The 115,343-nt window shown below is 40.3% G+C and carries 101 protein-coding genes (2 of these 101 only partly in view); 69 read left to right on the forward strand and 32 right to left on the reverse strand.

The features are described 5' to 3' along the window. The 4 genes from H5163_RS01350 to H5163_RS01365 all read left to right on the forward strand — a co-directional run. Positions 1-214: the final stretch of a TonB-dependent siderophore receptor gene (locus H5163_RS01350; protein WP_182734069.1), read on the forward strand. Its footprint begins 1,835 nt before the window's first position; only the last 214 of its 2,049 coding nucleotides appear in the window; its start codon lies off the left edge, out of view; the stop codon is at positions 212-214. A 396-nt stretch (positions 215-610) separates the two neighbouring features. After that, a complete protein-coding gene (locus H5163_RS01355) occupies positions 611-1,357 on the forward strand; it encodes a type 1 glutamine amidotransferase domain-containing protein (RefSeq protein WP_145236262.1) in 747 nt (248 codons plus the stop codon). Positions 1,358-1,657: 300 nt separating this feature from the next. Further along, positions 1,658-2,284 (forward strand): YceI family protein, encoded by a 627-nt coding sequence (locus H5163_RS01360; RefSeq protein ID WP_259397088.1) that lies wholly within the window; start codon positions 1,658-1,660, stop codon positions 2,282-2,284. A gap of 231 nt (positions 2,285-2,515) precedes the next feature. Beyond that, positions 2,516-2,710 (forward strand): (2Fe-2S)-binding protein, encoded by a 195-nt coding sequence (locus H5163_RS01365; RefSeq protein WP_145236256.1) that lies wholly within the window; start codon positions 2,516-2,518, stop codon positions 2,708-2,710. A 99-nt stretch (positions 2,711-2,809) separates the two neighbouring features. Here H5163_RS01365 and bfr (H5163_RS01370) read toward each other — a convergent pair whose 3' ends face one another. The 5 genes from bfr (H5163_RS01370) to H5163_RS01390 form a co-directional block, all read right to left on the reverse strand. Further along, a complete protein-coding gene (gene bfr, locus H5163_RS01370; RefSeq protein WP_145236253.1) occupies positions 2,810-3,274 on the reverse strand; it encodes a bacterioferritin in 465 nt (154 codons plus the stop codon). A gap of 10 nt (positions 3,275-3,284) precedes the next feature. Further along, a complete protein-coding gene (bfr, locus tag H5163_RS01375; protein ID WP_149980077.1) occupies positions 3,285-3,758 on the reverse strand; it encodes a bacterioferritin in 474 nt (157 codons plus the stop codon). A gap of 222 nt (positions 3,759-3,980) precedes the next feature. After that, on the reverse strand, positions 3,981-6,119 hold the full coding sequence (locus tag H5163_RS01380; protein ID WP_182734070.1) for a TonB-dependent receptor: 2,139 nt from the start codon (positions 6,117-6,119) through the stop codon (positions 3,981-3,983). A 691-nt stretch (positions 6,120-6,810) separates the two neighbouring features. Beyond that, entirely contained in the window at positions 6,811-7,884 is a 1,074-nt protein-coding gene (locus H5163_RS01385; protein WP_182734208.1) for a PepSY domain-containing protein, read from the reverse strand. A 112-nt stretch (positions 7,885-7,996) separates the two neighbouring features. Further along, a complete protein-coding gene (locus H5163_RS01390; protein ID WP_145236243.1) occupies positions 7,997-8,860 on the reverse strand; it encodes a cation diffusion facilitator family transporter in 864 nt (287 codons plus the stop codon). Between the two features lie 166 nt (positions 8,861-9,026). On the opposite strand from H5163_RS01390, the gene H5163_RS01395 reads away from it, so the two are divergent. The 11 genes from H5163_RS01395 to H5163_RS01445 all read left to right on the forward strand — a co-directional run bounded on the left by H5163_RS01395 (position 9,027) and on the right by H5163_RS01445 (position 24,333). Continuing rightward, a complete protein-coding gene (locus H5163_RS01395; RefSeq protein ID WP_182734071.1) occupies positions 9,027-9,407 on the forward strand; it encodes a hypothetical protein in 381 nt (126 codons plus the stop codon). 53 nt (positions 9,408-9,460) lie between these two features. Next, a complete protein-coding gene (locus H5163_RS01400) occupies positions 9,461-10,720 on the forward strand; it encodes a TolC family protein (protein ID WP_182734073.1) in 1,260 nt (419 codons plus the stop codon). Further along, entirely contained in the window at positions 10,717-11,937 is a 1,221-nt protein-coding gene (locus tag H5163_RS01405) for an efflux RND transporter periplasmic adaptor subunit (protein WP_182734075.1), read from the forward strand. Before H5163_RS01400 ends, H5163_RS01405 begins: the two co-directional genes overlap by 4 nt. Before the next feature lie 11 nt (positions 11,938-11,948). Continuing rightward, positions 11,949-15,089: an efflux RND transporter permease subunit gene (locus tag H5163_RS01410; protein ID WP_182734077.1), complete on the forward strand. Its 3,141-nt coding sequence runs from the start codon at positions 11,949-11,951 to the stop codon at positions 15,087-15,089. A 112-nt stretch (positions 15,090-15,201) separates the two neighbouring features. Then, positions 15,202-19,944: a PAS domain-containing protein gene (locus tag H5163_RS01415; RefSeq protein ID WP_182734079.1), complete on the forward strand. Its 4,743-nt coding sequence runs from the start codon at positions 15,202-15,204 to the stop codon at positions 19,942-19,944. A 27-nt stretch (positions 19,945-19,971) separates the two neighbouring features. After that, on the forward strand, positions 19,972-20,463 hold the full coding sequence (locus tag H5163_RS01420; RefSeq protein WP_149980086.1) for a GNAT family N-acetyltransferase: 492 nt from the start codon (positions 19,972-19,974) through the stop codon (positions 20,461-20,463). Between the two features lie 90 nt (positions 20,464-20,553). Beyond that, on the forward strand, positions 20,554-21,060 hold the full coding sequence (locus H5163_RS01425) for a hypothetical protein (RefSeq protein ID WP_149980087.1): 507 nt from the start codon (positions 20,554-20,556) through the stop codon (positions 21,058-21,060). 31 nt (positions 21,061-21,091) lie between these two features. Continuing rightward, a complete protein-coding gene (locus H5163_RS01430; RefSeq protein ID WP_182734080.1) occupies positions 21,092-21,718 on the forward strand; it encodes a superoxide dismutase in 627 nt (208 codons plus the stop codon). A gap of 78 nt (positions 21,719-21,796) precedes the next feature. Then, positions 21,797-23,158 (forward strand): DNA-3-methyladenine glycosylase 2 family protein, encoded by a 1,362-nt coding sequence (locus H5163_RS01435; protein ID WP_182734082.1) that lies wholly within the window; start codon positions 21,797-21,799, stop codon positions 23,156-23,158. Further along, positions 23,155-23,628, forward strand: coding sequence for a methylated-DNA--[protein]-cysteine S-methyltransferase (locus H5163_RS01440; protein WP_182734083.1), 474 nt, complete (start codon positions 23,155-23,157; stop codon positions 23,626-23,628). Before H5163_RS01435 ends, H5163_RS01440 begins: the two co-directional genes overlap by 4 nt. A 114-nt stretch (positions 23,629-23,742) precedes the next feature. Continuing rightward, entirely contained in the window at positions 23,743-24,333 is a 591-nt protein-coding gene (locus H5163_RS01445) for a thymidine kinase (protein ID WP_145236208.1), read from the forward strand. On the opposite strand, the gene ltaE is transcribed toward H5163_RS01445, so the two are convergent. Together ltaE and rlmF are read right to left on the reverse strand one after the other, a co-directional pair. Then, on the reverse strand, positions 24,310-25,323 hold the full coding sequence (ltaE, locus tag H5163_RS01450) for a low-specificity L-threonine aldolase (protein ID WP_145236205.1): 1,014 nt from the start codon (positions 25,321-25,323) through the stop codon (positions 24,310-24,312). The two genes, H5163_RS01445 and ltaE, sit on opposite strands and share 24 nt — an antisense overlap. Then, on the reverse strand, positions 25,320-26,267 hold the full coding sequence (gene rlmF / locus H5163_RS01455) for a 23S rRNA (adenine(1618)-N(6))-methyltransferase RlmF (protein WP_182734084.1): 948 nt from the start codon (positions 26,265-26,267) through the stop codon (positions 25,320-25,322). The genes ltaE and rlmF overlap by 4 nt, the downstream gene beginning before the upstream one ends. A 123-nt stretch (positions 26,268-26,390) precedes the next feature. On the opposite strand from rlmF, the gene H5163_RS01460 reads away from it, so the two are divergent. Continuing rightward, a complete protein-coding gene (locus H5163_RS01460; protein WP_145236199.1) occupies positions 26,391-27,305 on the forward strand; it encodes an alpha/beta hydrolase in 915 nt (304 codons plus the stop codon). On the opposite strand, the gene H5163_RS01465 is transcribed toward H5163_RS01460, so the two are convergent. From H5163_RS01465 to H5163_RS01475, 3 genes are all read right to left on the reverse strand, one after another. Next, positions 27,259-28,713, reverse strand: coding sequence for a sulfotransferase (locus H5163_RS01465; protein WP_182734085.1), 1,455 nt, complete (start codon positions 28,711-28,713; stop codon positions 27,259-27,261). The two genes, H5163_RS01460 and H5163_RS01465, sit on opposite strands and share 47 nt — an antisense overlap. A 107-nt stretch (positions 28,714-28,820) precedes the next feature. Next, a complete protein-coding gene (locus H5163_RS01470) occupies positions 28,821-31,397 on the reverse strand; it encodes a TonB-dependent siderophore receptor (RefSeq protein WP_145236193.1) in 2,577 nt (858 codons plus the stop codon). A gap of 300 nt (positions 31,398-31,697) precedes the next feature. Then, positions 31,698-31,868 carry an oxidoreductase-like domain-containing protein gene (locus tag H5163_RS01475; RefSeq protein ID WP_145236189.1) on the reverse strand — a complete coding sequence of 57 codons (171 nt, stop codon included), beginning with the start codon at positions 31,866-31,868 and terminating at the stop codon, positions 31,698-31,700. A gap of 162 nt (positions 31,869-32,030) precedes the next feature. Here H5163_RS01475 and H5163_RS01480 point away from each other — a divergent pair, with 162 nt between their 5' ends. Further along, positions 32,031-32,480 carry a hypothetical protein gene (locus H5163_RS01480; protein WP_145236186.1) on the forward strand — a complete coding sequence of 150 codons (450 nt, stop codon included), beginning with the start codon at positions 32,031-32,033 and terminating at the stop codon, positions 32,478-32,480. 94 nt (positions 32,481-32,574) lie between these two features. After that, on the forward strand, positions 32,575-33,936 hold the full coding sequence (locus tag H5163_RS01485; RefSeq protein WP_145236183.1) for a M17 family metallopeptidase: 1,362 nt from the start codon (positions 32,575-32,577) through the stop codon (positions 33,934-33,936). A 20-nt stretch (positions 33,937-33,956) separates the two neighbouring features. Here the strand turns inward: H5163_RS01485 and H5163_RS01490 are convergent, their stop codons facing one another. After that, a complete protein-coding gene (locus tag H5163_RS01490; protein WP_145236314.1) occupies positions 33,957-34,343 on the reverse strand; it encodes a VOC family protein in 387 nt (128 codons plus the stop codon). A 55-nt stretch (positions 34,344-34,398) separates the two neighbouring features. Then, positions 34,399-35,475, reverse strand: a complete 1,077-nt coding sequence (locus H5163_RS01495) for a ketoacyl-ACP synthase III (RefSeq protein ID WP_182734087.1) — start codon at positions 35,473-35,475, stop codon at positions 34,399-34,401. Positions 35,476-35,628: 153 nt separating this feature from the next. Between H5163_RS01495 and H5163_RS01500 the strand changes: the two genes are divergently transcribed. The 19 genes from H5163_RS01500 to H5163_RS01590 all read left to right on the forward strand — a co-directional run bounded on the left by H5163_RS01500 (position 35,629) and on the right by H5163_RS01590 (position 56,571). After that, entirely contained in the window at positions 35,629-36,942 is a 1,314-nt protein-coding gene (locus H5163_RS01500; RefSeq protein ID WP_182734088.1) for an amidohydrolase family protein, read from the forward strand. Positions 36,943-36,950: 8 nt separating this feature from the next. After that, on the forward strand, positions 36,951-37,355 hold the full coding sequence (locus H5163_RS01505) for a DUF4440 domain-containing protein (protein ID WP_145236175.1): 405 nt from the start codon (positions 36,951-36,953) through the stop codon (positions 37,353-37,355). Between the two features lie 55 nt (positions 37,356-37,410). After that, positions 37,411-38,652, forward strand: coding sequence for an ATP-binding protein (locus tag H5163_RS01510; protein WP_145236312.1), 1,242 nt, complete (start codon positions 37,411-37,413; stop codon positions 38,650-38,652). Then, entirely contained in the window at positions 38,649-39,179 is a 531-nt protein-coding gene (locus H5163_RS01515; RefSeq protein ID WP_182734090.1) for a response regulator transcription factor, read from the forward strand. The genes H5163_RS01510 and H5163_RS01515 overlap by 4 nt, the downstream gene beginning before the upstream one ends. A gap of 284 nt (positions 39,180-39,463) precedes the next feature. Continuing rightward, complete coding sequence (locus H5163_RS01520) at positions 39,464-39,868, forward strand: DUF1761 domain-containing protein (protein ID WP_145236169.1); 405 nt, start codon at positions 39,464-39,466, stop codon at positions 39,866-39,868. A gap of 43 nt (positions 39,869-39,911) precedes the next feature. Next, on the forward strand, positions 39,912-40,163 hold the full coding sequence (locus H5163_RS01525; protein WP_149980101.1) for a hypothetical protein: 252 nt from the start codon (positions 39,912-39,914) through the stop codon (positions 40,161-40,163). A gap of 1,072 nt (positions 40,164-41,235) precedes the next feature. Next, complete coding sequence (locus H5163_RS01530; RefSeq protein WP_182734091.1) at positions 41,236-41,514, forward strand: hypothetical protein; 279 nt, start codon at positions 41,236-41,238, stop codon at positions 41,512-41,514. 161 nt (positions 41,515-41,675) lie between these two features. Further along, positions 41,676-42,290, forward strand: a complete 615-nt coding sequence (locus H5163_RS01535) for a hypothetical protein (RefSeq protein WP_182730846.1) — start codon at positions 41,676-41,678, stop codon at positions 42,288-42,290. Between the two features lie 105 nt (positions 42,291-42,395). Beyond that, positions 42,396-43,502 carry an ISAs1 family transposase gene (locus H5163_RS01540; RefSeq protein ID WP_182734209.1) on the forward strand — a complete coding sequence of 369 codons (1,107 nt, stop codon included), beginning with the start codon at positions 42,396-42,398 and terminating at the stop codon, positions 43,500-43,502. A gap of 70 nt (positions 43,503-43,572) precedes the next feature. Further along, entirely contained in the window at positions 43,573-44,319 is a 747-nt protein-coding gene (locus tag H5163_RS01545; protein WP_182734093.1) for a hypothetical protein, read from the forward strand. A 100-nt stretch (positions 44,320-44,419) separates the two neighbouring features. Next, complete coding sequence (locus H5163_RS01550; RefSeq protein WP_182734095.1) at positions 44,420-45,253, forward strand: ADP-ribosylglycohydrolase family protein; 834 nt, start codon at positions 44,420-44,422, stop codon at positions 45,251-45,253. Positions 45,254-45,456: 203 nt separating this feature from the next. Continuing rightward, positions 45,457-46,662, forward strand: coding sequence for a PoNe immunity protein domain-containing protein (locus H5163_RS01555; RefSeq protein ID WP_182734097.1), 1,206 nt, complete (start codon positions 45,457-45,459; stop codon positions 46,660-46,662). 194 nt (positions 46,663-46,856) lie between these two features. Next, positions 46,857-47,120 (forward strand): hypothetical protein, encoded by a 264-nt coding sequence (locus tag H5163_RS01560; RefSeq protein ID WP_145236163.1) that lies wholly within the window; start codon positions 46,857-46,859, stop codon positions 47,118-47,120. A gap of 118 nt (positions 47,121-47,238) precedes the next feature. Continuing rightward, positions 47,239-49,215, forward strand: a complete 1,977-nt coding sequence (locus H5163_RS01565) for a TonB-dependent receptor (RefSeq protein WP_182734099.1) — start codon at positions 47,239-47,241, stop codon at positions 49,213-49,215. A gap of 36 nt (positions 49,216-49,251) precedes the next feature. Then, a complete protein-coding gene (locus tag H5163_RS01570) occupies positions 49,252-50,988 on the forward strand; it encodes a cache domain-containing protein (protein ID WP_145236157.1) in 1,737 nt (578 codons plus the stop codon). Beyond that, positions 50,985-52,352 (forward strand): sigma-54 dependent transcriptional regulator, encoded by a 1,368-nt coding sequence (locus tag H5163_RS01575; protein ID WP_145236154.1) that lies wholly within the window; start codon positions 50,985-50,987, stop codon positions 52,350-52,352. Before H5163_RS01570 ends, H5163_RS01575 begins: the two co-directional genes overlap by 4 nt. 228 nt (positions 52,353-52,580) lie before the next feature. Further along, entirely contained in the window at positions 52,581-53,543 is a 963-nt protein-coding gene (locus H5163_RS01580; RefSeq protein WP_145236151.1) for a porin, read from the forward strand. Positions 53,544-53,554: 11 nt separating this feature from the next. Beyond that, positions 53,555-55,030 carry a DASS family sodium-coupled anion symporter gene (locus H5163_RS01585; protein ID WP_145236148.1) on the forward strand — a complete coding sequence of 492 codons (1,476 nt, stop codon included), beginning with the start codon at positions 53,555-53,557 and terminating at the stop codon, positions 55,028-55,030. Between the two features lie 110 nt (positions 55,031-55,140). Then, complete coding sequence (locus tag H5163_RS01590; RefSeq protein WP_259399775.1) at positions 55,141-56,571, forward strand: coniferyl aldehyde dehydrogenase; 1,431 nt, start codon at positions 55,141-55,143, stop codon at positions 56,569-56,571. Between the two features lie 40 nt (positions 56,572-56,611). On the opposite strand, the gene H5163_RS01595 is transcribed toward H5163_RS01590, so the two are convergent. Continuing rightward, the gene (locus H5163_RS01595) at positions 56,612-57,337 is read right to left on the reverse strand and encodes a tetratricopeptide repeat protein (RefSeq protein ID WP_182732497.1); all 726 of its coding nucleotides are present in this window, start codon (positions 57,335-57,337) and stop codon (positions 56,612-56,614) included. Between the two features lie 532 nt (positions 57,338-57,869). Here H5163_RS01595 and H5163_RS01600 point away from each other — a divergent pair. Together H5163_RS01600 and H5163_RS01605 are read left to right on the forward strand one after the other, a co-directional pair. Beyond that, positions 57,870-58,736, forward strand: a complete 867-nt coding sequence (locus H5163_RS01600; protein WP_182734102.1) for a DUF6279 family lipoprotein — start codon at positions 57,870-57,872, stop codon at positions 58,734-58,736. A 129-nt stretch (positions 58,737-58,865) separates the two neighbouring features. After that, positions 58,866-59,903 carry a GGDEF domain-containing protein gene (locus tag H5163_RS01605; protein WP_182734103.1) on the forward strand — a complete coding sequence of 346 codons (1,038 nt, stop codon included), beginning with the start codon at positions 58,866-58,868 and terminating at the stop codon, positions 59,901-59,903. Here H5163_RS01605 and H5163_RS01610 read toward each other — a convergent pair. Next, a complete protein-coding gene (locus H5163_RS01610) occupies positions 59,900-60,844 on the reverse strand; it encodes a LysR family transcriptional regulator (protein WP_145236132.1) in 945 nt (314 codons plus the stop codon). The genes H5163_RS01605 and H5163_RS01610 overlap by 4 nt on opposite strands. Positions 60,845-60,962: 118 nt before the next feature. Here H5163_RS01610 and H5163_RS01615 point away from each other — a divergent pair, with 118 nt between their 5' ends. From H5163_RS01615 to H5163_RS01645, 7 genes are all read left to right on the forward strand, one after another. Continuing rightward, entirely contained in the window at positions 60,963-62,129 is a 1,167-nt protein-coding gene (locus tag H5163_RS01615; RefSeq protein WP_149980115.1) for an efflux RND transporter periplasmic adaptor subunit, read from the forward strand. An 8-nt stretch (positions 62,130-62,137) separates the two neighbouring features. Continuing rightward, entirely contained in the window at positions 62,138-65,293 is a 3,156-nt protein-coding gene (locus H5163_RS01620) for an efflux RND transporter permease subunit (RefSeq protein WP_182734104.1), read from the forward strand. Then, complete coding sequence (locus H5163_RS01625) at positions 65,286-66,662, forward strand: TolC family protein (protein WP_182734105.1); 1,377 nt, start codon at positions 65,286-65,288, stop codon at positions 66,660-66,662. Before H5163_RS01620 ends, H5163_RS01625 begins: the two co-directional genes overlap by 8 nt. A 17-nt stretch (positions 66,663-66,679) precedes the next feature. Further along, positions 66,680-67,705 (forward strand): zinc-binding dehydrogenase, encoded by a 1,026-nt coding sequence (locus tag H5163_RS01630; RefSeq protein WP_182732503.1) that lies wholly within the window; start codon positions 66,680-66,682, stop codon positions 67,703-67,705. An 84-nt stretch (positions 67,706-67,789) separates the two neighbouring features. Beyond that, positions 67,790-68,194, forward strand: a complete 405-nt coding sequence (locus tag H5163_RS01635) for an NUDIX hydrolase (RefSeq protein ID WP_182734106.1) — start codon at positions 67,790-67,792, stop codon at positions 68,192-68,194. Positions 68,195-68,235: 41 nt separating this feature from the next. After that, positions 68,236-68,568: a GNAT family N-acetyltransferase gene (locus H5163_RS01640; protein ID WP_182734107.1), complete on the forward strand. Its 333-nt coding sequence runs from the start codon at positions 68,236-68,238 to the stop codon at positions 68,566-68,568. Positions 68,569-68,781: 213 nt separating this feature from the next. Then, entirely contained in the window at positions 68,782-68,985 is a 204-nt protein-coding gene (locus H5163_RS01645) for a GNAT family N-acetyltransferase (protein ID WP_182734108.1), read from the forward strand. Here H5163_RS01645 and H5163_RS01650 read toward each other — a convergent pair. The 3 genes from H5163_RS01650 to H5163_RS01660 are packed head-to-tail and all read right to left on the reverse strand — an operon-like array spanning position 68,972 to position 72,486. Further along, positions 68,972-69,595, reverse strand: a complete 624-nt coding sequence (locus H5163_RS01650; protein WP_182732506.1) for a membrane integrity-associated transporter subunit PqiC — start codon at positions 69,593-69,595, stop codon at positions 68,972-68,974. The two genes, H5163_RS01645 and H5163_RS01650, sit on opposite strands and share 14 nt — an antisense overlap. After that, the gene (pqiB, locus tag H5163_RS01655; protein ID WP_182734109.1) at positions 69,595-71,250 is read right to left on the reverse strand and encodes an intermembrane transport protein PqiB; all 1,656 of its coding nucleotides are present in this window, start codon (positions 71,248-71,250) and stop codon (positions 69,595-69,597) included. Before pqiB ends, H5163_RS01650 begins: the two co-directional genes overlap by 1 nt. Positions 71,251-71,259: 9 nt before the next feature. After that, a complete protein-coding gene (locus H5163_RS01660) occupies positions 71,260-72,486 on the reverse strand; it encodes a paraquat-inducible protein A (RefSeq protein WP_149980384.1) in 1,227 nt (408 codons plus the stop codon). Between the two features lie 149 nt (positions 72,487-72,635). On the opposite strand from H5163_RS01660, the gene H5163_RS01665 reads away from it, so the two are divergent. Then, complete coding sequence (locus H5163_RS01665; RefSeq protein ID WP_145236099.1) at positions 72,636-73,412, forward strand: ABC transporter substrate-binding protein; 777 nt, start codon at positions 72,636-72,638, stop codon at positions 73,410-73,412. On the opposite strand, the gene H5163_RS01670 is transcribed toward H5163_RS01665, so the two are convergent. Further along, entirely contained in the window at positions 73,401-74,216 is an 816-nt protein-coding gene (locus H5163_RS01670; RefSeq protein WP_145236096.1) for a thioesterase family protein, read from the reverse strand. The two genes, H5163_RS01665 and H5163_RS01670, sit on opposite strands and share 12 nt — an antisense overlap. A gap of 244 nt (positions 74,217-74,460) precedes the next feature. On the opposite strand from H5163_RS01670, the gene dnaK reads away from it, so the two are divergent. From dnaK to H5163_RS01700, 6 genes are all read left to right on the forward strand, one after another. Beyond that, positions 74,461-76,377: a molecular chaperone DnaK gene (dnaK, locus tag H5163_RS01675; protein ID WP_182732509.1), complete on the forward strand. Its 1,917-nt coding sequence runs from the start codon at positions 74,461-74,463 to the stop codon at positions 76,375-76,377. A gap of 187 nt (positions 76,378-76,564) precedes the next feature. Then, on the forward strand, positions 76,565-77,707 hold the full coding sequence (dnaJ, locus tag H5163_RS01680) for a molecular chaperone DnaJ (protein WP_145236090.1): 1,143 nt from the start codon (positions 76,565-76,567) through the stop codon (positions 77,705-77,707). 537 nt (positions 77,708-78,244) lie between these two features. Then, positions 78,245-78,478, forward strand: coding sequence for a FeoA family protein (locus tag H5163_RS01685; RefSeq protein WP_145236087.1), 234 nt, complete (start codon positions 78,245-78,247; stop codon positions 78,476-78,478). Then, on the forward strand, positions 78,475-80,796 hold the full coding sequence (feoB, locus tag H5163_RS01690) for a Fe(2+) transporter permease subunit FeoB (RefSeq protein ID WP_182734110.1): 2,322 nt from the start codon (positions 78,475-78,477) through the stop codon (positions 80,794-80,796). The genes H5163_RS01685 and feoB overlap by 4 nt, the downstream gene beginning before the upstream one ends. 85 nt (positions 80,797-80,881) lie before the next feature. Then, positions 80,882-81,343 carry a Cys-tRNA(Pro) deacylase gene (gene ybaK, locus H5163_RS01695; protein ID WP_145236081.1) on the forward strand — a complete coding sequence of 154 codons (462 nt, stop codon included), beginning with the start codon at positions 80,882-80,884 and terminating at the stop codon, positions 81,341-81,343. Positions 81,344-81,654: 311 nt separating this feature from the next. Then, complete coding sequence (locus H5163_RS01700) at positions 81,655-83,910, forward strand: acyl-CoA dehydrogenase (RefSeq protein WP_182734111.1); 2,256 nt, start codon at positions 81,655-81,657, stop codon at positions 83,908-83,910. A 128-nt stretch (positions 83,911-84,038) separates the two neighbouring features. On the opposite strand, the gene H5163_RS01705 is transcribed toward H5163_RS01700, so the two are convergent. Beyond that, positions 84,039-84,224 (reverse strand): DUF6435 family protein, encoded by a 186-nt coding sequence (locus H5163_RS01705; protein WP_145236073.1) that lies wholly within the window; start codon positions 84,222-84,224, stop codon positions 84,039-84,041. A 463-nt stretch (positions 84,225-84,687) separates the two neighbouring features. Between H5163_RS01705 and H5163_RS01710 the strand changes: the two genes are divergently transcribed. Together H5163_RS01710 and H5163_RS01715 are read left to right on the forward strand one after the other, a co-directional pair. Further along, entirely contained in the window at positions 84,688-85,638 is a 951-nt protein-coding gene (locus H5163_RS01710; protein ID WP_182734112.1) for an oxidoreductase family protein, read from the forward strand. A gap of 1 nt (position 85,639) precedes the next feature. Then, the gene (locus tag H5163_RS01715) at positions 85,640-86,611 is read left to right on the forward strand and encodes a Gfo/Idh/MocA family protein (protein ID WP_182734114.1); all 972 of its coding nucleotides are present in this window, start codon (positions 85,640-85,642) and stop codon (positions 86,609-86,611) included. A gap of 1 nt (position 86,612) precedes the next feature. Here H5163_RS01715 and H5163_RS01720 read toward each other — a convergent pair whose 3' ends face one another. Continuing rightward, positions 86,613-87,458, reverse strand: coding sequence for an ABC transporter substrate-binding protein (locus tag H5163_RS01720; protein ID WP_182734116.1), 846 nt, complete (start codon positions 87,456-87,458; stop codon positions 86,613-86,615). Positions 87,459-87,661: 203 nt separating this feature from the next. On the opposite strand from H5163_RS01720, the gene upp reads away from it, so the two are divergent. From upp to H5163_RS01745, 5 genes are all read left to right on the forward strand, one after another. Continuing rightward, positions 87,662-88,291 carry a uracil phosphoribosyltransferase gene (gene upp, locus H5163_RS01725; RefSeq protein WP_145236059.1) on the forward strand — a complete coding sequence of 210 codons (630 nt, stop codon included), beginning with the start codon at positions 87,662-87,664 and terminating at the stop codon, positions 88,289-88,291. Positions 88,292-88,293: 2 nt separating this feature from the next. Further along, the gene (locus H5163_RS01730; protein WP_182734117.1) at positions 88,294-89,526 is read left to right on the forward strand and encodes a uracil-xanthine permease family protein; all 1,233 of its coding nucleotides are present in this window, start codon (positions 88,294-88,296) and stop codon (positions 89,524-89,526) included. Between the two features lie 149 nt (positions 89,527-89,675). Then, complete coding sequence (locus H5163_RS01735) at positions 89,676-91,418, forward strand: HAD-IIB family hydrolase (RefSeq protein WP_182734119.1); 1,743 nt, start codon at positions 89,676-89,678, stop codon at positions 91,416-91,418. After that, complete coding sequence (locus H5163_RS01740) at positions 91,411-92,631, forward strand: glycosyl transferase (protein ID WP_145236048.1); 1,221 nt, start codon at positions 91,411-91,413, stop codon at positions 92,629-92,631. The genes H5163_RS01735 and H5163_RS01740 overlap by 8 nt, the downstream gene beginning before the upstream one ends. A 68-nt stretch (positions 92,632-92,699) precedes the next feature. Beyond that, positions 92,700-94,472: a sugar phosphorylase gene (locus H5163_RS01745; RefSeq protein ID WP_182734120.1), complete on the forward strand. Its 1,773-nt coding sequence runs from the start codon at positions 92,700-92,702 to the stop codon at positions 94,470-94,472. Positions 94,473-94,533: 61 nt separating this feature from the next. Here H5163_RS01745 and H5163_RS01750 read toward each other — a convergent pair whose 3' ends face one another. Next, the gene (locus H5163_RS01750) at positions 94,534-95,613 is read right to left on the reverse strand and encodes an ABC transporter substrate-binding protein (protein WP_182734121.1); all 1,080 of its coding nucleotides are present in this window, start codon (positions 95,611-95,613) and stop codon (positions 94,534-94,536) included. A 149-nt stretch (positions 95,614-95,762) separates the two neighbouring features. Between H5163_RS01750 and H5163_RS01755 the strand changes: the two genes are divergently transcribed. Further along, the gene (locus H5163_RS01755; RefSeq protein ID WP_145236040.1) at positions 95,763-96,152 is read left to right on the forward strand and encodes a cytochrome b562; all 390 of its coding nucleotides are present in this window, start codon (positions 95,763-95,765) and stop codon (positions 96,150-96,152) included. 72 nt (positions 96,153-96,224) lie between these two features. Here H5163_RS01755 and ykgO read toward each other — a convergent pair whose 3' ends face one another. Next, on the reverse strand, positions 96,225-96,368 hold the full coding sequence (ykgO, locus tag H5163_RS01760; RefSeq protein WP_149980141.1) for a type B 50S ribosomal protein L36: 144 nt from the start codon (positions 96,366-96,368) through the stop codon (positions 96,225-96,227). 2 nt (positions 96,369-96,370) lie between these two features. Beyond that, positions 96,371-96,622: a type B 50S ribosomal protein L31 gene (locus tag H5163_RS01765; protein ID WP_145236032.1), complete on the reverse strand. Its 252-nt coding sequence runs from the start codon at positions 96,620-96,622 to the stop codon at positions 96,371-96,373. Between the two features lie 224 nt (positions 96,623-96,846). On the opposite strand from H5163_RS01765, the gene H5163_RS01770 reads away from it, so the two are divergent. Both H5163_RS01770 and H5163_RS01775 read left to right on the forward strand, forming a co-directional pair. Then, positions 96,847-97,131 carry a hypothetical protein gene (locus tag H5163_RS01770; protein WP_182734122.1) on the forward strand — a complete coding sequence of 95 codons (285 nt, stop codon included), beginning with the start codon at positions 96,847-96,849 and terminating at the stop codon, positions 97,129-97,131. Between the two features lie 705 nt (positions 97,132-97,836). After that, complete coding sequence (locus H5163_RS01775; protein ID WP_182734124.1) at positions 97,837-98,763, forward strand: hypothetical protein; 927 nt, start codon at positions 97,837-97,839, stop codon at positions 98,761-98,763. Positions 98,764-99,074: 311 nt separating this feature from the next. Here the strand turns inward: H5163_RS01775 and H5163_RS01780 are convergent, their stop codons facing one another. After that, positions 99,075-99,728 carry a DUF6058 family natural product biosynthesis protein gene (locus H5163_RS01780; RefSeq protein WP_182734125.1) on the reverse strand — a complete coding sequence of 218 codons (654 nt, stop codon included), beginning with the start codon at positions 99,726-99,728 and terminating at the stop codon, positions 99,075-99,077. Positions 99,729-99,898: 170 nt separating this feature from the next. Here H5163_RS01780 and dapA point away from each other — a divergent pair, with 170 nt between their 5' ends. Together dapA and H5163_RS01790 are read left to right on the forward strand one after the other, a co-directional pair. Continuing rightward, positions 99,899-100,819, forward strand: coding sequence for a 4-hydroxy-tetrahydrodipicolinate synthase (dapA, locus tag H5163_RS01785; RefSeq protein WP_145236009.1), 921 nt, complete (start codon positions 99,899-99,901; stop codon positions 100,817-100,819). Positions 100,820-101,016: 197 nt separating this feature from the next. Beyond that, on the forward strand, positions 101,017-102,318 hold the full coding sequence (locus H5163_RS01790; protein ID WP_145236005.1) for a DEAD/DEAH box helicase: 1,302 nt from the start codon (positions 101,017-101,019) through the stop codon (positions 102,316-102,318). Between the two features lie 72 nt (positions 102,319-102,390). Here H5163_RS01790 and H5163_RS01795 read toward each other — a convergent pair whose 3' ends face one another. Then, on the reverse strand, positions 102,391-104,001 hold the full coding sequence (locus H5163_RS01795) for an NAD(P)/FAD-dependent oxidoreductase (RefSeq protein ID WP_149980145.1): 1,611 nt from the start codon (positions 103,999-104,001) through the stop codon (positions 102,391-102,393). 165 nt (positions 104,002-104,166) lie between these two features. On the opposite strand from H5163_RS01795, the gene fdxA reads away from it, so the two are divergent. Together fdxA and H5163_RS01805 are read left to right on the forward strand one after the other, a co-directional pair. Beyond that, positions 104,167-104,490 (forward strand): ferredoxin FdxA, encoded by a 324-nt coding sequence (gene fdxA / locus H5163_RS01800; RefSeq protein WP_145235999.1) that lies wholly within the window; start codon positions 104,167-104,169, stop codon positions 104,488-104,490. A gap of 134 nt (positions 104,491-104,624) precedes the next feature. Next, entirely contained in the window at positions 104,625-106,856 is a 2,232-nt protein-coding gene (locus tag H5163_RS01805) for a carbohydrate binding family 9 domain-containing protein (RefSeq protein ID WP_182731578.1), read from the forward strand. A gap of 50 nt (positions 106,857-106,906) precedes the next feature. Here the strand turns inward: H5163_RS01805 and H5163_RS01810 are convergent, their stop codons facing one another. The 5 genes from H5163_RS01810 to H5163_RS01830 form a co-directional block, all read right to left on the reverse strand. Next, a complete protein-coding gene (locus tag H5163_RS01810; RefSeq protein ID WP_145235993.1) occupies positions 106,907-107,695 on the reverse strand; it encodes a hypothetical protein in 789 nt (262 codons plus the stop codon). 62 nt (positions 107,696-107,757) lie between these two features. Then, positions 107,758-108,294, reverse strand: a complete 537-nt coding sequence (locus H5163_RS01815; protein ID WP_145235990.1) for a fused DSP-PTPase phosphatase/NAD kinase-like protein — start codon at positions 108,292-108,294, stop codon at positions 107,758-107,760. A 142-nt stretch (positions 108,295-108,436) separates the two neighbouring features. After that, entirely contained in the window at positions 108,437-110,035 is a 1,599-nt protein-coding gene (locus tag H5163_RS01820) for an AbgT family transporter (RefSeq protein WP_182734127.1), read from the reverse strand. 106 nt (positions 110,036-110,141) lie between these two features. Beyond that, the gene (locus H5163_RS01825; RefSeq protein ID WP_182731582.1) at positions 110,142-110,444 is read right to left on the reverse strand and encodes a hypothetical protein; all 303 of its coding nucleotides are present in this window, start codon (positions 110,442-110,444) and stop codon (positions 110,142-110,144) included. 2 nt (positions 110,445-110,446) lie between these two features. Continuing rightward, positions 110,447-110,704, reverse strand: coding sequence for a DUF3081 family protein (locus H5163_RS01830; protein ID WP_182734128.1), 258 nt, complete (start codon positions 110,702-110,704; stop codon positions 110,447-110,449). Positions 110,705-110,866: 162 nt separating this feature from the next. On the opposite strand from H5163_RS01830, the gene H5163_RS01835 reads away from it, so the two are divergent. Together H5163_RS01835 and H5163_RS01840 are read left to right on the forward strand one after the other, a co-directional pair. Next, positions 110,867-111,766, forward strand: a complete 900-nt coding sequence (locus H5163_RS01835) for a redoxin family protein (protein ID WP_182734129.1) — start codon at positions 110,867-110,869, stop codon at positions 111,764-111,766. Positions 111,767-111,832: 66 nt separating this feature from the next. Further along, the gene (locus tag H5163_RS01840) at positions 111,833-113,113 is read left to right on the forward strand and encodes a flavohemoglobin expression-modulating QEGLA motif protein (protein ID WP_182734131.1); all 1,281 of its coding nucleotides are present in this window, start codon (positions 111,833-111,835) and stop codon (positions 113,111-113,113) included. A 147-nt stretch (positions 113,114-113,260) separates the two neighbouring features. On the opposite strand, the gene H5163_RS01845 is transcribed toward H5163_RS01840, so the two are convergent. Beyond that, positions 113,261-114,064 (reverse strand): DUF1338 domain-containing protein, encoded by an 804-nt coding sequence (locus tag H5163_RS01845; RefSeq protein WP_182734133.1) that lies wholly within the window; start codon positions 114,062-114,064, stop codon positions 113,261-113,263. A 47-nt stretch (positions 114,065-114,111) separates the two neighbouring features. Next, a protein-coding gene (gene astD / locus H5163_RS01850) for a succinylglutamate-semialdehyde dehydrogenase (protein WP_182734135.1) crosses the window boundary here: on the reverse strand, positions 114,112-115,343 show its 3' portion. It continues 250 nt past the right edge of the window; the window shows 1,232 of its 1,482 coding nt (coding positions 251-1,482); its start codon lies off the right edge, out of view; its stop codon occupies positions 114,112-114,114.

Raw genomic sequence — 115,343 nt, forward strand, 5'->3', positions numbered from 1 at the left:
ACAATGGAGCAATTACCACCGTTTAGACATTCGTGCAGATTATAAAACACAGCTCTATGGCTTTGATGCTAATTTATATTTTGAAGTGTTAAATGTTTATGCTTCACGCGCAGTACAGGAGCTAGAATACAATCAAGACTACAGCGAGTTTGAAAAAGACTACCAGTTCCCTGATATGCCTTTACCATCTATTGGCATCACAATTAACTTTTAAAGATGATAACCCTCTTACTTTAAGTGTGAGAGGGTTGAGCATCTGAAATATAAATTTAGCGTTTTATGGTTGATAAAAAATTTAGAAAATCTAGCACTAAATGAAATTAAAGGGGTTAAGAATTTTCGATAAATTGAAATTTGCCAGCAGTTATTAGCGTTTAAAACCCAACCAGAAAATAAGCTGCAAAGACTAAGACTATATAGGCACTCTTTTTACAGTTGGCTGCGTTCGGATAGCGGTCGTTCATTGATAACTATTTTATCTGGCTTAACTAAACCTCTATCTTGCAGGCCTTCCTAATACGCTTTTAAGTACCGATACAAATTCTATATTTAAACCTTTTCGTCTTTTGTCTCGTCTAAATAATAGTTTAATTATTTATAAAGGAAAAAAATGAAACTCTTATCCATTATTTTACTAACAGGCGCTTTGCTAGCCACAAATGCAATAGCAGAGCCTAAAAAGAAGGTACTGATAGTGGCATCTAATATGATAAATATGGGGGATCCTGAACAGCATGACGCAAGAAATAATTTATGGGAATTTGCACCTCCGTATCACATTTTTTTTAGCCACGGCTTTGAAGTTGACTTTGTATCACCTAATGGTGGAGAAGTTAAGTTTATGTTGGAGCCTTTAGGTATAAGTAGTTACACCATCAAATATGAAGGTTTCTTAGAAAAAGCAAACAGCTCATTCAAACCTGCTCAAATTGACCCAAATGACTATTGGGGCGTATTCATAGGTGGTGGCTATGGAGTAATGTTTGACGTTACAGATAACAAACAAATCCAATCCATTATCAGTAGTATTTATGAGTCAGGTGGTATTTTAGGTGTTGGTGGTCATGGCTCAGCGGGCATTGTAAACGTGAAATTATCTAATGGGGAGTTTTTGGTGAAAGGAAAAAAAATAGCTGGTTTTCCTAACTCTACTGAAACATCGAAACCATGGGCAAAACAAGGAACACTTTTACCTTTTCTTATTGAAAATCAACTTAATAAGAATGGTGCTATTGCTCAAAATAAAAAAACATTAAAAGATAAACACGCTGTGATTGCAGATCAACGTATTATCTCAACAATGTTTTTGCCTTCAGCTGCACTTGTAGCAAAAGAAATGATAACCTTAAGACAGTAATAACGGCGCTTAATAAGCTAATTAAGGCGGAACTGCTAAAGTTTGACTCGGTTTCGCTCAGCTACGCACTTTACTTTTTAAGGCGTTACCACCGTCCGCTAAATGCACTTTTGAGTAGTTCGGCTTTGAGCGTGAAGGAAAAATTCGCGGCTTCACTCCATCATAATATAAAAGAGAAGTGAAAATGGAAAATATGAGGCATTATATATTTTGATTTTATGAAAAATGACGTTTTATTTTACCTACACTCAACACATTACTAATGGCTTAACTACTATGAACTCAGCGTTAAAGAATACAATGCGAACATTTATACATTCGGTCTCAGTTATGTGTGCTGCGCTGTTACTGACAAGTTGTGTGAGTTGGATTGCACCAACTGTTAAATCTGAGTTGATAGCGCTTCAAGCGGGCGAATATCAGCTAGACAGTCAACATGCTGCATTAATATTTAAAATCCAACATTTAGGGTTATCAACCTATGTAGGGCGTTTTAATAAATTTGATGCACAACTCAACTTTGATCCTAATAATATGACTGCCGCGTCATTAAACGCAGTGGTGGATATTAGCTCTATTGATATTAATAATGCTGACTTAGCAGAAACCTTACAAAATGACACTTGGTTTAACAGTGAGCGTTTTGCGCAGGCATCATTTACTAGCAACACTGTTACAGTTATATCTGATAACAGTTTTAATTTCTCAGGTGATTTAACTCTTAGAGGTGTTACCAAACCTGTGACGTTTAAAGCCACATTTCACGGTGGAGCAGACAACTGGATGACAGGAAAATACACCATTGGTTTTAGCGCGGTAGGTCAAATCAAACGTTCTGACTTTGGCATGGACAGTTATATACCGATTGTTGGGGATCAAATTGACTTAGAAGTTTATGCGGAATTTCTTAATGTTGGTAAGCAATAAGAAGTAAGTAGATAGCTACTAAATCGTCAATGAGTGAAATTTGCAGATAGAATATAATCCCTGAATGACCGCTAGGGCACATATCAGTTAGCCGGATTGCGGTGATCATCTAAAACTATATGAAATTAAGCAAATAAAAATAATTCTCAATTTTATACGATTATTAATTGCGAACCGTTTACGTTTAGATTAATATACAAGCTCGAATGTAATTGAGAGTGGTTTGTATTCATGTATATCTGTTTATGTCACGGTGTGACAGATAAAAAAATTGAACAAACAATCGACGAAGGCGCGACTACAATGCGCGAGCTTTCTAAAGAGCTTAAAGTCGGTAGCCAGTGCGGCAAATGCTGCGGCTGTACTAAAAAGATCCTCAACCGTAAGCTTATTCAAATTGCTGATATTACTGAGCAAGTGGCGTAGCTATTGCTTATTGGTAATCGTTTAAACTCAGTGACATTTATCTGTATTATAAAAACTAAAAAAGCAGCCTAAGCTGCTTTTTTTGATATTAACCAAACGTTACATTTGCGACTGCAGGTAGTTTTCAATACCGGTGCTTTTAATTAACTGTTGTTGTGTTTCTAGCCAGTCAATTTGCTCTTCTTGCTCAGATAAAATGTTATCGAGCGCTTCGCGGCTAATATAATCTTTTTTACTTTCAGCAAGTTTGATCGCATCTTTTAGATCAACTAATGAATCTAGTTCAAAACTCATGTTGCAGGCAATCATTTCTTCGCTGTTTTCGCCAATGCGTAAACGGCCAAGATCTTGAAGATTAGGTAAGCCTTCTAAAAATAAAATACGCTCAATTAAACGGTCAGCGTTTTTCATTTTTTGAATCGAGGTTTTGTAATCAGCTTTATCAAGTGCGCTAAAACCAAAATCTTTAAACATACGGGCATGCAAAAAATATTGGTTAATGGCTACTAATTCATTTGCCAGTATTTTATTTAATGCAACAAGAACGTCTTTATCGCCTTTCATAATTTAGCTCCTATTCGCCCATTTGTGATTGGTGATAGTTTTGGCTACCAATTTTATCAATCAAACCAAGTTGTTGTTCAAGCCAGTAAACGTGATCTTCTTCGGTATCGAATAATAGCTTTTCAAGGATCTCACGTGACTGATAGTCTTTTTCTTGCTCACAGACTGCAATTACTTCTTTAACACACTCAACGACTTCAAGCTCTAGGGTTAAGTCATTTTGCATCATTGATTTAACATCATGACCAATAATTAGATCACGACGTTTGGTCATGTTCGGTACGCCTTCGAGGAATAAAATACGCTTAATTAACCAATCAGCGTGATCTTTTTCTTCTTCCATTTCATGATTAAGGCGTACATAAAGTTTATCTAAACCCCAATCATCGTACATACGTGAGTGGATGAAATATTGATCGATTGCTGCAAGTTCATTTGCAAGCAATGTGTTAAAGCTGTCGATAACTTTTTGATTACCTTTCATAACGGCCTACCTTGAAATTCATAATTGCGACAAGTTTAGTGTAAAACCACAAAATTGCAAGTATTTTCCTTTTAAATCATATGGTTAATATTGCGTGTGATTCTCGTTTAAGTTTGCATTGTTGGTTGCTTTATGAACAGATTGCTATTTATATTTAAGGTTAAAGGTTAAATTAAGAAAGGCTCGTTCATTGCACAGCGCAATGAACGAGTTTAATGATGCTTAAAATTTATATTTAACGCCAACAGTTGCTGTTGTTCCTAAACCTTTGATGTTATAGCCGCCGAATGTATATGACTGAGCGCGGGCTGGAAAGTAATCTTCGTTAAATAAGTTTTCAATACCTGCAAACCCTTGCCAGTTATCAGCAAATTGGTATTGGCCAGTTAAGTTAAAAATATTATAACTTTCGACAGGGCCCTGATCGCCCACATATTTGCCATCGTCATTTGCTGCAAAGCGTTTTCTATCGCCGACATACAGGTAACTTAATGTTAGTGACATAGCATCACTGGGTTGCCAGTTTAGGTTAGCTGTCGCTTTTGGTGGGCTGATCTGTTTAGAACCTAAATAAACATCTGCTTCGGTGTTTTTACCTTCAACATAGCTATACGTTGCCAGTAATTTTAGGTTTGCAGAAATTGTATAATCTACCAGTGTTTCGTAGCCCCAAATTTCCTGTGGTGCTCGTACTGGTTCATATACGCCGGTCACTTCATTAAATTTATTGGTTGTGCCAAGTTCAGAGGTACTACGATAGGCGGCAACTTCAATACGTACATTATCAAATTGTGAATTAAAACCAATTTCATAGTTGTCGATGATCGAGGCTTCAGTTTGGATCTGTCCAATATCGTTTACCGTGGCAGCACGTAACAGACGGCCAATATCTGAAATATCGGAGCCTTGTGAGTAACTTAAAAATGGGCTGAATTTTTCATCAAGGTTGTACTTAATACCGACATTATAGGTTGTCGCATCGTAATCTATAGTGTCGCCTTTAACGTTAATAGGTACTGAGCACTGAGTTGGCGTTTTACATAGTTTAAGTGTGCGGTAATCGTCTACAGTTAAATCAATGCTTTCTTTGCGAACACCGGCTTTGACAATAAGGTCATCAGCAATCACCCATTTGGTTTGTAAAAAGCCAGCAACACTTTGCATATCCATCTCTGGAACCCAGATACGGCCATCAACAAGTGGCTGCGAAGTCACATCGGTTAATGCATCGATACCATAAATAAATGAGGCTTCGATAGAATCAAAATCTATTTGGGTATTAAATGTTGCCCGTGCGCCTTTTTTCTCTGATCTGATAATTGACTGGCCGCCGTCATAATTTTCGTCTTGATTAGCAAGATTGGGGGAGAAGAAAAACACGTTTTCTATATCTTGCATATAAAGATCTAAGGTCATTTGGGTGTTATCAAATAGCGCGTAGTCTATGTACTTTAGGGTGATATTTTCGTTGCCTTCGGGGCCTTGTGGTTTACCTTGTTTTTGTAATTCAGATGGTACATGGATTGCGTAGGTTTTTTCGCCTAAGCTGATATCGCCAGCAACATCGGCAAGGCCAGTTTTTTGCTGCGAACTGAAGTAGTTATAACTAAATTGTAGCTGTTTTTCGTCATCAAAATCATAGCCCAATTTAGTAAAGTAGTTTTGTGTAACTGCGTCGGATAAACCATATTGTAAACCGAGTATGTCACCCTGGGCATCACGTTGTACGCCATTTTCTTCATAGCTGGCAGTAACTAAATAGCTAAATTTGTCAGCACGGCCATTAATGGCTGCTGATAGCCTTGCACCGGCACTTTCCTCAAGTTTTACCGGACTAAAGCGACTCGATAAACTTATTTCACCTTCGGTTTTACCATCACTTTTTGCTTGTTTAGTGATGTAATTAATAATACCGCCTGATGCTCCGTTACCGTAAATAGAGGTGGCACCTTTGATCACCTCAATGCGGCCGATGGCACTTGGGTCGAGGCTCTTTATACCTAAAGAGCCATTACGCAGTGGGGTTGATTGCGGCACGCCGTCAATCATTATAAGTGGTGCGCGACCACGCAGCGTTTGCCCGGTATTACTCGAACTACCTGTATCAGGGGCAAGGCCCGGCACCATTTGCGCAAGTAAGCTTTGTAGCTCAGGATTTACTTTTAAATGCTCTTCGATTTGCTGTTGATTGATAATAGTAATTGATGCGGGAACCTCATCAATGCTTTCAAAAACACGGCTACCAGAGACAATCACACGCTCCATTTGCGTATCGGTTAATTGGTTTTTATTGATTGCTTCATCGGCAAAAGTGGCAGTGCTTACAGCGAGGGCTAATAAAGTGAAAGAGGTTTTAAACATGAAGATCCTTTACGACTATGTAATTATGAGATATTGCTGTTTTTATTGGCGCAATAATAAGTGTAAAGAAGTGTAAAGGCAAGGGTATTGATAGTTATTATCAATTGCATTTTGTTTTTGCTATTCAAAAAAGTTAAACATCAGCATTATGCTTGCAAAAAATGCCAACCAAAGCGGCGCACTTGCTTGATATTTTCCGACATTAAAAAGTTGATAACAAAAACCAATAAGCAGTAGTAGCTCAATAAGTAGCTGGAGTGGAAAACCCACAAAGGCATAAATGATTCCTATCACTGAGAGAAAGCTATTACCTGATAGTTTGCTCAAGGTGCCAGTAAAAAACTCGGCTGCTATAAAAAAACACAGGTGGTTGATTAGAAATAATAATAGAACACTTTGCATAGCTCTCGTCCTTAAGCTTTTTTCCTGATGCGCTAATAAGTGATTAATTTAATGTAATTGGTACGATTAATTTTAGGGCTAAAATAGGAAAAATAAAGCAACATCACTTGTTTAAAGTATGAGTTGCTACAAGGCTAAAAAGTACATTTACATCGAGTCAGGAACGGCAGTTATTTTAAAGGTAAGGGTGGCATGAGTTGATCTGACAGTGTTACTGGTGGTGTGAACTTAAAGTTATTGTTCAACATCACCAGTGCGAGCTGATTTATTAAAACGTTATAATGCTGAGTTATCTATAATGGCGCTTATACCAAAAGTAACCCCCGCTGATAGTAAAAAAAGCAGGCAGTAGTGCAACCAATAGCCATAACATTTGCACCAGAAAGCCGGCAAAATCGCCAATATGAAATTTGTATTTAAAATTCCACGCGCGAGTTGTGAGGTTGGCTTTTGAGGCATCGTAAGATTGCAGTACTTGACCGGTGTATTGATCGGCCCATACCCAACTATAAGCATGACTTTCATCAGGGTTTCTTACTCTAAGTGCAACTGGGTCGCTGGCTTTTTTAGGCAAATAGATACGAAATAATTCAGCCTCAGGAAATACGGCTAATGCGTTTTGTATAGCCACTGCAAAGTTATCGCCATTGATTATATTTGGCACCTCAAGTTCCGGCGCTTTAGGGCGTGCCTCTACATTATTTTGTGTTACAAACTCAAGCACTGCTTTGGTCTCGTCTTTCCAGTGAAATGCCATACCAGTAAAGGCAATTAAAATAAGAGGGATAAACAGATACATGCCAATCACTGTATGGAGTTGGTAAAGCAAAATACGTAATTTAGCCTTGGGTTTTATTACTAAACGTTTTAGGCGATTTTTAGGTTTAAGCCACATGTATACGCCAACGAATATATTGATAATAAAAATTAACGCACAGATAGAGACCCAATTGCGCAGCGGCTTTTTGCCGTCTGCATCTTGGTATAATAGCCAACGATGAACGGCCATGGTAAAGCCATACACTGTACTGTAATAATCATATTTGAGCAGTACTTGTCCGGTATATGGGTTAACGCTGATATAGTTTTTATCAGCAAGCTGGGCTTGCCATGCAACAGTGGGCTGCTGCTCTGGCATAAGTAAAGTGACATTTTGTTTGGAGTGAATAGCCAGCGTATTGATAAGCACCGGATAGGCCAGTGGTGTTGATTGCGGGGTTACTGTCCAATATTGCGGGTTAATGATTTGCTGAATGTCTTTTGCGTAAATTAAAATAGCGCCGGTGATGCTTAAACAGATCAAAAACAGCCCACTAACTAATGTCAGTATTAAATGAGTACGGCGTAACCACAGCTTTAACAACACAGATATCCTATGATATTTATAAAAATAAAGATGCGATGATAAATGAGAACGCGAGCTGTTTTCAATAAAAATCCGATTAAATGCAATTATGAGTTCGCATCATGGTTTGTTATTGTGGCTGTTTATATTCAATAATACATTGCTCAATAGCAAATTCATGGTGTAAATAGTCTTTAATTGCGTCAATATCAAGTGGCTGAGTAGCTATGATCACCAGTTCACAACAGGTCGTTTTCTCATCAATTTGCCAGGCTTTAATGCTGTGTACTTGGCTAATTGTAAAGTGCTTTTGTAACGCATTAGTGATTGCTTCACGATTAAAGTTATTGGGCGCAGCTTGCATAAGAATTTTGCAACTTTCAATCAGTAGTAATACCCCGTGATAAATTACATATGCCGAAATGAATACTGTGGCAATCAAATCAACAATATACCATTGATAGAGAATAATTAAGGTACCAGCCACAATTACCACGATCGAGGCCATAGCATCAGACACATTATGAATAAATGCAGCGCGAATATTCATGCTATTTTTTGCCCCCGCACGAAAGGTCAACACCGCCGTCGCAACATCAATTACTAGTGCTAATGCTGCCACCCACACTACAATCCAGCCATCGATTGGGGTTGGGTTAAAATAGCTGTCAATGGCTTCTAGTATTAAAAATCCACCAATAATGATTAAGGTGCTGCTGTTTAACAATGTGGCTAAAATTTCTGCACGTTTATAACCAAAATGATAGTGCTCGTTAGCGGGTTTATTACCAATTCTACGGGCGATTAATGCGATAAAAATAGCCGCTGCATCACTGAGATTATGCAATGCATCGGCAATTAAAGACAGACTGCCAGAGATAAGACCGCCAACAACTTGGGCAATAGTAAGTAGCACATTGATAAAAACAGCGAAGCCTAGCTGGCGATCACTTTGGTCGTCATTGTGATGACTATGAGAATGTTGATGAGCCATATTCAGTATTGCCTAAGTTGTTATTATATTGATACTACAATACTAAATGAGCATTGCTGAATTAGCCAGCGGCATAAAGTTGGCATCTGTCGCGAGCGGTTAAGCACTTCTCAGTAACGAAAAGATATGTTAAGTTAGCTTGGAAATCGTTCAAAGGATATATTGCTTGAAGCAATTAGTGTTGTTTATTTTAGCGTTTGTACTACTTCAGCCTGTGCTGGATAGTTTTGACGTGGCTGATCATAACACTGCTATTAATGTAACCTCGCAATTATTACATCAACAAAGTCAATTAGACGAACACTGCTCTGTCAATAACGATCATGATATTCACCAACTGCAACATCAGCAATTAAGCCAAGCCTTAGCTGATAACGCCGATGATGCGCATTGTCATGTATGTCATATCCCCGCATTTTTTACTGAGCCGTGGCAGCAGCATGTCAATTTACCAAGCTACGACATTATTAGTTTGAACGCCCCTGCATTTAATTCGCGTCTGCTTATTCCTGATCTACGCCCTCCAATTACTTACTCACTAAGTTAATTTTTAGCTGGCCAACATCATGGTCACCGATTTATTTAGTAAGAGTATATGTTATGAATTTATACAAACCATTTGGGTTTGCTTGTCTGTGTGCGACTGTATTAGCTGCACCACCCGCATTGGCTACGCCAACGCATAATACCGCCGATTTAACCTGGTTGTTGTCGCAATTAAAACAACACCCAAATTTACAGGCTGATTTTCAGCAGCTGCAAAGTGCCACTGCATCTGTGCGAGCTGCAGGGCAATCTCTATATAATCCAAACCTTGAGTCGAGTATTGAAAAAGAAGGCGATGCTAATAATTTTAGTATTGGGCTGAGCCAAACATTTGATATTAATGATCAACAACAGGCACAACACAGTGCGGCGCTACTGACACTGGTTGCACAGCAGCAGCGTATGCAATTAACGTATTTACAATTAGTTGAACAAACCCTGATTGCGCTTATCAATTGGCGCAGTAGTAAAGCAGCTTTTCAGTTAGCGCAACAGCAAGAGCAGCAATTAGAGCGTTTAGTTACCGTGGTTAAGCGCCGTCGAGCGGCCGGAGAAGTCGGGTTGCTGGATGAACAATTAGCATTGTACTCACTATCAGAAATTTTGAATCAAACCGCCCAACAAGCCAGTGCTTATGCAGATGCTAAATTAGCTGTGCAGGCACTGTTACCAACGTGGCACGAAGATGGACAGCTGACACCTGAACAGTTACTCAGTGGTATTAAACTCACTACAGATACTGAAAATGTGGTCCAACATCCACAACTTTTGCTGGTGAAATCACAATGGCAACAACAGCGTCAGCAAGTAAAGGTGATCAAAGCCGAACGAGCCGTCAAACCAACCATTGGGCTTGTAGCAGGTAAAAATGGTGATGATAACCTTGTCTCTGTGAGTTTTTCTATGCCGCTGAATATAGTGAATAATTTTAGCGATGAATATCAAGCTGCAGAATTTATGGTGATGTCAAAAGAAGCCGAATATCAAGCTTTAAAGCGCACTATGACGTTTCAAGCGCAAGCCAGTAAAGAGGTGATGCAAGCGTACGCTCAGCGCGTTAAGCGTTGGCAGTCGATTAACCAAGCAAATGCAGATAGCAGCCTTACGTTGATAGAGCAACAATGGCAAAGCGGTGATATCAGTACCGCTGAGTACCTAACCATGCGCCAACAGCGTATTTCAGGATTACTTGCTGGCATTGAAATTGTTCAGCAAAGCCAACTGGCGAGCGTGAATTGGTTAACGCAAAGTGGTCAACTTAGCCATTATATTTCTACCTTTACGGATCCCCTAACTGATGGAGCTGCACTATGACGCGCTTAAAAATTATTCTTTCTGCTCTGCTATTTATTTTTAGCAATTTAGGGCAGGCAACCACTGTTGCACAACAAAAGTTTGATGATACAAAAACAGGTCATCAACACAGTGAAGAAGCACCGCACGCTCATACACCAGATGCAGCCCTTGATCATAGTGCTACCACAGCAGTACAACCGAGTGAGAATGTTGAACATGATCAAGCCGGCGGGGTACGTTTAACCCCGACACAAATGCGTTTAGCAAATGTGCAGATCAGCCCATTAGTGAAGCGCACTTATCAATCGCAGCTATATGCCCCTGGTGAAATCAAAGCTAATGGTTATAGCAGTTATGTATTATCGCCACGGGTAGATTCAATTGTGGTGAAACGTCACGCAACCTTAGGACAACATATTCAAGTAGGCGCACCGTTAGTGACTTTATTTAGTGCCGAGGTCGCCAGTGCACAAACCACTTATCGATTAGCTAAAGCACAGTGGCTGCGGGTGCAAAAAATGGGCAAAGGTACGGTGAGCGAAAAACGCTTACTCACAGCCAAGGCAGAATATGAAGTGGCTCACAGTCAACTTGTGGCGTTTGGTTTATCGGCTAAAGCAATTGCGCAAAGTGCGGTCAGCCCAGCCGATAAACTGGGGGAGTACACATTATTCGCTGGTACGTCAGGGGCTGTGCTCAGTGATAATTTTGCACAAGGGCAGCGGGTCGATGCGGGAATTGAACTGATGCTGATTGCTGATGAAAGTCTACTATGGGTTGAAGCGCAATTGTCGGCAAATCAAACCATTAATATTGATACAGGCACAATAGCGCAAGTGAAAGTGAATCAATTCACATACCCAGCCAAGGTGATCCAAGAAGCACACACTATAGATCAGATCACTCGCTCACGGATTGTGCGTTTGAGTGTACAAAACAGCCAGCATCAATTACACCCAGGGATGTTTAGTGACGTGTATTTTGAATTTTCAACTGAGCAACAAGTGTTGGCAGTACCAGAGCAAGCTCTACTTAGGAACCCAGATGGTGATTGGGCGGTATATGTGCAAGATGAAGACGGTGAACTTATAGCAACTGAAATTGAACGAGGCCGACGGTTTGGTCAGCTTCGTGAAATTAAAGGATTAGCTGAGGGCACTAAAGTCGTTACTCAAGGAGCATTTTTTGTCGCATCAGAACAAGCTAAAGGCGGTTTTGATCCGCACAACCATTAGGAGCTAACACTATGTTTAATAATATAATAGATAGTGCGATTGCTAATCGACTACTGGTTTTGCTGACTCTTTGTGTATTAATTGTCACCAGTGTTGTGGTGATCCCAAAACTCAACCTTGATGCTTTTCCAGATGTTACCAATGTGCAAGTGGCTGTTAATACCGAAGCACCAGGTTTGGCTGCCGTTGAAGTTGAGCAGCTGATCACTTACCCAATTGAAGCGGTCATGTATGCATTACCTGATGTAGAGCAAGTTCGTTCGATTTCTAAAACGGGGCTTTCTGGTGTTACCGTGGTGTTTAAAGAAGGGGTGGATATCTATTTTGCCCGCCAACTGGTATTTGAGCGTTTGCAAGCAGCGAAAGAACTGATCCCGGACGGGATTGGTTTGCCAGAAATGGGCCCGAATACGTCAGGGCTCGGGCAGGTTTACCAATACTTATTAGCGGCATCACCTGAATCTGGCTTGGATAGTATGGCGCTGCGCAGCTTAAACGATTGGATTGTGAAGTTACTCATCTTACCCGTTGATGGTGTTACCGAAGTACTGTCGTTCGGTGGTGATGTGCGTCAATACCAAGTAAATCTTAACCCAAATAAGTTATTGGCTTATCAGCTCGAGCAACAACAAGTGGTCACTGCACTGGAAGAAAACAACACCAATGTAGGTGGCTGGTATATGAACCGCGGCCAAGAGCAGTTAGTTATTCGTGGAACAGGTTGGTTTAATGCCGGCACACTAGGGCTGCAAGAAATAGCACAAACGCCATTGAAAACCATCAATGGCACAGTGATCACCATTGCCGATGTGGCAGAGGTGACGCTTGGCAGTGAAATTCGCCAAGGTGCCGCTACGATGAGTAAAAAAGATGGTCAAGGTAATGTGCAATCATTAGGTGAAGTGGTGACAGGGGTGGTATTAAAACGCATTGGTGCAAATACCAAGCAAACCATTGATGGTATTAGCGCGCGGATTGCGATGATCAATCAAGCACTACCAGAGGGGGTAACGTTTGAACCGTTATATGACCAAGCTGATTTGATCACCAAAGCGGTTGATACTGTGGTAGATGCCTTGCTATTAGCGTTTGTATTTATTGTGGTTGTGCTGGCGTTATTTTTAATGAATTTACGCGCCACATTATTGGTTTTATTGTCTATACCAATCTCCATTAGTATGGCTTTATGTGTCATGTCGTGGTTAGGGCTCTCGGCTAATTTGATGTCACTCGGTGGTATTGCTGTGGCAATTGGTATGTTGGTGGATGGCTCGGTGGTGATGGTGGAAAATATTTTTCGTCACTTAACTAACAATACTCATGCTGATCACTCACCGGCTAAATTGATTTCTATGGCGGCTAAAGAAGTTGCCAGGCCGGTATTTTTTGCTGCACTAATTATTTTAGTCGTGTTTATGCCGCTGTTTAGTTTTGAAGGTGTAGAAGCTAAATTATTCCAGCCAATGGCTATAAGTATCATGTTAGCTATTATTTCTGCTGTGATTGTTGCGCTAGTAATCGTGCCAGCAATGGCAGTGTATTTATTTTCTAAAGGTGTCACAGTTAGGCGCAGTGTATTACTTGAGCCGTTAGATAAAACTTATCAAATATGTTTACGCTGGGCAATGGACGCACGTAAAACGGTGATCTCGCTGGCGGGAATATTAGTGGTGATTGCTGGTATCTTATTGCCGCAACTAGGCACTGAGTTTGTGCCAGAGCTTGAAGAAGGCACTATTAACTTACGGGTAACACTGGCACCTTCGGCAAGCTTGGATACAGCATTAATGGTCGCTCCTAAGTTGGAAGCGATATTATTGGCCTTTCCTGAAGTTGAGTATGCACTTAGCCGAATTGGTCGCCCAGAAGTCGGGGGGGATCCAGAGCCAGTTAATAATATTGAAATTTACTTAGGTTTAAAGCCGGTGAGTGAATGGCAATCAGCTGCTAATCGTGCACAACTGCAAGTGTTAATGGAACAAAAATTAGCGCAGTTTCCTGGTTTATTGTTTAACTTTTCACAGCCGATAGCCACGCGGGTGGATGAGCTACTATCAGGGGTGAAAGCGCAACTAGCGATTAAGCTGTTTGGTGCTGATTTAGATGTGTTAGTCGCTAAAGGGCAGCAAATTGAGCAAGCTGTAAAAAGTGTTGCTGGCGCTAAAGATGTGGCAATGGAACAAATTGCTGGTGAAGCACAATTAGTGATCAAACCGAACCGGTTAGCACTTTCTCGCTATGGTTTATCTGTGGGTGATTTAATGTCGATAGTGCAAGATGGCATTGGCGGCACTGCGGCAGGGCAAATTATTAATGCCAATGAGCGGTATGATATTTATGTGCGCATTGGTGCAGAGTTTCGTGACAGCCCAGAAGCCATTGCAGACCTACGTTTATCCTCACCGACAGGTGCCGTGGTTAGGGTTGGAGATGTCGCAACGGTTAATATTGAATCTGGTCCGCCACAAGTGCGCCGTGATGACGTTCAGCGCCGAGTAGTGATCCAAGCCAATGTACAAGGGCGCGATATGGGCTCAGTCGTCGCGGATATTCGCCTTGCCATAGCTGAGCAAGTTGATTTACCCGCAGGTTATGGTGTGAATATCGGCGGTCAATTTGAAAACCAACAACGGGCGCAGCAACGTTTATCTATCGTGGTGCCTATTTCGCTGGCTTTGATTGCATTACTTTTGTATTTTGCATTTGGCTCAATAGGCCAAGCATTGCTGATTTTAGTCAATGTGCCGTTAGCAGTTATTGGTGGTGTGGTTGCACTTTACGTATCGGGGCAATATTTATCAGTGCCAAGCTCTGTGGGTTTTATTACCTTGTTTGGGGTGGCAGTGCTTAACGGCGTGGTGATGGTTGAGAGTATTAATAATCGCGTTAAAGCGGGAGATAGTCTACAAAGCGCGGCATTTAATGGCGCACTATCTCGGCTGCGACCGGTACTAATGACAGCGTTAACCTCAGCGCTTGGTTTGATACCCATGTTGATATCAACAGGCATAGGCGCTGAAATTCAAAAACCATTAGCAACGGTTATTGTTGGCGGATTATTTACCGCAACCTTTCTTACTTTATTTGTATTGCCGGTACTCTACGCTCAATTTAGTCAGCAGTTTTATCGTGTCAATGGGAATAAAAACTAGCTTTACTGCAGTACCTTACACAAGGCGCATAAACTTGCGTCTTGTGTTATTTAGTGCATTAATATATGTAAGTAAGTGTCTAAAACAATAAAAAGTTGATTATGGAAATACAATGCTGAATAGCCTGTTAAAAAATAAAAGCCAATCTATACGGACGAAACTGATTGTTACTTTTATTGTCATTGCGCTAGCGCCATTGTGTTTACTGTCGTGGTTTAGTTTACAACATGTTATTGATTCACTAGAGCAAAGTGCTGAGGTGCAACTAGTTGAATTGAGTAGTATAGGTAAGCAATTTGCTGATATTTGGTTTGCAGATCATATTAAAGATTTGTACCTGTTAAATGATCAACTCAGCCATAAGCAGTTGGATAAACAATCACTAATCAACGAATTTGTTGCGCGCTATGACTTTGTAAATGACATTGATATTATTATTGACCCTCTTAATCGTACTAATTTAGTTAATAATGCTGCATTCTCTGAGTTAGATAGCGAACAGCTAAACGCTATGCTTACCGATTTAGAGCGAGGCGCAGCGAGTGTATTTATCTCAACGCAAGCAAAGCCGCAACGACACTTTGTGGTGTTGCCAGTAACCAATACCCAAAAGATATTAAACTCTATTATTTTGGTTGAGGTTAATTTTCAAGGGTTGCTCGAAAACTTAGCTCATGTTCATGAAAATAATGAAGAGTTGACCTTTCATATTATCAAAAGTGGCGTTGTACAAGATGCAACGCACTCCTCACTTTCTGCGATGTTAAGTAAGCATTTAGCAAAGTTTGATCATGTCTTTACTTATCATAAAAGTGATAATACCAAGCACTACGCGATACTTACACAGTTAAACTTTGCTAGTGCAACTGATTGGCAACTACTGGTGGAAAAGCCTGCGGTGGTTATGCTCAAAGGCGCCACTACTTATAAAAAAGCGGCGATGTTAGTTAATATTATTGCTTTATTAGTCATTCTGGTGCTGTCGTGGTGGTTCGCTCGGCGGCTATCACGGCCACTTATTTCGCTTGCTAGGGCATCGACTGAGATTAGCAATGGTTCGCGAAGCCGCATACCTATTTTAGCGGATAGCAGTGAACTGCAGCAGTTGTCGATTGACCTCGATCATCTGGTTAGTAGTAAATTACAGCAGCAATCAAGGTTGCAAATGCAAAGTGAAGCACTGCAATTAGCACTTAAGCAACTAGCGGAACAAAAAAGCGCACTTGATGAACATGCAATTGTTGCAGTGACCGATATCAAGGGCACGATCACCTTTGTTAATAAGAAATTTTGTGAGATCAGCGGTTACTGCGAAAGTGAATTGTTAGGAAAAAATCACCGTATTTTAAACTCCGGGACTCACCCTAAAGATTTTTTTAAAGGCATGTATAAAACCTTAATCGCAGGCAATGTATGGCATGACCAAATCTGTAATCGAGCAAAAAATGGTGACTTTTATTGGGTCGATACCACCGTAGCGCCTTTTTTAGATGAGCATGGGCAACCGCAAAGTTATATTGCTATACGCACAGACATTACCGCATTGAAATTACAAGAATTTGAACTCGAACAGCATAAAACACAATTGCAATTAGTGCTGGACAGCACTGCAGTAGGGATCTGGGACTGGTATGTAGATACCGGCAAAGCATATTTTAATAACCGCTGGGCGAGTATTATCGGCTATAAATTAGAAGAACTACAACCAACTGATTTTAATACATGGAACAAATATACTCATCCAGATGATCTTGTTACTTCAGGGCAGCTTTTAGAACAGCATTTTGCGGGTGAGAGCGATTATTATGTCTGCGAAGTTCGTATGTTGCATCGTCTCGGACATTGGGTGTGGGTACTGACCACAGGACGTATCGTTGAGCGCAATAGTGATGGCTCTGCAAAACGAATGATAGGTACTCATCTTGATATTACAGAGCGAAAAGAAACAGAAGCACAATTGCAATTGAGTCGCGACCGATTTGTGTCTCTGGTTGGCAATATTCCAGGCATTGTGTATCGATGTAAATACGATGCCCAATGGAGTATGCTCTATCTGAGTGAACAAACAAAAGTTATTACCGGCTATGAACCAAGTGATTTAGTTGATAATCATAAGCTGAGCTTCATTGAATTAATTCACCCGGATGATGTCTCAAGCGTGGCAGAGAAAGTGAGAGTCGATGTTGATGCTCGTCAGCCATGGTCATTAGAATACCGTTTGGTCGCTTCTGACGGCAGTATTCATTGGGTACATGAAAAAGGTCAAGCAGTGTATGATCAGGCTGGCAAAGTATTGTATTTAGATGGTTTTATTCATGATATAACCGAACGTTATCATACTCAATCAACACTTTACCGCCAACAAAACTTACTTGAAGCAATGAGTAAACAAGGTCAAATTGGTGCCTGGGAAGTTGATTTAGAAGCACAGACTATGTACTGGTCTGATGAAGTCAAAGCAATTCATGAAGTCGCTGACGACTATCAGCCAGTAATAGGGCAAGCTCTTGATTTTTATAAGCAAGGTGAACATCGTAATAAAATTAGCGAACTGTTCGAAGATGCTGTTATTAATGGTAACAGCTGGGAAATAGAGTTAATCCTTGTCACAGCGTTAGGCAATGAAAGATGGGTTAAGTCGATAGGCCAAGTTGAATTTAAAAATGAACGTTGTGTGCGTGTGTATGGTTCATTTCAAAATATTGATACTTACAAATACCTCGAATTAGAGAGTAAAAAAGCCAATCAGTACAATAAAAACCTGGCTAGTTTAACAGTTTCTCCTGAGGTACAGGCTGGTAATTTCGATGCAGTAAAAAATTTAGTTGCGCAGTCAATGTGTGAGGTACTAGATGTGCAACGCGCAGCAGTTTGGTTGTTTGATGAAGCTAGCGATGAAATGACGTGCGTGAGTTTATTTATTGATGAACAAGGCTTTGTCGAGCAGCCTTTAGTGTTTAAAACGAGTGAATTTCCCGTTTATTACCAAGCAATATTTGCACAAGGTTTAGTGGCAATTAATGATGTTAATAGCCATCCTGCAACTGTAGAATTTATTGATACTTACACAACGCCATTAAATATTAATTCGATGCTCGATGCGGTGATATCTACCGGTGAGGGCATTTTAGGGGTGCTATGTGCGGAAAGTGTCGATAGCTATCGCTGTTGGAGCCAAAATGAAGAAACCTATTTACGCTCTTTAGCGACATTAGTGGGCAGCGTGTTAATGTCGCAAAGGCGAAAGCAAACCGCTCAAGAGCTGAAACTTGCATTAGTTAAAGCTAATGCTGCAGCAACAGCAAAAAGCCAATTTTTAGCAACCATGAGCCATGAAATACGCACCCCAATGAATGGGGTGTTGGGTATGCTTGAGCTTATCGAACTTGAGGCCTTGACCAAGCCGGTGCGAACGAAAGTCGCTATTGCTAAAAATAGTGCGCATTCTTTATTATCGGTAATTAATGATATTTTAGATTTTTCGAAAGTTGAAGCTGGTAAAATCGAGCTAGAAAGCATCAACTTCAATGTCTGTAATTTACTTGGCGAAATAGCTGAATCTCAAGCGTTATCAGCGCAAGAGAAAAATATTGAAATCATTCTCGATTTAGTGGCTGTGACACCGGTGCAATTTAAAGGCGATCCGGGGCGTATTCGCCAAGTGTTGACCAATTTACTGAGTAACGCTGTTAAGTTTACTGCGCAGGGGGAGATATTGATCCGCGCATCAGTAACCGCCATTGAACAGCAATATCAGCTCAGTATTAGTGTAAAAGACTCCGGCATCGGAATTGATCTAACCAAGCAAAAAGATTTATTTAGCCCTTTTTCACAAGTTGATGCGTCGACTACGCGCGAATATGGCGGTACTGGCTTAGGTTTAGCAATTTGTATGCAGCTGTGTGAGCTGATGGGCGGAACTGTCACTTTAACCAGCGAAGTTGGCCAAGGCTGTGAATTCACAGCGACGATTATGCTACAAGAGGGGAGCGAAACCGAACGCAGTATACCGACCATAGATCTGACCAAGCTCACTATATTGGTGGTTGATGATAACGAAACCAACCGGATTGTGATAAGCCAACAGCTTGCTCATTGGGGAGCTAAAGTAGAGCTTGCATGCAATGCAAGGCAGGCGCTTGAGCTGTGTGAAAAGCGTATAGCTGCTCAACAGAGTTTATATGATATAGCGTTATTAGACATGCAAATGCCAGAAATGGATGGCTTAGCGCTGTGTCGAAAATTAAAAGCTGATGATGATTTTAAAGCTATGCCATTAGTAATGATGACCAGTATTGCGGGGATGGAAGGCGCGCAGCGGTTTAATGATGCTGGATTTCAAGCGTACTTTCCAAAACCGATTACCACTGCTGATTTGATTTCAACAATAGCAGTGATCGCTGATGAACAGTGTGCGACAGACTTACCTTTAGTGACATCAAGTTATATATCCTCACTGCGTAGTGATCAGCATAGAGCAAATAGCCATATTTTATTGGTTGAAGACAATCCGATTAACCAGCAAGTATCTAAACTAATGTTAAGTAAACTGAATTTTACCGTAACGCTAGCGGAGAATGGTCAGCAAGCTCTTGATATTTTAGCGAAAGTACCTGCAGAACACTTTAATTTAGTGCTCATGGACTGCCAAATGCCGGTGATGGATGGATTTGACGCTACTCGCGCAATTCGTGCCGGTGAGGCGGGTGCTAAACATCAACAGATCACGATTATTGCACTCACAGCCAATGCAATGGATGAAGACAAACAGTTGTGTTTAGCATCTGGAATGGATGACTACTTGGCTAAACCAATTCAGCTACAAATATTAAAAGATAAACTAGATCAGTATTAAACAATGCAGTAATAAATAAGAGAGCTTATGACAGACCAAAAAACGATTACCTTAAGAGATGCGCAGCCTTCGGATGCTGCTACTATTTTGCATTTTATTACCGAATTGGCAATTTATGAAAAAGAGCCCGATGCAGTTAAAACCGATGAACAGGCGATTTTAAAAACCCTGTTTAGTGAAGGTGCAACAGCGCATAGTTTGATTTGTTTTGAAGGCGATACGCCAATTGGCTTTGCGGTGTACTTTTACAATTACTCGACTTGGCTTGGCAAGAATGGCTTGTACCTTGAAGACTTATATGTCAGCCCAGATAGCCGAGGTAATGGTGCGGGTAAACTGATTATGCAACATTTGGCACGCCAAGCTATCGCAAAAGATTGTGGCCGTTTTGAATGGGTGGTACTTGACTGGAATCAACCTGCGATCGATTTTTACAATAGTATGGGGGCAGAGCCACAAAATGAGTGGATCATTTATCGACTTACAGGACAAGCATTAATTGATTTTGCCGAGAAATAAAAATACGCAAATGTAAATAAAAATCATTTGCATTAAGTTGTTTGGCTGTGTAAATTAATCACATCATTTAATTTTGTGCAGGTGATTTTTATGTCACACCCACAGTTTCACAGCAGTAATAAATTGTCTCAGGTTGAGCAAGTATTAAGTCCTTGGCAAGCCAACATTATTGCTGGAAATACAGCGTTTGAACGCGGTGCTTTAATTGAAGCTCGCGATAAATACACGACAGCACACACCCTCGCAGCTCGTTTATTAAGCCAATTTAGCCAAGCAAAAATATGCCAGTCAGTTATTAGCGCAATTGAACATTGCTGCCCCGCATTCGTTGTTGCCGCTCATAATTTAGCGGATACATATCGAGCGATGAATCAAGCAGAGCAAGCGTGTCAGTGTTTGTGTGATGTGCATATAAGTTTAAGTCATTTGCTCCAGCATCCATGCGATACGGTGCGTACAGTGGTTGTGCACCATCATCACAAAACCTACACAGAGTTAGTACAGTTTGCCAAATTGCACAGTCATTACCCGCAATTAATAGAACAAATCAATCAGACGTTAAGTTACACCCCAGATCAAACTGCCACTGTGCATTGATCACTTATTCTTAATCCGACAAGGAACAATTATGGCGTTTACATTACCCTCATTACCATATGAGTACGGTGCGTTAGAGCCACATTTAGATGCTAAAACTATGGAGATCCACCATACTTTGCATCATCAAACATATATCAATAAAGCCAATGCGGCACTTGAAAATACCCAGTATAGCGATACTGATGTACATGAGTTACTCGTAAAGATTGACACGTTGCCAACTGAGCTGCAAAAAGTAGTGCAAGAGCATGGTGGCGGACATGCAAACCATTCATTGTTTTGGACAGTAATGAGCCCCAATGGTGGGGGTCAGCCAAAAGGGAGTTTATTAGATGCGATCATAGAGCAGCTTGGCAGCTTTGATAACTTTAAAGAGGCATTTACAGCAGCAGCTGTTAGTCGCTTCGGCAGTGGCTGGGCGTGGCTAAGTGTTAATAAAGATAACCAGCTTGTGGTGGAAAGTAGTTTAAATCAAGACAGTCCATTAATGCACGGCAACACGCCGATTTTAGGTTTAGATGTGTGGGAGCACGCCTATTATCTGAAATACCAAAACCGCCGCCCGGAGTATATCGCAGCATTTTATAATGTTATTAATTGGGCTGAAGTTGAGCGTCGTTATTTAGCTGCTACCAGTAAATCAATCAGCGAATAAAGGTTGAGTGCCGAAAATGGCTAGTAAACTGTGTTTTTTCACGTACTCTATTTGCAGATGTATAGTTAAGAGCACCTTATGGATACTAGCCAATGGCAACTTGCCAGACAAAGCCGCGACCATCGTTTTGATGGACTCTTTTTCATCGGTGTTAAAAGCACCGGTATTTATTGTCGGCCAATTTGTCCTGCCCCTACTGCAAAAGAGCAAAACGTAGAATACTTTCAATATGCCCATAATGCTGCCCAGGCAGGATTTCGCCCCTGCATTCGTTGTCGACCAGATAGCGCCCCTGGAAGTAGCGCATGGCAAGGAACAAAAACCACAGCGCTGCGAGCCAAACATCTGATAGACAGTGACTTAACAACGCAACAAAGCTGTGAACAGTTAGCTGAGCGACTCGGCGTGAGTAGCCGCTATTTAAGGCAGTTATTTCAGCAACATTTTGGTATCTCAGTAACTCAGTATCGGTTATTTAATCAATGTCACTTTGCTAAAAAATTGCTGCAAGAAACTAATTTATCGGTATCCCAAGTTGCTTTTGCAGCGGGCTTTAATAGTATTCGTCGCTTTAATGATGCGTTTTTACAGCAGTTACATATTTGCCCGTCAAAAATGCGTGGTGAGCGCAGCACAACACGTGCGATGTTGACGCTTAAATTACCTTTTCGGCCCCCTTATAATTGGACTGCGTTACAGCAATTTTTAGCTAAGCGGTTAATTTCACCTCTTGAGTGGCTTGGCGAGACATATTATGGTCGCAGCTTTAAAAACCAGCATTGCCAAGGCCAGTTTACGGCTGAGTTTGTAGAGCACAAACATCACTTTTTAGTCAGCATTGATATTGATCAGCCGCGCTTTTTACAGCCTATTTTAAGTGAAATTCGTCGAGTACTTGATTTAGATGCCGATACTGCGCAAATCGAACAACACCTAGCAACTCAACTTCAAGGGGCAATTGTGTTAACCCAAGGGCTGCGGTTACCGGGTATTTTGTCGGTATTTGAGGCTGGTATTCGTGCGGTACTTGGCCAACAAGTCAGTGTGACTGCCGCGCATAACTTAGTGACCCAGCTGGTGGATGAACTGGGTGAACAAGATGGCGAGCGAGTGTATTTTCCAACCCCTGAGGTAGTGGCAAACAGTGAGCTGGCATTTTTTAAAATGCCTCAAGCGAGAAAGAATGCGCTGCGTAATTTAGCGCAATTTTGCGCCGATAACCCTGATTGTCATCAGCTTGATCAATGGCTGCCACTCAAAGGGATTGGACCTTGGACAGTAAACTATGCAAAATTACGCGGCCAAAGTCAGCCCGATATTTTATTAGCGGGAGATTTAGGCGTAAAGAAAGCCCAAGCGGGGGCAAAACCATTTAATGATGAGATGTGCGCGCCATTTCGCTCCTATTTAACCTTTCAACTATGGCAGCAGCTAACATGACTATTATCCAAACCCGCATACCAAGCCCAATTGATGACATTATTATTCAAGGTAACCAAAACGGGGTCAGTTATGTGGGCTTTTATCCAGTTATAGAGTGCTCAGAAACCCCATTTTCAGAGGTTGAGCAGCCACATATTTTAAAATGTGCTGCGCAGCTTAATGACTACTTTGCAGGCAAGCGAACAACCTTTGATGTCACTCTAGCCACCCATGGCACTGCTTTTCAACAAGCGGTATGGCAAGCGCTCACCGCGGTGCCATTTGGACAAACACAGAGTTACTCAGATATTGCTCACGCGCTCAATAATCCCAAGGCTGTTCGCGCAGTGGGGGCTGCTAACGGTAAAAACCCAATCAGTATTATTGTGCCGTGTCATCGTATTATTGGTGCCAATGGTAAATTGACCGGCTATGCGGGTGGGCTAGAGCGCAAGCAGTGGTTACTTGAGCACGAAGGGCTGATTTAATCTTCAAAAAAGGGTCAATAGACTCCAGGAATTAGTTTTAGCACGGGTAAAAAAGGTGATGTTCAATCAAGATTAAGGTAGCATTAGCGCACTTTTTTCAGGGTAGGCATTTTCATGGCTCAGCTGTACTTTTATTATTCTGCAATGAACGCAGGTAAATCTACCACGCTTTTACAATCGGCATTTAACTATCGCGAACGCGGCATGGAGCCTGTTATTTTAACGGCTGCATTGGATGATCGTGCCGGTGTTGGTAAGGTATCTTCTCGAATTGGTTTACAAGCTGATGCACATATTTTTGATGCTGACAAAGATGTTTTTGAACTGATCAAACAGCTTAATAGTGAACAAAAACGTCACTGTGTGCTGGTGGATGAATGTCAATTTTTATCACGTCAGCAAGTAATGCAACTGACCGATGTGGTGGATGAATTAGGCATTCCGGTGTTGTGCTATGGCTTGCGTAATGACTTTAGAGGCGAGTTATTTAGCGGCTCGCAGTACTTACTGGCGTGGGCTGATAAACTGGTTGAACTTAAAACGGTGTGTCATTGCGGTCGCAAAGCGAACCATGTATTGCGTACGGATGAGCAAGGCAAAGCGATTGCCGATGGTAATCAAGTGGAAATTGGCGGCAACGACCGTTATGTGTCGGTGTGCCGCAAACACTATAAAGCTGCGTTAAACATGCAGCGCCGAAGTTAACGCTGCTATAAATTGATCAATATCGGCTCGAGTGATCTGTAAATGAGTTACTAAACGCAAAGTTTTGCTTGGGCTGAATACTATCCCTTGTCCTTTTAGTTGCTGTGCAATGGCATTAATATCAACATTATCAGCAACATTTGCATAGACCATATTGGTTGTATCGCGCGACAAGTCAACGTTAAAGCCTTCAATGGCACTGAGCTGCTGCGCTAAGTAACGCGCATTGCTGTGATCGTCGGCTAAACGGCTAACATTGTGCTCAAGTGCATAGTGGCCAGCGGCTGCCAGCATACCAGCTTGGCGCATAGCGCCGCCAAGTACTTTACGCCAACGCCTTGCTTTATTGATCAGTTCAACAGAGCCAAGTAGCAATGAGCCGACTGGTGCGCCTAAGCCTTTTGATAAGCAAATAGACACGGAGTCAAAGTGTTTGGTTATCTCGGTAATATCTACCTTAAGCGCAACCGCAGCGTTATAAACGCGAGCACCATCCAAATGTAGTGCTAATTGATGGCTGTGAGTGAACTCACGCGCTTGGGCTAAATAACTTAATGGCAGCACTTTACCGCCAATGGTGTTTTCTAAACTGAGTAAGCGGGTATTAGCAAAGTGAAAGTCTTTGGGTTTGATAGCGGCGCGTATTTTGTCAAAGCAGAGGCTGCCATCATTTTCATTCTCGATAGGTTGCGGTTGGATTGATCCAAGCACTGCCGCGCCACCGCCTTCAAATTTATAATTGTGTGCATTTTGCCCACAAATATATTCATCACCACGTTCGCAATGAGCCATTAACGCTAATAAGTTTGCTTGGGTGCCGGAGCTACAAAACAATGCACTGGCAAAGCCATGACGCTGTGCTGCAACGCTTTCTAATTTATTAATACTGGGATCATCACCATATACATCATCACCTAAAGGGGCGTTGAACATAATTTCGCGCATTTTAGCGCAGGGCTTAGTGACAGTATCAGAACGAAAATCAATCATGATATCTCCGGTTGTGTAAATTGCTTGCTGATCTCTTGGCGAGTTTGTTGATCAAAATAACTCCACGCAATAAAGCGACTCACTTTTTGCCCTTGCGCCATTTCAATGATTTTAACTTCAGCCACAGGGTGTGTTTTTAATTGTGCTTGTAACGTGGCTAAGTTTTCTTTTTTTGAAACTAAAGAGGTAAACCACATACACTGCTCAGCAAATAGGGCACTTTCATCGATCATGGTACAAATGAATTGCGCTTCGCCACCTTCACACCAAAGCTCATTATGTTGCCCGCCAAAATTTAAAGCCGATTTAGGGGCTTTGCCTAAGTTTTTCCATTTCCGCTCGCTACTTTGAGCTGCTTGTTGTTCACTGGCATGAAAAGGAGGGTTACACAATGTAATATGAAAAAGCTCTTTTGCATTTATTACCCCCTGAAAAATATGCTGCGACTGCTTTTGTAGCTTGACGGTAATTTTGCGATTATTAAATTGTACGATTTGTTTGGCTAATTTTACAGCGCTCGGATTTATATCTGAGCCTGTGACGCTCCAGTTATATTCATGGCTTGCTAGTAACGGGTAAATTATGTTCGCACCAGTACCTATATCCAGCACTTTAACTTGTCTGCCTTGAGGTATAACGCCTTGATTATCGTTTGCTAGTAAATCGGCCAAGTAGTGAATGTAATCAACGCGTCCTGGAATCGGTGGGCAAAGGTTGTGTTCAGGTATATCCCAAAAATCAACGTTATAGTACGCTTGCAAAAGTGCTTGATTAAGCGTTTTTACTGCTTTGTTATCACTAAAATCAATACTTTTAGTACCATTGGGAGTAAGCACGATATATGGTTTTAAAGTGGGCACTTGAATACTTAGGTAGTCTAAATCATAGCCTTCGTTATGGCGATTTCGAGGGTGTAGTTTTGATTTTAATGGTGTTGATTTCATAACAAATAATTAGCTTAACAAACAAAAAAGTTATTTTACCAGAGAAACACATTGACGTGTGATCTTGTTTAAATTACTGGTAGGATGAGTTGCGGTTCATAACAATGACAACAAGGAACTGAAATGGCGATCGTACAAGAATCAGTATTTATTAAACTAACTGAGCTACAAACATTACATTTGCGCCGCATAGCAGATAACAGCAAAGCCGCTGGGCCAGCTGTGTTGTTTATGCATGGTGCTGTTGAAAATGGCAAAATATTTTATACGCATTCAAATAAGGGTTTAGCACCTTTTTTAGCTGAGCAAGGATATGTGTGTTATGTGGCTGATCTACGAGGTCGTGGTGACAGCAAACCGGCTATCTCAAAGCATGCTCACTATGGCCAAACCGAAGCTATTATTGAAGATATTCCCGCTTTTATTGCTAAAATTACCGAGCGTGAAGGTAGACCACCAGCGTATTGGGTAGCCCATTCCTGGGGTGGTGTATTAATGAATAGTGTGTTTGCGCGTTTCCCACAGTATATCAATGATGTAAAAGCATGTGCTTACTTTGGTACTAAACGCTCGCTTTATAATCATCATCCACAAAAATACCTTCAAGGAAATTTGATTTGGTATTTTTTAGCGCCAATACTGGCTAAAAAACATGGTTATTTACCCGCCAAAAGACTCAAGTGGGGCAGTGATGATGAAACTAAAAAGTCGCATTATCAAAGTATGCAATGGGCTAAACGTAAACCATGGTTAGATAGCGACGACGGGTTTGATTACGCGCAAGCTGTGGCTGGCTTAAGTTTGCCACCGACCTTACACATAGGGGGGGTGAAAGACAAAGCGCTTGCACAACAAATTGATATTGAAAAATTTATTGCCGAGTCAGGTACTGGTATTCAACACCTGCAAATGTACGGGAAAAAACACGGCCATCAATATGATTACGATCATATTAATATGTTAACGCACGCTAGTGCTAAAGCAGATCAATTTAAGGATCTAGTGACGTGGTTTGAGCGTCATTCAGCAACGCCCTGAGTGGCGTTTCAAAACGTTTCCAGTGTTCTATTGCACGGTTATGTAGCGGTTTTCGTACAGCTGCTTTGCTAAGCGTGGTAACTGGTTTTTTTGATTTATAAAAGTCTAAACATTGTGCTTCAAATGCGGTACCTAAAAATGTAAATACGCTTTTTAACGTATCGCGCGGCTCGCTGATCAGTTGCTCATAATGAACATCTAAGATAGCCGAAGGTATTGCTTGTTGCCAATGCGTCATCAAACCTTGGTATAAATCATAGTAACGTTTAAATTCAGGTAATGAGCAAAAATAAGGTTCATTTTCTGCAAAGTAATTACTATAAACGGACCAAGCTGTGGCATTAAAATCGCGCTGCAAGTTAATAAACTTAGCATTTGGAAACAATAAATAGATAAGCCCTAACGATTGATAATTAGCGGGCAATTTGTTGATCATGAACGCGCGAATAGGTTTTGCTTGTTTTAACCGTGCGGTATAAAGAGCCCGCGCTTGCTCAATCAGTTGCGGTGTTAGTGCGCTGATACATTCAGGGTAGGACAACTTGGTTTGTTGTTCTATGAATGCAACAACTTGCGAGCTAATACAGCGATCTTCCCCAAGGCTTGCAAATTCACTATGTGAAGCTAACATTTGTTCTAATAATGTTGAGCCACTGCGTGGCATGCCAATAATAAAAACGGGCGTAACAGTACCAGTAAATCCAGGCTTGATAGTGGCAAATAAACTTTTTGGGTTATAACGTATAATACTTTGATAAAACGGCGTTAATTGTTCAGTGTTGAAGCTACTCAATTGCAGCTGCAATTTATTGGCTAGTTTATAATAATTTACAGCTTGTTCTATATCATTGAGTTGATCATAACTTTTTGCCAAGGCGTAATAACAAACCATTTTTAAACGTAAATTATTGGTTTGTGTGAGTAAATGATGCAAGTTACTGATGTAGTTATGCTGTTGATCAAAGCGGCCAAGTTGTACCAGTTCAAATAAAATATAAGCAGTGACCGGATATAAACCAATACTTAGTGCTTGTGCAAAGGTGGTATGTGCTTTATCTAATTCGCCATGGGTTAAATAATGTTGTGCGAGATAATAGTGTGGCTCTGGGTTATGACTAGCAATGCTTTTTGCATACTCCAGTACGGTTAATGCATCATTTGGCGAATTAACGCCATTAAATGCATCCGCTAACGCGTGCAGTGGCTCCAACATATTAGGTAGACGTTCACAGCTTCTTTGTAATAAATAAACTGCAGCATCAAAGCGCTCTAAGCGCAGTGCAATACGGCCCAAACCAAATAGCGCTTCGCCATTTTGGGGATCACTTTCAAGCAAGGTTTTATAGTGAAACTCCGCTTCTTGGAGTTTGTTTTCGGCAAGTAGTTGGTTAGCTTTTTTTAGCAACATACATCACTTTTTTTATTTTTTAATTACTATATTTATTATTTGGGTATAGCACGAAAAAGGCGAAATGTCTTGAGCATTTCGCCTTTCTTTTCAACGCTTAATTATGATTAAAACGTATAAGTTGCTTTGGCATAATAGAAGCCGCCGTTTATACCATATGGCGAAGTTTCATAGTATTTACCACCCCAGTTATTATTAGGTGCCACGGTAAAATCAAGTTTCTCTGCTTCTTGGTCGAGCAGGTTTTGTGCGCCGACTGAGAAACTAATCGAATCATTCAAAAAGTAAGTTACTTCAGCGTCGAGCGTAATTGCCGCATCTGCCATTTTTGCTGTATCGTCATAATCTACATGCACACCTTGGTATTCACCAAAATAATTTGCACGAGTAAACATTGAGAAACTTTCCCATTGTTGTGACCAACTAAGCGTACCACGGTGATTTGGTAAGTCATTTTCTAAACGGCTTACTTTAAACACCCCAGTAATATTAGTTGAGCGAGTAACCTCAGTTTCATTCCAGTTGTAAGCTAAACTAAATGTTGAGCTACCACCGAGTAAATCTGTGGCATAGTTTGCTACAAAGTCTATACCTTGAGTTGTGGTATCAAAGTCATTAGTAAAGAAGCTTACCTGCGCTAAGCTTTGCACGTTTGGCACACCAGCGGCTTCAAGCGTATCTTTATCAGCTTGACTCAGCTCGATTTTATCAGATTGACTAATACGGTCATCAACTTGGATATTGTAATAATCAATGGTTAGAAATACTTCACCGATGGTGTATACCGCGCCAAAGGTATAACTTTGCGACTCTTCAGGCTCAAGCTCTGTACCGCCTAACTGTACCGCAATTGGATTGGTCGGTGGTAGTAAAGCAGAGTCGACCAATACGCCACTGCTTAGGTTTGTTTGCACGTTACTGACATTGGCTTGGCCAACTGTAGGCGCGCGAAAGCCTGAACTGATTGAACCACGAACATTTAAATCATCGGTTAAGTGATATTGAGCCATCAATTTATAGTTAACAGTAGAGCCAAACGTATCATAGTCTTCATAGCGTAGGGCTAAACCCATTAAGAACTCTTCAGTAAATGGGGCTTCAATATCAAGATAAGCCGCGTAGTTGCGACGAGTATATTCACCAGCGTCAGATGGTTTAAAGCCAGGGAAACCATTTGAACCGATACCAAAACCTTGATCCGTTAGTGGGCCTGCTGTAAATGATGCTACATCGCCAGAGGTAACTGTAAATGTTTCCTCGTGCCATTCAAGGCCACCGGCTATGTTCACATCGTATGCTAGATCAAAATCAAAGCCTTTTGATAAATCAAAATTAAAGTTTTTCTCTAATTGTGAGTATTTACCTGGGCTAAAATCACGCGGGCTATCAGGGCCTAATGACGCATTAATAGTGTCGTAAATAAAGTAACGAGATTCATTAAAGCCGACCGTACCACTTAAGTCGTAGTACGCACCTTCTAACATACCACCAGTGAACTCGCCTTTAGTACCTATTGTAAGCGAGGTATCTGTAATGTTGCCACCAAAGTTAGGCGTAAAACCGCCAGGTAACATTTCATTGAAGGCAAAACAGTCTGGATTATTAGCTACTTGGTTGATGTAAACTGGGTTATCTAATACGTTGTCATCAATCATGATGTTAGTAGGGCAGTTACCACTCATATCGCCAGTTAAATCGCCAACTAACAATGTTTCACCACCATCGTTTGAATAGACCCCAGGGCGAGTGTGAGGATTACGATAGTAAAAACCACCGCGTACATCACGCTCTGAATAGTTACCAAACATGTAAAATTCGGAGTTTTTAGTCAGCTCAAGGCCGACATTACCAAAAATAGAGATATCGTCATCAACTTCTGGTGCGCCCCATATTTGTGTAATCGGGGCAATGTCAGGAACACCAGCCTCAATTAAGTTTGCTGCATCAAAACGTTGCACTGAACGGCTAGTTGCGTCAGCCGTTTTGTATTGGAAACTTAAATTTGCGAAGCCATTGTCGGTAAATGGTAGACCAATGTTACCGGAAATCTGTGTTGTATCACCGTCGCCTTCATAGTACTGACCTTGGCGTACTTCGAAACTGCCGCCTTCTGAGGCATCTTTTAGTACAAAGTTGATAACCCCAGCAATCGCATCTGAGCCGTACTGAGCGGCTGCGCCATCTCTTAGTACTTCAACTTGTTTTAGAGCGATACTTGGAATAACTGAAATGTCCGCACCTTGTGCGCCATCGTTTATGCCGCCACCTAAAAAGGCAATAACAGAGGCACGATGACGACGTTTACCATTGAGTAATATCAATGTACTGTCAGAAGGTAAGCCACGTAAGTTAGCTGGACGAACCAAAGATGCTGCGTCACTAATAGGCATTGAATGCACGTTTAATGATGGAATTGAGCCTTTTAATAGCTCGAGCATATCCGTATTACCTGATTTACCAAGTTCTTCACCACCGATGATATCGATAGGTACCGGTGAATCACCAATAGAACGCGGTGCAGAGCGAGTACCCACTACGGCTATTTTTTCTACATTTTTATTTACTTTAGTTACTTCAGCTTGTTCATCTGCAGCTAAGGCAGTCCCCGAAATAAATAAGCCTGCGGTGGTTGTCGTTAATGCAAGTTTAACTGCATGATTTAATATGTTATTTCTAAATTTCATTCTAATTTCCCCAGTTAGAATTATTGTAATTTCGTAACTATATGATTTTTAAAAAGCCAAATAGTCTATTAAAGTTATACAACTTGTTAAATAATTGTGCAAGGTGTTAAATGATTTGGTTTTTTTTGGTTTTTCTATAGAGGAAATTAGAGGTTTACATACCTATATGAAAAGTAATGATATTTTGAAAAGGGAAATTAGAAATAAAGTAATAAGTGGGATTTTTTTATAAGTAAATGAAATAATAATTTTGTAAATAAATCTTTAGACTAAGTAAAATTCAATAAAGTTCAATAATTATTAATGATCAGTTTGTTCAGGATTTTGTTGTCGCCAAACTTTTAACGCTTCTCGGTATTCATCCCAAACACATGGGCAACAACTGCCACCACCGCAGCACTGATCAGCAGTCGGTCTGGTTGGTTTTGTGTCGTCAACTCGGTATGGTATATCGGCTGTGTTTTGCGGCATTTTATTCATTATTTACAGATTTAATAGCATGGGCTGTTTATTGGCCCGTGATTATACTTAATCATGGCTTTTTTGCTAGTTGAGAAATGATGTTGATCTGTTAATCGGTGATTGTATTAAATTATGCTTTGTGAAGCGTTAAGGCTATGTGAGAATAGCGTTATGCGACTATATAAAGTTATTCATCGTGCCCCAATTCGAGTGGCAAAAATTAGTACAAAACGCCAACAGTTGCGTTTTAAGCGCGCTATGGTAGCACTTAAAATTGCACTGGCGCAGGAAAAGCAAGAAACCAAAGAAATGCTCACAATTTATCGTCGCTACACCCAAGGAGATGTGAGTAAAGAGGATCTGCAAAAAGCGAATGCCCAGTTTGTTGATATTCTCAAAGGATTGGGTTTAGGTGTTTTTGCTGTTTTACCTTTTGCACCTGTGACTATTCCACTGGTTGTTAAGTTGGGTCAATGGGTTGGAGTTGATGTACTGCCAAGTTCATTTAATATAAATAAATCACTTAAAGATATTGACCAGCAGATCGCTGATGAAGAGCAGCAACACCACCACGCTGAAAAAACGGCAAAATCAGACGTAAAACCACCTGTAAAAAAATAATGCCATGCAGTTTAAAGGATAGTCTTTGTGCTATACCTTTTATGCTGAGTTATTGATATGCTTGATCATCATATAATTTTAAACGAGTCATTTAATGAGTACATTAATTCGTCATAGTTCTACGGGTATTCCTTTATCTTTTATTGTTAAAAATGACTTAGCTACATGGCAAGCACAGCAGCCAATTTTTTTACAAAACTGGCTAAATAGCTGTGATTTTGCAAAACAAGGTTTAGCCTTGGTGGTCAATCCACAAAGTGGAGCGCTAAGTCAGGTGTATTGTTTAGTTAATAGCGTTGATGACTTTTGGCTCGCGGGTGAATTAGCCAGCAAACTGCCAGCAGGAATTTACCAAGTTCAAGAGTGTGAACAACAATTAGAACAGATTGCTCTGGGTTTTATACTTGGTGGTTATGAATTTAGCGAATATAAAGCCAAAGGTGCTGTAAAAGCACAATTAGCAATTGCCGATGAAGCATTGTTTGCGCGTATTACACGCCAAGCAAATGCGATTAACTTAGTTAGAGATCTAGTTAATACTCCCGCCGTAGACATGATGCCACAGCACTTATCACAAGTGATGGCTGATTTAGCACACACTTACAATGGTCAATTCAATGAATGGATAGGGGATGAATTATTAGAACAAAACTATCCAACTATCCACATGGTAGGCCGCGCCAGTGAAAATAAACCGCGTTTACTTGATTTACACTGGGGCGCTGCAGATGCTCCTTTGATCACCTTAGTCGGCAAAGGTGTTTGTTTTGATTCTGGTGGTTTAGATCTTAAACCAAGCTCAGGTATGCGCAATATGAAAAAAGACATGGGCGGCGCAGCTCATGTAATTGGTTTAGCGCAGTTAATTATGGCGGCAAATTTACCAATTCGTTTACGCGTGTTGGTACCCGCTGTTGAGAATGCGGTATCGCGCAATGCATTTCGCCCTGGCGATGTAATTAAAACACGAAAAGGTATTATGGTCGAAATCGATAACACCGACGCAGAGGGGCGTTTAGTGTTATGTGATGCACTCACGGAGGCACAAAATGACAATCCTGAGTTGATCATTGATTTTGCAACCTTAACCGGTGCTTGTCGTATTGCGTTAGGCACTGAGTTACCAGGGTTTTTCTCAACTGAGCGTGATGTTGCCAATGGCATTATTGACGCCGGTATTGCAGTAAGCGACCCTGTTTGGCAATTACCGCTTTTTGAGCAATATAAAAGTTTATTAAAAAGTGATGTTGCTGATATGGCTAACTGTGCAAGTACCCCATTCGGCGGGGCAATTACTGCTGCACTTTATTTAAAAGAATTTGTAGAGCCAACCACACCATGGGTACATTTTGATGTAATGGCATGGAATATCCGCTCATTACCAGGTCGTCCAGTCGGTGGTGAAGCACTCGGTATTCGTGCCGTATTTAACTACTTACAAAGTCGTTTTAAATAAATTTATTGAGCTTTGTGAGGTTATGCCTCATAAAGCTCAAGCGGTAACCCATCAGGATCTGCAAAAAAGGTAAATTGTTTACCTGTGTATTCATCAGTTCGAATCTCTTCTACTGCCACACCTTGGCTTTGCAAATACACTTTACTTTGCTCAATATTGGCCACTTTAAATGCTAAATGTCGTAAACCTTGTGCTTCTGGGTAACTAGGTCGCTTTGGTGCATTATCAAATGAAAATAGCTCTATTTGGCTACCATCAGGCAAGGCTAAATCTAATTTGTATGAGTGGCGATGTTGGCGAAAATGCTCTGCAATTATGGGCAGCTGTAAGATCTGATGATAAAAATGTTTTGAGCGGGTGTAATCGCTGCATATAATTGCAGCGTGGTGAATTCCTAGCAATTGCATCATTTTTAGCTATCTGTGGTAAATGGCGCAGTATAGCTGCGCCATATTGAGTATGTTATTGATCACTACCTTTGCAAGCTGCTACTGCGGGGGCCACTAACTCTAAACCGGTTTTATCACACGGTGGTAGTGCTGCATCGCTAACGCTGATTGGCGTGACGCGTTCGCCCCATTTTATGTAACTAGCAGCCCAAGTTAATCCGGCACCAAATGCTGCAGACATGATATTAGCATGTGGTTTAATTAATCCTTGCTCAACAGCTTCGCATAATGCGATTGCAATAGTTGCTGCCGATGTATTGCCGTATTCGCCAATGTTAACCATTACTTTTTCATCTGGCACTTTTAAGCGATGTTGAATGGCTTGAATGATACGTAAATTTGCTTGGTGTGGCACAAGTACATCGATATCATAAAGGCTCAAATTTGCTTGTGTGAGCACATCGTCACAGGCTTCACTCATGCCCTTTACTGCGCGCTTAAAGATTTCGCGACCTTCAAATAATAAATCAGATGGCCCAATAGGCACATATTTATTTAAGTCACTACCAAAGTTAGTGATATGCAAGATATCACGGTCTTCGCTATCACAGCCTGTTTTTGTCGCGAGTAAACCCGCTGGCGTGTCTGCTGCTTCAAGTACTACGGCACCGGCGCCATCACCAAATAACACCGCACTGTCACGGCGATCCCAGTTTACATACCAGGTCATACGTTCAGCAGCAATTACTACAGCTTTTTTGATCATACCGGCTTGAATTTGTGCAGTCGCTGCTTGTATTGCATATAAAAAACCAGAGCAAGCTGCATTGGTGTCCATAGCGGCAGCGCCAACTGCACCAATGTTTTTTTGTACTAACGAAGCTGTGTTTGCCACAATAGTCGAGGGCGTACATGTTGCTAATAACACTAAGTCAATGTCTTTAGCATCAATGCCAGCACAGGCTATTGCATGTTTAGCTGCTACAGTGGCAAGCTCTGCAGTACTAACGTGGCTTACTCTACGGGCTTTTATACCAGTGCGGGATGTGATCCATTCATCATTGGTATCAACTAATTGGCTAATTTCATCGTTGCTAATACGCGCTGGTGGGATACATTTACCCCAACCCGTTATGTGTGCGTAGGTCATAGTGTGCTCTCTTTAAGTGGTCAGACATGTGTCATCTATGTTTGATTTATACCAAAAATCCAGTTCTAAGACTAGTTTATAACTTAGCTTACGTCGTAAATAGTGGTAATTAAACGTAATTTAGGCTAATGGTAGTAGAAAAATGAGGTAAACATGAAACAAAAATTAATTACTATCTTGGCTGCATTGGGTACGACGGTATATTCTGCGGCGAGTTTTGCAACACAAACTCAGGTTATTTACGCAGGATCAATGTTAGCAGGTGCTGAACAAACATTAGAAAAGCAACGCACTATTGTTATAGAAGACGCTATCATCACGCGCATCGAAAAAGGCTATGTGAGTGTTACCGATCTAGCATTGCCCGATGCAAAGATCATTGATTTAAAAAATCAATTTGTTATGCCTGGATTAATTGATATGCACGTACATGTTACATTTGAGCGTGACGCAAACGCAAACCCTCATCAATGGCTTACAGAGTATGAAGCGGACTATGCTCTGCGCTCAATTAAATATTTACAGCGTAGTCTTGATGCCGGTTTTACCTCGGTACGTGATTTAGGTAGCAGTTATAAAGTGATCTTTCCACTACAGCGTGCCGTTGAGCGTGGAGATATTCAAGGGCCACGTATTTTTGCTGCAGGAGATACAATTACCCCAACGGGCGGGCATGCTGATCTGCACGGTTACCGTAAAGATATTAGTGATGTGATAAGTGGAGGGTTAGGGGTGTGTGATGGTGCTGATGATTGTCGCCGCGCGGTTCGTGAAGTAATTAAATCAGGTGCTGATGTAATTAAAATTACCGCAACGGGTGGGGTGTTAAGTAATACCGCAGCGGGTGTCAATCAGCAGTTCACAGATCAAGAGTTGATGGCGATTGTTGATACTGCACATAACTTAGGGCGCAGCGTAACAGCCCATGCTCATGGTACATCAGGGATCAAAGCGGCATTACGTGCAGGTGTTGATTCAATTGAACATGGGTCTTACCTAGACAAAGAGACTGTAAAGTTATTTAAGCAATATAACGCTTATTTAGTGCCCACGTTATTGGCAGGCCAAACGGTCAGTCAAGAAGTACTCAGTAACCCAAATATGCCAACAGCTATTGCTGATAAAGTACGCACCGTTGTACCAAATGTTGCAGCTTCATTTAAGCTGGCATTAAAAAACAATGTTAATATTGCTTTTGGTACAGATTCTGGCGTATCACGCCATGGTAATAATGCTGATGAGTTTTTATGGTTAGTTAAATATGGCATGACTGAAAAGCAGGCTATTATGTCAGCAACAGTTAATGCCGCTAAGTTACTCGGCCAACAAGACCGACTAGGGCAGTTGAGTGTTGGTAAACAAGCAGATATCATCAGCGTTAATGGCTCTCCTCTTGATGATATAACGACATTGCAAAATGTACAATTTGTGATGAAAGCAGGGCAAATATATAAACACCAATTGTAGGATACAGTATGGGCAGCAAAATCAAGGCATCATTGTTTAATCATTTGATTGACGCTGAGCGCCAGTTATTAGATCCTGAGATCCGTCAATCTGAGCAGGCATTGGATGCTTTGCTCGATGATGATTTTATTGAAATTGCCGCTAATGGTACTGTATTTAATAAATATCAAGTATTAACGCGGTTACCTACCGAAGTCGTGCCGCAGTTTTACAATCAGCATTTTAAAGGCCGAATGCTTAGTGATGATATTGCCCAACTAAGTTATCAAGCGGCATATCGGCGCTCTGCGCGCGCTGAGTTTAACTATTCGTTACGGATGTCGCTATGGCGATTAACCGAAGGCCAGTGGAAAATGGTGTTTCATCAAGGAACGCCGTGTGCTGTGTTTAGTATCTCTATGGATGATGATTAGGTTAACCTTCTTTAATTAGGCATTTTTTATTAGGTAGTTATGTATGGCGTTTTTAATGCGCACTGATCCTGCGATTAGCCGTTTACTGATGTTACGCAGTGGTGCAATTGCAATTCAACTATTGGCCGTTGTAGCAGTCTATTTTTTACTTGAGCACCAAATCCCTTTATTGCCTCTACTGGTAGTGATCTCCCTTGAAGCCGTATTCCAAATTTTAAGCGTGATTGCTTATCGTAATGTCAGTAAAGCGAAAGAACTTGGGATGTTAATGCAGCTTACGGCCGATGTGCTTTTTTTATCGGTATTGCTGTCTTTGAGTGGTGGTGCGACCAATGCATTTGTGTCGTTACTGTTGTTACCAATAATGATTGCTGCGGTGAGTGTCAGTGCTCGCGGCTTAGCTTATATTGCTGTATTAGCGATCACCGCCTATAGCGTGCTGCTATTTAAAATGCCTCAGCACAGCATGCATCATATGCAAATGACCAGTCACTTTGTGGGTATGTGGGTTAACTTTGTGATCAGTGCTAGCGTTATAGCATTCGTTATCGGCACTATGAACCGTGCACTGCATTCGCGAGAGCGCACAATTGCAACTGTGCGAGAAAAACAATTACGAGCAGAGCAGTTAGTCACGCTTGATGGTGCTGCGGCACAAATTACTCATCAATTAGCCAGCCCAATCGCCAATTTACAATTATTGTATGAAGAGCTTCTTGAAGAGCAGCCCGATAATGAGATTGTGAAAGACATGCAGCAGCCCTTGTTGCAATGCGCACAGCAGTTAAAACAGTTTCGTACCCTGTCATCTGAACTACGCACACAAACGGTTGCAGCGACTGTATCGTTAAACGCATTAGCTCAACAAATTAGCGATACAATGCTATTACAGTATCCCGATCAACAGCTTAATTGGCTAAATGCAGCGCCTGCTAGCTCGGTTACTAATGATGCTATGTTACTGCCAGCGATATTAAACTTGTTGCAAAATGCTGCTTTTGCCAATCAACAGGCACAGCAACAAACACTGGAATTGAACTGGCAACAGACTCCAGATAACCCTAAAACAGTGAGTTTAGTTATACGTGATTTTGGTAAAGGATTTAGCGCAGCACAATTGGCAGAGTTAGGGGGTCAGTTAATGCCTAGTGAAACGGGGATGGGGCTTGCAGTTATGCTTTCAAATGTAACATTTGAGCGTTTACAAGGCTCTTTAACATTATTTAATCACCCACAAGGTGGCGCGGTTGCCAAAGTACAATTAACCATTGATGAGCCACAAGTCGAGCCTGTATGAAGCTATTAATTATTGAAGATGATATTAATCTTGCCAATACGTTAGCGCGGCGCTTAAACAAACACGGTTTTGCATGTCAGCTGGCACATGATAAAGCCGAGGCTATTGGCATAGCTAAAAACTTCGCACCGACACATATTCTGTTAGATATGAAATTAGCTGACGATAACGGTTTAGCTCTTATCGCACCACTGAGAGCCTTACTAACAGACGCACATATTGTATTATTAACAGGCTATGCCAGTATTGCCACAGCGGTAGAGGCTATGCGCCTAGGTGCAAATGATTATTTAACAAAACCCGTTGATATGCTCACGTTATTACGAGCCTTAACAGGCACATGCGAGCCAACTACTGAGTTAATTGCAGATGATATTGTAACTATGTCGCCAGAGCGTCTTGAGTGGGAACATATTCAGCAAGTGCTGCATACCAATCAAGGCAATATTTCAGCAACTGCTCGGCAACTTAATATGCATCGGCGGACTTTACAGCGTAAGCTACAAAAAAAACCAGTTCAGCAGTAAATCCTAGCGCAATAGTGAGCGTTATTTCGGATCACGGTTTCCGGTTTAGTAATGCTCAGTAAGTTTATTGTTGCCTTTTAGGCAATAAGTTTTACCCGGTCAACTAAGTAATACAGTCGCCTGTAGTCACTTGAAATGAAGCTCAGGTTACTTTAGTGCATTTATATTTGGGCACCAGCCACGCATCATAGATAGTTTTGCAGTTTAGATAGTTGCTGCAATGGCGTTCATTAACTACAGTAAAAATATCATTGTATTTTTTGCAATCAGCATAAGTAGTCATTATGGATTTATCACAACTGGATTTTGTAGCCGTATTATTAGCTGCCATGTCTTCTTTTATGTTAGGAGGCGTTTGGTATTCACCTTGGTTGTTTCAACGAGCCTGGTTAGAAGGCTGTGGATTAACGGAGCTGGATTTAAAAGCAACAAATCCAAAATGGGTATTTGGTGGCGGTTTTGTTTTATCTTTATTTATCGCTTTTGGCTTATCACTGTTTTTAGGACCACATCCACATTTAGGGGTTGCGGTAGGCGTTGGCTTTGCGGTTGGACTATGTTGGGTAAGCAGTGCCTTAGGAATGAGCTATATTTATGAACAACGACCACTAAAGCTGTTTTTAATCAATAGCGGTTACCATATTTTACAGTTTACTTTAATGGGCTTAATCTTTGGACTTTGGCCATAAGCTGTTAATCTATTCGCGTGTTTGTAGTAAAAGTAACAAAATAATGGCAAAACCGAATAAAAAAGGCCCTACTAAAACGGTCGATATTTTTTGTAGTCAATGTAAAGCTCCCCTATTCAAATATCGTAAAGGCGGCAAAGGGGCATTGGTTAAATGTTTTATCGAACGGATCAGTCAAGATTTCACCACAATTCCTTGCGTATGCCCCAACTGCTCACGCCCTTTTGCTCGAGAAGCAATTATCCGAGGCGCACCCGCGTATAAAATGATCGGCGGCAAAGTTACGTTTAAGTAGTCATTTAATTTGAGCGTATATTCATATTTTATTGATTTAATCATTTTTTAGTCTGATTGTTCCTGTATCTGATTTAACTATAAATAAACTGTAACTCTTTAATTTAATACGACTTTAAATAGTAATTGCACAGTTTTTTTATGATATTGATGGTATCCGAGGTTGGTCTACTTCGGAAATTGAAACAATAGGAGCTGCATTTTTGAGAGGTTTTAAGAAGTACAGCGCAAAGGTACACGGAGCTGCGTATGCAATTGAGCATCGTCTAGATTCATTTTCTATAGATGCACTCGGAGCTTCTTACGAAGTTGGATATGGGGTAATGTATATGCAAGGAACAAAGAAAACATACTCTAGTTATGTCGCGTTTTGTAAATAGTTTTAGAATCAATAAGGAATAAAAATGATTAAAAAAGTAATTTTTATTTTTATTATATTTCAATTTTTATTGGTGATTAGTTTAAATCACCACTATGGGATAGCCATAGCGTTAACCACTTGTATTTTTTATATTTTTCGTTCTAAATCCAATTTCTTTTCTTTGAGCTTTCTTTTTGAAGATGTAAAAGAAAATGCATTTACTTTACTATGTGTGTTTTCAATAGTTGCATTGACAATTTGCCAAATCTCTTATAGTTCAAATGATTGGGGGTTGTTGACAATAATAGTACCATTGTCGTTATTGTTTTATTTCTTCCTTACACTTTTTAGTTATACTGCTGATTGTATATATGAAATATTCGGAAAGTTTTTTAGAAGGAAGTAAGTGCTCGTAAAGTAAAATAGGAAAGGCACAAATTTTTCGATAGTGCATCAAGGAAATATAATGTCAAAATATAGATTTTTAACTTTATTATTTTTAATAGTTAATTCACAGGTATGCTTTTAAAATGCGATTGAAAAACCACCTAAAGCTATTGAAGCCGTAGTATATACTATTTGCGATTTGGTATATTGCAATACGAGTGTTGTTTTAAGAAATAATACGGCATTTGAAATTAAAGTAATTTCAAATTATTTCGATGAAACTCATTTTACTGAGCATGCTTTTAAGTTTTATAGAGCAAAAGACGTGTATGCAACGAGTAACCCGTTTGACAACCCATTATCGTTTAAAAATGTAGAGTTTTCGCCACTTGAAGGAGATGTAATATTTAAACCTCTTGAAGTCAAAACTTACACTACGCTAATAAAAAGAGATAGATTGAATTTTGAAAAAGGCATTGAGTACGTTGTTTTTTCGGTAGTTATGGATGCGCAATATGTGATAGATAAAAAAAAGTCAAGATTCATTTCATTGCTTAGTAAGTTAGGAATAGTTGATGATTTACTTACCTTGCCTGATGATTAAACTAACAGAAAAGTAAACAGAGTCACCCTTTAGTAATAAAGTGAATAGGGTCAGGTCTTACTTTTTGTCTTTATGTAATTAGTGGCAAAAAACAAGATCTGACCCCGATAGTGATCCCGATAGTTATATGACCCCGATAGTTATAAACCAGAGGAGAAATCATGGTGGTCGCGATAGGTCCGACGATTCTAGCTATTGCAAGTGTTGTTAGTACTAGTAATTTGCATGTTAGCTGTGGAGAAAGCGTTCTAAATAACCAGCATAAGCTAATGGTAATGAAGAAATTAAATGACGCAAGGGGCAAATTCCATTTTAAATGTGGTGATACAATATTTGTAGAAGAGCCTTCGAATACTGATGGCATTTGCTACAAAAAACATTATGGCGTGGTTGGCGGATATAAAGTTGAGCCCTATGTTGCCACATTGGAAGTCGCTGTGACTAATCAAAGTTGTAACTTTGATGGAGCCATCCGTTTAGAGCCTACCGTTGCTATAGAAGATTATGGGGTTATCTGGAGGTTTATGGAAGAGTTGAGAAATAACAAAGAGAACGCCATTAAAAAAAGGGTGAATATGTTTGACTGGTTTTTTGACAGTCAATTAAATAAATTCACCAGTATTCCTGGCGCTGTTTCAATTAGTCCAGTAGTAACAGGCTTATTTGAAAAGAATGCATACTCTATAAAAGTTTATATAAATTCTCAATTGTGGAAAGCTAATATTCATTTGAAAGATAATAAAGTTGAAGTTACCTCCATATATTCAGTAGAGTAAAAAATAATGGGGTCAGGTCTCAGGGTCAGATCACTAACTTTATCTTGACTTAAAAGTATGATCTTATACTCCTTTTTAAGGAGCCCCCATGCCTGAGATTCAACTATTCAACTATTTAAATATTTCGAATCAATTGATGACCCTCGCCAGCAGGGGAAAGTTGTCAATAAACTTTTTGATATCATATTCTTAGCTGTCAGCGCTGTCATATCTGGGTGCCAAGGCTGGGAAGATATTGAAGATTTTGGCCATGATAGATTAGATTGGCTCTGGAAGTACGTTCCTCTTGAGCAAGGTATCCCTCGCCATGACACAATCGCTCGTGTGATGAGTCGCATTGATATGACGCAGTTTCAAGATTCTTTTTCTTCTTGGATGAAAGACTGTTCTAAATTAACTCAGGGCGATGTAGTTGCGATTGATGGTAAGCGATTGAAAGGTTCATTTAATCAGTCAGATAGGCGCGATGCACTTTATATGGTCAGTGCATTTGCGTGCGAAAATGGTGTTGTTTTGGCGCAATGCCCTGTTGATAAAAAGTCGAATGAAATAACAGCGTTACCAGAGCTTCTTGAATTACTGGAGATAAAAGGCTGCTTAGTCACGATTGACGCGATGGGGTGTCAAAAATCAATTGCAGAGACAATAGTGGATAAACAAGCCGATTACCTACTTGCAGTAAAAGCGAACCATAAAGGACTGCTGTCACAAGTAGAGAATGCTTTATTACCTGAGGTCACACGACAAGCGTCCGTAGGAGTTTTGTTTAATGAAGCCGATTATCATAAAAACAGAGAAGAATTCAGGTGTTGTGCTGTTAGTCATAACGTAAGTGATTTATCAGAAACGAGCAATTGGAAAGATGCCAAAACAGTGGGAGTTATTGTTTCTTATAGGAAAGAAAAAAACAAAGTAAGCAATGAGTTATGCTATAGATACTACATCAGTTCAGCATATCTATCGGCGGAAGAACTCGCAAGGTCCGCACGGCAACATTGGCAAATAGAGAATGGATTACATTGGCGTTTAGATGTCGGATTTAAAGAAGATGATTGCCGAATTAGGCGTGAAGGTGCAGCACCTGTATTTGCGGGGCTGAGACACATCGCATTTAATCAGCTAAAAGCAGAAACAAGCTTTAATAAAGGCATGCCCGCAAAACAGAAAAAAGCTATGCGCAGTACAGATTACCTTGAAAAGGTATTGAAATAATAAACTTTTTTCATGCTCTTTCCCTGAGGTCTGACCCCGATAGTGCTATATATGAAACAGGTAGATTGATATGGTAACAGGTAACTCAAATATTCAGAGTTTGATTCACCCTCTAAGTCGGGCCGATTTTCGGTCTGACTTAGAGTACGGTGAAATAACTAATGTATATTACATTGAAAATGACTCTCATTTTGTAGTGGAAGAAAGTGTTAATTTCGAAGATGGTTCATCAAGTAAAAATTTCTATGTTTTTGATAGTGCTACCGGAAAACGTGTCTCAATTGAACAGCGAATACTTTCACTTAAGAATAAAATTTATAAGTATGAGCTTGATTGTGGGTGTGTGGTAGAAGCGACAGTTAGTATTGATAAAGAAACAGGCTGTGAATTTTTAAAATACGCACTTAAAGATGTAAAAGGTGATAAAATAGGCACGTTTCTTCTGCCCGGTTATCACTTCAATTTTAATTTTGATACTTCATATGAATTAGTACAAAAAAGGGCAAAAGAATTATTACAAACTGGTATCGATGAGGCGCTTAATTCAAAACTTTTTTTTGAGCGTTATTTTGCTGCAAATTTTGAAACGAAGACAGGGATACTTACCAGAAGTTTTCGTCGATATAACAGAAGTGTAGGTGAAAGCGGCTATGGTATTATGTATGCGTTTTTAAGCCAAGATATGTACAATAAGCTAAGAGTTGATGAAGACTTTATATCAATTTTAAAGAAGATTGCGGCAAATGACATACATCGTGAAGATAACCAATCAACAGAGCAAGTTTTTAATGCCATGTTTAAAAACATTAACAAGTAGTTTTATAGAAACAAGTGATTGGATAACAGTATTCCTTTTACTTTCAACCAAAAGGGTATTATATAATCACTTTTTCCGAATTTAGAATGAGTTAAATATTATGTTGGTAGAAATAGCAATTGCCGATGCATATGGTGCGGGTTTTGAGTTTGTAGATCAGGAAATTATATCAGCCGAAAATAACCTCGAGACCTTTCGTGCGCATCAATTGTCTAACATTGCTGGGTGTTATACTGATGACACTCAAATGTCATTAGCGCTGTCTGAGTTAATGCTAAACGATGTTGACTGGACTGAAGCCCATATAGCCGAGGCATTTTTTCAATGCTATATACGTGATCCTGTGCATGGCTACGCAAAGCGACTACAAACGGCATTTTCTGAGGCGAGAAATGCAGACCATTTTGCAAGGTTAGTTAAAACGGATAGCTTTGGCAATGGGGCAATGATGCGAGCTGTACCAATTGGTTTTTTTAAAGATGAAGATGTAGTAATACGCAACGCCACAATACAAGCACGTGTTACTCATGACCATCAAATTGCAGTCGATGCTGCTGTTTGCATTGCTCTTGCTGCACATGCAGGCTTGTACAGCAAAGCGACTCTTAAAACATTGCCGGAGTATCTTGCATCTCGAGGTTACAAGTTTAATGCTAATTGGCAAGGAAGAGTTCGTGCAGTGTCAGAAGATACTTTGGCCGCAGTAATGTCTAACCTAATGCAGCATTTTAGCTATGAAGCTTTGATAAAGTCAGCTGTTGATTTTGGAGGAGACACAGACAGTGTCGCTTCAATCAGTTGCGGAATAGCAAGTTGTTATGATGGTGTTGATAAAACTCTTCCAAATAAGCTCGTTACTAATTTTTCTAAGGACAACTTTGGATTAGATTATCTCAGAGATTTAGACATTCAACTTAAGAATAAGTTTTTGTGATTAACCTAACGTATTTACATAAACACTTTAAAAAAATAGTAATCCTCCGAAAAACAATAAAAGCCAACTATATCCTGTGTTGGCTAGAACAACTGAAAATGGAACAATTACTTATTCAAAAATTGTTCATGTTAGTGGTGGCAGACCAAAAATACCTCGTGGTAAGGCTGCCAGAGTGACTCAAATTAATGGTGGCTAATGTAATGCGGGATTACCCAAATCGTGAAGGAAAATTAAAACAATTCTATGCGAATAGAATGGGCATGTTAGCGCATGGTGAAAATGTTATTGAATCGAAAATGCTTGGATCGCAACAGCTTGAATATGAACAATTGGAAAGAATATCAGATAGTTTAATAAACGTTGGGATAGAATTATCAATCTGTCAGTTTTCACTCGGTCATAGTATTGACACAATAAGAGAAACAGTCGAGCGGACTATCACTTACTATCTTAAAACAGACAATGAGTGGAGTAGCTATCCACATAGTGTATATACATTAGTCAAACTTATTTCATTGGCTATTTTGGTTGATGTTAGTGATAAAGCGTGGGCATTATTGGCTGAAAAATGGCAAAGTAGCGGCAGTAATGGCTATATATTGGCAAAACTGTTGAGTTATCGTTCAAACAATATACAACTAGGTCAAGATGTTCGCCTTAAAAAAATCGGTCAAATTTTGACTATCTCAAATATTAGTGACGATTGTGAATTTTTAGAAGAACTGAAAAAGTATTCTAAAAAATGGTACATTCGTTATAAAGGCTTACATTGGTACAATAGCCACAATGATGATTATCATATAGGTTATTTTGGGTACTGGGCAGTAGAAGCCGCTGCTGTCGCAAAAATGCGTGGTATAAGCCTAAAAAACACTCATTTTGGTAAATATTTTCCTTATGGTTTTTTTGATCTACCAGAACAGTTACCGAAAGAAAAGGGCGTTAAAAAAGAGCTTCAACAAAAAGAGCAGGCATTAAATACAATCACTTACCCTGGCTTAACTCGACTAACTCTATCGCTTGATGATGCTTGGATAAATGAGAGTGAGCAACGCTTATCATTAATCACCCATGATGAAGGTCTGGAGTGTGCTGGTACTGTGTACCAAAGTGACGAAAATACATTAGACTCATTTGCGTCAGGTAGGTATGAAGCATTAATGAAGCATATGCCATGGTATAAACTGGTTGGAGTTGAAAATGAACGAAACTTACCTATTGGTACTGTTAAAGAACAATTGATGCAAGGCGTTTGGAAAGGCGAAACTGAAGTCACTTCTTACTTGGTATATGCTTTAAAATTTGATAAATATTTTATGGGTTTAACGTTTACCTTTATGGAAAAAGATAAAACACACTGCTTACCTATAATAGAGCGTTTGCTAGAGTCGATTCGTTATGAATAGCACAATTATTTGAATTAAAGTTCAAGAGTCTCTGATAAATATGGGGTTATTCAGTTCAAATACGGACATTTATCCTGTGCGCTTTTGGCGAGGCTGCTAAACTTACCCGGTTTGCTGTTTCAATGATTGAAAACAACCCTCCCCATGGAATGGGCCAGTTTGTTGGGTATGATTAAAAAGGATAGGGGACACCCGTGATTGCACTTTTATTTGATATTGTTGGTATGACAGGTACGTTTTTAGTGGTTGGCGCGTTTTTTATGCTACAACTGGGTAAAGCCACACCAACAGGGCTTTTATATAACATGATGAATTTATCTGGCGCTATTTTGTTGCTTATAAGTCTTTGTTATAACTTTAATTTAGCAAGTTTTGTGATTGAAATATTTTGGATCGCAGCCTCATTAATTGGTTTATATAAATACCTAAAAGCTAAGCAGATTTCAGCTGTAGCCTAAATTTATAAATTAATAGAGAAAAACTCTCACGCCGTCGCGTATTTGTATTAATATTGTAAATAGCACGTTACTTATGATGTGCTAACTCCAATGAAAAATATAGGTGTAAAGCGGCGTAATGATTTTGAAGCAAACAGCATGTCTTTTTTTGTGTGTTTATACAACTCCCTTATTGGCGAGCGAGGCTGAGGATTTATTTGCGCTTAGCTTTGAGGATTTACTTGACGTTCATGTCGATATTGCCTCAAAAACCTTAGAAACTCTCGCTTCAGCACCTTCAACCATCACAGTTTTTAATCGCCAAAAAATAGCCTCGCTTGGGGTGAATAATGCGTTTGAATTGATGAATTTTGTTCCTGGTATGCAATCTACTCGTGGTGATTGGGTAGGCGCTGTGCCAAAAGATCACGCAAGAGGTGTTTACCTTGATAGCGGCAATATCTTAGTGATGATCAATGGTGAACGTTTAAATGAGTCATCATTTGGCAAAGCGTCAGTTTATATCCCTTATATACCTGTAGAAATTATTGATAAAGTTGAGTTCATACGTGGCCCTGGGTCTGCTTTATATGGCAGTAATGCATTCTTAGGGGTGATGAATATAGTGACTAAAAGCCAAAATAATGAAATGTCGCTGGCTGTGGGAAATGTAGGTCAAACCGGCGCTGCATTCTCGGTTAGTCATCAAGTTAATCAGCAAACACATCTATTTGCTAATGGCGCGTATAACCAGAAAAGTGGTAAGCGTTATCCACAAGGGGTAAACGATCCACTGCAATCAGTTTACTTTGAAGCGGGTGTCGATATCAATAAACTGGCTTTGAGAGCGCGTTATAATCAGGTTGAACTGAATGAGTTTTTAAACCTTGGTGGTTATTCTGACAGTAATCAACATCGTAGTGAGAATACTTTCCTATCTGTAGGTTATGATTGGCTTGAAACTGATACACGTACTTTGGCTACAAAAATAGCGTATGCACATCATCAAATACAAAGTGCTGGATTAATCGCACCTGCAGTAGCCTTACCCAATGCCAGTTATGATTTTTTTATTGGTCCTGATTGGCATACGACGGATTTAACAGTCAGTGTAGAGGCCAGTCAGCAATTTAATAATGGTTGGTCAATTAATTCAGGCTTGCAATATAGCCACGCAGAGCAACATAAAGCGGACTTACGTGTTAATTATTTTGATATTAACAGCGGTGAAATTATTGTTGAAGATCCGTTTTATCAAGGGGGGATTGTTACAATCAGTAATTATGCGCCATTTCAGAGTTTGCAATCTACCTTTGAAACCCGAAGTATTTATGGGCAAATCAAAGTGCCTTTTGCTGAGCAATTGACCTTATTTTTAGGGGCACGTTATGATGATGTTAAAGCGATAGACAGTAAATTATCGCCTCGCATTTCCGCAATCTACTCACCAACTCGCGCGCATACTTTTAAATTACAATACGGTGAATCGTTTCGCACTCCTGTGACGAATGAATTGTATTCAGATGATGATGTGACTAAGGGCAATCCAAACTTAAAGTCTGAATATGTTAAAACCACAGAGCTTGTTTGGCGCTACGAGGGACAAGATTGGCATATTAATTCGGTGCTTTTTTATAATCAACTTGTTGATTTTATTAATCTAGTGCCAAATTCAGCTGCCAATAATCAGTTTACCTTTGAAAATCAATTAGATGACATTAATCGTGGTGTTGAATTAGATAGCATGATCCACATTACTAGTGATTTATCAGTGGAAGCGACCTACAGCGAGTATTTTGATACGCCAATTAAGCCAACGTTTAAGCGCTTTGCTAGTGTGATTGCTAATTATCATCATCAGCAATGGGTGCTGAGCCTCAATAGTGTTTGGCGCGATGCCGTCAGTGGCCCGACAATGACAAGCGACTTTACTCAACCGGCTTACTTTTTGCTCGGCGGGGCTGTTAGTTGGCAATTTTCTGCACGCAGTGAAATTAGTTTTAAAGCCCATAATCTCTTAGATAAGCACTACCGTGTGTACGATCCAAGAGTCACAGATGGTGCTGTTGCTGGTGTCGGCAGTGAATACTCGTTACACTATCAAATCAAATTTTAAGTTTTAGGGACGCTCAGGTGTGCCCTTTGGTTGAACATGCTGCGTTTTCCCCGAAAAATATTAATCGCTGTTGCCATTTTAATCAGTGTATTGTTGCTTAGTTTTCTATTTGGCCGACACTATGATTTAAGTCAAGCAAAGCAGCAAGCTGAACTCCAAGTGGGTCAATTGCGTAATTATCTTGATACCGAACTCTCTCGTTTTGCAACTATTCCTCATTTAGTTACTGATAACCAGTTACTCACTGCATTTCTCAGTGATACTGATCAGCCCGTGCAGCCTATTAATAATTACTTGGCTGATATCCAACAAGCCAGTGGTGCATCAGACGTCTATGTACTTAATCGTGAAGGGGATGTTATTGCATCGAGCAATTGGCAACTTGATTACAGTTATATCGGTAATAACTTTGCATTTCGTCCGTATTTTTCTCAGGCATTGGCGGGTAACAAAATTGCCTATTTTGCTCTTGGTTTACGATCTAAAGAGCGTGGCATTTATTTTTCTGAACCGATTTATCGCGATGGCCAAGTAATAGGTGTGGTCACCTTAAAAGTGAATGTATCTAAGTTTGAAACTGATCGACAATTACTGAATGCGTCCCACGCTAGCCATTTTTATTTAAGCTTAGACGATAATATTATTGCTATGTCCGATAGCCCATCATGGCGACTCAATTCGTTGCATAGCCTCACAGCAGCAGACTATCAACACTTTACGACAAGCCGACGCTACCTAGAGTATGTACCAAAAGTTATCACTGCTGAGCACATTACTAGCCAAGGGATGCCCCTGTTATACGTTAATGATGCGAATAAACGCAGTAAATATGTGCCTGCAAGTGCGCCGATTGAGCGACTTAATGCAAAAATAACTGTGCTTGTTGATATATCGTCGGTGAATATTAATCAACTAGGACGATTGTTTTGGTTGAGTGTGATTTATGCTGGGGGGTTAATGCTTTTTTACAGTTTAATGGCACGTTTTGCCGGCTATAAAAAATTACTTTTTTCTCGTCATAGCCTTGAGCAAGAAGTTATAGAGCGCACCCATGCACTCGAAAAAGCACAAACAGCGCTGGTGCAAACAGCCAAATTGGCCACCATAGGTCAACTTAGTGCTGGTATCAATCATGAGATTAACCAACCCTTGAGTGCTATGAGTACGTATTTGGTTAGTGCTAAGCGCTTGATTGCCAAAGGTGATATTGCAAAGGCCGCTGAAAATATTGTTATTGTGCAATCGCTGATCGAACGAGTACATAAAATTGTTGGACAATTAAAGCACTTTAGCAAACCAGCACAAACACAGTTAAGGGAGCAAAGCTTAAGCCAGCTACTTAAAAATGCCATGGTGATCGCCTCCGCGCAATTAAAGCAGGATGATGTCAACGTTAACGCCGCTGATATTGCTGACACTGTAAAAGTATGGGTTGATGGCATTAAATTTGAGCAAGTATTAGTGAATGTGATCACCAATGCCAGCCAAGCAATGGCTGACAGCACAGTGCGAGAGCTGAGTTTTGAGATAGAGCAGTTTGACGACCGCGTTAAGCTGTCTATTTTGGATACTGGGCCTGGTATCGAGTTACATGCGCTTGGGACTATTTTTGAGCCTTTTTATAGCACTAAATCAACTAATGGCCTTGGCTTAGGGCTATCTATTTCTAAGCAAATTATTAATTCATTTAATGGCTGTTTAAGTGCGCATAATCGCCCTGGCGGTGGTGCTCAATTCATTATTACCTTAGCAAGTACTAAAGGAGCGTTATGAATACGTTAGCAACTGATTGTAAACAGGTCATTGTTATTGATGACGAAGCGATGATCCGCGATTCACTTGACCAATTGCTGACACTCGAAGGCTATCAAGTACAGTGTTTTAGCGATCCAATGAGTGCTTTATCAAAACTTAATCGTCGTTTTAACGGGGTGGTGCTCAGTGATATTAATATGCCGAAAATGGATGGACTGGCTTTTTTAGAACAAGTTCAAGCATTTGATAGCGAATTACCGGTGATCTTTCTGACTGGATTTGCTGATGTATCAGTGGCTGTTAAAGCAATGCAATTAGGGGCTTACGACTTATTTGAAAAACCTCTCACTGAGCAGTTATTAGATTGCATTGCCAGAGCGTGCGATAAGCGTGCCTTGGTAATGGAAAACCGTGCTTTAAAATTAGCGGTAGAAAAAACGTCAGCCCCAGGTGTGCGGATCTTAGGGGAAACCGTGCAAATGCAGCAAATGATGCATCTGCTCAATGCGGTGATCGACACTCCCGCAGATGTGATGATTGAAGGTGAAACTGGCACCGGTAAAGAGTTAGTTGCACGCTTTTTACACGATCAAAGCAGTCGTTCAAACTGTAATTTTGTGGCAATTAACTGTGGTGCCATACCAGAGCAACTGATTGAAAGTGAACTATTTGGTGCGGCCAGTGGCGCGTTTACAGGGGCAACACACAGTCGCCAAGGTAAGTTTGAGTTTGCTCAAGGTGGTACGGTGTTTTTAGATGAGATAGAAAGCACACCGGCATCATTACAAGTAAAGTTACTTCGCGTTTTAGAAGAGCGAAAAGTGACCCCCGTCGGCGCTAATACCGCGGTTGACTTAGACATACGTATCGTTGCGGCAACCAAAGTTGATTTATTATCCTTGGTCGAAAAAGGGGACTTCAGAGCTGACTTATATTATCGACTCAATTTAGTGAGGGTAAGTATTCCGGCATTGCGTGATAGGAAAGCTGATATTCCTTTATTATTCAAACATTTTAGCTCTATTGCCGCGACTCGTTTTCATAAACCTCCGGCTCCTCTAAGTAGCGATATATTACAGCGTTTACTTAGTTACCAGTGGCCAGGTAATGTCAGAGAGCTTAGAAACCAAGCTGAACGAGCGGTGCTGCTGGGTGCTGAATTAGCGTTCGCCAATACCGAAAATAATAATGGCAGTGAGTTATCGCCCGATCTGAGTTTGGCGGAAAAAGTGTGCTTTTATGAGCAATCTTTAATCGAAGAAGCCCTTGAGCGCCACCAAGGTAGTATTAAAGAAACTATGAATACCTTACAGATTGCTCGTAAAACCTTGTATGACAAAATGAGTAAATATGGCCTCAATCGTGACATGTTTATTGATTAACCAGAGCTGTGCTTAAGTGATTTACCTGCTCAGCTTAATTTGATGGGTGGAAACAGTGACACAGACGCTTTGATAGTGTGTGGGATCCCGCACACTTTATTGTAAGTATAATTTAATTTTAAATTTAACTATCTGAATATATTAAACTTTACTTTTTTATAAGCAGTTGGCAGTAAACTTGCCTTTATTAGCGGGAACAACAAATGATCCTAACAATAAGGGCACACAATGATAATAATAGACAAAAAGCTAACCCCTGTTTTTGTAGCAACGAGTTTTGCAGCAGCTTGCTTTGGACAAAGTGTTCATGCTGCAGAGTATGACATTTATGGTAAAGCAGAAGTACAAATTGCTAATACTGACAACGGTGTAATGCGCTATGCTAAAAAAGGAACGCAAATCGATGCGCCTTTTTCACGCATTGGTGTGAAAGGGCAACATGTACTCACTGACTCGTTAAAAGCGGTATTTAAATACGAAGTGCAAGTAAAGGGCTTTGAGCACGATGATACCGATGAGCCATTTAGTGCCCGTAATACATATTTAGGTTTAGCGGGAAATTTTGGTGAAGTTGTAGTTGGTCGAAACGATACACGCTTTAAGTATTCAGAAGGTAAAGTTGATAACTTCAATGAAACTCAAGCCGATATTGCTCAATTACTACCGGGTCAAGATCGCCTTGGTGATACCATAACGTATAGTTCAAAATCATATGCGGGTGCTCAGCTATCACTTACCTATGCTTTGAAGGATGACAGTGCCAATAATGAAGCCGGCTATGCCGCTACGTTAATTTATGGTGACCGTGGTTTAAAAAATAAAAATTATTATGTGGCGATCAGCCATATTGATTCACTCAATAATATCAACGCCAGTCGTATCGTTGGCGCGTGGCAAAAAAATGATTTACAACTAGGTGCTATTTACCAGCACAGTGAGTCAGTAGATGGTACTAAATCAGGAAACGGCTATGTGTTGAGTGCCAGTTATACCATTGACAAATGGCAGCCAAAACTACAATTTGCCAGTGATGACTCAACTATTCGCCAAAGTACTAAGGGCAGCCAGTGGACTGCAGGTGTGGATTATTTATTTGATAAACAAACTACCGCGTACTTATTCTATACTGACTTAGATTTGCAACAGCAAACGGATAGTAGCTTAGCCCTTGGCTTAAAGTATAAATTTTAAAGGGGTTGAATATGAGCACACAAACTTTAGACGATAAACCTGAAAAAAATCCAATGATACAGATCTTGCTGCTGTTATTGGGCCCTGCGGTCATGTTACTTACGTGTTTGATCGATCCTCCTGCTGGCATGAGTACCGCTGCTCTTCGTACTTCAGGATTAGCATTTTGGATGGCATCATGGTGGGTGAGTGAAGTAGTTCCTATCCCAGCTACGGCGCTATTGCCGTTGGTATTTTCTCCGTTGGCTGACATTGCTGCGATAAAAAGTGTCGCTGCACCGTATGCGCACCCCTTAATATTTTTGTTTTTAGGTGGCTTTTTAATTTCCATTGCGATGGAACGTTGGGGCTTACACAAGCGCATTGCTTTACGTACTATGCTCTACGCGGGCTCAAAACCGAGTTTGCAGATATTAGCGATGATGTTAGTAACGGCATTCTTATCAATGTGGATGTCAAATACTGCAACAGCAGTGATGATGTTACCTATTGCTATGTCTATCACCCATTTAGTGCAAAAATCTAATCCAAATAATAATGGTTTTGGTAAAGCACTGTTACTTTCTATTGCTTATGGTGCCAGCATTGGCGGCATTGCAACATTAATTGGTACGCCACCGAATGCATTGATGGCCGCTTATTTATCAGATAGTTATAAAATTGAAATTGGTTTTGCGCAATGGATGATGGTGGGTGTGCCATTGTCACTGACTATGTTGATCATCTGTTGGTTGTGGCTGACCAAGTTTGCTTACAAAGTTGATAAAACGGATGAAAAATCTAAAAAAGTCGACACCAAGTCACTATTTAGCTCGCAGTTAAAAGGTCTTGGCACCATGCAACGCGCTGAGAAAGGGGTGTTATGTGTGTTTTTATTTGCAGCTGTGTGCTGGATATTTAGACCTCTGATCGCTGATTTTTCTGGTTTAAAAATATCGGATACCGGTATTGCCATTGCCGCAGCATTATTATTATTTGTTTTGCCTGCTAATAAAGGCAGTGATGAACGTATTCTTGACTGGCAAAGTGCGGCAGGAGTTCCTTGGGGAGTGTTATTGTTGTTTGGTGGTGGCTTAACCCTAGCGGCACAAATAAAGTCATCAGGTTTGGCTGAATACATAGCTCATATGATTGAAGGCGTCAGCGCCATTCCATTAGTATTGAGTGTATTAGCAATTGCAACCTTAATCACTTTCTTAACTGAGATCACCAGTAATACAGCAACCGCAGCTGGATTTTTACCACTACTTGGCCCTGTCGCTGAGTCAGTCACAGGTTCGCCATTGGTCTGGGTTATTCCTGCGGCTATAGCCTGTAGTTGTGCGTTTATGATGCCTGTAGCGACCCCGCCTAATGCCATTGTGTTTGGCTCTGGGCAAATTCAAATGCGGGATATGATCAAAGCCGGCTTTGCATTAAATATTGTTGCAATTGCGCTGATCACATTTGTCACTATGACCCTTGCTGCATCGGTATTTAATTTTTAAGTAATTCAAAGTTACCCAACCGGAGCGCTATTCGTTTGTTGATAGCGCTCTATATTGCCCCTGCTAAGAAACAAAGTTATAGTGGTTAAATCTTTATTTTGTTTATGAGTATGCTTTTGTCTGACACTGGCACTGTATGTAACCCTGAGCTAAAAGCGCAATTTGATGAAATGCAGCTGCATTTTGATGCCCAGCCATATTTAGCATTATCACAGCGGATCCGTTTATTAAAATCTTTAAAACGTGAACTGTTGGCATTAGAGGCTGAATTGGTAGCTGCAAGCTCGAAAGACTTTGGCTTTCGCACTGCTTTTGATACGATTTTGGGTGATATACTGCCTACGGTCAAAACGATCAGCCACACCATCAAGCATTTACCTAAATGGGCAAAAAATTCACCACGAAAAGCGGGTTTGAGCCTAGCGCCATCAAAAGTTGCTGTGAGCTATCAACCCAAAGGAGTGGTGGGAATAATTTCTCCATGGAATTACCCAATTCAATTATCAATCGTGCCGGTGATAACCGCAATTGCCGCAGGTAATCGGGTATTATTAAAGGTCAGTGAATTTACTCCGCACACCAATCAAGTAATCAAAAAACTATTTATCGGCGAGCTTAGCGAACATTGCGCAGTGATCGAAGGTGAAGCGCAATTAAGTCAACAGTTTAGCTGTTTGCCATTCGCACACTTATTTTTTACCGGCTCTACAGCTGTAGGGCGCCATGTTATGGCCGCTGCGAGTAAAAACCTTATCCCAGTAACTCTTGAGTTAGGTGGCAAATCGCCCGTTATCATTACCGCGCAAGCGGATATAGATAAGGCGGCTAAAGCTATTTTATTTGGTAAAATGACCAATGCAGGGCAAATTTGTGTTGCCCCCGATTATGTTTTAGTGCCGGAAAACTTACAGCATCAGTTAGTCAGAAGTCTCTGTAGCTTATATAAAAAACATTATAACTTAGGTGTCGAGGGTAAAAATTTAACCTCGGTTATTAATCACCACCATTTTCAGCGTTTAACCGATTTATTGGCAGATGCACAGCAACAGGGCGCACAGATAATTAAGCCGTTAGATGAAAACCAAAGCGACGAACATAAGCATCGTCTTGGTTTGCACATTGTGACTGATGTGAATGACAATATGAAGTTGATGCAAGAAGAACTGTTTGGACCAATTCTTGCGATTGTCAGTTATCAAGCTTTACCTCAGGCGATTGCATACATAAATCAACGTCCTCAGCCGTTAGCTTTGTACATAATGGGGCAAGATAAACAAATCAATGAAGGTATTCAACAGCAAACACAAAGTGGTACCTTCGCAATAAATGACACCTTAATGCAGGTGACTGCTGATGATGCGCCATTTGGTGGCTTAGGTCCTTCTGGGATGGGAAACTATCACGGTATAGAAGGCTTTTTAACCTTTAGCCATGCACGTAACACATTGAAAACGGGTGGTTTTAATCCTAAATTAGGATTGTTGTTGGCGCAAAATAAGATATTGATTAAAATACTTAAATGGTTGTACTTGCGGCCATAAATTGGCGTTAAGTACAATCCAATAGCGTTTTAACTGGCAGTTAAAACATCCGATCTTCGCCCGCATACAGCCCAGCTTGGATTTTTTCATACAATGCATCAGCTTTTTCTTTGGCTTCTGCAATTTGCGCAGGCATTAGCTTGCGCTCATCTAGCTTGCGACTGTGACTGGCATCTAAATTACCATTATACTCAGCAACAGTGTTCCAGATGTATGATTTTTCGATGTTTTTTTCGACTCCATGGCCTTCGAAATACATCAGCGCCATATTAAACTGTGCTAGCGTATAATTATTACCAGCGGCTTTTTCATACCATTTAATAGCTTCTTTATAATCTTGCCCAACGCCATCGCCGTTGGCGTACATCACACCCAAGTTAAACTGAGCAGCAGGTAAGTTTTTTGCCGCGGCTTGCTTAAAGAGTGAAACTGACATTTGTTTATCAAGTTTAACGCCTTTACCTTCTTGGTAAAGTACAGCTAATGCAAACATTGAGTCGACGTGGTTCTTTTTAACGCCTTGCTGGTAAAGTTCAGCAGCTTTGTGATAGTCGCGCGTTACGCCGTGGCCACCTTCATATAGCTGCCCTAGCTCGTAAATTCCTGGTGCAAAGCCTTTTTCTGCAAGGTAGTTAAACTCTCTAAGTGCATCTTCAAATTGACCTTCATTGGCTGCGCGGATCCCTTCTTCAAGTCCCGCATGAGCAACACCACAGATGCTAAGTGCACCGACCATCAACAATATCTTAAACTTCGGCTGCCACATGACAATACCTCCAATTAGCGTGTTACTGTTTAATTTTAGTCCCAACAACCACAATTGCCCAGCTTCGCACTATAAATGATAAAACTTAGACATAAGATACAGATATTACAGAAAATTTAAAGGAATAAAAAAAGCCCCTGATGGGGCTTTTTGGGTCATATCAACCGTCACCGATATGAACAATGTAGCAAGTGAGTGTGATCTTTTAATTATATTACTTGGGTCGAGTAAGTAATATGCTCGAAGCGTCACCATCTTCATCAACAACTTTGTACTAAAGGGGCCCAGCATCCTTACTGGTCGATCTTCCCTAGGGCACTGAGGTCGGTACGTTCAATTCTTACAAGAAGCGCAAACGTGTCGTGTTGGGCTGCTTGGTGTTGATGCGATCGATTATTACTTGTATTTGAATGTGCGTCAATGGCTAAATGATAATTATTTCCATTTGTTCGGTTTTATTTTAATCCCCTCATTTACATAATGCGCTAAGTTGATTAACGTAGTGCTATAAAGAACCGTAAGAAAAATAAAAATGTCTATAAAAAACATGTGCTTGAATTATAAATCCGCAGTAGTTGGTGTGTTTCTATTAGCTCTGACTGGATGCTCAGCTACATTTACCTACAATAATATAGGCTGGTTATCGGCGTTTTGGATTGATGACTACGTTGATTTATCGAAGCAGCAAAGCAAACAAGCTAAAGACTTAATTAAGAAAAGTCGGGATTGGCATCGTAAGACGCAATTACCTTTGTATCGACAGGATCTGTTGGCATTACAAAAGCTACTTGATGAAGACCCTTCAGAGCAAGCATTATTAACGTATTTTCAAGGCTTTAAAACACATTGGCAATCGTTAGTTATGTATGTAAGAGACGATCTTATTGAACTTGCTATTGGTTTATCCACGGAGCAAAGAGAAGAATTTGTTGCTGTCATTGCAGAGGATATAACAACAGAAAGTGACGAGTATAATGAACAAACCCCAACACAGCGTGAGCAAGATCGCCTTGAACGTCAGTTAGATACTTATAAACAGTGGCTTGGTAAACTGAGTGAACAACAAGTGTCTTTGATCACCCAAGCGAACAGCGAATTTCAAGCAACATTTTTATTAAGGCAAGCTTACAAGCAAACTCGGCTGGATAAATTCAAACAGGTATTTTTTGATAGCCAACTTAGCCGCGATCAGTTTATTAGCCAATTATCAGCTGTCATTACTGAGCGAGAGGTGTTTATGAGTGACGAATTAATTCGCTTAGATGCTGAAAATTCAAAGCGCTATGCGCGTTTACTTGTGAGTTTAAGAGCCACGTTGACAGCAAAACAGCGCCAGCATGCTAATGCTGAGTTCTCCGATATGTTAGAAGATATAGAACAATTAATTAATGATGAATAGGCTGTTAGTTGCTAAGATCTTAATTTTAAAAATTTTTTATAAAAATGAATATATCAAAAACAAATAGAGCTTGTACTCTTTCAATTAACCGTTAGACTGACTTTTTTTCGCTCGAATTAAAGTTAATCAATGGATATCGCAGCCTTAGATAGCGCTCAAGTATTACGTGAAAATTTACTGAAATGGATTTGTTTCTGTTTCGGAATTTTAGCGAGTGTTTTTACCTATTTTAATCTTTTTATTAATGACTTTTACTCATTAGGGATTTTAGAAGGGGTTTTTGCTATTTATTGTTTTTATACTTTTAACTATGCTCGGACACGAAAATTTCAGACTTGGCAGCCGTTATTATTGTGCCTTTGTATTATGCTATTAGTAATCTTGGGCACTTACCTTGCTGTTGTTAAGAGTGGCCTGTTCGTCTGGACTTTTACTTTACCTATATTATTTTATTTATTGTTAGGTTGTAAGTGTGGTTTTTACCTATCGTTGTTATTAGTGTGTGTACAAACGGCTGTGTTTATTAGTAAACCCTCCTTAGCACCATTTTCAGAGCTTAACCTGTACCTAAATATGAGTTTTAGCTATGTGATAGTTTGGGTTACTGCGCATATTTTTGAAGCGAGCCGAGCACAATTTTCAGAGCGACTAGAAAACCTTGCCTTGCTAGATCCGCTGACAAACACCGGCAACCGTTTAGCAATGAACCATTACTTTGAAGTTGAGTTGGTAGACAAAATTAATTTATTTATTATGGTGCTAGATCTTGATTACTTTAAAAAAGTAAATGACGAATTTGGTCATGATGTGGGCGATCAAGTTCTGGTTGAAATTGCCACTATATTAAGAGAAACACTTAACAAGGGGCGAGTTTTTCGTACTGGCGGCGAAGAGTTTGCACTGTTCATTCCTGATTCAAATCAACAAGAGTCTTATCAAATTGCTGAAAATATCAGAGTCGGTTTGCAAAGTACGGCTATCAATGTTGGTGCGCGTGAAATAAGTTTAACAGCAAGTATCGGTTTAGCTGCTTATCGTGATGGCGATAGCCTAAAACAAGCGATTAAAGCAGCAGATGAGCAACTTTATTATGCAAAAAAACATGGTCGAAACAATGTTTATTTTGACTCGCAGAAATACTCAGCAAAACTAGAACAGGTTTCTTAACCTAGATACATGTGCTCGAAACCGGGAATGTTACTTTCCCAAAGTGGTGTTTCTTTACCTAAGTGATCACGTATCGCATCAAAAAATAACCGTGTTCTTACAGGTAAATCACGGTGTGGATATACCGCGTACATCGCACTGTATTCTTGTAATTTGATGTCTGTTAATAAGGGCACTAAACGTCCTTGCTTTATTTCATCATTAATAATAAATGCTGGCGCGAGCACATAGGTTGTTCCAGAAAGCGTTTTATCGAGCAGTACCTCGGCATCATTGGCTCTAAACACACTCTTAATTTTTTGCTCTTGCGGTAGACCATATTGATCTACATAACGAATACCCTCAACGCGCAACGAAGTGCTGGAATAACTGGCTGCGGGTAAATCAATTAAGTCCTCTATTTTACTTGGCAATCCATACGTTTGAATAAACTCAGGTGCGGCTAATATTAGTAATCTATTGCGCGCAATTTTACGTGCGATCAGTGATGAGTCTTTTGGCTCACCGACCCGAAAAGCAAGATCAAAGCCTTCAGATACCAGATCAACTAACTTATCATCGAGTCTTAGTTCAACTTCTACTTGCGGGAAGCGTTTTTGAAAATCATTAATTACAGGTTGTAGATAACGCCTGCCGATAATGGTTGATGAAGTGATTTTTAATACACCGCGTGGCTCTTGGTGATAATTCTCGGCTAAACGTACAGTTTCACCTAGTAGTTGCCTCAACTCACTGGCCTTTTTAATCATTTCGGCCCCTGCAGCTGTCAGTGAAAATGAGCGGGTGGTGCGGTTCAGTAAACGTACTCCTAAATCATCTTCGAGACGACTTATTTGTTTTGAGATCACTGAACGATCAATATTACGGGTTTCTGCTGCTTTAGCGAATGAGCCTCGCTCAACGACTTCTAACAACATCAATAAGCGACTTGTGGTATCCATTAATTACTCACCAATATTTAATTGATGCCATATTGGCATTAATGAATTTAAAAATCTATGGTTTTTGTCCACAACAATGTTCCGTAACATAGAAAAATACACTAAATGGAGCGTCGTCATGAACAAACACTTAATAGCTATTGCAGTTTTAGGGGCATCACTTGCCCTCACCGGTTGTGCAGAAGAGCCTGCTCAACAGAGCAATCAACCACATCTTCAACCAATAGATGTTGCCTCAGTGATCATTAAGCCAGTGCAAAACTGGCACACCTACACTACGCGTTTAGAAGCGCCGGAAGAAGTATCACTTATGCCACGTGTTGCCGGAGTTATTGAGCATATTGCGTTTAATGAGGGCGACGAGGTTAAACAGGGTGACTTACTGTTTAAACTTGACGCTCGCCCATATGCTGCGGTTGTAGCAAGTTTAGAGGCACAAGTAGTCAGTGCTGAAGCCGCTTTATCGCAAGCGCAAAGTGAAGCTAAAAGAGCGGTGCGATTAACCGAGCGAAAAGCGATTTCAACAGAGCAAGCGGAATCACGTACGTCAACGTTACGCCAACGTGAAGCACAACTTGCGGCCTTAAAAGCCCAGCTAATTGCAGCTAATTTAGATTTAGAATTTACAGATATACGTTCACCCATTGATGGTGTGATCTCGCGTGCAAATATTACCAAAGGTAATAATGTGCTTGCAGGGCAAAGTGTACTGACTTCAATCGTATCGAATCAAACTATGTATGCTTACTTTGATGTTGATGAACGTACTTGGAATAGTTCATTTGATGAAGTAACCGCCGCTGCTCATCAGCAAGTAGTCATGCAAAAAGTTGGTCAAAATGGCTTTGCACACACCGGTTATATCGACTTTATTGATAATCAAATCAATGCGGCAACAGGTACTTTGCGAGTTCGTGCACGATTTGATGAAAATACCGCCTTACGCGCCGGTTCATTTGCACGTATTAAGTTAGCGGCCAATGACGTTACAGAGCAAGTTATTGTGCCTGATAGAGCAATTGGCACCGATTTGAAAAATCGCTTTGTGCTCACTGTAGGTGAAGGCAATATTCTTGAATATAAACTGGTTACAACCGGTGAGCGCTATGGCAGTTTTCGCGCTATTACCTCGGGCTTAAAAGCTGGCGATGTGATTGCGGTTAATGGTCCTGCGCGTGTTGGACCTGGCATGCCGATTTCACCTAATACAGTGACCCTAGACACCACCGGTGTTGCTTTTACGTTATCGCCAACGGCGCAGCACACACTTATGGCTAAGAAGTAGGACGAATAATGAAATTTTCTCACTTTTTTATTCAACGACCGATATTTGCAGCCATGCTGTCATTGGTGATTTTAATTGCCGGTGGTATTTCGTTGTTTCAACTGCCGGTCAGTGAGTATCCTGAAGTTGTTCCGCCGACAGTTGTGGTAACTGCGAACTACCCAGGAGCAAATCCAACCGTAATAGCACAAACTGTGGCCACTCCATTGGAGCAAGAGATCAATGGTACTGAAAACATGTTGTATATGTTTTCCCAGGCGACCAGTGATGGGCGTATGACACTGACGGTAACGTTTTCATTGGGAACGGATTTAGATCGTGCGCAAGTACAAGTACAAAATCGGGTTAACAGTGCTTTGCCGCGACTACCACAAGAAGTGCAGCGCTTAGGCGTCGTCGCTGAAAAATCATCACCGGATCTAACCATGGTGGTGCACTTATTCTCACCGGAAAAAACACATGATACAGCGTATCTATCTAATTACGCTGACTTATATGTGAAAGACCAAATTGCACGTTTGAGTGGCGTAGGCGATGTAAAATTATTTGGTGGTGGTCAATATTCAATGCGAGTGTGGCTTAATCCCGATGCATTAGCGGCACGAGAATTAACCGCAATGGACGTCGTCAACGCATTGCGTGCGCAAAACCAACAAGTTGCAGCGGGTAGCTTAGGTGCACAACCTGCTTCAACAGACAGTCAATTTCAAATATTGTTAAATGTAAAAGGACGCTTAAACAGTATTGAAGAGTTTCAGCAAGTGATCATTAAAGTGGGTGAACAAGGTCAATTAACACGTCTAAGCGATGTTGCACGTGTCGATTTAGGCCAAAATACTTACTCACTTAGAGCTGAACTTGATAATCAACCAGCGCTGGCGATGCCGATATTTCAACGTCCTGGCTCTAATGCGATTGAGCTTTCAGATCAAGTACGCGAAACCATGGCGCGTTTATCGAAAGATTTTCCAGCTGGTGTTGAGTACGACATTGTCTACGACCCTACGGTATTTGTTCGCGGCTCGATTGATGCGGTGATCAAAACGTTACTTGAAGCTATCGCGTTAGTGGTAATTGTAGTGGTGTTATTTTTACAAACCTGGCGTGCTTCGATTATTCCACTAATAGCTGTGCCAGTTTCACTGATTGGTACTTTTGCGGTGATGCAGTGGTTAGGGGTCTCGATCAATACGCTGTCGTTATTTGGTTTAGTACTTGCCATAGGTATTGTGGTCGATGATGCTATTGTGGTGGTCGAAAACGTTGAACGTAACATTGAACAAGGTTTATCACCTCTGGAAGCAACGCGCGTGGCGATGACTGAAGTGACAGGGCCTATAATCGCGATTGCGTTAGTGTTGTGTGCAGTGTTTATTCCTACCGCGTTTATTAGTGGTTTATCAGGTCAATTTTATAAACAGTTTGCGTTAACTATTACTATTTCAACGGTTATCTCAGCATTTAACTCATTAACTTTATCACCGGCGTTGGCGGCACTATTACTTAAAAGCCATGATGCTAAACCGGATGCGCTGACGCGTTTATTAAATCGTTTATTTGGTCGCTGGTTATTTGCACCCTTTAATCGAGTATTTGACCGTGGCGCCAAAGGCTATCAAAAGCTGGTACAAAAACTAATGCGCATGAGCGTGGTAGTGGTGATTGCATACGTGGTTTTATTAGGCGGAACAATTAAGCTATTTGATGCCGTGCCGGGTGGTTTTATTCCTGCACAAGATAAGCAGTATTTAGTTGCGATAGCACAATTACCTGATGCAGCGAGTTTAGACCGTACTCAAGATGTGGTTAGGCAAATGCAAGAAATTGCACTGCAAGTACCAGGGGTTGCTCACACAGTTGCCTTTCCTGGCTTGTCGGTAAATGGTTTTACTAACAGTCCTAATAGCGCCATTGTATTTACACCGCTAGAAGCCTTTAGTGAGCGAAGCGATCCTAGTAAATCGGCGATGGCTATTGCGGCACAGTTAAACCAGCGTTTTAGTGCCATTGATGAAGCATTTGTGGCTGTATTCCCACCGCCGCCAATTCAAGGTTTAGGCACCACGGGTGGGTTTAAACTGCAAATTGAAGATCGCGGTAATAAAGGCTTTGAAACACTATTTAACAGTTTGCAAACGGTGATTACTAAAGCTCAGCAAGATCCTGCGTTAATGGGGCTCTATTCAAGTTTTAGAATTCAAGTACCACAAATGGATATTGATATCGACCGAGAGCAAGCACTTATTCAAGGTATTCCATTGGATGAAGTATTTAATGCGTTGCAAGTGTATTTGGGCTCAATGTACGTTAATGACTTTAATTTATTTGGCCGTACGTACCAAGTTAATGCCCAAGCTGATGCTGATTTCCGCCTTGATCCAGAACAAATATTGAATCTAAAAGTGCGCAATAACCAAGGGAATATGGTGCCATTAGGCTCGGTATTAACGGCAACGCCTACAACAGGTCCTGATCGAGTGATGCATTACAATGGTTACCCAAGTGCAGAGCTTAATGGTAGTCCAGCGCCTGGTTACAGTTCAGATCAAGCACAGCAAGCAATTGAGCTGATCTTGGCTGATAATTTACCTACGGGTATTGAGTACGAATGGACCGAAGTTACTTTTCAGCAAATTCTAGCGGGTAATACCATGGTCTACGTATTCCCATTAGTGGTGTTATTAGTGTTCATGGTATTGGCTGCGCAGTATGAAAGCTTACGTCTCCCACTGGCTATTATTCTTATTGTACCAATGACAATATTCTCAGCATTAATGGGTGTATGGTTGGTTGGCGCTGATAATAATATTTTCACGCAAATAGCATTGATTGTATTGGTTGCCTTGGCTTCTAAAAATGCCATTTTAATGGTGGAGTTTGCACGTGATAAAAATAACCATGGGTTGAGTCATTTTGACGCTATTTTAGAAGCTTGTCGGATGCGTTTACGACCTATCTTAATGACGTCAATTGCCTTTACTGCGGGTGTCATTCCCTTAGTATTAGCAACGGGAGCTGGAGCAGAAATGCGCCATGCAATGGGCAACGCAGTGTTCTCGGGTATGATTGGTGTAACCGTGTTTGGTTTATTATTTACCCCTGTATTTTATATTTTGGTAACTAAAACCCGTAAAGTGACTACGCAGGAGCAAATTAATGAGTAAGTATAAGTTAACCGCTCTTGTTGTGGCGGGTTTATTAAGTGGCTGCGCCAGTAAAATTGATGAGCAGCAACAGCAAAATCAGCTACAAGAATTTGTTGCAACAACACAAATCGCAGCACAATTACAAGGTCAAGATGAGCTTAACTGGTGGCAACAATTAAATTCAACCCAGTTAAATAATCTTGTGATCAGTGCGCGCGCTAATAATCATGATTTGCACACTAGTCAGTTGCAGTTACAAAGCGCGCTTGCTCGTTTAGGTGGGCAAAAAGCACAGTATCTTCCCCAAGGTGCAGTGGCAGTTGATGCCACTCGCTCAAGTACTGGTAACGTTAACACGCGTCAATCGGAAGCCAATGTTAACCTTGATTGGCAACTTGATTTATTTGGTAAAGTAACTGCGCTTGTTGATGCTGCGAATGCAGGGGCAATGAGTCAAGCGGAACAATTGCGCGCTTTGCATATTGAAGTTGTTACCTCTGTGGTAAAAGGGTTTGTCAGTTTTCAAGGTAATAAGCAAAAACAGCAGATCATTAACCTACAAATTGAAGCATTAGAGCAAAGTATTGCGGTTCTGCGGGCTCGCGTTGAGGAAGGGGTCGCTAATGAGCTTGATTTAAATCGAACCTTAGCACAATTGAAGCAGCAGCAAGCTTTGTTGCCAGATATTGAATACGCGCAATTTCGTGATCTAGCAACGCTTGCGACGTTAACAGGGCAGTTACCTGCTGATCTAACCTTAGTTGATGAGCAAGCGCTGTTTGAGCATGCATTTACTGTAAGTTTAGCCACCCCAAGTGATGCCATTGCACTGCGTCCTGATATTAGCCAAGCATTATTTGAATTTAGCCAAGCTAATTCATTAAGCGTGGCTGCGAGTAAAGCATTATTACCTGATATCAGTTTAACGGCGTTTGCAGGTGTATTGAGCTTAGATAACAACCAGCTTTCTGACACTACGCAGCAATGGCAAGTTGCCCCACGCATTCAGTGGTCATTATTGAGCTACCCTGCGTTATTGGCGCAACGTGATGCTCAGCAATATCTCAGTGAAGCCGCTTACAGCCAATATCAACAAGTGGTGTTAGAGGCATTAGCGCAGAGTGAACTTTCACTGCAGTTATTAGTCAAACAAACTCAACAACTAGGCTATGCCAAAGAACGTTATGAGTTTGCTAATAATGCCTTTTTACAAGCGCAGGCGATGTACCAAGAAGGGCAAATACCTTACTTAGAGTTGTTAGATGCGCGACAGGATGTTTTAATAGCGCAGGAAAATGCAATTGACTCAACGATTTCGTCATTACTTGCTAAAGTAGACACTTACCAAGTATTTAATGGTCGTTGGAGTTATGCGTTAGTTAATTAAGTTAAGTTGAGTTTTTGATGCCACATACTGATCTTTTATCAACAATCCCCGCGACAATGCGTGCGATTGCGTTACTTGAACCTAATGAACAGATTAATTTATCTGAGCTTGAATTGCCGGTGCCTGATGTTGTAGACAACGAATTGTTGATAAAGGTTGAGTATGTTGCGTTGAATCCGGTTGATGCGTATTTTGCTAAACAAGGTTTTTGTAAATGGCACTATCCTCATACCCTAGGCCTTGATGCTGTAGGGTTGGTGGTAAAAGCCACTAAAGGGGTATTTCCAAGTGTCGGTACTCGGGTTATGTGGCATGGTAATGTTGGCGACCATGGGGTGTTATCGCAATACGCTAAAGTCCCTAACTTTGCTGTATCGCAAATTCCTGACAGCGTTACGTTACAGCAAGCCGCGACATTACCCTGCGCAGGGATGTCGGCATTAATAGCTCTTGATAAACTGCAATTAACCGAAGGTGATTCACTTTTAATTGAAGCTGGTGCGGGGGCCGTCGGTCAGTTCGCCATTCAATTTGCCAAACAACGTGGTGCTACGGTATTTACCACCGCGAGCAAACGCAACCATAAGCTTGTTAAACAATTGGGTGCTGATGTGGTGTTTGATTACAACGATAAAACGCTTAGCGATAAAATTCGTAAAGAACTTGGTCCACAAGGCTTTGATGCAGTGCTCGATTCGATTGGTGGTGAAACCACGGTACGTAATGTTGAATTAATGCGTTTTTGTGGCCGTATTGCGTGCTTAAATCCACTGCCTAAGTTTGAGCAGGAGCTGATGTTCAGACGTGCGCCAAATATAGGTATTGTTTCTTTAGGTGGAGCGTGGTTAGCAAACAGTTTATGTGCTCAGCAAAAAATGAGTTTTATGGGCAATTTATTGCTAGACAATTTAGCCAGTGGCAGTATCAAAATACCGCAGATTATTGAGGTTGAATTTAACGCCAGTAGTATTTCACAGGCGCTGAATAAACAAATTGCTGGTGGCTTTACCGGAAAGCAGGTAGTGAAAATTAGCCATGATTAATTATTAACCGTGATTCATAATCTTTAAGCCTCGCAATTGCGGGGCTTTTTGTTATTGTTTAAGATTATCAACTTAGAGGGAAACATGGCATTTACAGATTTTTATCGACTCAGCGCCCATGGGGTGATCACTAATGCCAGCGGGGAGGTTTTGCTGCTAAAGGCAAGCTATGGTGAGCTAAGCTGGGGATTACCTGGTGGCGCCTTAGATGTCGGTGAAACTGTACATCAAGCACTCATACGCGAATGCCAAGAAGAGCTCGGCTGTGAAGTGAAAATTGAACACTTAACCGGTATTTATTATCACAAAGCGTTTAATTCTAATGCTTTTATTTTTAGAGTTAGTTTGTTAAAAGATGCTGTGATCACGCTCAGCGATGAACACTTAGCACATCGTTATAATAAATTGTCGGAGCTTTCCAAGGTTCAACAACATAGAGTCGCAGCCTGTTTAAATTATACCGGTACAGTTGATAGTGCTGCATTTTAATTTAGCTTAAACGATCACTATCATTAATAGGAAAACGAGATATGAATACGCAACGTTTAATTCTTCGCCATGGCCAGCTAAGTGATGCGTCGTTTATCTTGAGTTTATTAAATCAGCCGAGTTTTTATCGTTATATTGCTGATAAAGGCATTTATACCAAACAACAAGCCGAAGATTATTTACAAAAAACCTTTATTGATGGCCACCAACAGCAAGGTTTTGGACCTTATATTGTGGCAAATAAACAAGGCATTGCCATGGGCATGGTGGGCTTGTTCCAACGAGAAGCACTAGCAGTGCCTGATATAGGCTTTGCCTTTTTAGAGCATGATATACCCAAACCACCTCAATATGCGAGTTTCAGTTGGAATTAAAAACGATTTAGGCAAGGCATTGATTGCCAATAATAGTGGTTCTATTGTTAAAATCAATAACGCAGTATAAATCGTTTTTAAACCAACCCGTTGGGCGTTTCACAGGAACTTACTCTCATCGTTGTTACTTTTTAAAAGGGACTGCCATTGTTGCAAAGTAACGCCTTGATATTAAGCCCCTGTGAAACGCTGAATTCTGCATCTTGAGGTAGTTTGGGTATAGGGCAAGGATATGCGTATGAAGCGGCTGCAAAACTATTACACGCGTATCAAGGTAAGTTCAGCTACATTGCCGCGATAGCCGATGCTGACAATACCGCTTCGCATGGATTATTAAATAAACTCGGGTTTGGGTATATAGGCAAAGCAGTGCTTAATAATGATGGCACTGCTTTAGTGGTGTTTATTCTTGAATAAGAACGCTCAGGGTGGTTGCTACCTGTTGATTAATATTCTGCCAGTTTTGCTCTAAGCTTTCGACAAGGCCTTCGTAGTCATCACCAGTTAAAGGGTTAACCTCACTAAAATAATGAATTGCTTTTAAAGAGCGGCCACTTTCAAACGACGTATAATACAGGCGCCACAAACCAGAAATATCCGCATTACCTTGGTTATCACCATTGAAATGATGTAGCTCATATTCTAATTCATAATAACTTTGCTGATCTTTGTCTGTTATAACAGGTAATCCTTTGACCACCATCCAGTTATCAAGCGTGGTAAATAATGTTTGATGGGCGCTTGCTGTTAGCATTTGATCTGGCGCTTCACTCCATAAGTGATAATTAGCAGCATTGACCTGATTATTATCCATTTTCATTGCAATACCACGGTTATTTAATGCGCCTCGTAAACTTACTGTATTGATCCGTAATTGAGCTGATGTGTCAGTGCTACTGCGCTGCATTGGTTTAATACTTTGCTCAAACTGGTAGTATTTAACGGGTGCATTAAGTGATTGGCTACAACCTGATAATAATAGCACCCCAATAACAGCAAAAAATTGTATACGTAAAAATGTCCGCATTATTGTTTCCTCGGCGTTGGATCGGCAGGCAATGATTTATCAAAAATAAACATATTTGGTTGCTCATTTAAGCCACGCGAGAGTGGCTGTAGCTCTTCACTTAAACGCTTAAACTCTGAGAGTGTTTGTTGTAATTGCTGATGAAATGAGGAGCCTTGTTGATAACTGGCCATGGTTTTTTCAAACTGTTTCATGGTGACATCAAATTGCTGCATACTTTTTGTCATTTCAGCAAAATTACGATTAATATCACCGGGTAAATTTTGGGTATCTTGTTTACTTAACAATGTACGCATTTCATTCGCCAGCGCTTGGTAATCAGCAAACGCGGAATCAATTTGCGCTAAGCTGTCTTCAATTTTTAAATTATTTACTTTATTTAATACGTCAGACACTTGATCTGCTAATACGGTAATGCCACTGGAGACACTCGGAAATACTTGATATTGAGACAGTGTTTCTAACTTAGCAGCTGGGGCATCGTGGTAGATATCAAAATCGACATACACAGCGCCAGTAAGCAAATTGCCTGGTTTTAAAGAAGCGCGCATGCCATTTTTGATCCAACCATCAACACTGCTTTGCCAAAATTGTTTGGCTGAGGCATTGTCATGGTAAATACGGCCATACTCTATTTTTATTAAAGCGGGCACTGCAGTATTATCAGTTCTAAAGTGTGCGGGTTTGCCATCGATCATCACATTCGCAGGTGCTTCTACAACAGTACCTACGCGCATGCCACGATATTCAACCGGTGCGCCGGCACGTAAACCTCGAATAGACTGCTCAAACTCAATTAGGTAATAATCAAAATTATAAAAGCGTTCCTCAAGAGCATCTTTGTAACTATTACTAAGCGAAAAGCTATGACCTTCTTGAGCAAAATCACCCGGCGATTGTTGTTCAGGCAAACCAACCGAGATCCCTCCTTTTAATAACCTGCTTAATGAACCTGTTTTTACATTAATGCCATCGGCAGATAAATCAATTTCAACACCCGTATTGACCCAGAAAATAGAATTTAAGGTGATCAGGTTTTGATAAGGTTCGTTGATGAAAATACCATACTTCATCGCTTGATTCTTCCAATCAAATGTCGCTGTTTCAACTTGACCAATTTTATAATTCTTAAAAAATATACCGGTGCCGACATCCATAACCTCAGCATCATAGCTGAGTAATGAAAAGCGACCGCCTTTGACATCTTTATCAATCAGCGCTGGCTCTTCTTGTAATTTAAAATGCTCTTTTGTTTTACTACTTTCACCTGGTGAAAATTCTAAATATACACCCGATAGTAACGTGCTCATACCGCTGATACCCGTTTCATCAATACGTGGTTTTACTACCCAGATGTTGGCGTCTTCCGTGAGTAAGCCATCATAATGTTTATCAATTTGAGCTCGAGCAATCACACTGTTTTTAGTATCAGAGAGGCGAACGTGATCAATTTGGCCGATTTTCACACTACGTACTTTTATTTCAGTCTTGCCTGCCACTATACCCTCAGCATGAGGCATTGAAATATAAATGGTTGCGCCTTTATTAGCTTGGTATTGGTAAAGCATCCACACACCAACGAGCAAAGCTATAACCGGTATGATCCAAATCGCAGAAATAATAGGTTCTTTTTTTATATTAGCCGTTTCACTCATGCTGTTTCTCTAATTTATGGTCTTTTTATCATTGTTTGGCGAATCCCATAATAGCCGAGGGTCAAACGCGTGTGCTGCAAGCATTTGGCAAATCACCATGATAGTAAAAAATACAGTGCCTAAACCTGGCGTTACTGACATTAAATTTCCTAATTGCACTAAGGCTACTAGAATCGCGACAACAAATACATCGATCATAGACCACTTACCAATAAACTCGGTTAATTGATAGACTTTCGTATAGCCTTTTGTCTGGCCGTTAGCGGGTTTGCTAACCAAAAAGCATAAAAATGTTAAAATGAGCGCTTTAGCTAATGGTACTACTACACTCGCTAAAAAAATGATTAATGCAATAGGGTATGAGCCAGCTTGCCACAGTGTTATTACCCCACCAATTAATGTTGAGGGGGATTCATCCCCCAAACTAGTGGTGTACATTATTGGCAATAAATTTGCCGGAATATAACAGGCAATTGAAGTTATTAACCATGCCGTTGCTTTTTGTACGCTGTGGGGGTTTCTGATATGGGTTTTGCTATTACAGCGAGAACAGTATTCGCTATCGCTTAGTTGATGGCAGACATGACAGGCTCGAATGTTACTATCTATGGCACGATAAGAAAGTTTTGCGGCTGCAATTTCAGCCTGAGGCTGTACTTGATCCCATAATCGAGCACGATTTAAGTGTGCTAATGAGCCAATATAGAAGAGTACAAACGCGGCATAGGCCCAAAAACTAACGCCAAAGCTGACTTCCGCTAGCGACATTATTTTTACCATGCTGACCAATACACCGATTAAAAATATTTCTGACATTATCCATGGCTCTAGCGCTAAGGTGAATTTGAGTAAGCGTCTGGCAATCGTTTGTGGAAGTACTTTAAGTAAGCCTAAATGCAGTGGGATCAAAATAGTGAGTAATGCCATTGGTAAACCAATAATACTAACATCAATAAAAATGCCTAATAAATCGCTGTCGTAATTAAACAAAATACGAGCGGCATCGGGCAAGGTAATCGTCTGTGTAATGCCATTACTACTAAATGAGATAAATGGATAAAACATACTGCTTAGCAGCATGAGTAAAGCACTAATACTGAGTGCTACAATACGGCTGTCATAATTTATATTTGCTGCGCATAGTTTACTGTGACAATGTGGACAGACAGCCATTTGTTTTGCAACTATGTGCGGGATATCAATAATCAAGTCACAATTAGGGCAGGCAGTTTGCAAATTAATAACCACTTAGAAGTATCTTAGATCAAGTTTGCATCAATTATATGCTAAATACAAATGCGAAATTGGTTTAACTAGGCTAGCCTAATAAGAAAGTTGTCATGTAATTTTACAGTTGCTAAAAAGCATCTATCTGTGGGTGGTGAATGAAGTATTTTATAGTGTTTTTTTTTGTTTTATATAGCACTTTTGCATTGAGTTTAGCTGCGCCAAAATCTAGCGACATTATTACCGTTGCGGTAAGCCCTTCTTTGCCTCCTTACGTCTTTAGTGAGGATGATACCGGCTTGCAGTTGCAGATTTTAAAATCTGCGTTTAAAGATCAAGGTATAACAAATCTAGATATAGTCTATATGTCTAATAAACGTGCAGGGCAATCCTTAGAACAAATGAAGGTCGATATTGCGATGAATTATGCGGGGCTCACCACTTCTGCGATTTATCCAAGCCAAAGCTTATTGGCGTATCAAAATGTGGCAATTAGCTTACGTAAAAATAATTTTAAAATTAATACTGTCTATGATCTACTGGGGAAAAGTGTTGTTGCCTTTCAAAACGCCACCGAATTTCTGCCGCCGCCATTTAAAGCATTAACGACTAAATTAAGCGCTTATGAAGAAGTCGTATACCAAGCTGCGCAAGTGGATCATCTAATGAAAGAGTGGGTTGATGTGGTGGTACTAGAAAAACGGGTGTTTTTATATTATCTACAGCAATATAAAGAATCGCACCCAATCAAGCCTATTACTGTACACCCGATATTTCCTGAGGCTCCTCGACCAGCCTATTTTAACAGTAAAGTGTTACAAGAGATTTTTGATATGGGACTTGCCCATATCATTGAAAATGGGCAATACAGTAAAATAATGGCTTTTGATGGCAGTGATTATGCTCAGGTTGTAGAACCAAGCTCAATCAAATAATGCTACGGTTTGGCGGGTAAGCGCAAGCAATTCGCCGGATTGTGACCAAATACAACCATCCTCTAAACCATAGCCATCTTTACAGTGATGAGTTTCTGCTTCAAATCCAAGCCACTCATCGGCTGCCAACTGCGGTGTTTTTACAAACTCTAAATACCACGACATACTGCTGGCGGGCGCTGGTTGGTTAAACATTTGTAATAAAGTAGGCGGCCATGCATCCGTTAAGGCAATAATATGTGCTTCACTAAGTTCTGCTGGCGATTGTTTTAACTTCATCCATCCGCCTAAATGCGACGTTTGGGCTGCTGAAAACGGCATTCCACCTTGCTGAGGGCAAAGCGCGACGTGTTGGAAAAATTCCGGCATGGCACCTGATTTAAATGGCAGTGTGTAACGTTCGTTAACCGGTTTTAGGCTCATTGTTTTTGTCACTGGTACTTCAATGGCTGAATCTCGCGATTTTGCAAAACACGCTTGTACGACCACGCTTACTTGGCCGTCCTGCAACGCTTTTGCCAGTACTTGTGTGCTACTTTTTCCTTCCCGTAAAATTTCAACTGAGAGGGAAAAATCAGTATCTGCTAACAAAGGACCTACAAAATTTGTACTAATAGACAACAAACGACGACTTGGTTCTATTTGTTGACGCATTGCCTGATACAGTAGTGAGGCTGATAAACCGCCAAAAGCAGTTCGACCTTGACACCAGTTTGCAGGAAATTGCATCGTTGCGTGAGCTTGTTCAGAATGGGGCAGCTGGCCTATGAGTGCCGCTTGCTTTAATAGTTGATCAAAATGCATGGTGATCCTTTGAGACATTTTTTAATTATTAGTGATTTTATAACACATAAAAACTCATCAGACCAGATTGTGAAATGGCCCCTAATGATGCAAAAAAAGACAATCCACACATTAATTAGGGTTATTTGCAAAATAAATTACAAAAAAGCACTTTTTTTTCATTTTTACAGTTGAATTAAGTTTGTGGCATCCCTATCTACTAGTCATCGAACGTATTAATGAATTTTGAAGTTGGAGATATTTCATGGGTAAAATTATCGGAATCGACTTAGGTACTACTAACTCTTGTGTTGCAGTACTTGATGGTGGCAAAGCACGTGTTATTGAAAACGCGGAAGGCGATCGCACCACTCCGTCTATTATAGCTTACACGCAAGACGGAGAAACTTTAGTAGGTCAATCTGCTAAACGTCAAGCGGTTACTAATCCGACAAACACATTATTTGCAATTAAGCGTTTAATTGGTCGTCGCTTTGAAGACGAAGAAGTACAACGTGATATCGGCATCATGCCTTTTAAAATTATCAAAGCAGATAATGGTGATGCATGGGTTGAAGCGGGCGGCGAAAAACGCGCTGCACCACAAATCTCAGCTGAAGTTTTGAAAAAAATGAAAAAAACAGCTGAAGACTTTTTAGGTGAAGCAGTAACTGAAGCGGTTATTACAGTACCTGCTTACTTTAACGATTCACAACGTCAAGCTACTAAAGATGCTGGGCGTATTGCAGGTCTTGAAGTTAAACGTATCATCAATGAGCCAACTGCTGCTGCCCTTGCTTATGGCATGGACAAAAACAAAGGCGAAAACGTTGTTGCAGTATATGACTTAGGTGGTGGTACTTTCGATTTATCAATCATTGAAATTGATGAAGTTGAAGGTGAGCACACATTTGAAGTACTTGCTACAAATGGTGACACTCACTTAGGTGGTGAAGATTTCGATAACCGCGTAATCAACTATTTAGTTGCTGAATTCAAAAAAGATCAAGGTTTAGACTTAAAAACTGATCCACTTGCAATGCAACGTGTTAAAGAAGCAGCTGAAAAAGCAAAAATTGAATTATCATCTGCACAATCTACAGAAGTAAATCTTCCGTACGTAACTGCTGATGCAACTGGTCCTAAGCACATGAACGTGAAACTAACACGCGCTAAGCTTGAGTCACTAGTTGAAGATTTAGTAATGAAGTCACTAGAGCCATTAAAACGTGCCCTTGCTGATGCTGATTTATCAGTAAGCGACATTGACGATATCATCCTTGTTGGTGGTCAAACACGTATGCCTTTAGTACAAAAAACAGTTGCTGATTTCTTCGGTAAAGAGCCACGTAAAGATGTTAACCCTGATGAAGCAGTAGCCGTAGGCGCAGCGATTCAAGGTGGTGTACTAGCTGGTGATGTGAAAGATGTACTATTACTAGATGTTTCGCCATTATCTCTAGGTATCGAGACTATGGGCTCTGTAATGACGGCGTTAATTGAGAAAAATACGACTATTCCAACGAAGAAATCGCAAACATTCTCAACTGCTGAAGATAACCAAGCTGCGGTAACTATTCACGTATTACAAGGTGAGCGTAAACGTGCTAGCGACAACAAGTCACTAGGTCAATTTAACCTAGAAGGTATTCGTCCAGCACAACGTGGTACACCACAAATCGAAGTTACTTTTGATGTGGACGCTGATGGTATCTTACATGTATCGGCAAAAGATAAAGATACAGGTAAAGAGCAAAAAATCACCATTCAAGCATCTTCAGGCTTAAGCGATGAAGAAGTTGAAAAAATGGTTCGTGATGCCGAAGCACACGCAGAAGACGATAAAAAGTTTGAAGAGCTAGTTGCAGCTCGTAACCAAGCTGATGCATTAGTGCATGGTACGCGTAAGCAAATCGAAGAAGCGGGTGATGCATTACCAAGCGAAGACAAAGAAGCGATTGAAGCGGCTGTTGTTGAGCTAGAAGCTGCGATTAAGAGTGACAAAAAAGACGAGATTGAAGCAAAAACTCAAGCGCTTGCTGAAAAGTCACAAAAGTTAATGGAAATCGCACAAGCTAAAGCACAACAAGGTGGTGACGCCGGTGCCGAGCAGCAACAATCTGCGAAGAAAGATGACGACGTAGTGGATGCTGAGTTCGAAGAAGTTAAAGACGACAAGTAATTGTTGTTAGCGCTTCGCCTAACTGAAAACACGATGACTGATATCGCAATTTAAGTTAGGATGAACAACTAAGGCGCGCGGGCTAAAGCTTGACGCGCCTTTTGCATGTAAATTAGATGATAAATCGATACGATTTATCGATTTATCCGCAGCAATGCTGCAGTAAGAAAAGAGTAGTGTGATAGATATGTCAAAACGCGATTATTATGAAGTCCTTGGAGTGGCAAAAGACGCCAGCGAAAGAGACGTAAAAAAAGCGTATAAACGCTTAGCGATGAAATATCATCCAGATCGTACCGCAGGCGATAAAGAACTTGAAACTAAATTCAAGGAAGTAAAAGAAGCTTACGAGATCCTCACTGACAGTCAAAAACGTCAAATGTATGATCAATACGGCCATGCTGCGTTTGAACAAGGCGGTGGCGGTGGTGGTCATGGCGGCTTTGGTGGCGGTCATGGTGACTTTGGTGATGTATTTGGTGACGTGTTCGGTGATATTTTTGGAGGCGGTGGTGGCCGTCGTCAATCGCGTCAGCAACGAGGTTCAGACCTACGTTACAACATGGACTTAAGCTTAGAAGAAGCGGTTCGTGGTAAAGAAGTAGAAATTAAAGTACCTACGTGGGTAAGCTGTGAGCCATGTGACGGCAGCGGTGCAAAAGCGGGTTCTAAACCGAAAACATGTACGACTTGTCATGGTGCAGGCCAAGTGCAAATGCGCCAAGGTTTTTTTGCTGTGCAACAAACCTGTCCAACCTGTCAGGGCACTGGTCAGATAATTTCTGATCCATGTAATAGCTGTCATGGTCAAGGCCGTGTGGAAAAAACCAAAACATTATCGGTTAAAATCCCAGCCGGGGTTGATACTGGCGACCGCATTCGTTTATCTGGCGAAGGTGAAGCAGGGGTACATGGTGCACCCGCTGGTGACTTGTATGTGCAAGTATCGGTACGTGAACACCGTATCTTTGAGCGTGATGGTAATAACCTATATTGTGAAGTGCCGATTGGGTTTACAACGGCTGCTCTTGGTGGCGAAATTGAAGTACCGACTTTAGATGGTCGTGCTAAATTGAAGATCCCAGCTGAGAGTCAAACGGGCAAAATGTTCCGTATGCGCGGTAAAGGTGTTAAGTCTGTCCGTAGTGGCGCAGTTGGTGACTTGATCTGTAAAGTGGTAATAGAAACACCCGTTAAGTTAAATGAACGCCAACGCGAGTTATTACAAGAGCTTGAGCAAAGCATGGGTAAGGATGGTTCTAAAAACCGTCCAAAAGAAAAAGGCTTTTTTGATGGTGTAAAAAAGTTCTTTGATGATTTAACTAAGTAATCACTCATTACTTATAAAATGGCGCTAATTAGCGCCATTTTTTATTGGCTAACAAAAGCTTATTAATCTGAACTCTGGTTAAGAGATTGACCCTCAAGAGTTCAGGTTTTTATTTGGCTACAGCTTTGCTGAAAACCACGCAGTAATACCAATCGACTTAAATATTTAACCATTCTAGCGAGCTAAATAAAGCGCTAACTGCGTTATAATTTTTTCAAGTAGAACAAATACATGTCAAAATTTACGCCTTGTTATCACTGTATTTATCTGTCGCTATAAATGGTCAGTAACTTAACACGATTGGTATAATACATATTCATAATGCTACCTTTACAGAGCGATTAGGCTTCTTAAGCACTTGTCACTAAACGGCTATTTTTATCTTATCAAATGAGATTTAGGATCCAATATAGGTATAATTCTGCCATTGCTGCTTTATTTTGCATTACTTATCGATATGATAATTAGTCTCACTTGCATGATTGAATAATCGGCGTAAAATCAGCGCCATTGATGTATTAAATGAAATGAGATGGCATGTTAACGTTAGACAAATTAGTAATTGGCCAACATGGCTCTGTTGTAAGCATCGATCCTAATGCGAGTTTGTTGCGCCAGAAATTACTTGCAATGGGTTTAACGCCAGGCGCTCCTGTCCACGTATTGCGCTTTTCTCCATTTGGCGATCCGATGATTGTTAAAGTTCGCGGTACCGTGCTTAGTCTTCGTAAATCCGAGGCACAATCAATTAATTTGGAACTCGCAGTATGAATCCAAACATTGCCGTAATAGGTAACCCAAACTGTGGTAAAACTACACTATTCAACGCGTTAACCGGTAGCAAACAGAAAGTAGGTAACTGGTCAGGGGTGACCATCGATAAGAAAATTGGTCAATTTAAAGTGGCTGATCAGACTGTCGAATTAGTTGATTTGCCTGGCACTTATTCTTTAGATGTAAATGCACAAACCCCTTTAGATGAAAAAATTGCGCGTGACTATGCACTCAGTGGTGAATCACAACTGATCATCAATATTCTTGATGCATCAAATCTTGAACGCAATTTATACCTCACCGCTCAGCTGCTTGAGATGAAAGTACCTTTACTCGTCGTGCTAAATATGGTCGATGTGGCAAAACGAAATGGTTTAGTAACGGATCCAAAGGCGCTAGAAAAGCGACTTGGATGCCCTGTGATTGCCTTAAGTGCAAATAATAAAACAGACATTACAGGTTTAAAAGAGTTTATTGCACAAGGACTTAAACTTAAAAAAGTATCAATGCATACCCCTAGTTATGAGCAAAAAATAACGCAAGCGGCCAACAACATTGCAGCCAGTTTTACTGCCAATAATAAACCGATAGAAAACATCGACACTGATTGGTTGTCATTGCGGTTATTAGAGCAAGATGAAAGCTGTTTTGGCTATGCTGATAAACAAACACTGGCAGTGGCAAAAGCTGAATTTGAACAGTTTGCCGATCACCATGAACTTGATGTGCTTTTTGCCAATGGTCGTTATGAGTTTGCCCATCAACTGGCTGAACTTGCTCAAAATACTAAAGGCATCGCCTCTGAAACCATTAGCGATAAAATAGATGCGGTAGTGATCAATCGTTTTTTAGGGATCCCAATATTTTTAGGGATCATGTATTTAATGTTTACTGTTGCGGTAAATGTTGGCGGCGCATTTATAGACTTTTTCGATATTGCTGTAGGCGCGATTTTAGTCGATGGCTTTGGTGAAATATTAACTTCATTAGGCGCACCTGATTGGCTACGCGCATTGCTTGCGGACGGTATAGGTGGTGGTATTCAGCTTGTTGCCACCTTTATCCCGGTGATTGGCTTTTTATACTTTTGTTTAGCCTTTATTGAAGATTCAGGTTATATGGCGCGTGCTGCTTTTATCATGGATAGATTAATGCGCGCCATTGGTTTACCGGGTAAAGCGTTTGTGCCTTTAATTGTTGGCTTTGGCTGTAACGTGCCATCAGTAATGGCAACTCGTACTTTAGAAACCCATAAAGATCGCTTACTGACTATTGCCATGTCACCATTTATGTCATGTGGCGCGCGCTTAAGTGTGTATGCCTTGTTTGTCGCTGCCTTTTTTACCACTAATGGCCAAAACTTAGTATTTGCACTGTATATTTTAGGTATTGTTATGGCGGTATTAACCGGTTTGGTACTTAAAAATACCTTGTTTAGTCCAACGCTTACCCCGTTTATTCTCGAATTACCTGCGTATCATATGCCAACGGCAAAAGGCGTACTTTACAAAGCATGGGAGCGCTTAAAAAGCTTTTGTATGCGCGCCGGTAAAACTATAATTGTGGTGTTTGTTATTTTAAAAATATTAAGCTCCATAGGTACTGATTTTACCTTTGGCAATGACAACACAGATAAATCGATGCTCAGTGAAATTTCAAAAATTGCAACACCGGTGTTTGCTCCTATCGGGGTAGAGCAAGATAACTGGCCTGCCACGGTCGGTATTTTTACTGGCGTATTTGCTAAAGAGGCAGTAGTTGGTACTTTAGATAGTTTATATTCAAATTTAGATGGCGCAGCGGCTGTGAATGAAGAGCCAGTTAATGTCATCGATAAATTGGCTGAGGCGTTCGCGAGTATTCCTGCAAACCTAATAGACGTATTCGGTAATTTACTCGATCCACTGGGTTTAAATGTCACTAATGTGAGCGATCAAAGTAGTGCGGCCATTGATCAAGAAGTGAATGTATCGACCTTCGCAACCATGGAAAACCTATTTAGCAGTCAACTTGCTGCATTCAGTTATTTAGTTTTTGTATTGCTTTATACACCTTGTGTGGCGGTGATGGGCGCTATGTACCGAGAAGCTGGAATGAAATGGATGCTATTTGTTGCAACTTGGTCAACAGGGCTTGCTTACATCACAGCCTCTGTGGTGTATCAAGTGGGTAACTTTAAGCAATCTCCGATGTTTTCGGCATTTTGGTTACTCGGGTGCGCTGTCGTTATTGCATTGGCAATAAGCTCTATGCGGATTTATGGTAATAAAATGGCTGCAAAGAGTCGTTTAATCCCTGTTGTTAATATAATTTAGCGAGTGAATATAGTTTAAAAAAGAGTACCTTGGTACTCTTTTTTTTGTTAATTTTAAAGCAGTTAACAATTCAATGGAGTTAGTCATGACGCCAGCCACACAATTATTAAAAAAACACAAGGCCACTTTTGAGCTGCTCAGTTATGAGCATAACTCAAGTACACATAGCTTTGGTTTAGAAGCTGTTGAAAAGTTAAATCTAGCCGCTGAGCAGGTTTTCAAAACCTTGGTATTTGAAACCAATGAATTGCAGTTAGTAGTGGCAATTACGCCTGTGAGTCAACAAGTTAACTTAAAGCTCTTAGCAAAAGCATGTGGTGTTAAAAAAGTACATATGGCCGCTGCACAAAAGGTAGAAAATAGCACCGGATATATTCTTGGTGGCGTAAGTCCATTAGGGCAAAAAAAACGCTTAGCAACTTACCTCCATAGTAGCGCAAAGCAGTTTGATATTATTTATGTAAGCGCTGGTAAACGCGGCCTTGAAATTGCACTTGATCCCAATACATTAATAAAACTATGTAATGGCAAATTAGCCGACTTTTAGTGGTGATTAACAGTGTTAGTTAACAGTCGATAAGCTTACACTACTTACCTTGCACAAACTTTAACATATCTTTATTTTCCCTCATTTTGTTTCTATTGTTGCTGAGGTTTAATTATTTTAGCGTTTTTTAGTAAAAAAAAATCAACTAAATACATTTCAGCGTACAAGTGTTAGCTCTTTTTATTCAATGGCTTAGATAGCCTAAAAATAAATAAATTGAAAAAACTGTTAAAAAATTGCTTAGAGTAATTGATCTAAACCATTTTTTATGACGTAATGTAGGTATTATTGTCTGGTCGGATGAGTTGATTATGAGTTTACGTACAAAATTAAAAAAAGTATTACCAAGTATTTCTATCACTGAACAAGAAGCCCTTGATGCGGGTGATGTGTGGTTAGAAGGCTCTATTTACCAAGGTAAGCCTGACTTCAACGCACTTCGCGCAGTCCCTGCTGCTGTATTGAGCGCAGATGAACAAGCATTTATCGACGGCCCATTACAAGAGCTATTGGGTATGATCGACGATACAGAAATTCAAAATGGCATTCATTTACCTGAATACATTTTAGATTTTCTGAAAAAGGAACGTTTCTTTTCACTGATAATTCCTAAATCATTTGGTGGTTTAGAGTTTAGCCCTTACGCAAACTCAACTATCGTTGGCACAATCGCCACTAAAAGTTCTGCTGTTGCAGTAACCGTTATGGTTCCTAACTCGTTAGGCCCTGGTGAGTTACTACTGCACTTTGGTACTAAAGAGCAGCAAGCACATTATTTACCACGCCTAGCCAATGGCCGTGACATTCCATGTTTTGCACTCACAAGCCCAGAGGCTGGTTCTGATGCCGGTGGCATTCCAGATTTAGGTACTGTGACTAAAGGCATGTACAACGGCGAAGAAGTACTTGGTCTTGAGATCACTTGGGACAAGCGTTATATCACCCTTGCGCCAATTGCCACCGTACTTGGTTTAGCATTTAAAGTGGTTGATCCAAATGGCTTGCTAGGTGGTAAGGAAAACCTCGGTATTACGTGTGCACTTATTCCAAAAGAGCACCCAGGTGTTGAACTTGGTAATCGCCATGATCCAATGGGGATTCGTTTTTACAACGGTACTACGCGTGGCAACAAAGTATTTGTACCAATGGACTTCATTATTGGTGGGCAAAAGAACATCGGCCGTGGCTGGCAAATGTTGGTTAGCTGTTTAGGCGCTGGCCGTGGTATTTCATTACCTGCATTAGGTGTTAGTTCATCTCAGGTAGCATTTAAAGGTGCGTCTGAATATGCTGCGGTACGTGAGCAATTTGGCTTAGCAATCGGTCAATTTGAAGGTATTCAAGAAAAACTCGCTGATATTGCTGGTAAAACATACCTACAAGAAGCAATGCGTGTACTTACAACCGAAGGTTTAGGCATGGGCTTAAAGCCATCGGTTGTGACTGCAATTGCAAAATATCACATGACTGAAATTGGTCGCGACGTGCTTGACTCAGCAATGGATATTCAAGCTGGTAAAGCAATTCAGAACGGCCCGCAAAATACGTTAGCAAGCGGCTATGTTGCACAGCCAATTGCCATCACGGTTGAAGGCGCCAACATTCTTACACGTAACTTGATGATCTTTGGTCAAGGTGTAATGCGTTGTCACCCATATTTACAATCGATGGTTGAATCAATCCACAGCGAAGATAAAAATGCAGATAAAGAATTTAACCGCATTCTGCGTAAAACAGTGGGTTATAGCGTAGCAAACAGTTTACGTGCATTTCGTTTAGGCGTATTACCATTTACAGCAGGTGCTAATTCACCACTTCCAGAAGTACGTGAATATGAAAAAGCAGCTCATAAATTATCAGCTAAATTAGCAGTATATGCAGATTTTTCGTTACTGGTACTCGGCGGAAAACTTAAACAAGCGGAAATGCTATCAGCCCGTTTAGGCGATGTAATGAGCTTCTTATATGCGGCAATGGCATCAATTAAATATTATGAGCAAAAAGTGGCAAGCAGTGAACGCGAGCAAGCAGCGCCATATTTCCACTACGCAACACGTTTTGCATTACAAAGTGCCGAACAAGCATTGCATAAGTTTTTAGACAACTTCCCTGCAAGTGGCACACGTAAGTTTATGCGTTTTATTACCATGAACTATTCGACTAAAATGCCAAAAATTAGCGATGACTTAATTCGCGAATTAGCTACACAGGCGCAACTTGACACGGCATTTAAAAAGCAAATCACACACTTAGTTAAACCTATTGAAGGTGATGGACATTACATTAACGAGCAAGCGTATAAAGCGAAAATGGGCTGTTTAGATTTACTCGCAAAAGTGAAAAAAGCCTTGCGTGCTAAAACAATCAAATCAGGTATTCGTTTTGCACTTACTCTTGATAATGCACTTGTAGCAAATGTAATCACTGAAGAAGAATACGCTAAACTGATTGATTACAACAAAAAACGTGAACGCGCAATTCGTGTTGATGAGTTTGATTTTGATATGAACTTATTAGACGAAAATGCAAAACCGATAAACCCACTGAAAAGTGTTGTTAATCAGTAATATTTTTTAATTCAACAATGTAAGCGCCCAGAAGTTCGGGCGCTTTTATATTTAAAGCCCATACAGTTTTGTATGGGCTTTTTACGTAATTCGCTACTTGTTCTTAATTTAATGCCTAAGAATTTAAATTAACCATCTTGTTTCGCTTGTTTTTCTATCTCTATTATTTGTTTGTCTATTTGATCGGCTTCAAAGGAGAGTTCTGAGTATTTGCGTATATCGCCGTTACGTTGGGCATGCATTGCTTGTTCTAGTTTTATAGAAAGCTGCTTATGTAACTTTTTAGTTGGGTCTTTCTTAAAGAATGAAAACATATATTACTCGTATAGTAACTGGTGCAGATTGATACGTTTCAATTAATGTATTGGTTTACATTATGTTGAAATAGTAAGCTGGCAAAAGATAATGATTGCTAACATGTAGTTAAGTAGTGAGCTGTGTTGTCTATAAGCGCTTTAATCTTAAAATCTTTATGTCATACTAGGGTCTGTTGACCTTTCAAGGTTAAATTTGCAGCAGTCTGTTTGGTATTTAGGCAAGGCAGAGCCTATGTGGTGTGGTCATTCCCCATAAATAGGCGATAACGCAGCATCAATGCCAAACAGGAGCTGCCCGAAGGGTTCTTCCTAGGGGTAATTAACTCTTTGTTGCTCGGTTTTTACTTAGCCCACTAGGTTACAAACCTCGCGCCGCGATTAAATTGCCCCTAGTTTGAACAAATATTAATCCGCAAAGGTCAACAGACCCTAGGCGCTGGCTTTATGGATATTGGTGCGTATGTCTTTTTATCTGCCATTAATTGGTCTTCATTATAAAAATATTAAAATCACTGAAACAATCACTGCTTTATGGAGTGGCTGTGGTGAAATAGTGCGTTGTCGTTTAGACGGTAAAGTCTGCGTCATTAAAGCGATTAGTGTGCCCGATCACATAAATCATCCGCGAATTTCGCAAACTGAGTTTGCAATTAACCGAAAGCGTCACTCTTATGAAGTCGAATTTTATTGGTATCAGTATTATGCGTCGCGATTACCATCTAGAGCAGGTGCTTTAAGGTGTTTTAATGCCATAGAACATGAGCAGCACAAAGTCTTAGTGTTTGCTGATTTTACAGAGTGTGGCTTTGTAAACGCAAAACCAATCCATACACATGTTACAGCCATTATTAAGTGGTTGGCGAATTTTCATGCTTTTCATTTTCAAGTCAAAGCTGATGGCTTATGGTCGCAGGGGGGTTATTGGCATTTAGCCACTCGACCAGATGAGTATGAGAAAATGGCAGATTGTGCTATCAAGCAACAAGCACACAGCATCGATCAAACTATTAGGGCATGTCCGTATCAAACGCTTATTCATGGTGATGCAAAAATAGCGAATTTTGCTATTAATAACGCGACACTAAATGTTGTCGGATATGACTTTCAATATGTTGGCGCTGGAGTAGGTGTTATTGACGTTATGTACTTTTTGGGTAGTTGTTTAAATGAACAGCAATTACAACAAAGAGCTGATGATTACTTAGCCGACTACTTTAAATATTTTGCCAACGCCATGCACATATTTGATAAAAGCGTATATAGCCATGCTGCTATTAACGAATGGAAAACCTTATGGCCAGTTGTATGGGCTGACTTTTACCGATTTTTAATGGGCTGGAGTCCAGAACACGTAAAAATTAATGCTTATATGCAATATCAAATTACAAAAACAAATTTTGGGGTAACGTAGAATGACGAAACAGATCCGTTGGGGAATGATTGGCTGTGGCGCTGTAACCGAGGTGAAAAGTGGCCCTGCGTATAAAAATACGAAAGGTTTTGTGTTACAAGGCGTTACTCGACGAGATACCGCACTCGCTGAAGATTACGCAAAACGCCATAACGTGCCTATGGTATTTAAAACGGCCGATGAATTGATCGTAAGTTCTGATATTGATGCCGTGTATATCGCAACGCCTCCCGATAGCCATATGGAGCTGGCGCTAAAAGTTGCTGCTGCGGGCAAACCATGTTGTATTGAAAAACCACTGGCGCCTACATTGGCTCACAGTGAAGTTATTCTTGAAGCTTTCAGCAGTAAAAATATTCCCTTGTTTGTCGCGTATTATCGACGTTCTTTACCGCGCTTTAATAAAGTAAAAAGCCTGATTGACACGGGCGAAATCGGCCAGGTGCGACATATTAATTGGCACTTAAGTAAAGCCTCCAGCGAGCAAGATAGATCAGGTGTTTACAATTGGCGTACCGATAAAACTATTGCACCAGGAGGTTATTTTGATGATTTAGCCAGCCATGGTCTCGATTTATTTGGTTACTTATTTGGTGATTATGAACAAGTGAAAGGACTGGCGACAAACCAGCAAAACTTATATGGCGCTTTTGATGCAATCACTGCTTGTTGGCAGCATAAAAACGGTATTACCGGCTCAGGAAGTTGGAACTTTGGTGGTTTTTCTCGTTTTGATGTTGTTACTGTGTACGGTGAAAAGGGCGAGATCAGCTTTAGTGTGTTTGATGAACAAGCAATTACGGTTATTAACGAAAGTGGTCAGCAACAACTAAGTATCGAAAATCCGCCTCATGTTCAACAATATCATGTGCAAAATATGGCGGCGTCATTACTTGAAAATATTACACATCCGTCAACAGGTCATTCGGCCGCACATACTAGTTGGGTGATGGAGCAAATTTTAAACAACTAAATCAGCGTGCGGGTATTGCTACGTTAAAAGCATCTTGCAATGCGCTTAGCATTAGCGCCTGCTCTGGCGGTGCAAATATTTGTGCGTGGCTCTGAAGAATAATTTGCTGGACTGCCTGTGTTTGCAATGCTTGGTCAAATAGCGTAATTGCTTGTTTGCCTAGCTCCGATTTCGAGCATGCAATATAACCAAACACAGCTTGTTGGGTTTTATCAACACTAAGATAACGTATATTGGCGATTCTGGTATCTTCTGAGTGACGCGAAATAAACACCGCACTGTATTCAATAATGGCATCGAACTTATTTTGAAATAACATTTGGCTAAGGCGATAAGCGCTCGTTGTGCCGCCTAAAACCATAAATGATTCGTTATGCTTGGCAATATAGTCATCTATTTTGTGACCATATGAACGTCCTGAAGCAATGCCGATGGTGAGATCATATTTATTTACCGCATCATTTAAACTAATATTTTCAGGTAGTTCTGGATGATTATACACCACTAAGCGATTAGCTGGAAAAGCCATAATTGGGTATGTACTAAATAATGCATTTTCAAGGCGTTCAGGTGTTTTGGTTTTATTGTATAAACACACATTTTTCATTGTGTGCAATTGTTGCCATTCTCTTAATCTACTCGCTGGGATAAAGTTTAACGCGATGGCACCATTGAGCTGTTTTTCAATATCAAGCATAAATCTAGTGGCTATGTTTTGTGAATCGTCATTAATCTGTGGTGCAAAGTCGGTCATTATTTGCACCTTTAATGGTTTTTTAGCCATCGCAAATGAAGGCATTATTGCAAATAAAATACCTATCAGGATCCCAACAGCAAACTTTGACATAAAACCTTTGTGAGCAAATCTTCTATAGCCATTATTATAGTTTAGTTACTTTAAAAAATAATAATAATTGCGTTAAATGAAATAAAAGCACTGTATCAGAGTGATAAAATAATACTTTTATTGCACAGATCATGCTTTTTTAAAGTCTGATGGTTTTTTTTAAGCTAAAATAAGCGCAATTTATTTTTCTTTTAGGCGTTTTTATGACTATTCATGTAATTAATCACCCACTTGTTCAACATAAACTTGGTCTTATGCGAGAGTACGGCATAAGTACTAAGAGTTTCCGTGAGCTTTCGTCTGAAGTCGGTACATTATTAACCTACGAAGCGACTAAAAATTTGCCACTGGAAAAAGTAACAATCACTAGTTGGGATGGTAATCAATTAGATGTTGAGCACATCAAAGGTAAAAAAATTACTGTTGTGCCAATTTTACGTGCTGGCCTTGGCATGATGGATGGTGTTATGCAATTACTGCCTGCTGCAAAAGTAAGTGTTGTGGGCCTGCAGCGTAATGAAGAAACGTTAGAACCAATCCCTTACTTTGAAAAGTTAGTCGGTAAAATTGATGAGCGCTTGAGCCTCGTTATTGATCCAATGCTCGCAACCGGGGGCTCGATGATTGCGACTATCGATATGCTGAAAAAAGCGGGCTGTAAAGAAATTAAAGTGATTGTATTGGTTGCCGCACCTGAAGGGGTTGAAAAAACCCTTGCAGCTCATCCTGATGTAGAGATTTTTACCGCATCATTAGACAGCCACTTAAATGAGAAAGGCTATATAATTCCTGGTCTTGGTGATGCTGGCGATAAAATTTTTGGTACTGTCTAACAGTGGATAACTCTACCTTTTCAATCAAAACAATTTTAACTGGGGCGCAAATGTTATTTGTCGCCTTTGGTGCCTTGGTGTTAGTTCCTTTATTAACGGGGCTTGATCCAAATGTGGCACTTTTTACGGCTGGTATTGGTACCTTGCTGTTCCATTTGGTAACTAAAGGTCAGGTGCCGATATTTTTAGCTTCATCATTTGCGTTTATTGCCCCTATTATTGCCTGCGTGCAGCTATGGGGTGTGCCTGCCACAATGGGGGGCTTAATGGCTGCAGGCGGGGCTTATATATTGTTAAGTCTATTAGTGAAATTAAAAGGTGTAGCTACCCTGCATAAAATATTACCACCAGTTGTGGTCGGTCCGGTGATCATGGTAATTGGTTTAGCACTGGCACCTGTTGCAGTTAATATGGCAATGGGTAAAAGCGGCGATGGTTCAATTCAGTTGATTGCGTATCAACAAGCCATTTGGGTGGCGGCATTTTCGTTGCTAGTGACGCTAATTTTCGCGGTATGGGGCAAAGGTGTATTTAAGCTGATCCCTATCTTAGCTGGAGTCATCGCAGGTTACAGTTTATCGCTATATTTAGGGATCGTGCAATTTGATGCTGTTACTAATGCACAGTGGTTTGCAATGCCAGCTTTTACTTGGCCTGAGTTTAAATGGCAAGCGGTGTTATTTATGGTGCCGGTGGCAATAGCCCCCGCTATTGAACATATTGGCGATATGATGGCGATTAGCCAAGTCACCAATAAAGACTATTTGAAAAAACCGGGCTTACATCGCACCTTGTTTGGTGATGGATTAGCTACTACTGCAGCGTCTATATTCGGCGGGCCACCTAATACCACCTATTCAGAAGTCACCGGCGCAGTTATGCTTACGCGTAATTTTAATCCTAAAGTGATGATGTGGACTGCCATTATCGCCATTATTTTAGCGTTTGTGGCTAAAATGGGTGCTGGTTTGCAAACCATACCAGTACCTGTGATGGGGGGGATCATGATTTTGCTGTTTGGCTCAATTGCTGTGGTGGGTTTAAATTCGTTAGTGAAAAGTGGAGAAGACTTAACGGCTCCACGTAACCTCAGTATTGTGGCACTCATTTTAGTGTGTGGCATTGGTGGTATGCATATCGGTGGCAACGAATTTAGCTTACAAGGCGTGAGCCTATGCGCTATTTTAGGCATAGTGCTTAATTTAGTGTTACCAAAGGCTGATAAGCCAACGTAATATTTTGCACATTCAGCTAATAATTTGCACCAAAATAGCGCATTTAATATGCGCTATTTTTTTAACTAACTAAAAAATATAAAGTTATAAAACTGGTCTAGTAACTGCATTTACCTCATTAACAGTGCCATACTGATCAGGAGCGTTTAATGCAAGAGACAAACATTGTGGATATCACCCCATTTTTAGCAAAACATCAGCTGCCACTCAAATATCAGTATTTGAGTGAACATTATTTCGTCCCACTCGCTGAAGATATTCTCCACAGCAAACCAACCGATCGTCCAATGCTGGTGGCAATCAATGGTTGCCAAGGCTCAGGTAAAACGACATTAGCTGATTTTTTAGTTACTTGGATCAACTGTAATACAGCGTTTAATAGTATTGCGATGTCGATTGATGATTTTTATCACAGCCACGCACATCGTCAACAACTAAGTAAAGATGTACATCCGTTATTTGCAACGCGCGGTGTGCCAGGTACACATGATACAGCACTTATGCAGCAGACTTTTACCGCGTTACTTGCAGGTAAAGTAGGGGTGCCTTTGCCACAGTTTGATAAACAAACCGATGATCCAGTTACGCAAGCGTTATGGCCTACTAATAAACAGCCTGTTGATATCATTTTTTTTGAAGGTTGGTGTGTTGGTAGCATAGCGCAACAACCTTATCAATTACATCAAACAGTTAATCAATTAGAACAATATGAGGATCCTGAAGGTATTTGGCGACGCTGTGTAAATAGTTGTTTAGCGAATGAATACCAAGATATTTTTGCAATGATTGATTATACCGTGATGCTAAAAGCACCGTCATTTGCCGATGTATATGGGTGGCGATTAGAGCAAGAGCAAAAATTACTGTCGCATAAAGGACGAGGCCAAGGAACGTTCGATGAGCAACAATTAGTGCGATTTATTTCTCATTTTGAACGTATTACGCGAGAAAATTTAACTCAGTTACCAGAGCAGGTCGATGCATTACTGAGCTTAGATAAAGTACGTGATATTAGTGCCATGAAACTTCGCGCTGATGATGTTGCAATGCCACTTATTTTCACTGATTTAGACGGTACGTTACTTGATCATAACGATTACCAATGTACTGAGATTGCTCCGTTTTTAAGCCAATTGAGTCGCGCAGGTATCGCTGTAGTTTTTAATACCAGCAAAACGTTTGCAGAGGTAATCGCACTGCAAAAATCACTTGGGTTAAACCAGCCGTTTATTATTGAAAATGGCGGGGCTGTATATATCCCAAAAAATTATTTTTCATTAAAACCAATTGGCTGCGAAGAGCTGGATGAACATTGGCGTTATGCGCTGTCGCCAACCAATAAACAGTTGTACAGTGAATTACTTGAATACGGTAGCGAGTTTAGTGCTTATTACCGTTTGTTCAGTCAATTATCAGCGCAAGAAGTCAGTCAAATAACAGACTTGAGCCTAGCACAAAGCGAACTTGCCCGTATTCGTGAATATTCAGATCCGCTTTTTTGGCAAGGCACAGAGCAACAGCTACTTGACTTTTTAGAAGCAATAAAACCGCTTGGTTATGAAGTGTTAATAGGCGGGCGTTTTATTCATTTAAATCGCAGTACCAATAAAGGTAAAGCGCAAAACTGGTTAGTAGAGCAATTTAAAAAACATTGTCGTCATGCTTTCACCACTATTGCACTGGGTGATAGCCAAAATGATATGGCGATGTTGGATGCCGCAGATATCGCGATTTTAATTAATAATCCTGCCAGTAAAGCCAAAGCAAAATTATCCCACAAACCATGGCGTGTTAGTGAACACCCAGCCCCACAAGGTTGGCTCGATGAAGTAGCAGATCTAAGTGTTATCAAAGCGCAATTAGCGTCTAAACAGGAGCAATCACATGGCTGATTTTTACCAAAATGGCATCATAACAACATTACATAATATTGCCGACCGTCCGCTGGCTGATCTAGAAGCTGAACTCGTTAGCTTTTCAAAACAACGCCCAATGGGCTTGATTTTACCCTCCCTGTACAGTGAACTGGAGGGCCCTGCATTACAAAATATTGTGCAAGAATTGAAACATGTTCCTTATTTGTCGCAAATTACGATTGGCTTAGACAGGGCCGATGAGAGTCAGTATCGTCATGCATTACAATTTTTTGCAGAGCTTGACCAACATCACCGCGTGCTCTGGAACGAAGGGCCACGTTTGCAAGCACTCGATAAAGAGTTGCAAGCGTTAGGCGTCGCGCCGCGTGAACTCGGCAAAGGCCGTAATGTGTGGTACTGCATGGGTTATAAATTGGCAACGGCAAAAGTTGAGTCAATAGCGCTGCATGATTGTGATATTTTAACTTATGACCGTAGTTTATTAGCGCGATTAATTTATCCAGTTGCTCATCCGCGCTTTAACTATGAATTTTGTAAAGGCTTTTACCCTCGTACTGCTGATGGCAAGATCAATGGCCGTGTATCGCGTTTACTCGTTACTCCTTTATTGCGTTCATTTAAAACCATTTTAGGCAGCACTGACTACCTTGAATATATGGATTCATTTCGTTATCCGCTGGCGGGGGAATTTTCGTTTCGCCGTGATGTGCTCAACGATATTCGTATTCCTAGCGATTGGGGCTTAGAGATTGGCGTACTGTCTGAAATGTACCGTAACTACTCACACAATCGCTTGTGCCAAGTAGATATTGCAGATAACTATGATCATAAACACCAAGCGCTGTCACTGGATAATCAAGCGGCTGGCTTATCAAAAATGTCGATAGATATCACCAAAGCGCTGTTTCGTAAGTTAGCCACGCAAGGAGTGACATTTACCACGGAAACCATTCGGTCACTTAAAGCAACTTATTATCGTATCGCACTGGATTTTATTGAAACTTATCATAACGATGCCATGATGAACGGCTTAAAACTCGATATTCATCAAGAAGAAAAAGCAGTCGAAATGTTTGCGCAAAACATTATGAACGCAGGTGAGCATTTTTTACAGTATCCAATGGAAGCGCCATTTGTGCCTAGCTGGAACCGTGTAGCCTCAGCAATGCCTGATGTGTTTGCGCGTTTAGAGGAAGCAGTAGAGCTTGATAATAAAGAGTTTTCATAATAATACTTAAGCAGAGAACTAATTACAGATAAATAATTAAAAATTAGTATAAACAACGGGGTAGGGTAATGAGTAAAGCATTATTTGAACAACGGGTTGAACAGCACCTGACGAGTATATATGAGGGTGTTGACTTATGTATGAGCATTGATGCGCTCGCAAGTATGTTGATCACCACGATGTTAAGAGACGACCCTGTTCGAGACCCTACGCCGCATAAAAACCGCTGGGATCAGCAAGATGTAATTTTGATTGCTTATGGCGATTCAATTATGCGCTATCGCGATGCCGAACAAGCAGTTGCGGTACCGAGTGAACCACCGTTACATACCCTTCATCGGTTTATGAAAAACCAATGTGCGGGAACGATTAACGCGCTGCATATATTACCTTTTTATCCTTATAGCTCTGATGAGGGCTTTTCGGTAATGAACTATGTACAAGTGAATGAATCTCTTGGTAGTTGGGATGATATTCAAGGAATAGCTCAAGATGTAAAGCTAATGGCTGATTTAGTGATCAACCATTGCTCTAGTCGCAGTCGCTGGTTTGAAAACTTTATTCAGGGCAAAGAGCCGGGTTTAAGTTACTTTAAAACAGCTAGCTTAAATGACGATCTATCTGACGTTGTGCGACCAAGAACGTCACCGTTACTTAATACAGTGCAAACGGCTCTTGGTGAACGCCATGTTTGGTGTACATTTAGCCCAGATCAAGTTGACTTAGACTTTGCTAACCCATTAGTGCTTAATGAATTTGTAGGTATTATTCGTCATTACTTGGATAATGGTATAAAGATATTTCGCCTTGATGCTGTGGCCTTTTTATGGAAAGAACTTAATACTTCTTGCATTAATTTACCGCAAACACATGAAGTGATCAGATTACTGCGAACGCTAATAGAGCATGTGGAGCCAAGTGTCGTTATAATCACTGAAACAAACATCCCTAATCGTGAAAATTTATCTTACTTTGGTAATGCCAATGAGGCACATTGTATTTATAATTTTTCATTGCCGCCTTTGTTATTACATACCTTGCTCAGTGGTGACAGTAAAGCGCTCAAACATTGGATGATGAGCATGCCGCCAGCGCAAAATGGTACTGCCTACTTTAATTTTATTGCTTCTCACGATGGAATTGGACTGCGCCCAGCTGAAGGGCTACTCGACGAGGATGAGCTAGGGCAAATGGTTAATACGGTTAGTCGCTTTGGCGGAAAAGTTTCAATGCGCACTGCCAATAATGGCACCAGCTCACCCTATGAACTTAATATTGCGCTATTTGATGCTTTACAAGGCACACACAAAGGCGTGGATAAGTGGGGCTTACAGCGTTTTACCTGTGCTCATGCTATTATGTTTGCCCTCGAAGGCATTCCAGGGCTTTATATTCATAGTTTACTTGGCACCACCAATGATTATGAGCGCTTTGAAAATAGCCAGCATAACCGCTGTATTAATCGTCATCGTTGGCAAGAGTCTGCATTGCTAGAAAAGCTTGCTGATCAATCAAGTCATCATTATCACGTGTTTACTCACATTAATAATTTACTGGCTATCCGTAAACAGCAAGATGCCTTTCACCCAAATGCCACGCAATTTACCTTACATTTAACTGGCGCTTTATTTGGTTTTTGGCGTCAAAGCATAGACCGCAGGCAAAGTGTTTTTTGTGTTTATAACATTAGTGATGAACCGCAGACTTTGCTGTTCGCGGATCTGAATTTAATTGATACTGAGCAGTGGTTTGAACTTATTTCTGCACAGGAGATAAATCAGGGGCAGCAAAGTATTGAACTTGCACCTTATCAGCCGCTGTGGTTATCGAATAGAAAATAGTTAGCTAGTTTAGTGAAAACTGCACTGTTACTGTAAAGGGCTGTAAATCCCCTTTACAGTGTTATTTATTAAGGGCTTTGGCTAGGTTGTCTACTGTAAATGGCTGCGGATCTGTGGCCATTTTACTAAATTGAGCAAAATCAATGTCAGCCAAATCAGTTTCATTTATGTGCTTTACAAGTGATACGGTTTCAGCCTTAAGGTTATTGAAGATGGCCAACGATGAATGATTTAGTGAAGTTCGAGTTTTTTCATTATGATGATCAGCGATATTAATGAGTGCATAGGCGCCTAATAACACATGGCCACCCAATGTTATATCCAACGCTTTGATACCTTTTGGTACAGAGTCCCAATTCATCCCACCAACAATGACCTTATGTGCACTATTGTGCGCTTGTAATGCTCTTTTTGCACCAAACCCAATAGCATCATTGGCGCACCATATAATATTGATCTCAGGAGCAAACTCCATAAATGCTAAGGTTTTTGTGTAACTTTCCTGTTCAGACCAATTGGCAACCTCTTTTCCTATAAAGTTTATATCTTCATGTTGCTCAACAAATTCATCTAAGCCTGCTACACGGTCTATCGATGCGGGCGTTGTATAATCGCCAATAAGGGCGAGTATATTAGCAGGTTGAGTCGATGTTGTTGTGTGTTTAATAAGTAACTGTTGTGCAAGCACTTTTCCTGCAGCATAATTATCCGGTATTACGCTGCCAATAATATTAACGCCATCACGTTGTAACGATATAAATTTTTCGATAGCAGGTCGGCTATATAAAAAATAAATAGGGATATTTCTAGTATTTAATTTTGCTAAGTATTTACTGACAACGCTTTTTTCATCGACCACAATTAAATAGTCAGGATTGTCTTTAATTGCCTGCCTGATAAGCTCTTTCATCAAAATATGATTACGATTCGCGTATTTTATGTGCAAGTTTATATCTAAGTCATCCGCCGCATTGAGCATAATCTTAGATACTTTGAACCAAAAGTTACCGGTTGTATTTATTTCATCAGATGAATCTGCAAACCCGGGATTTACAAAGGTAATGTTTAATTTGGCAAAGCTAGAAGGGCTAATTATTAAACACAACAAGAAAATCAGAAATTGTTTTTTTAATCTTCGCATTCGTTCTAAACCCAAAACACATCTCATCAACAAAAACGAATTCTAACACAAAATTAATTTTCACCACACTTAGAGTAAGGTTATATTCATAGCTGCTGGAGTGTATAATGATTTTTCATCTTTTTTGAGTTGTAACTGTTAGGATTATTATGAAAGTATTTCTGTGTCTTGTGGCACTGCTGTTTGTTCCGAGTTTATTTGCTAACGACGATTTAGATCTTGAAGCCAACATGAAGAATATGGGGCTTGCGTTCAAGCATACTGTTGAAGCAACACAACTACAGGAGTTTAATACCGCGATCGATGAATTTATGATATTGGTTAAGCGAAGTAAAACAGCCACTTTTCACAAAGAGGCTGAGCAGTCACTGCAAGGTTTAGATAAAGTGATCGCAAAAGCTGAACTTGCAAAAAAATTAGCAAATGAGCAAGGACTCGATGCAGCCAAAGGACCGTTAAAAGCCATTGATGGGCTACGTAAGCAATATCACAAACTGCATGAGCCACCAGGATTTTGGGAGTTGTTGTTCGGTAAGTAATGTTAGATTGTATTTAAGTTTAGCCTTAAAGACTGTACGCCTATATCAATGCGTACAGTCTGTGATAGTTGTTTATTTTCTTCCTTTCTTTTTCATACCTTGAACTGCTTTAAAGCGTGGATTGTCTTTACAGATCACAAAAACGCGTCCTTTGCGTTTGACAATTTGACATCCCGGGCGGTTTTTAGCACTTTTCAATGAACTCAAGACTTTCATGATTATTTGCTCCCTAAGTTTTTAAAGCGGCGATTAAACGCAGCAACTCGACCATCTGTTGCAACAGATTTTTGCTTACCGGTATAAAATGGATGTGAGTCACTTGATACATCAATAGGTACGTAAGGGTATGTTTTGCCATCTAACTCAACGGTACGATCAGTTTTAATTGTTGAACCAATAATAAAGTAGCTATCGGCGGCCGTGTCATGAAAAGCAACCGTTTGGTAATCAGGGTGAATATTAGGTTTCATAAATAGCCTTTTACTGGAAATTAATGTTATGTGATATTATCACTATAATTTATAGTAAATAAGAATTCTTTGCAAATACTATTTTTGAGTTGTTGGTAAAGTAGCTGATTTGATGTTTATTCACACAAACAAGTTAAAAAATCAGCAGTTGATTTAAAAAAACTAGCTATTGGGAATTAGCCTGTTATAAATAATAAGTAATCAAGAATAGGAGTCAGATTATTATGAGTGGATCAGCCCAGCAACAGCATAGTAGTGAACAAAGTCAGGAAATAGATCAGGGCGTCATGGAGACATTACGTAGTCGTGATCATAGTGTCCTAGCACAACAAATAGACCCATTAAGCTGCACCCATAATGACATTGTTGAATTGCTTGCACAGTATTTGGCATTAAGTGATCAAGAAGATGATGAAATTTTTGATGCCTGGTTTGATGGCCTTAGTAAAGCGCAACATACGGTTTTAAAAGTATTTGAAGTATATCGCGGTCAGTTTGAGCATCAATAGTAACTTTTGCATATTGGATAAATTGGCTCTGAGTTAATCTTTATAAGGCAATTTGCATTTCTTGCTATTATTGCTAGTCCAAATGCTGCACATACTCAGCTTGTTAGTAGGCAAGGTGTAAAGTTAAGATAGCTTGAGCTTATTTTAATGCACCTTCGCAGCAGAGCGCGACAAAGAACAAAACCAGTACGGTATCACATAGACCATTTCGACAGCGTAACCCCTTGGACAATAAGCGTGATCTAATGGTGGATAATGCGAAAACAATTACAAGCAGCAACAAGTTTTAACGAAAAGAGTTGGGTGTTGTTTGGTGGTTATCTGAGCCATCGAATAAAAACCAGTGAAAATGACGAATAGCTCTCTATTTTTGATAGGTAGAAAAATGCCAAAAACGTACCTTCAAGCGTAAATCGTTTCTGCCCCAAAACGAGTTAACGTAAATGCTCTAAGGGCGGCTTTGAGCGATTACCGGTCAGTCAGGGGAATTGGCACTGGCTAAGCGATACTAAGAGGAAACCTTCCCCTTTTCCACATGTTTAAACAAGCTTCAGTAAGAATAATGTATAGAGCTGGTAATAACTTACACTATTTGCTATTAGTATAAGTTCATAAAATAAGGACGTTTTCGCACTAAAATACGGAAAGCGTCCTCTGATAAAGCTGTTAGTTCCCAAGGATAGTTCATCATCATATGGAGTTTTAATGATCACTAATTTACCAGAACCGAAAGAGTTCAAATATTTAAGTATTCAATATTTGGCTCAAGCGATTGATCATATATTTAAAACCGAACTAGCAATCTATCCAGGAGCTTTATTTTCGGGTTTTGGTGATATAGATGAAGAGTGGGATAGCAGGCAAGGAGTACTTGGTAACTCTTTAATAATGCTCTTCCTTAGTGTTGAAAATTTTTTCAAATATGAAGTTAGTAGACAAGGTCCGCACGATCTTTTAACAGACGAATCAAGAGAAAAAATTAATTCTCCAGAATCGTTCGACTTTGAAAATTTATACTTGTTAGGTCTAGATGAACTTATCTCAAAGTACCAAAAAATTGATGGTAAAAGTCTATCTTGTTCAGCTTTAACGATGCTAGAAAAGTTAAGAGTCAGCAGGAATAAGTTCACACATGGCTTGCACAGAGAACTTATTGAACCAAGTTATATTGTTGAAGTTATCGCAGAGTTTTTAACAGTTATATGGACACCAACTTGGATATCAGAGTTTAGAGAGGTTATGTTAACTGAGCCTTTATACGGTCTATTTAATGAAGATGAAGAAAACATGCAACTTCTTCAGTATTATAAGTTTTTTGAAGACTATTTATCAAAGAAAAAATTTAAAAAGCTTATTGGAATGCCATTAGAAGGAAGGCGCTATCTATGTCCTCATTGTCAAGAAAACGCAATTGAGTCGGGAAGCGTCATTGACGCAAAATACGCATGTTTAGAGCCAAACCAACCTGATACTACCGAAGTTTATTGTTGGCTATGTCATGGGTATGCTGAGATTGAAAGAGAGTCTTGCCAAGAGAAACCATGCCCTGCTAATGTGATCTATCCAACTGACTCTTATAAGTTGCATATTAGTAATATTTGTCTTACTTGTGGCTGTGGACAAGGCAAATAACAAAACCTTAAAGTTGGATTCGTAATAGTTGGCTCTGCTCCGCTTCACATTTTAGCCGACAATTATCAGCCCCTTATTGGGATGTTGCCAATGTCCGCTCATGGCACAGAGCTGTCCTTCGTCTCTAACGAGTTTATGTCCAAAAACGCGCTAGAGTGGCCATCTGCATCGCGCTCAAAGTACTCATTCAGTAAGTTTGGTTACACTACTCTTAAAAATCATCATATTGCGGTTACATTTATGCAAAACTGTGATGTGGCACTATTGTTTTTCCTAAAACCTAAAACCTAAAACCTAAAACCTTTTTTTCTTCACTTAATCGATAAATCATATTTAAGCACCAGTGCATCAATATAACGGGCACGAAGGGTATGTTGTTTTTCGTGTTCGGCACCATGACTAAGCGCGCGATTTAATAGTTTTAAAGCAGGGTGTAATTTGCTTCGCTCTGCTTGTGTGAGGTTTGGCTTTGTGCGTAATTCGGTTATATCATCTACAACTAAGCGACCAATATCAACGGCGGCGATTTCTTCAATTAAGCCATTTTGAGTTAGCACACCGTATTTACTGCATAAAAATTGTTGCCATACTTGTTGTAGGTGCTCTTCTAATTCACAACCAAATAGCTCTTCGTTAAATTCAAATCCTTGTTGAGCTAACTTCGTTAAACTTGCACTGTATTGCTGTGCAAAGTAGTTGAAGGCTTGACTGGATGAATCAATTTTTTGCTTGGCTAAGCCTTGTCCCCAGTTAACGCATCCTCTTGGATAGAAGTCGTCGTATTCTTCGCATTCATATAAACCAGAGTAAGAGCTACAACTAAGCTGATTTTTAATACAGTAACTGGGTTTTGGAAATAACCCGTTTTGTTGCCAAATTGCAAGAGTATCTTCATCGATTGCTAAGGCATGACAAAGCTCTTCGCTGTGATAAAAATGGGTTGCTAAAAATCGTGATAAACGCATAAAAGTGCACTCAAGGTTAGAAAATAAATATACTGTTTATTTATACAGTTGTTTATTTTGGACTAAGCACCTCAACAACACAAGTAATTTAATTAATTAGTTATGCAACACTCGGAAAACGCCTGCTTTTATGTTACAACTACGGCAAGTTTTTTTAAGATTAATTTTTTATGCGCACCCTAGAACAAATTAAACAAGCAAGCCTCATCACAGCAATTAAAACGCCTTATTTAGCCAGTGGTGAAATTGACTTAGCCACCTATGATTATTTAGTTGAACAGCAAATCGCCGCCGGTGTTGATGGTATTGTGGTCGGTGGAACCACAGGTGAAGGCCAGTTAATGAACTGGGAAGAGCATTTAATGCTGATTGCGCACAGCGTTAATAAGTATGCCGATAAGTTGGTGATTGTTGGTAACACTGGCAGTAACAATACCCGCGAAGCCGTTAAAGCGACTGAGTATGGCTTTGCCAGCGGTATGGACGCAGCACTACAAATTAACCCTTATTATGGCCGCACATCGATTGCCGGTGTAATTGAACACTTCAAACGAGTGCTGGCAATTGGTCCTGCGTTTATCTATAACGTAGCAGGGCGCACGGGGCAAGATTTAACCCCTGATATAATTGAACCGTTAGCACAACACGAAAATTTTATAGGTGTTAAAGAGTGTGGTGGTAATGAACGCATTGAGCACTACGAGCAACAAGGCATTGCTTGTTGGTCTGGTAATGACGATGAAGCACATGATGCTCGCCATACTTATAAAGCGCATGGCGTGATCTCGGTAACCTCTAATTTAATTCCTGGCTTGTATCGTCAATTAATGGACAGCAAAAGCGATGCGCTGAACGCGTCATTACAGCCTTTGATCAGTTGGTTGTTCTGTGAGCCAAATCCAATTGCAATTAATACTGCATTGATGATGACAGGTGCAGTCAAGCCTGTATTTAGATTACCTTATGTGCCATTAAATGAGCAGCAGCAAGCGCAAGGGGTTACGTTGATCAATCAACTTGATGATGTTGCTGTTGTAGGTGGCTCTAAAGCCACACCATTAAATTTAGAAAATACAATTATTCTGCCATAATTTAGTTTGGGCTTTAAAAGATCGCCAACCATTGTTGTTATTGCTTAGCAAAGTATGCTTTGAAAAGGTCAAACACAAAAATGGCTGTAGAAGAGAAAAGGTAATTCTAGTTGGTTTATATATTTAAAAACTAACTGTTTGCCTTAAATTGCTGTATAATTTGCGACCCTTGATAATGTGGCCGCAGGTTATACAGCATGAATTTTAAATCTTTTAGTTTTGCCCCTGAACTTCTTCAGGCGTTAGATGAACTTAACTATCACACCCTTACGCCCATTCAACGTAATGCTATTCCAGCAGTACGTAAAGGCAAAGATGTTTTAGCCAGTGCCCAAACAGGCACCGGTAAGACAGCTGCTTTTGCTTTACCAATTATTCAAAAATTATCTGAAGTTGAATACACAAAAACTAATGCACCACGTGCCTTAGTGCTAGCACCAACCCGTGAGCTTGCAGAGCAAATTGCAAATAATTTTACTGATTTTGCAAAGTACACCAAGCTTAAAACTGTGAGTTTATTTGGCGGTGTTAGTACGGTAGGTCAAGCTAATGGCTTAAAAGCGGGTGTCGATATCGTAGTCGCAACACCGGGTCGTTTACTGGATCATATTCGTTTAGGTAATCTAAGCCTTGCTGACGTACAACATCTTGTGCTCGATGAAGCTGACCGTATGCTTGATATGGGCTTTATTGGTGATATGCAAACAGTGATCAATGGCTGTGCTGAAGATCGCCAAATTTTGTTGTTCTCTGCAACATTCCCAGCGGCAATTAAACAGTTTGCTAGCAAAGTACTCAAGCAAGCTGAAATTGTCCGTGTTGATCAAACCAACAGCACTGCTGCAACCGTTCATCACGTGGTTTATCCAGTTGAAGAGCGCCGTAAACAAGAGCTGCTTTCTGAATTGATCGGTAAGAAAAACTGGCAGCAAGTGTTAGTGTTCGTCAACATGAAAGAAACGGCTGATGAGCTAGTTAAAGAATTAAACTTAGATGGTATCCCGGCTGCTGTGTGCCATGGTGATAAAACCCAAGGTAACCGTCGTCGTGCATTAAGTGATTTCAAAGCGGGTAAAGTACGTGTGCTTGTGGCTACAGAAGTTGCCGCTCGCGGGATTGATATTGATGACCTACCACGTGTAATTAATATTGACTTACCATGGCTTGCTGAAGATTACGTACACCGTATTGGTCGCACAGGTCGTGCCGGTAAACAAGGTCAAGCAATCTCATTTGTTAGCCGCGAAGAAGAAAATATGTTGTTTGAAATTGAAACCTTAATCGGTCAAAAAATTCAGCGTGAATACTTGCCGGGTTATGAAGTAAGTAACCGTGAAGTACTGATTGATAAAATTGGCAAAAAACCATCGCATTTGCGTCGTAGCCATTCAAATAAACCATCAGGTCAAGCAACTGGTGAAGCGCGAGCTAAAAACCGTTCACGTATCTCAAACGTACGTAAAACCCTCAAAGGTGCCAAACTTTCGTTAAAGAAATAATGGTATAAGTTAAGTCATTAACACCAAAAAGCCTCAATAAATGAGGCTTTTTTGTGAACAGTGAAAAACTACTTAGCTATTTTTCTCAAGCATAGATAACGCTAATGCTTCAGCGGCCTTTATACCGTCAATGCCTGCGGAAAGAATACCACCTGCATAACCCGCACCTTCACCGGCAGGGTATAGGCCTTGGGTATTGATACTTTGCATGCTTTTATCTCGTTTAATGCAAATTGGTGATGAAGTACGGGTTTCAACGCCAGTTAATAAGCCATCGTTTGATGAAAAACCACGAATTTGCTTATTAAATGCAGGAATTGCTTCACGAATGGCATCAATTGCATATTTAGGTAACACATTTGCTAGATCAGTGAGTTTGATACCTGGTGTGTATGAAGGCTTTACATCGCCTAAGTCACTTGAATCTTTACCTTTTAAGAAGTCGCCAATTAACTGTGCTGGTGCATCGTAATTACTACCACCTAGTTCAAAGGCTTGCTCTTCTAGTTTTCGCTGCAGATCAATACCGGCTAATGGATGACCTGGGAAATCTTCTTCAGGAGAAATCCCCACAACAATGGCACTGTTAGCGTTGCGTTCGCTGCGAGAATACTGACTCATGCCATTCGTTACCACGCGACCTTCTTCAGAGGTTGCTGCAACCACAGTACCGCCTGGGCACATACAAAAACTGTAAACAGTACGGCCGCTGTGACAATGGTGAACCAGTTTGTAATCTGCAGAGCCAAGAATCGGGTTACCAGCATTATCACCAAAACGGCATTCATCGATCATAGATTGTTTGTGCTCAATTCTAAAACCAACTGAAAACGGTTTTGCTTCAACGTAAATCCCTTTATCGTATACCATTTTAAATGTATCACGTGCGCTGTGACCTACCGCAAGCACAACATGACGGGTATCAAGTTGTTCACCGGAGGATAATTTCAGTCCTGTTACTTGGCCATCATCAAGTAGGATGTCATCAACGCGGGTGCTAAAACGAATTTCACCGCCGAGCGCTTCAATACTTGCACGCATTTTTTCAATCATCGTAACCAGCTTAAAAGTACCAATATGCGGTTTGCTGACATACATAATTTCTTCTGGTGCGCCCGCAGCTACAAATTCAGTGATTACTTTACGACCATAATGCTTTGGATCTTTAACTTGGCTGTAAAGTTTTCCGTCAGAGAATGTTCCTGCGCCGCCTTCACCAAATTGCACGTTTGACTCGGTATTTAGAGTACGTTTTCGCCAAAAACCGAAAGTGTCTTTGGTACGTTCACGTACTTCTTTACCACGTTCTAAAATAATGGGTTTAAATCCCATTTGCGCCAGTATTAAACCAGCAAACAGTCCACAAGGGCCAAAGCCTATTACCACAGGACGTTCTTGAATTGTTGCTGGTGCTTGAGCAACAAATTTATAGCTGGTGTCAGGGGCTGGTTTTACATGTTGGTCTTTAGCAAACTGAATTAATAATTGCGCTTCATTATCAACCTCAATGTCGAGGGTATAAATAAGTAAAATGGCGGTTTTTTTACGGGCATCGTAACCACGTTTAAAGACATTAAAGCTATGGAGTTGGCTGTTATCAATGCCAAGTTTAGTTATAATTGCTTGCTTTATGGCATCTTCGCCATGATCAAGTGGCAGCTTAATTTCTGTTAAACGTATCATATTTAGTCTCTGTTAGGTGTCTTAGCAGTCGCTGACGCGAGTTGCTCACAATAACGGACTATTTTACGTTAATTTATGCCTCGATGGCAGCGATTATTTATTGTATTTTGGCTGTGGTTGGGTATGATCTCCAGCTGTATTAAGATATGTTAGGCAAACGTTAAAATGGCATTTGTAGTCACTGAAAACTGTATAAAGTGTAAATACACTGACTGTGTAGCAGTGTGTCCAGCAGATGCGTTTTATGAAGGCCCTAATTTCTTGGCGATCAGTCCGATTGATTGTATTGATTGTGGTTTATGTGTTCCAGAATGCCCCGCTGAAGCAATTTATCAAGAAGATGAATTACCTGATTCGCAACAAGAATTCACCGAACTGAATGCCGAACTTGCTCTTATTTGGCCGCGTATCACTGATGTAAAACCAGCCCCTGAAGATGCCGATACCTGGAATGGTGTGGCCGATAAATTAAAGTTAATTGAGACCTAAAATCTCAGCTTTTTGTCTTGATTAGTTAATTAAAATAACATTTTTACAATCAAACTATTAACAAATGTACCTGCGTGAATTACAATTGCTACTTAACTTACTCATCCGAGTAACTGAGTATTAAATGGATGTTTATGCAGTATATAAAATTAATAACGTTACCTGTCTGGGTTTTAGCTTTCGCTTTATGTAGTACGTTTGCACACGCTGAGCAACAACAATTTAGTTTAGCGCACATTGATCAAGGTATTGATCTTGATGGTGAGTTGAGCGAACCGCACTGGCAACAAGCCACTTTAATCCCTTTACGCTATCAAAATGAACCCAACGAAAAAGGCATACCACCTGTAAAAACAGACGCTTATATCTATGAAGATGGCAACTATTTATATCTTGGTTTTGTTGCTTATGATAATGATCCCAGTCAAATACGTGCAGCACTTCGAGATCGCGATACATTATGGTCGGATGATAATGTCGCATTGATGATTGATACTTTTAACGATGAGCGAACAGGTTATGAGTTTTACGTAAATCCACTCGGTGCACAAGGTGATATGCGCATGACCGATACCGATGGCTGGACTGAAGACCCATCGTGGGATGCGATTTGGGACAGTGCAGGGCAAATAACTGACCAAGGTTATACCGTAGAGATGCGCATCCCGTTCACTGCATTGCGTTTTCCTAAAAATAAAGCCGATATGACATGGGGGTTTGCGCTGTGGCGTAATTATCCTCGAGATGTTTTATATCAATTATCCAATGTAGGTTTTGACCGCGACGTGAAATGCAGTTTTTGCCAGTTTGATAAAATAACAGGCTTTAATGCCATGGAGCCGAGCAAAAATATTCAATTAACACCGACCTTGACCGCTCTTCGCAATGATGTGAAAGAGGCTGTACCAGGGGATTGGCAAAATGGTGATATTGAGACTGAAGCTGGACTCGATTTACGTTGGGGGATCAGCCAAGATGCGGTTATTAATGCCACAATTAATCCCGATTTCTCGCAAGTAGAGACCGATAGTTTAGAGTTGGATGTCAATACCACATACTCTATTTATTATGCTGAGAAACGCCCGTTCTTTTTAGATGGTGCATCGTATTTCAAAAGCAGTTTATTTGAGCTTTTATATACTCGTACAATTGCCGAGCCTGAAATTGGCGCCAAAATAACCGGTAAAACAGATGCACATAGTTATGCTTTTATGTATGCCGATGATGAAAATACCAGTCTTTTTTTACCGACTAACCAAGGTTCTGGCTTTGCTAATTTAGCTGAAAAATCAAAGTCAGCGGTTGGCCGATATCAATACGACATTGGCGAGCAGGGCACTATTGGGGTGATGAGCACCCACCGTGAAGCGAATGACTATCACAATACCGTACTGTCGGTAGATGGTAGTTATTGGTTTAATCAAACAGATAGTGTGTTGTATCAAGTTGCTACCTCTGATACTAAAAACTCCGCTTTTTTAACTGATAATTATGGCTTGGAGAAAAATCAATCTGATCAAGCTTATAAGATCGAGTTTGCTCGCGAGAAACGGGATTATAAGCTACTTGCCAGTTACGAAGATATTGGTGAGGATTATCGTACCGATGTTGGCTATCAAGGAAAAGTAGATTATAAAAAAGTGTTACTAGGCGGCGGGCAAACTTGGTACTTAGATGCAAGTGAGATGATAACCGAATATTCTTATAATGTTGATTGGGACAAAACCTGGGCGCAAGATGGTAGCTTGCTTGAAGAAGAGTACGAAGGGTATATTTTTTTAAAAGGCCAATTACAGTCATCCTTAGAGTTTGGTTTGATCCATCGTAATGAGAGCTATAAAGATGATTTTTATAATCAAAATATCGGCTTTATTTATGGTGGTTTTAACCCAAGCAAAGATTTACGTATTACGCTCTATAGTGAGTTTGGTAGTAAAATAGATTACAGTAATGAGCAGTTAGGTGATTTATTTACTCTAGAGCCAGAACTTACCTGGGACATCAATGATCATTGGCAACTACAGCTTGAGCACAGTTATAGCCGTTTAGATAACCCACAAGGTGAAAATGTATTTACAGCGAATCTAACCGATTTACGAATTTATTATAAATTTAATATGCGCTCGATGCTGAAACTGATTTTACAGTTTGAAGATATCGACCGAAATCAAAATGCTTATTACTTTGCTGTAAATCACATCAACCGAGATTATGGCAGTCAGCTTGTTTACTCATATAAAATTAACGCACAAACATTATTTTACTTGGGTTATTCAGATAAAGGCTATCAAGATGACTCATTAAAAAGTATAGAACGCGATCAACGTACTTTCTTTACTAAATTAAGTTATGCATGGCAGCTTTAAATTACATTTTAAAAAAGCCCTTAGTATTTAACTAAGGGCTTTTTTTATTGCTATAAATTACGAAAATATGCATCAACAAACTGTTGTTGGTTTGGTGCTTTTGGCGCTGTAGTAAATTTGATTAATGAGTCGGTATGACGCAGTTTTAGTTCATTACTAAATTCACAATCAACCTGATTAAATTGTTGTACTTTAGCTTTAAATTTAGCTGATTGTTGGCATTGCTTTGCTAATGAGTTGGCTACTTGTGCACAATATGCGCCAACGGCATAAGTTTGTAAGGTTTTATCATCAAGTGCTTGCCAATTTACTGAGGTGGCTATGTCTTTCTCACACTGTAAATTTAGCTCTTTACTAGCGTCAGTAAGTGCGATTTGTGATTGTTTAATTGCATTATCGCGATCAAACTTAGCTAGTTTTAACTGAATACCTTGCTCAAGTTGGCTTATATATTGTGCATAGGTATCTTCGCTTATTCCTTTTGCTCGCTTATCTTTTAGTTCACTCAAATAAATTGCTTGGCGGCTATTTGGCAAATATAGTGTGTAGCTACAACAGCTATAACCTTGCTCTTTCGTGACGAGTGCTCGCTGTTCCCCGTCAAACGTGTATTTGTAAGCTTGTATACTTCCGTGAGGTTTCAGAGCGGTTAAAAAAACCACTTCGTCAATAGGACTATTTACCCCAACGACTTTGACCAATGCTTGGCTGTTATCAAGGGTATTAATAATAGTCACTTGCTCGCCACTTGATGACTCAAGTACAAGAGGATATTTTTGTAATTCTATCGCGTAGCTACAAGTGCAGAATAAACTGAGTAACAGAAAGATATTTTTCATTGTTAAATCCATTTAAAGTTAAACAAAATAGTTAAACATTTTAACATAGCTAACGTGTTATTTTAATGCTCTTTTATTTTATAGGTTGCTATGGCGTCTCTTACCACAGGTTCAAGACCTTGTAAGCCCCATTGCTTACCTGTTTCAATCGCTTTTTCAATTGGTTGGTTAAGCTCTATTGCGTTATAAAGTGCAATCAGTGCACCAACTCGGTTACCACTTGCACAATGCAGTAATGTTGGGCTCTCAGATGCTTGCGCTAATAATTGCTGCAGCTTTTTTGCATTTTCAATATTGATATCGGCTCTTGATGAAATGGGCAGTGAAAAGTATTGCAGTCCTAAATTGGTCACTAAAGCCTGTTCATCCCAATTATTTTCCCCATCCCCGCGTAAATTAATCACATACTTTATACCTTGCTTTGCAAGCTGCTGAAATTGCTCTTTAGAAGGTTGTCCTGCAGTATAGATGTGTTGTTGCGGGTTCGCATAATTAGTTAATGCAACGGACTTTATATTTACTGATGGGAGTGGCTGCGCATAACTTGTTATGCTGATCAAAGAACATGCTAAAGTGATAATAAAAAATACTATTTTCATAATTTTAGATCTCGTTGAAGTTGCTAGTAATGTGGCAATTGTATAAGTAGTTACTATTATTAAAGCAGATAGTTTAGTTTTTCAAACAGGTTAGAGTTACTCAATAATAATGCCAGCAACAGCTGGCATTATTTATCGGTTATTAAGGTGTGTAATAAATTGGTGAGCCAGGCCCTACTGGCAGACCAAATACAAACACCCACAAATAAAACAGAGCAACCCAACCGACAAAGAAAATCATACTATAAGGCAGCATGGTGGCGACTAAAGTGCCTATTCCCATGTCTTTTTTATATTTAGTGGCAACGGCGAGGATCAAGCCAAAGTAACTCATCATTGGGGTGATCAAGTTCGTGACAGAATCACCAATCCGATAAGCCGCCTGAATGGTCTCTGGCGCATAGCCAATCAACATGAGCATAGGTACAAATATTGGCGCAGTGATTGCCCATTGTGCAGATGAAGAACCTAAGCTTAGATTAACTAATGCACACATTAATATAAATAACACAAATACTTCAGGACCAGTCAGATTGAGGGCTTGTAACATAGCAGCGCCATTTATAGCTAAAATAGTCCCTAAGTTAGTCCATTTAAAGAAGGCAACAAACTGCGCGGCAAAAAATACTAATACAATGTACATGCCCATTGAGCTCATACTTTTGCTCATTGCGTTGATCACGTCTTTATCATTTTTCATGGTGCCTACTACACGGCCATAAACGAAACCTGGTATACCAAAGGTAATAAAAATAAATACCACAATCCCTTTAGAAAAAGGCGAGTGGGCAAATAAGCCTGTTTCAGGATGGCGCAAAATGCCATCTGCAGGCACGATTGTCCAAGCAAGTAGTAGTGATACTAACAATAAAGAAAATCCAGCCCATTTTAAGCCTGATTTTTCTTTAGCAGTTAAGCCTTCTATATTATTCTGCGCCAGATCAGCACTGGCATCGTCGGGGTTGTATTTTCCAAGGCGGGGTTCAACAATTTTTTCAGTAACGATGGTGCCTAATACGGCAATCAATAAAACTGAAATCATCATAAAATACCAGTTTGCTTCAGCGCCAACTTGGTAAGTTGGATCAATCATTTGTGCTGCCGGAGTCGTAATACCTGCAAGCAATGGATCAATCGTACCTAACAATAAATTAGCACTGTAACCACCTGATACACCAGCAAAAGCCGCGGCTAAGCCGGCTAAAGGATGACGCCCTAAACTATGGAAGATCATTGCGGCTAAAGGGATTAATACAACATAACCAAGTTCAGATGCGGTATTAGATAATATAGCGGCAAATACCACCATAAAAGTAACTAAGCGTTTTGATGCCCCCATTACCATGCCACGCATTGCAGCAGATAATAGCCCTGAATGTTCGGCAACGCTGACACCTAATAGTGCAACAAGCACAGTGCCTAAAGGGGCAAAACTAGTAAAATTAGTAACAAGACCGGTGACGATACGTTGTAAGCCTTCAGCACTTAATAGACTCATAACTTCGATAACGCCGTCAGCTTCACGACCTGCGGAGCCAATTGGGCGAGGATCAATTGCAGTTAATCCAAACCAATCAGCAATACCACTGAAAACAATAATGGCCACACAAAATAGGGCAAACAAGGTGATTGGGTGGGGTAACATATTCCCCAAAAACTCAACAGAGGCTAAAAATCGGTTAAATAATCCCGATTGTTTTTCTTCACTCGATGAGTCGGCAGTGTCGACGGCTTTTGACATAGCAAGGCTCTTAAAATTTAAAATTTCCGCAATCTATCATTTTTAAGCATTATTATCATCAATAAACGGTGGTTTACCAGATGGGTACGATAAACTGTCAATTAGGCTATAGAATTCCTTTGAAAAGTAATGGATAGCGACGTAATCGCTGGCCAATATAGTCATCCGCTAAGATTTGCTGACAAATATCTTCAATATTATCAGAAGCTTCAAACACCCAGTCGAATCGTTCGATTGCAGTTAAAAATCCTCGCTTCAGGAACCGTTGTTGCCGATACTCCTCAAGATTACCTTTAATTATGGCAAGCTTACTTTCATCGTCGCGTAATTCTTGCACAACCTTGGCTATAAAATCTGTATGTTGGTTGTGCTTGTTAGCTGGGCGAATGCGGGGTTTGCTGTTATACACAATTACACCTCATTGATTATATTTTCCAGCTTTTTAAGGAAGTCATCTTTATGCTTCTCATGTTCATAATCGAGATGATAGGTGTTGTGAAAACCAAATCTGAGCAATACGCAACTGCCTTTAAGATAAATGGTATAACCATCAATATCTGAAAATGCGGTTAATCCTTTATAGTGTTTCCCTTCATTATTTATCTCACCATGTTGGATGATCTGCTCATAGACAGCTAATATTTGTTTTCCTTCGATGTCATTTTTCATCACTACTCCAAAAGTTGCTTTGATAATTAAATTGATACGAAACCTAACTCTATTTAGTTTATACCATGTAATGATAAATGATCGAAAAGTTCACCGATGTCGCAAAATTACAATCTGCTGAGAAAGCGACCATGCTAAGGTGAATTTATTTTAGGGATAACAATGATGAAGTTTAAATATATTAAGCTGTTGTGGGTCTTTTTGTACTTTTCATGCAGTCAACATTTGTTAGCAAATGAGTCAAATTTGGTTTTAAAAAACAAACAGGGTGAACTGTTCGAGCTGAATAAAATCGTTGGCAAAAAGCCTGTGTATTTAAAATTTTGGGCGACTTGGTGTAAACCGTGTATGGAGCAAATGCCACACTTTCAGCAGGCCTATGAACAGTATGGAGATACAATTGATACAATAGCGATTAACATTGATCTAAATGATGATCCTACTGCTGTTGCAGCTGTTAAAAAAGAGTTTAATTTAACCATGCCGATCATGAGTGATCATACCGCAAAAGTTGCTCAGCATTATCAATTTATAGGCACTCCTTTTCATGTATTACTCGATAAAACGGGCAAAGTTATTTTTCAAGGCCATGAAGCAGATAAAGCACTTGATAATACACTGCGATTATTATCACATGACGGCGTGGTGGCAAAGCCACGCTTGTTAGATGAAGGTAATAAGCAAGCTGCGACTGCTTTAGTTATTCCAGAGTTTGGCTTAAAAGCAATATTATATACGGCAACGTGGTGTGATTGGTATTTAGCTGATACTCGCCCGAAGATGGCAACAAACTGTGCCGCAGCTCAAAAGCAAATCAATCGATTAACCAATCAGGGAATTGATACTGAAGCTAGGGTTAGCCAATTATGGACAGATCAAGCAGCTGTTGATGAATATATCGAAAAATTTAAAGTCATACATCCGGTGTACATTGATCACGGTAATGATTTATTTATTGATAATAAAATCAGTAGTGTGCCTACCTTGGTCATTTATAAAAATGGACACATGGTTAATCGTATCAGCGATTTTTCTAGCCCTGTAAATTTGCAAAGTAAGTAATAATTTGCTTTGAAAATGAGCAAATCTAGCCTATCCTCTAGGCTCATTCATCAGTGAGCTTAGAGCATGATAGATAAGGCGTTATTACTTAAAACTCGCGAGTTATCAGATCGATTAATCGCCCTACAAACCCCGATCCGCATCTTAGATGCGATAAATTGGGATAAAAGCATAAAGGAAGAGTTTTTTAGACAAAAATGTCAAAAAAACCCACTGGTTGATAAAGCCTATTATCAGCAACGGGATCTAGGTTTTGTACCTAGCGAGCTACGCCAAGCATTTTCTGATCTAAACCGTAATATCATTAGCCAGCTTGGGCAACTCAATCCTATCGCTCAATATATGAGTAAAATGTGCAGCGAGTACAAAACGGTATTGAGTATGCTTGAATATCGTGGCACTGCTGAATTTCATGATTTATCTGTAGAGTTGTTTGGTCATCCAAAAGATTTATTTCATGCCGGTGAGCCATCGTTATCAGAGCTTGCAAATATGCTTGAGTTACCGCTCAAAAATCTATTAGCGGCCGATATTTTACCTGATGATCCTAAAAATATAGATGCTGATGAAGCCGTTCGGATTCTAGCTGAACAAGTACGTTTAAGCATGTCAGGTATCGATGTTGAAGTGGTCATTAGTGATGGGATCGTCAGTGATGCAGCTGCTGGTGCTAATAATATTAAGCTAAATCAAGATGTAAAGTTTTCTCAACGAGAGCTTGATATTTTAGAAGTACATGAGGGCTGGATCCACGTCGGTACAACGCAAAATGGTTTAGCTCAGCCATACTTAACCTGTTTAAGTAAAGGCACGCCAAGTTCAACAGTGACACAAGAGGGGCTGGCAGTACTAACCGAAATCATCACCCTTAAATCAACACCTCGACGTTTAGCGAAGTTAGTAAATCGTATTCAAGCGGTGACCAAGGTAATTGATGGGGCTGAGTTTGTTGATATATATCGTGATTATGTTGCTCAAGGCTTGAGTAAAGATGAGAGCTATACATTGGCCCAGCGAGTATTTCGTGGCAGTACCGCAACAGGGTTGCCATTTACTAAAGATATCGCTTATATCAAAGGGTTTGTATTGGTTTACAATTTAATTCGGGTTGCGATACAACTTGGCCGCATCGATCAATTACCTTTGCTGTTAGTGGGTAAAATCTCGATTGATGACTTTAGACTAATATCGCAATTACATGATTTAGGTGTAATTGAAGACCCTAAGTTTGTTCCACCACATTTTAAAGATTTACGTGGTTTAGCAACGTGGCTTAGTTTTGGCCGTTTTATTGGTGATTTGTCATTTGAACAGTTAGAAAACGACTATAAACCACTATTTATATAGTGACTCATAATCCTAGTATAAAAACAATAAAAACGCAGTTGTTCATTACAACTGCGTTTTTTCTATCGTACAGCTAAGTACTTTATGAAATCAGCCAGTAAGCACCCAGCTTTAAACACATGCACTTATGATCTGAATCTAGATTAATTAACGTGCATTGGTGCTTTCAAAGATTTTATCGGCCGATGCAGCAACGAAACCGGTATATAGTTCACCATCAGGTTTCGCATAACGCAGGGCAAACTCATAAAAACAACTAGGTACGCTCATCGTCGTGTCACTAAACTCTACGGCAAAGTCATCGGCAAGGGTTGATGATTGCTCAAGTAATACCTCAGGTGAGCCTTTTACTTCACCGCCTGAAATATTAAGGGCAAAACCGGCATCTTTAAGCGCTTGGTTAACGTCTTCAATTTTATCAAATTTGGCAAGTTCATTAATGTTCACGGTGAAATGATTAGCACGGTAACCCCATGCTGACATCCACGCTGCATATTCGCTTTCAGCGAGTAACTGTTTATAAGTTTCAGAGCTTACTTGCCAATGGGTGCCTGAGTATAAGAAGTTTTCTGCGGTTACGGCATCTGCATCTATGCTGGCAACCAGCTCATTAACGATGGCTTGCAGTTGCTCAGAACATTGCTCTACAAGTAATTCAGAAATAAATACTTTTGGTTGCTTTGGATCGGTATGCTCATAATGTTTAGCATACAATTTTTTAGCTTCAAAATGATATTCACCACATTCTTTATAACCGACGGCTAAGAAATGGGCGGCTAACTTTTCCAGACCAATTTTTTCATGATTGAAAGTGCGTAGTGCAATATGGTCGTTGATCACATCATCTTGTTGTGTCGAGCCTAATAGCTCATGAACTTTTACAGCTGACGGTGTTACCGCTAGGTAGTTTTGCCATAAGTTGTCAAAAAGGGCATTTACATCTGTGTGCATTTTTAATTCCTTAATTTAATTTCTGCAGCCGTTAAGCTGCAGACTGATTATTCAATAATTAAGCCCGGCGCAAGGGTACTTGGTAAACTAACGCTTGGTGCTTCAACAGAGGCTACTGGGTATGAGCAGTAATCTGCGGCGTAATAGGCGCTCGCTCTGTGGTTACCACTGGCACCAATACCACCAAATGGCGCGGCACTTGATGCACCGGTAATTGGGCGATTCCAGTTAACAATACCGGCGCGAATATGTTTTAAGAAGTGCTCATAATCTTCACTTGAGTCACTTAAAAGCCCAGCCGATAAACCAAATGAGGTATTGTTCGCTTCCACAATTGCACTGTCAAAGTCGCTATAGCGATAAATTTTAATTAATGGGCCAAAGTGTTCTTCATCTGCGATGCTGGCCACATTTGTTACATCGATAATACCAGGGCTTACAAAACCTGTGCCTGGTTTTAAGTGTTTTAGTTCAACTAAAGGTTCAGCTCCCATATCAATCAATTGTTGCTGAGCGGCGACCATCCCAAGCGCGGCTTTTTCGCTGATCATAGCCCCCATGAAAGGTTGTTCTTCGCTAAAGCTGTCTGCAACTTTAATACTTTTAGTTGCGGTGATCAGCTTTTCTAAAATAGCATTACCATTAGCTGTATTTGCAATAAATACCCGACGGGCGCACGTACAGCGCTGGCCAGAAGTTATAAAGCCGGATTGGATAATATCATGCACGGCAGCATTTACGTCAGCCACATCTTTAACTATGAGCGGGTTATTCCCCCCCATTTCTAGCGCTAAAATTTTACCTGGATGTCCAGCAAACTGCTTATGTAATAAATGACCTGTGTTTGAGCTGCCAGTAAAAAACAACCCATCGGTATCTTGGTGGCTAGCAAGTGCAATACCGGTGTCAACTTCACCCTGAATAAGGTTGATCACCCCAGCTGGCAGGCCTGCTTTTAACCATAACTCAAGTGTGTATTGAGCAACAAGTGGGGTTAGCTCAGATGGTTTAAATACGACGGTATTACCCGCTAAAATTGCCGGTACTATATGACCATTAGGGAGGTGGCCTGGGAAATTATAAGGGCCAAAAATAGCCACTACGCCATGCGGCTTATGACGAATAAAAGCTTTAGCGCCGGGCATTGGATTTTCAGTAGTGCCTGTTCGTTCATTATGAGCTTTTATTGAGATCGCCACTTTGCCTGTCATAGCACCCACTTCGGTACGTGTTTCCCATAGTGGTTTACCTGTTTCGCGGGCAATGATAGTCGCAAACT

Source organism: Pseudoalteromonas sp. SG44-8 (assembly GCF_014164125.1).
In the GTDB taxonomy this organism is placed as follows: Bacteria; Pseudomonadota; Gammaproteobacteria; order Enterobacterales; family Alteromonadaceae; genus Pseudoalteromonas; species Pseudoalteromonas rhizosphaerae.

What these genes read in the sequence shown, in the direction of transcription:
- H5163_RS01495 (WP_182734087.1), bottom strand. Translation starts at nt 35,475, where the DNA reads ATGACCTACGCACACATAACGGGTTGGGGTAAATGTATCCCACCAGCG.
- H5163_RS01515 (WP_182734090.1), top strand. Translation starts at nt 38,649, where the DNA reads ATGAAGCTATTAATTATTGAAGATGATATTAATCTTGCCAATACGTTA.
- dnaK (WP_182732509.1), top strand. Translation starts at nt 74,461, where the DNA reads ATGGGTAAAATTATCGGAATCGACTTAGGTACTACTAACTCTTGTGTT.
- H5163_RS01390 (WP_145236243.1), bottom strand. Translation starts at nt 8,860, where the DNA reads ATGGCTCATCAACATTCTCATAGTCATCACAATGACGACCAAAGTGAT.
- H5163_RS01365 (WP_145236256.1), top strand. Translation starts at nt 2,516, where the DNA reads ATGTATATCTGTTTATGTCACGGTGTGACAGATAAAAAAATTGAACAA.
- H5163_RS01595 (WP_182732497.1), bottom strand. Translation starts at nt 57,337, where the DNA reads ATGTGGCAGCCGAAGTTTAAGATATTGTTGATGGTCGGTGCACTTAGC.
- H5163_RS01605 (WP_182734103.1), top strand. Translation starts at nt 58,866, where the DNA reads ATGGATATCGCAGCCTTAGATAGCGCTCAAGTATTACGTGAAAATTTA.
- H5163_RS01570 (WP_145236157.1), top strand. Translation starts at nt 49,252, where the DNA reads ATGCTGCGTTTTCCCCGAAAAATATTAATCGCTGTTGCCATTTTAATC.
- H5163_RS01485 (WP_145236183.1), top strand. Translation starts at nt 32,575, where the DNA reads ATGAGTACATTAATTCGTCATAGTTCTACGGGTATTCCTTTATCTTTT.
- H5163_RS01765 (WP_145236032.1), bottom strand. Translation starts at nt 96,622, where the DNA reads ATGAAACCTAATATTCACCCTGATTACCAAACGGTTGCTTTTCATGAC.
- H5163_RS01815 (WP_145235990.1), bottom strand. Translation starts at nt 108,294, where the DNA reads ATGAAAATAGTATTTTTTATTATCACTTTAGCATGTTCTTTGATCAGC.
- H5163_RS01670 (WP_145236096.1), bottom strand. Translation starts at nt 74,216, where the DNA reads ATGCATTTTGATCAACTATTAAAGCAAGCGGCACTCATAGGCCAGCTG.
- H5163_RS01780 (WP_182734125.1), bottom strand. Translation starts at nt 99,728, where the DNA reads ATGCGTTTATCACGATTTTTAGCAACCCATTTTTATCACAGCGAAGAG.
- H5163_RS01615 (WP_149980115.1), top strand. Translation starts at nt 60,963, where the DNA reads ATGAACAAACACTTAATAGCTATTGCAGTTTTAGGGGCATCACTTGCC.
- H5163_RS01445 (WP_145236208.1), top strand. Translation starts at nt 23,743, where the DNA reads ATGGCTCAGCTGTACTTTTATTATTCTGCAATGAACGCAGGTAAATCT.
- H5163_RS01520 (WP_145236169.1), top strand. Translation starts at nt 39,464, where the DNA reads ATGGATTTATCACAACTGGATTTTGTAGCCGTATTATTAGCTGCCATG.
- H5163_RS01685 (WP_145236087.1), top strand. Translation starts at nt 78,245, where the DNA reads ATGTTAACGTTAGACAAATTAGTAATTGGCCAACATGGCTCTGTTGTA.
- H5163_RS01490 (WP_145236314.1), bottom strand. Translation starts at nt 34,343, where the DNA reads ATGCAATTGCTAGGAATTCACCACGCTGCAATTATATGCAGCGATTAC.
- H5163_RS01835 (WP_182734129.1), top strand. Translation starts at nt 110,867, where the DNA reads ATGATGAAGTTTAAATATATTAAGCTGTTGTGGGTCTTTTTGTACTTT.
- H5163_RS01590 (WP_259399775.1), top strand. Translation starts at nt 55,141, where the DNA reads ATGCTTTTGTCTGACACTGGCACTGTATGTAACCCTGAGCTAAAAGCG.
- pqiB (WP_182734109.1), bottom strand. Translation starts at nt 71,250, where the DNA reads ATGAGTGAAACGGCTAATATAAAAAAAGAACCTATTATTTCTGCGATT.
- H5163_RS01640 (WP_182734107.1), top strand. Translation starts at nt 68,236, where the DNA reads ATGAATACGCAACGTTTAATTCTTCGCCATGGCCAGCTAAGTGATGCG.
- H5163_RS01360 (WP_259397088.1), top strand. Translation starts at nt 1,658, where the DNA reads ATGCGAACATTTATACATTCGGTCTCAGTTATGTGTGCTGCGCTGTTA.
- H5163_RS01735 (WP_182734119.1), top strand. Translation starts at nt 89,676, where the DNA reads ATGCAAGAGACAAACATTGTGGATATCACCCCATTTTTAGCAAAACAT.
- H5163_RS01770 (WP_182734122.1), top strand. Translation starts at nt 96,847, where the DNA reads ATGAGTGGATCAGCCCAGCAACAGCATAGTAGTGAACAAAGTCAGGAA.
- H5163_RS01470 (WP_145236193.1), bottom strand. Translation starts at nt 31,397, where the DNA reads ATGAAATTTAGAAATAACATATTAAATCATGCAGTTAAACTTGCATTA.
- bfr (WP_149980077.1), bottom strand. Translation starts at nt 3,758, where the DNA reads ATGAAAGGTAATCAAAAAGTTATCGACAGCTTTAACACATTGCTTGCA.
- H5163_RS01575 (WP_145236154.1), top strand. Translation starts at nt 50,985, where the DNA reads ATGAATACGTTAGCAACTGATTGTAAACAGGTCATTGTTATTGATGAC.
- H5163_RS01500 (WP_182734088.1), top strand. Translation starts at nt 35,629, where the DNA reads ATGAAACAAAAATTAATTACTATCTTGGCTGCATTGGGTACGACGGTA.
- H5163_RS01505 (WP_145236175.1), top strand. Translation starts at nt 36,951, where the DNA reads ATGGGCAGCAAAATCAAGGCATCATTGTTTAATCATTTGATTGACGCT.
- H5163_RS01755 (WP_145236040.1), top strand. Translation starts at nt 95,763, where the DNA reads ATGAAAGTATTTCTGTGTCTTGTGGCACTGCTGTTTGTTCCGAGTTTA.
- H5163_RS01610 (WP_145236132.1), bottom strand. Translation starts at nt 60,844, where the DNA reads ATGGATACCACAAGTCGCTTATTGATGTTGTTAGAAGTCGTTGAGCGA.
- H5163_RS01600 (WP_182734102.1), top strand. Translation starts at nt 57,870, where the DNA reads ATGTCTATAAAAAACATGTGCTTGAATTATAAATCCGCAGTAGTTGGT.
- H5163_RS01525 (WP_149980101.1), top strand. Translation starts at nt 39,912, where the DNA reads ATGGCAAAACCGAATAAAAAAGGCCCTACTAAAACGGTCGATATTTTT.
- H5163_RS01550 (WP_182734095.1), top strand. Translation starts at nt 44,420, where the DNA reads ATGTTGGTAGAAATAGCAATTGCCGATGCATATGGTGCGGGTTTTGAG.
- H5163_RS01650 (WP_182732506.1), bottom strand. Translation starts at nt 69,595, where the DNA reads ATGCGGACATTTTTACGTATACAATTTTTTGCTGTTATTGGGGTGCTA.
- H5163_RS01410 (WP_182734077.1), top strand. Translation starts at nt 11,949, where the DNA reads ATGTTTAATAATATAATAGATAGTGCGATTGCTAATCGACTACTGGTT.
- H5163_RS01535 (WP_182730846.1), top strand. Translation starts at nt 41,676, where the DNA reads ATGGTGGTCGCGATAGGTCCGACGATTCTAGCTATTGCAAGTGTTGTT.
- H5163_RS01425 (WP_149980087.1), top strand. Translation starts at nt 20,554, where the DNA reads ATGTCACACCCACAGTTTCACAGCAGTAATAAATTGTCTCAGGTTGAG.
- feoB (WP_182734110.1), top strand. Translation starts at nt 78,475, where the DNA reads ATGAATCCAAACATTGCCGTAATAGGTAACCCAAACTGTGGTAAAACT.
- H5163_RS01565 (WP_182734099.1), top strand. Translation starts at nt 47,239, where the DNA reads ATGATTTTGAAGCAAACAGCATGTCTTTTTTTGTGTGTTTATACAACT.
- H5163_RS01405 (WP_182734075.1), top strand. Translation starts at nt 10,717, where the DNA reads ATGACGCGCTTAAAAATTATTCTTTCTGCTCTGCTATTTATTTTTAGC.
- H5163_RS01840 (WP_182734131.1), top strand. Translation starts at nt 111,833, where the DNA reads ATGATAGATAAGGCGTTATTACTTAAAACTCGCGAGTTATCAGATCGA.
- H5163_RS01630 (WP_182732503.1), top strand. Translation starts at nt 66,680, where the DNA reads ATGCCACATACTGATCTTTTATCAACAATCCCCGCGACAATGCGTGCG.
- H5163_RS01745 (WP_182734120.1), top strand. Translation starts at nt 92,700, where the DNA reads ATGAGTAAAGCATTATTTGAACAACGGGTTGAACAGCACCTGACGAGT.
- H5163_RS01580 (WP_145236151.1), top strand. Translation starts at nt 52,581, where the DNA reads ATGATAATAATAGACAAAAAGCTAACCCCTGTTTTTGTAGCAACGAGT.
- H5163_RS01700 (WP_182734111.1), top strand. Translation starts at nt 81,655, where the DNA reads ATGAGTTTACGTACAAAATTAAAAAAAGTATTACCAAGTATTTCTATC.
- H5163_RS01440 (WP_182734083.1), top strand. Translation starts at nt 23,155, where the DNA reads ATGACTATTATCCAAACCCGCATACCAAGCCCAATTGATGACATTATT.
- H5163_RS01665 (WP_145236099.1), top strand. Translation starts at nt 72,636, where the DNA reads ATGAAGTATTTTATAGTGTTTTTTTTTGTTTTATATAGCACTTTTGCA.
- H5163_RS01720 (WP_182734116.1), bottom strand. Translation starts at nt 87,458, where the DNA reads ATGTCAAAGTTTGCTGTTGGGATCCTGATAGGTATTTTATTTGCAATA.
- H5163_RS01795 (WP_149980145.1), bottom strand. Translation starts at nt 104,001, where the DNA reads ATGATACGTTTAACAGAAATTAAGCTGCCACTTGATCATGGCGAAGAT.
- ykgO (WP_149980141.1), bottom strand. Translation starts at nt 96,368, where the DNA reads ATGAAAGTCTTGAGTTCATTGAAAAGTGCTAAAAACCGCCCGGGATGT.
- H5163_RS01380 (WP_182734070.1), bottom strand. Translation starts at nt 6,119, where the DNA reads ATGTTTAAAACCTCTTTCACTTTATTAGCCCTCGCTGTAAGCACTGCC.
- H5163_RS01715 (WP_182734114.1), top strand. Translation starts at nt 85,640, where the DNA reads ATGACGAAACAGATCCGTTGGGGAATGATTGGCTGTGGCGCTGTAACC.
- H5163_RS01415 (WP_182734079.1), top strand. Translation starts at nt 15,202, where the DNA reads ATGCTGAATAGCCTGTTAAAAAATAAAAGCCAATCTATACGGACGAAA.
- H5163_RS01465 (WP_182734085.1), bottom strand. Translation starts at nt 28,713, where the DNA reads ATGTTGCTAAAAAAAGCTAACCAACTACTTGCCGAAAACAAACTCCAA.
- H5163_RS01705 (WP_145236073.1), bottom strand. Translation starts at nt 84,224, where the DNA reads ATGTTTTCATTCTTTAAGAAAGACCCAACTAAAAAGTTACATAAGCAG.
- H5163_RS01740 (WP_145236048.1), top strand. Translation starts at nt 91,411, where the DNA reads ATGGCTGATTTTTACCAAAATGGCATCATAACAACATTACATAATATT.
- H5163_RS01775 (WP_182734124.1), top strand. Translation starts at nt 97,837, where the DNA reads ATGATCACTAATTTACCAGAACCGAAAGAGTTCAAATATTTAAGTATT.
- dapA (WP_145236009.1), top strand. Translation starts at nt 99,899, where the DNA reads ATGCGCACCCTAGAACAAATTAAACAAGCAAGCCTCATCACAGCAATT.
- H5163_RS01810 (WP_145235993.1), bottom strand. Translation starts at nt 107,695, where the DNA reads ATGAAAAATATCTTTCTGTTACTCAGTTTATTCTGCACTTGTAGCTAC.
- H5163_RS01545 (WP_182734093.1), top strand. Translation starts at nt 43,573, where the DNA reads ATGGTAACAGGTAACTCAAATATTCAGAGTTTGATTCACCCTCTAAGT.
- ybaK (WP_145236081.1), top strand. Translation starts at nt 80,882, where the DNA reads ATGACGCCAGCCACACAATTATTAAAAAAACACAAGGCCACTTTTGAG.
- H5163_RS01420 (WP_149980086.1), top strand. Translation starts at nt 19,972, where the DNA reads ATGACAGACCAAAAAACGATTACCTTAAGAGATGCGCAGCCTTCGGAT.
- H5163_RS01510 (WP_145236312.1), top strand. Translation starts at nt 37,411, where the DNA reads ATGCGCACTGATCCTGCGATTAGCCGTTTACTGATGTTACGCAGTGGT.
- H5163_RS01750 (WP_182734121.1), bottom strand. Translation starts at nt 95,613, where the DNA reads ATGCGAAGATTAAAAAAACAATTTCTGATTTTCTTGTTGTGTTTAATA.
- bfr (WP_145236253.1), bottom strand. Translation starts at nt 3,274, where the DNA reads ATGAAAGGCGATAAAGACGTTCTTGTTGCATTAAATAAAATACTGGCA.
- H5163_RS01790 (WP_145236005.1), top strand. Translation starts at nt 101,017, where the DNA reads ATGAATTTTAAATCTTTTAGTTTTGCCCCTGAACTTCTTCAGGCGTTA.
- H5163_RS01620 (WP_182734104.1), top strand. Translation starts at nt 62,138, where the DNA reads ATGAAATTTTCTCACTTTTTTATTCAACGACCGATATTTGCAGCCATG.
- H5163_RS01625 (WP_182734105.1), top strand. Translation starts at nt 65,286, where the DNA reads ATGAGTAAGTATAAGTTAACCGCTCTTGTTGTGGCGGGTTTATTAAGT.
- H5163_RS01435 (WP_182734082.1), top strand. Translation starts at nt 21,797, where the DNA reads ATGGATACTAGCCAATGGCAACTTGCCAGACAAAGCCGCGACCATCGT.
- upp (WP_145236059.1), top strand. Translation starts at nt 87,662, where the DNA reads ATGACTATTCATGTAATTAATCACCCACTTGTTCAACATAAACTTGGT.
- ltaE (WP_145236205.1), bottom strand. Translation starts at nt 25,323, where the DNA reads ATGATTGATTTTCGTTCTGATACTGTCACTAAGCCCTGCGCTAAAATG.
- dnaJ (WP_145236090.1), top strand. Translation starts at nt 76,565, where the DNA reads ATGTCAAAACGCGATTATTATGAAGTCCTTGGAGTGGCAAAAGACGCC.
- H5163_RS01585 (WP_145236148.1), top strand. Translation starts at nt 53,555, where the DNA reads ATGAGCACACAAACTTTAGACGATAAACCTGAAAAAAATCCAATGATA.
- rlmF (WP_182734084.1), bottom strand. Translation starts at nt 26,267, where the DNA reads ATGAAATCAACACCATTAAAATCAAAACTACACCCTCGAAATCGCCAT.
- H5163_RS01480 (WP_145236186.1), top strand. Translation starts at nt 32,031, where the DNA reads ATGCGACTATATAAAGTTATTCATCGTGCCCCAATTCGAGTGGCAAAA.
- H5163_RS01820 (WP_182734127.1), bottom strand. Translation starts at nt 110,035, where the DNA reads ATGTCAAAAGCCGTCGACACTGCCGACTCATCGAGTGAAGAAAAACAA.
- H5163_RS01635 (WP_182734106.1), top strand. Translation starts at nt 67,790, where the DNA reads ATGGCATTTACAGATTTTTATCGACTCAGCGCCCATGGGGTGATCACT.
- H5163_RS01830 (WP_182734128.1), bottom strand. Translation starts at nt 110,704, where the DNA reads ATGAAAAATGACATCGAAGGAAAACAAATATTAGCTGTCTATGAGCAG.
- H5163_RS01475 (WP_145236189.1), bottom strand. Translation starts at nt 31,868, where the DNA reads ATGCCGCAAAACACAGCCGATATACCATACCGAGTTGACGACACAAAA.
- H5163_RS01555 (WP_182734097.1), top strand. Translation starts at nt 45,457, where the DNA reads ATGCGGGATTACCCAAATCGTGAAGGAAAATTAAAACAATTCTATGCG.
- H5163_RS01710 (WP_182734112.1), top strand. Translation starts at nt 84,688, where the DNA reads ATGTCTTTTTATCTGCCATTAATTGGTCTTCATTATAAAAATATTAAA.
- H5163_RS01805 (WP_182731578.1), top strand. Translation starts at nt 104,625, where the DNA reads ATGCAGTATATAAAATTAATAACGTTACCTGTCTGGGTTTTAGCTTTC.
- H5163_RS01355 (WP_145236262.1), top strand. Translation starts at nt 611, where the DNA reads ATGAAACTCTTATCCATTATTTTACTAACAGGCGCTTTGCTAGCCACA.
- H5163_RS01430 (WP_182734080.1), top strand. Translation starts at nt 21,092, where the DNA reads ATGGCGTTTACATTACCCTCATTACCATATGAGTACGGTGCGTTAGAG.
- H5163_RS01460 (WP_145236199.1), top strand. Translation starts at nt 26,391, where the DNA reads ATGGCGATCGTACAAGAATCAGTATTTATTAAACTAACTGAGCTACAA.
- fdxA (WP_145235999.1), top strand. Translation starts at nt 104,167, where the DNA reads ATGGCATTTGTAGTCACTGAAAACTGTATAAAGTGTAAATACACTGAC.
- H5163_RS01400 (WP_182734073.1), top strand. Translation starts at nt 9,461, where the DNA reads ATGAATTTATACAAACCATTTGGGTTTGCTTGTCTGTGTGCGACTGTA.
- H5163_RS01845 (WP_182734133.1), bottom strand. Translation starts at nt 114,064, where the DNA reads ATGCACACAGATGTAAATGCCCTTTTTGACAACTTATGGCAAAACTAC.